This window comes from Gillisia xinjiangensis (assembly GCF_046298265.1).
Taxonomy (GTDB): domain Bacteria; phylum Bacteroidota; class Bacteroidia; order Flavobacteriales; family Flavobacteriaceae; genus Gillisia; species Gillisia xinjiangensis.
Genome location: NZ_JBKAHK010000007.1, coordinates 1 through 115,343 on the forward strand (window position 1 = coordinate 1; position 115,343 = coordinate 115,343).

Genomic DNA, 115,343 nt, shown 5'->3' on the forward strand with positions numbered 1-115,343 from the left:
GATATTAGGAGATAGATTTTTTTCATGGTTTTAGATTTATTTTGTTCCTAAGTAGATATATCCTTGGATTGGTTTAAAACCGCTTCCAATTATTTCTATTATATAATAGTAAGTACCGGATGATAACCGATTAGAAGAGGCAAAAGAATTATTTGACTGGCCATCCCAATTATTTTGATAATTATTTGCTCTAAATACCTCATTACCCCACCTGTTAAAGATCTTCAGATTATAAGAAAACCCACAATCTCTTTCTTGATCCACGATAAAGAAGTCGTTGAAAGTATCTCTTCCCGGTGTTACCACTTTGGAGATCCCGTTTTTAATATCATCAAAATTACAAGGTAATACCACACATAAATCGTTTATACTAACCTGTACACTTGTAGTTGAAGGACAACTTCCACCTAGTACATAGTTGAAAGTGTAGGTTCCAACAGCCATTAATTCAGGATTTATAACGCTTCCGGTAAGGGCACCGGTTTGATCTGTATCTTCCCAGGTACCGCTTTCATCATTATCTCCTATTAGCAATTCGAATAAGTCGAAAGGATCATCTTCAATACAAAGATCTTTAGTAGTTGTCTGGATTGTTTCTGCTGCAGGTTCCGCCAAAGTAATCTGAACAACATCAGATATTTCTCCGCTGCCATTTTGAGCAGTTACACTATAGGTTCCTGGTTCAAGATCGATGAAAACTTCGCTTTCCTGGTAATCGGTTCCGTTTATACTATATGTTAAACCTTCTTCAGTTTGTACTGTAATAGTACCAGTTGGTACTTCACAGGTAGGTTGAATAACTTCTACCACCACTGGCGGCTGTGGTTTTTCTTCCGGCAATTCTACCACTTTGATTTCAAAACTACAAGTTGCTGTATTTCCTGAAGCATCTGTTACTACAAAGGTATTGGTTGTAGTTCCAACAGGGAAACTACTTCCTGAAGCAAGACCTGCTGTTTGTTCTATAGTTGTATCAGGACAATTATCGGTAACAGCAACCGACTGGTAATTTACAACCAGGCTGGTTACTCCATACTCAACAGTTAAACTGATGTTTTCAGGACAGGCGATTACAGGAGCCTCATTATCCCTTACAGTTACGGTAAAGCTGGTAGAAACTGTGTTTCCTGCAGCATCTGTAACAGTATAGGTTACTGTTGTTGTTCCCACAGGGAATTCACTTCCCGGAGCCAAACCTTCAGCTAAAGTAACTTCAGTTCCTTCGCAGTTATCGGTTGCGGTTGGAATTTCGTAGTTTACAGATGCACCACATATTCCGGCGTCAACATTCAATGTAATATTGCTTACTGCATCGAATACCGGAGCTTCATTGTCTTCAACAGTAACCGTAAAGCTACAAGTTGCTGTATTTCCTGCTTCGTCTGTTGCGGTAAAACTCACTGTAGTTGTACCTACAGGGAATAATTCTCCTGAAGCAGGTCCTGCAGTTTGAGCTACAGTTACATTACCTGAATTATCATTTGCTTCTGGCATTTCAAATTCAACTACTGCACCGCATAATCCGGCATCAACATTCATATTGATGTTGGCGGGGCAGGAGATCGTTGGATCTTCCTCATCTGTAATAGTTACGGTAAAGCTACAGGTAGCAGTATTTCCGGCTGAATCGGTTACGACATATGTATTAGTTGTAGTTCCAATCGGGAATTTACTTCCTGAAGGCAGTCCGGCAGTTTGCTCGGTAGTAGCTTCACAATTATCAGTTCCAACAGGAGCTTCAAAGGTTACTACTGCAGTTGCTGAACCTGAATCGGCAGCCTGGCTGATGTTCTCATTACAAACGATCACCGGAGCTTCATTGTCTAGTACTGTTACGGTAAAGCTGGTAGAAACTGTGTTTCCTGCAGCATCTGTAGCCGTATAAGTTACTGTTGTAGTTCCTACCGGGAATTCACTTCCGGAGGCTAAACCTTCGGTTAAAGTTACAACAGTACCTTCACAATTGTCGGTAGCAGTTGGAACTTCGTAGTTTACAGTTGCACCACATATTCCGGCGTCAACATTTACAGTGATGTCTAATACGGAATCAAAAACCGGAGGCTGATTATCAATAACAGTTATATTCTGTACACAGGTCTTTGTATTATCATGAATATCGGTCACGGTCCAGGTTACTACGGTAGTTCCTACCGGATAGATTCCCGAAGCATTGGCTGTTCCATTAAAGTCGTTTACTATAGATGCTACTTCACAGTTATCGCTGGTAGCAGGAGCATTTACAATTACTGCTGCAGTACAAAGGCCGGCATCTGCGGGCTGAGTTTGATCGGCGGCACAGGTGATTGAAGGATCCTGATTATCGGTTACGATTATATCCTGTGTACAGCTACTGGAATTTCCATCATTATCTGTTACGGTCCAGGTTATTGTAGTTGTGCCTACAGGGTAAATCCCTGAAGCATCTGCAGTACCGTTATAATCATTGATCACAGAAGCAACCAGATTATTATCTGTTGCGGAAGGAATATTTACGCTCACAGAGGCATTACAAGCATCTGCATCCGCAGTCTGAGTTTGATCGGCCGAACAGTTAATTACAGGATCTTCCTTGTCGGTAATTGTAATATCCTGCTCACAGGTATTGGTATTTCCGTGAATATCTGTTACGGTCCAGATAATTTTGGTGATCCCCAAAGGATAGGTTCCCGAAGCATCGGCTGTACCATTAAAATCATTTACAACTGAAGCAACTCCACAATTGTCATTGGTTGCAGGAGGCGTTACGGAGACATAGGCTGTATTTAAACCTGTATCTGTCGATTGATTTTGATTGGTAGCACAGATGATGGATGGCTTCTCGCTATCTTTTACTGTTACCTTTTGCTGGCAGGTTTGTTCATTTCCAGCGTCATCTGTTGCGGTCCAGGTTACCATGGTATCCCCGACAGGAAATACATCCGGGGCATCGTTGGTAAAGCTTAATTCGGTATCGCAATTATCAGTTCCGGTAGGCGTTCCTAATACTACTCCAGAGGCAGTACATTCGCCGGTGTCTGTGTTTGCGACAACATTTGCAGGACAGGAAATGTTAGGTTTTTCATTGTCTGAAACAGTAACGGTTTGTTCCACGGCTAAAGCTTGATTCCCGTTAATATCGGTTACCGTCCAGGTAATTGTAGTAATTCCTGTTGGATAAGGAGCGGTTAAAGCTTCTCCGTCATCTCTTGTTCCGGTTGGATTGCCAACGCTGCAGTTGTCACCGGCAGTAGCCGGAACAATAGTTAAGGCTGCGCTGCACAGTTCATTATCGGCAGTGGTATCAATATTGTCCCCAGCAGTAATTACCGGAGGCTGATTATCAATTACGGTTATATTCTGTACACAGGTGTTTGTATTATCATGAATATCGGTCACGGTCCAGGTTACTACGGTAGTTCCTACCGGATAGATTCCCGAAGCATTGGCTGTTCCATTAAAGTCGTTTACTATAGATGCTACTTCACAGTTATCGCTGGTAGCAGGAGCATTTACAATTACTGCTGCAGTACAAAGGCCGGCATCTGCGGGCTGAGTTTGATCGGCGGCACAGGTGATTGAAGGATCCTGATTATCGGTTACGATTATATCCTGTGTACAGCTACTGGAATTTCCATCATTATCTGTTACGGTCCAGGTTATTGTAGTTGTGCCTACAGGGTAAATCCCTGAAGCATCTGCAGTACCGTTATAATCATTGATCACAGAAGCAACCAGATTATTATCTGTTGCGGAAGGAATATTTACGCTCACAGAGGCATTACAAGCATCTGCATCCGCAGTCTGAGTTTGATCGGCCGAACAGTTAATTACAGGATCTTCCTTGTCGGTAATTGTAATATCCTGCTCACAGGTATTGGTATTTCCGTGAATATCTGTTACGGTCCAGATAATTTTGGTGATCCCCAAAGGATAGGTTCCCGAAGCATCGGCTGTACCATTAAAATCATTTACAACTGAAGCAACTCCACAATTGTCATTGGTTGCAGGAGGCGTTACGGAGACATAGGCTGTATTTAAACCTGTATCTGTCGATTGATTTTGATTGGTAGCACAGATGATGGATGGCTTCTCGCTATCTTTTACTGTTACCTTTTGCTGGCAGGTTTGTTCATTTCCAGCGTCATCTGTTGCGGTCCAGGTTACCATGGTATCCCCGACAGGAAATACATCCGGGGCATCGTTGGTAAAGCTTAATTCGGTATCGCAATTATCAGTTCCGGTAGGCGTTCCTAATACTACTCCAGAGGCAGTACATTCGCCGGTGTCTGTGTTTGCGACAACATCTGCAGGACAGGAAATGCTAGGTTTTTCATTGTCGTTAAATTCAATTATTTTTATTACTGGGCTGGGATCCGATGTACAACCATCTAAATTGGTAACTTTTATAAAATAATCTCCAGGAGCCAATCCAATGAAATTTCCAGTTTGATTGGAGTCGGTAAAATTATTTGATCCAGTTATAGTATATGTCCAATTAGTAACTACGTTCTCAACGGAAATTGTGCCGGTGGTTAAATCACAGCCTGGCTGTTCAGAATCAATTGCAATTGGAGTATTTGGTAAAGCCAATATTGTAAAGTCGGTAGTCGCAGTTTTAGTACAGCCATTGGTTGTAAAAGAATAGGTAACAGTATAAGTGCCTGCATCGCTACCGATGACATCTATTTCACCAGAAGAGCTATCAATATTCAAACCAGAAGGTGAAGCCGAATAAGTTCCATTTGAAACCCCTGTTTGTACTACCTTAACCGGTGCGGAATTACTACAAACCGGATTAGCATAGATTATGGCGGCATTTCCGAAACTTAACGATACAGGTAGTGGCCCAATAAAATCATTTAATGAGGCTGTGGGTGCATTGGAATTTTTTGTTTTTACCAAAAGGGTTTTGATGTTAACACCAAAACAGGGATCTCCTGTTTGACCAAAAACACTGGTAAGGTTAATAGCTCCTTCCACAAATTGTAAGGGATTATATGTGCTTTTGCCAAAAGCGCCAAAAGGAACGTCAATTGTCTCCGTATTGGTTTGGGCAAAAGCATTTATTCCGCTAGTTGTTTGTAAAACCCATCCAAAACTTGTATCACCTGTACTTTTCCAAAGGTAAAAAAAGACGTTGGCTACAGAGCCTCCATTTCCATACTCCATTGTTAGTAGTATATCATCTACAGTTCTGCCTCCATCTGGTCCGGCACTTATAAATCCACCGGATGAGTTGGTATTTAAGGTATTTTGAAAAAACTCAAAATCAATATAACTGGTACCATTGGTTGTCAATCTATCACTGGCAATAAAAATCCATTGATTATTCAAGGCATCCTTTCCAATGTGATACATAGCATTGTGAATATCCCCTTTAGAAGGGTTTGCTGAAGAAGAAGTCCATTTCCAGTCCTTTGGGTCATCACCAGCCTTTCCCTGAGAGAAAGTATTATCACTTGCGGAATTGAAATCGTCCCTGAAGAATTCGGTTGTAGCAGGATTGATAGGAGTACCATCGGAATTTAGCACATGTCCGCCGGGGCCGGTAACTCCCTCCACCCAATCTCCCGCCGGGGAAGTGGGGTTTGCTAAACTAGATGGGCTATTAGAAACGAGATTTGCATCAATTTCGAAACCTCCTGATGGAATAGTCACATTCACATTTTGTGCTTGCGCATTTTCTAAATTTATGAACCCCATTAAGGCAAGAAATACCACAATTGGAAATCGAAATTTTTTCTTGTTATCCAAAGTGTTTACCAACCTTTTTAAACAAGTAACCAAAAATGAGAGAGTAGTTTTCCAGGTCATAATTGATATTTTTTGAATTAGACGAATTTATTTTATAGAGAATTGATGAGATCTATAGAGATCTGATCTTATAAAATCATTTTTTTTAAGTAACAATTTTTTGATAAAGGAGATCGAAGGGGATATTCTCCTATTTTGTTTCTTTTAGGGAAAAAACAAGGTCTAATAAATATTGAAGATTTTTGGGGGGAATCTTAATATAACGTCTGAGAAACGTTTGAGGAACGTTTCGTACTCTTTGGATTATAAATGTATTTACATAAAACGAACTAAAAAACAAATAATCTATTTATTAGTTATAATACCAATTTATTAAGATGAAATGCAATATTTTATTTTAAAAACAGGGAATTTCACCTATTTCAGAAGAATAATTTGTTTTTTTTAAATCTAAATTTAAAAGTATCAATAAGTGAAATCCTTTAATTTTTGATATTGAAAATCAAAGGATTATAATAAAAAAGGTTGCCTGTAAAGACAACCTTTTTTATTTTGGAGTTTTAAAGATAGGGTAAAACGAATTAAACTTAATTTGAACATTAATGAACTACGTATTAATAATTAGGGATTAATACAAATTCTTTAATAGTAGTTGGTTAAAGTGAAATAATCCTTTGGGGTCAAAATTATTTCTCTTCGAATTTGGTTAGATAAACCGCTTCAGGAAATTATATTACATCTTTTAGCTATAGTACCTGATTTTCTCGATGAACTACCAAATGCTAAAGTCATATCAAAATTCATTGATTTCTATCCTTAAAATAAATTATAATCTTGATTTATTAGTTTTTATTAATTTCTGATTTTTCTTAATATCTAACCACTGGATTTTGGTACCTATAATAAACTTTTTGAATAGTTATTCCATCTTATTTTCAAAACTTGTAAATTGCACGAAAGTTAATTTAATGGGCAAAAATTTATCTGGTTACCGTAAAAATTATATCAAAGGAGAGCTGGTGGAATCTGAAATTCCGGAAAATCCATTGGAATTATTTCATGCCTGGTTTGATGAAATGGAAATGGTATTAAAATACAGGCGGGAATTAAATGATTCTGTGGAAGCTAATGCTATGACTGTTGCAACCATTGGTGCCGATGGTTTTCCAAAAAGCAGAATCGTTCTTTTAAAGGAGTTTAGTGATGAAGGTTTTATTTTCTTCACCAATTACACTTCGGAAAAGGGAATATCCTTGTTGAATAATCCTCATACCTGTCTTTCTTTCTTTTGGTCCGGTTTGGAGCGTCAGGTAATCATTAAAGGAAAAGCAGAAAAAATTTCAGAAGAAAAATCCATAGCATATTTTAATACCCGACCAAGAGGCAGCCAGTTGGGAGCATGGGCTTCAAACCAGAGCAGTGAAATCGAATCCCGGGAGATTTTGAATAATAATCTACGGGAGCTGGAACTTAAATTTAAAGATATAGACATTCCAAAACCTGAAAATTGGGGTGGATTTCTTGTAAGGCCTGAGAGTTTCGAGTTTTGGCAGGGCCGGTCCAACAGGCTGCACGACAGAATATTTTATGGAAAAGACAAAGGTGCATGGAGCATTAAGCGATTAGCGCCCTGATACTTTTTAGCAAAAAAGAAGTGTTAATCTTTTAACGCACTTTATTCCAATTTACAAATTCGAAATTTGGAATTTTAAATTTTAAATTAAAAAACATGAAAAGGCTAATTTTAGTAAGGCACGGCAAGTCCTCCTGGGGAAATAATATTGAAGATGAACAGCGACCGTTGAAAAAGAGAGGGTATAGGGATGGTGAACTTGTGAGTACTGCTTTTGAAGAATTTGTTGAACATCCTTTGGTTATTTGGTCCAGTCCTGCTGTTAGAGCGCATGAAACCGCAAAAATATTCAAAGTAAAATTGAATATAAAGGATGAGAATTTCTTTGTAAAACCTTCATTGTATACATTTAACAGCCGGGATTTATTTTCTCAAATCCAGCATTGTGATCCTGAGATTGAAAAACTGATGGTCTTTGGGCATAATCCCGCAATGACGGTACTGGTGAACGATTTGGGAGATAAGACTTTTGTCTCTGTACCAACTACCGGACTAACAGTAATAGATTTCAAAACAAACTCCTGGAAAGACCTGAAAGACGGAAAAACAATTTTAAATTTATTTCCGAAAAATCTACGATAATTAAATGGGCAATAATCAATATATAAACAGGGAGCTTAGCTGGCTTCAATTTAATGCACGAGTGCTTCAGGAAGCTGAAGATGAAACAGTTCCACTCATAGAAAGGCTTCGTTTTCTTGGAATTTTTTCCAATAATCTCGATGAGTTTTTTAAAGTTCGGTACGCCACTATCAAACGTATAGATCTGGCCGGAAAGAGTGCCAAGAGTGTCTTAGGGGGAATTAAAGCTGGAAAACTTCTGGAAGAGATCACACAAATAGTGATCGACCAACAAGCTGAAAGCCTCAAAATTTTAGATAGAATTCAACATCAGCTGGAAGACCATAATATTTTTATCATCAATGAAAAACAGGTATCCGAAACTCAGGAAGCCTTTATCAAAAATTATTTTCTAACACATGTAAGTCCGGCGCTGGTTACCATTATTTTAAATGATCTGATAAAAGTTCCCAGCCTGAAAGATAGTGCAGCATATCTCGCCGTAAAAATGGTCATGAAGGAAGAGGCACCTCAACAAGGAATTTCCAAACTTCTTAACAGGCAGGTGCAGGACAGAAAATATGTTTTGATTGAAATTCCCAGAAGCATAGATCGTTTCGTGGTACTACCTGAGGAAGGTGATAAGCAATACATCATTTTGCTGGATGATTTGATTCGGTTTAATTTGAAAACAATTTTCAACATTTTTGAATATGAGAGTATTTCAGCTCATATGATCAAAATAACCCGGGATGCCGAGTTGGATATCGACAGTGACCTGAGTAAAAGTTTTATTGAAAAAATATCAATGAGTGTCAAGGATCGAATTAAAGGAGATCCTGTGCGTTTTGTGTACGATATGAATATTGGTGAGGATACCCTGGGCTACCTCATGGGGAAAATGGGTATTGACTCTACAGATAGTATTATTCCCGGTGGAAGATATCATAACCGGCGAGATTATATGAATTTCCCCAGCCTTGGAAATAATAAATTACTCTATAAGGCAATAGACCCTTTGCCAATTCCGGGTTTGGTTCTTCATGGAAGTTTATTGGGAATGATTGCAAAAAAAGATTACCTGCTTTATTCCCCGTATCAAACCTTTGCGTATGTTGTTAAATTCCTAAGGGAGGCAGCCCTGGATCCAAAGGTTAAAACCATTAAAATTACAATTTACAGGCTGGCAAAAATATCACATATTGCCAGTTCCCTGATAAATGCCGTAAAAAACGGCAAAAAAGTAACAGTTCAAATCGAGTTAAGGGCCCGGTTTGACGAAGTTGCAAATATTCGCTATGCTGAACAAATGCAGCAGGAAGGAGTAAATTTGATCTTTGGCGTAACAGGATTAAAAGTTCATTGTAAAACCTGCGTGATAGAACGTGAAGAAAAAGGAAAATTAATTAAGTATGGTTTCCTAAGCACCGGGAATTTAAATGAATCTACTTCCAGGATATATACAGATTACACCCTGTTTACAGGAAATCAGGAATTGCTTAAAGAGATCAATAAGGTTTTTGATTTCTTTGAAATTAATTATAAAGTTAGCCGGTACAAGCATTTATTGGTATCTCCTCATTATACCAGAGCAGCATTGATTAAACTTATAACTACTGAAATTGAAAATGCCCAGGAAGGGAAGCCTGCCGGAATAAAATTAAAATTGAATAGCCTTTCAGACTTTACACTTATTGATAAATTGTATGAAGCAAGTCGGGAAGGGGTGAAAATTCAGCTTATAGTAAGAGGTCTTTGTTCCCTTATTCCCGGAATTCCTGGAATGAGCGAAAATATTGAAGCCATTAGTATCATAGATAAATTCCTGGAACATCCCAGGGTTTATATATTTGAAAATGCTGGAGATAATAGAGTATATATCTCTTCTGCAGACTGGATGACCAGAAACATGGATTACAGGGTAGAAGTATCCTGTCCAATTTATGATGAAAATATTAAACAGGAAATTCTGGAAACTTTTGAAATAAGCTGGAGAGATAATGTAAAAGCCAGGGTGTTTTCCAAAAATCAGGACAATGCATATAGAAAAAATGATCTTCCGGCCCTTCGATCACAATTTGCTTTATATGAATATTATCAGAAAAAATTAGAAAACAACTAGGTGTGATTAAACAAAGAAATTTTGCAGCGATAGATATTGGTTCCAATGCAGTGCGGTTATTGATATCAACAATTACCGAACAGGAAAATAAAGAACCAATTTTTAAAAAAACTTCCCTGGTACGGGTTCCTATTCGTTTAGGATCGGATGTATTTATGACCAAAAATATCTCTGAAGAAAACAAGATGAGGATGCTGGATACCTTGAATGCTTTTAAACTGCTGATGAAATCTCATAAAATTGAAAAATATAAAGCCTGTGCTACTTCTGCCATGCGTGAAGCTGATAACGGTCAGGAAGTCGCAGATCTTATCGAACAAAAAACAGGAGTGCAAATCAATATAATCGATGGAAACGATGAAGCGGCTATGATCGCTGCAACAGATCTTAACGAACTTATTCAAAGTGATAAAACGTATTTATATGTAGATGTTGGGGGTGGTAGTACGGAGTTTACTTTATACTCTAATGGGGATACCATTTCTTCAAGATCTTTCAAACTCGGTACGGTTCGTATTCTTGAAAATATTGTCGAGCCGGGAACCTGGGACGAAGTGGAATCCTGGGTTAAAGAAGCGACAAAAAACTACCAGAAAATAGATTTGATAGGTTCCGGTGGGAACATCAACAATATTTTTAAAAGTAGCGGGAAATCAGTTGGCAAGCCGCTGAGCTTTCTTTATTTAAGTTCCTATTATCAATTATTAAATTCCTTTACCTATGAAGAAAGGATTACAGAGCTTAATTTGAATTCAGACAGGGCCGATGTTATTATTCCCGCAGCAAAAATATACCTGTCTGCGATGAAATGGACCAAAGCCCGGAGGATCTATGTTCCTAAAATAGGATTGGCAGATGGCATTATAAAGTCGCTGTATCAGGAAGGTGTTTAGCCATGAATACTTTCTTTTTTGCTGAGATCTTTCATTACTTCAGCTTCAAAAGTAAGCAGTTCCTGCCACTTTTTATCCACATTTTTGCGTTCTCCGTATTGACGGGCAAAATTGAGGAATAAGGTATAATGGTTTGCTTCGCTAATCATCAATTGTTTATAGAATTCCCTAAGCTCTGCTTCTTTTAGTTCTTCTGAAAGCAATCTGAATCGTTCACAACTTCTGGCTTCAATTAATGCGGCAATTAAAAGGCGGTGAACCAGTTGATCTACCCGGCTGCCTCCTTTAGGGAAGAATTCCCTTACTTTTATCACATATTCATCTTTCCTGTCGCGACCTAAGGTATAGCCCCTGCCAAGCAATTTATCGTGAACCATTTTAAAATGTGCCACTTCCTCTCTTGCAAGTGCTGTCATTTCAGAAACCAAATCTGAATATTCAGGAAAACTCACTATTAAAGAGATGGCAGTAGATGCCGCTTTTTGTTCGCACCAGGCGTGGTCTATAAGAATTTCTTCGATGTTCTTTTCTGCAATTTCTACCCAACGTGGGTCTGTAGGTAATTTTAATCCAAGCATAATTATATTTCCAGATCAAATGTTGTTCGTAATTTTTCGATAAGGGGATTTTTCTCCTTCAGCTTATTATATTTCTCCATATTGGTAAAAGCATACTTTTTCGCCACCTTTTCATTCACGATTATTTCCAATGAAATATTCGTGTTTTGAAGCTTTTTCTTCAAAAAAGCCATCATAGGATTCTGGCCCTTTTCAAGATCTTTTTTCATGGTATCTGCCGGCAGTTCAATTGAAATAATTTTCCCGTCAATTTTCGGCATATCCGACTCCATAATGGAAGCAAGAATTTTCTCCCCTTTATTTTTCAACCTGTGAATGTATTCATCCCAGGCAGCCTGCAATTGCACCTCTGTAAATGCTTCATTTTTTTCCTCTTCCACCTTAGGTTTAAATCCCTGCTGTTTTGCAAGTAATTCCTTTCTTTTCCTGATGCTGGCCATAGAAAGACCTGAAATTTTTTCTGCGGAAGGTTCCTCCTGTAAAGTTGAGGGTTTCTCCTGATCCATGGTTTCTTCTGAAGCTTCCGAAGTAACCCGGTTTTCTGCCTTTTCAACTTCCGATGTTGGTTCATCCGGAGAGGATTTAACTTCTTCTGTGTTTTCTGAAGGCTGTTCATTTTTATCAGAAAGTGATTCTTCAGTATTTTTTATTTCTTCAGAAGATAGGGGAGGAGCATCAGCTTTTTTTTCTTCCGTAGGATCTTCAGATTCTGCAGCGGTTTTTGGAATATTTTCCAATTCACCGATGGTTTCTGAAACGGAGCTTTGTTGAAAGTCATTTCCCTCAGGGATAACAGAATTTTCCGAAGAATGGGATTTTTCAAATTTTTCAGACTTTTCTTTAGCAACAGATATGGGCGGTTCTGTATCTGGAGCCGAACCTGGAGTTGAATATTCCTGTTCTTTGACGATGGCTTTCTCCTCAGAAGAACGCTTTAGTGGACTGGGTGCTGCATTTTTATAATTTTCAGCAGGGACTATAAATTGTTCAGACTTTTTTTTTTCTCCATCAAAGGTGACAGAGGCAAGTTGCATCAGGCAAAGTTCCACCATTAGACGTTGATTCCTGCTGCCTTTATATTTTAGATCACTTTCGTTTGCCAGCTCGATGCCCTGTAAAAGAAAACGATGATCTGTTTTCTGGGATTGCTCAAAATATTTTGTTTTTGTAGTGTCGCCAACCTCAAGTAAATGAATGGTTTTTGGATTTTTACAAACCATAAGGTCCCTGAAATGTGAGGCCAAACCGGCAATAAAATGATGCCCATCAAAACCATGGGACAGTATTTCATTGAATTCAACCAAAAGTTGGGGAATATTGTTTTCCAGAATAAGATCGGTAACCTCCAGGTAAGTTTCATAATCCAAAACATTCAAATTCTCTGTTACCGCCTGCCTGGTAAGGTTTTTTCCTGAAAAACTCACCACCCTGTCATAAATGGAAAGGGCATCTCTCATAGCGCCGTCTGCCTTTTGAGCGATGATATGAAGCGCATCATCTTCAGCGTTTACACCTTCCTCTCCGGCGATATATGCCAAATAGTTTTTTGCATCGGTTACCGTGATCCTCTTAAAATCAAAGATCTGGCAGCGCGAAAGGATAGTGGGAATTATTTTATGTTTTTCGGTGGTTGCAAGTATAAAAATTGCGTGTCTTGGTGGCTCTTCGAGGGTTTTTAAAAACGCATTAAAAGCAGCGGTGGATAGCATATGCACCTCATCAATAATATAAACCTTGTACTTACCAACCTGAGGCGGGATGCGAACCTGATCGATCAAATTCCTGATATCATCTACAGAATTATTGGAAGCTGCATCCAATTCAAAAATATTGAACGCGAAATCCTCATCCGCAGTATGTGAGTCATCCTGATTGATCATTTTTGCAAGAATACGGGCGCAGGTAGTTTTTCCCACTCCCCGCGGACCTGTAAAAAGCAATGCCTGGGCCAGGTGATCGTGCTCAATGGCATTTAAAAGCGTATTTGTAATTGCCTGTTGCCCTACAACATCTTTAAATGTTACGGGACGATATTTTCTTGCCGATACTACAAAATGCTCCATGAATAATTTTTGAAAAACAAATATAGAAATACCATGTTTAAGAAGTAAATGTAAACCCTTAATTTTTGAAAGGAATATGATAAAAAACAAAGGGCTTCTTCCCTTTAAAGAAAACCCGCCACAACCTTACGGGCGGGGTGGATTAATAGGAACAAGGTTGTTTCTAATTCAACAGAATTCCTCTTCCAAATAAGACGGAAGGGGTAAGAAATTAAATTATAACTGGAACCACCCCGGCCTTTGGCTACCCCTCCTTGGGAAGGATGGGAGCCTTTAATTTATTTCCACTTCAAAGCTCGAATTTTTGTATCGGGCTTTTTTTACTATTCTTATTTGTTTTTATTGTTGTCTGATAAACATTATTAGGGTTATAACTAATTGTTTATCAATTGAATAAAATTCAGTCTTGGTTCCTGGTTCTTGCAGTTACGCCGAAGGCGGAACGATCTTGACTTTACCGGACATGACTGATTTATTTTATTTGAATGGAAATGGATGTTATGTAAGCAAGCCGCTGTATCTTTGCACGAAAGCAGATCGCCTTATCGCCATGATGTATATCAGGGAGGAAAGTCCGGACACCATAGGGCAGTATAGTGGGTAACACCCACCGGTCTCAACCCCGGTTTTTCCGGAAGTGGGATCAGGACCAGTGCAACAGAAAGGATGTACAGATAATGCTGTAGTGAAATCAGGTAAACTCTATGCGGTGCAATGCCATGTATACCGGCATTTAAGGGCGGCCCGTCCGTTGCCGGAGGGTAGGCAGCTAAAGGTTTTTGGCAACAAAAATCTCAGATAAATGATAAGGGTCCCGGAGTTTTTCGGGATACAGAATCCGGATTATAGATCTGCTTTTTTTATTTTAGGAAAACTCAAAAAAAGTGTTTGAATTTTATTTTGGCTGTGGCTTCGCACTTTTCTTAAATCTCAGGAAAATTTTTCTTTGCGCAGTATTTCCTTTGCCCAGGTTAAGGATTCCTCAAATTCGGTAAAAATTTCAAACGGAAACTTGGCAAAATTCTTCTCAAAAAAAGCCATTTTAAGAGCAGATGCTTTAGTACTGACTATGGCAATCCCCCAAAGATTGGTGGCTTTCTCAAGATCTACATAAATCAATGGATCAACATTATAGGAATTGAATCTTTGCGAAATATAAATAAACCTTTCTCCCTGGTATATTCCAGAACAGGCTTCAACCAAGGCTTCAGTATTATTTTTATCCAGAACAACATCTTCCTTAATTTTTGAAACAACAAAATCCTTGTAGAATTTAAGCGTGGTAAAATTCAGTTCCATTGTTTCAATAAGTGGATCCATAGTTATGGTTTAGGCACAAAAAAACTAAAAACCGAATTTCCATATTTTCTGGATTCGCTGTAGTTTTCCAATGCTGTAAGTTTGGTATGCTTGGAATGTTCAATAATCAAAATTCCTTTTGGGTTTAGAATGTTCCTTTCCAAAACCAATAGGACGATTTTTTCAAATTGATCTTCCTCCAGATCATAAGGAGGATCTGCAAAAACCAAATCGGCTTTCACAGGTGCTTTTTCAAGATATTTAAAAACGTCACTTTTTACGGGAGTTATATCCAGTTCCAGTTCAGTAGCGGTTTTTTTGATAAATTTCACACAATCAATATTAGCATCAACCGCAATGATTGGCCCGGCACCCCGCGAACCAAATTCATAAGAGATATTTCCGGAACCCGAAAAAAGATCCAGTACTGTCAATCCTTTAAAATGAAACCGGTTATTAATGATGTTGAACAAGCCTTCCTTTGCCATATCGGTAGTGGGACGTATTGGTAATTGTTTCGGGGCAGTAATTCTTCTGCCTTTATGAAGGCCTGATATTATTCGCATTCTATAGATTTAAGTAAAATAAAAGCCTCTCTTTGAAATTGCTCGTTGTATTCTTCTGAAAAATCTATTTTTAGATCGGGTTTCAGAAATTGAACATTTTTGATATAGGTATATACTATTTGATAAAAAGGGGATTCTTCTGAAATTTCACCTGTTAATATCAAATCTATTTCTGATGGATCCAGTTTTAACTGCTCCAGGGTAAATAATAAATAATAGATAAAATCTTCGGGAGAATCGTACTTAAAAGAGTTACTCAATAAGAGTTTTCCATTGCGAACAATTACAAGATCATAATAATCTTTATAATTGTTTAAAAAAACCTTTACGGGTAAACTCTTTTCAAGACTTAAAATAGCTTCGGCAAAAACCGAAATGCTATGTTTATATTCATACTCCCCATATTTATCAAAAAAATAATTGGTGATATTCGTATATGGAATATAAACATTTATCAGATTTTTTGCCTCGATAAAATCATGGGCTACGACATCGGTCTTTAATATCTTGGTATTAAATTTCAAATAATTGGAAGCCTCCTCTTCAATAAAATACTCTTTGGGCACGATGCTGTAAAGATCGTTTGAAAAGAGAAGCATAACCTCTTCTATTGGGTTTTGGAGGAATTCTTCTTTTTCATAAACCAATTCAATTTCCTTCAGGATTTTTACAGGATTGAATTCTTTTGGGAAGGTGGTTTTTTTATACCAAACCAGTTGGTTTTCCTCGCAATCCAGAATTAAAAAAGAAAGTCCATTCAGGCATACCTGAATGGACAGTTTCAATTTGTTCATTTTATGTTCTCTAATTACTTCCATAAACTGTTGGCCAGTTACCGGTGGTATTGACCTCATTCATAGAGCCTACTCTTAAAAATGCTCCATTTACTCCATCTACAGAAACAACTTGCTTTTCCTGCATAACCAAATCCTTATCCTGATCATGCAGGATAACGCTTTTGTTTACTTTTGCTTCAAAAACAGGGATTTTATTTTCATTTTTAGTTACTGTACCAGCATCCATTTCAAATTTTGCATCCACCCCATCAACTGGAACAAACATCATCTTTTTATAGCGATCCCCTTTGAAAAGGGAATCTTTTACAGATGCATATCCAAGGGTATCTATGATAACAATATCTTTTTGCTTGTCAACACCAAAAGTTTTTCTATATTCCTCATCCAGTATTGTGGAATCTCTTCGTTGGGTCAAAACAAATTCTGCCGTATCGATGAATTTCACCAATTTGTCGAAATCTTTCGCGAAAGATCCGGTGATTTCCTGATGTGCCAATTGCGCAGCACGAATATCCTGAAGACGTTCAATTACTTTGGCATAACGCTTTTCTTTAACTTTATTAAACTGGATTGGGTCATACACGGAGTTAAACACCAGGTATCCCAAAAAGATGATAACAATCCAAAGGAGTAATTGAATAACAAGTTTCATGCTTTCGAAATTTTTAAATTAGTTGAGTTCATCGCAAATCTACAATTTTTTTTTATTCGTAAAAGTTTCTGCCCTAAAAATACGTTGTTATCTTTGACTTTTGCAAGAAAGCCTATGGAAACTTTAAATGCCGGTACCTTTTATAAACTATTAATCAATGAATTAGGCTTCCCGGCAAAGGTAAAACAGGATATTGCATTGCAGCAACTCTCGTCCTTTGTCGTTAATCCCTCATCAGACTCCTTATTTTTGCTGAAAGGTTTCGCCGGAACCGGGAAAACCACCATTATTAGTGCGCTGGTGAAGAATCTTTGGAAGATAAAACGCAGTGGAATTTTACTTGCTCCCACCGGAAGGGCAGCTAAAGTTATTTCCCTGTATTCCAATCAGGAGGCACAAACCATTCATAAAAAGATCTATTTTCCAAAAAAAACGAGTGGGGCAGGGGTACAATTTGTTTTACAAACCAATAAACATAAAAATGCGATCTTTATCGTAGATGAGGCGTCCATGATCCCAGATGAGAATCAGGATTCGAAATTATTTGAAAACAAAGGTTTGCTTGCCGATCTTATAGAATATGTATACTCAGGGCAAAAATGTTCTCTTATTTTAATTGGGGATACCGCACAGTTACCACCTGTAAAACTGGATATGAGCCCTGCTTTGGAGGAAGATAAGCTTCGGGATTATTACTACAAAGAGGTTATTCATATAGAATTGGATGAAGTGGTTCGCCAAAGCCAGGAAAGTGATATCCTGCTTAATGCAACAAGGATACGGGAAGCACTGGCAGAGGAATTTTATGAATCATTCCGCTTTAATCTTACAGGAAAGGCAGATGTGGTAAGATTGATGGATGGTCAGGAGATCCTGGATGCCATTCAGGATTCCTATGATAATTTGGGCCATGAGGATACCAGCATTATCGTACGTTCCAATAAAAGAGCAAATCAATACAATCAGCAAATTAGATCCAGGATCTTGTTTCAGGAGGAAGAAATTTCTTCAGGAGATTATTTAATGGTCGTAAAAAACAACTATTTCTGGATTAAACCTACTTCTGAAGCCGGATTTATCGCAAATGGAGATATTGTAAAGGTCCTGGAAATTCAAGCGATTAAGGAGCTGTACGGATTTCGTTTTGCTGAAGTCAATGTTCAAATGGTAGATTACCCCAAGATGCAACCTTTTGATACCGTTGTGATCCTGGATACTTTGGAAAGCAATTCCCCCTCGCTAACCTACGATGAGTCCAATAAACTATATCAGGAAGTGATGCAGGATTACGAAGATGAAACCTCTAAGTACAAAAAGTTCCTGAAAGTGAAGGGAAACAAATATTTTAATGCCCTGCAAATTAAATTTTCATACGCCATGACCTGTCATAAGTCACAGGGTGGGCAATGGAACACGGTTTTTATTGAACAGCCTTATTTGCCAAACGGGGTAGACAAGGATTATTTGAGATGGCTTTATACGGCAATAACAAGGGCTCAGGAAAAGTTATATTTAATCGGGTTTAAAGATGATTTTTTTACTGAAGATTAACAAAATCAAAAACCTCGGGGCAAGTTAACAAGGTATGAATTTGAAAATACTTTTAAAAATTGCGAGGCAAGCCTCAGGGAACTAAACCCTCAATGAGGGTTTAAAAAGATTACCAATTCAACTGAAAATTAAGTGAAATGACCAAAAATAACGTCTTAAGAATTATAGCTGTAATCCCTGCGCGGTATGAAGCGATCAGGTTTCCGGGAAAACTGATGCAGGATCTCAATGGAAAGACCGTTATACGCCGTACCTACGAAGCGACTGTCAACACAGGCTTGTTTGATGAAGTTTTTGTAGTAACCGATAGCGATGTTATTTTTGCTGAGATCAGGAATTCCGGAGGTAATGCCATAAAGAGCAAAAAAGAGCACCAATGCGGCAGCGACAGAATTGCGGAAGCGGTAGAGCATATGGACGTTGATATAGTTGTAAATGTACAAGGCGATGAACCTCTCATCGATAAAGAAAGTCTTTTTAAACTTCTTGAAGTTTTCAAATATGATACTGAAGGCAAAATAGATCTTGCTTCTCTCAAAACACCAATGCACGATAGCGATGAGATTACCAACCCTAATAATGTGAAGGTGATCACTAATAAAAATAACCTGGCGCTATATTTCTCAAGGTTCCCGCTTCCATATCCAAGGGAAACAAATTCCGGAGTAACTTATTTCAAACATATTGGGGTATATGCTTTTAGAAAACAGGCCTTGATGGATTTTTACAGGTTGCCAATGTTGGAACTTGAAGCAACAGAAAAGATTGAATGTATCCGGTACCTGGAATATGGAAAAAATATCATGATGGTGGAAACAAATTTTAAAGGAATTGGAATAGATACTCCTGAAGATCTTGAAAAGGCGAGGAAATTATTTAAAGAGAACTAGTTTTATTGGTCTTAATCGTCATTATCTGAAATCTGGGTTTTAGCAGAAATTTTCTTACAAACCAATACGATTTTTTCATTTTTAAGGTTGGTGGTAAAAAATAAATAAGAATTTCCCCCATCGCGTATTTTTAGTTCCTGCCGCAGTACTTCCACCGATTTAGGGAAATTCCGTGTGGTGATATTGGCCTTTTTTACCTTCAAGCTTTGCTTTAATAACTTCTTGTTAAAAGGTACCATATCAAATACTTCAAAAATTCTTCCCGGAAATTTTTTCATTGTTTCCGAAGTGAATAAATGTGAATTCGAATGAAGTTTCAAGGTGTTGGTTTGAACTGCCAATTCCCGAAACATCCCACTTTTCATGATAACTGGATTGGGCTCGTAGAGGTATTTTAAAGGAAGGCTTAATGGTACCTCCGATTGATTATTTGAGAATTTAGTTTCGAATAATTGATTTTCTGATTTTTGAAAATCGATGGTTTTTATTTCAACTTCACCCTGATATCCCTTTTTCAATATCCATAATAATTCCTTAACATCACTGTTAACTGCAACGATATGAATTTCAGAAACCTGCTTTAACTCAATAATTCCAGCTTTCAGGTCAAGTAAAGGAGAGGTCTTGAGCATAATATTTTCTGATCTCTCAAAAAGCATTTGCAGGTTTCCTGAAATATCAGGAGTACATTGATTCATGTGAAAAACTTTACCTCCGTGCTCATCACGTCTTGAGGGATCAAGGTAGATCCAGTCAAAGTGGTCTTCCGATGTCTTCAAAAATTCGATCCCGTTTCCCTGAAATGCATTAATATTTTCAGCTCCAAAAATTTTAAAATTATGTGTGGCGATCTCAAATAATTCAGGATTGAGTTCACAATAGGTGAGCTGGGTAAATTTTTCAGCAAAAAAATAAGAGTCTATTCCAAAGCCCCCGGTAAGATCTATCAGCTTTTCCCCTGAAATTAATGAAGCCTTGTATTTTGCGGTTTTCTCTGAAGAAGTTTGCTCCAAATTAAGATTTGGAGGATAAAGAATGTTTTCAGAATTAAACCAAATCGGAAGTTTTAATTTGGCCTTCTTTTTTCCTGAAATCTGTACCCCAATTTCCTGGCTGGAAATATAGGGAAACGGGCTTCCTTTCAAAATCAATTTTGAAAGATCCTCAAAAAGATGCTCTGAAATGAAGTTTTGAACCTCTGGATTTAATAGTGCTTTGTTCAAGCCTGGTTGTTTTAAAGATCCCTTGTAAGCCTTTTAACGATCTTATATTCGCTTAGTGATTCTTTCGCTATAACTTTTAATGCAGTGTAAAAAGGAACTGCTACAACCATTCCTAAAACCCCAAATAAGAGTCCCGAAATAAGAATAATGAGAAATATTTCTAAAGGATGTGAGCGCACGCTGGCCCCGAATATAAGCGGTTGACTAATAAGATTATCTATCATTTGTGAAATCCCATACCCTAACATAATATAGATTAATTTTGGTAGAATAACCATTTGAAAATCGGCTCCAAGCTGGCTGGAGATTACAAAAAGGGCCATTAAAATACCTGCGAATATTGGGCCTAAATAGGGGACCAGGTTCAAAAAAGCACAAATAAAGGCTATTGCTATTGGATTATTTATTTCAAAAATAGTCAGTAACAGGAGATACAGTATGAACAGCACGCTAATTTGCATTGTAAGACCTACAAAGTATCTGGACAGCAAGATCTTGATCTTGTTGAACACCCGTTGAAATTTATCTTCTTCCCCCCTGTTGGCAAAAACAAGGATGCTGTTAAGCATTAACTTACTGTCTTTAAGCAGGAAAAATGAGATGAACATTATGGAAAATATCGCAATTAAGGTAGCTCCTAAAATACCAAAAACGCTGTTTAAAAATTTTGGGATCAGGTTAACGTCCAGGTTTTGAACTATTTCACTTTGCATTAAACTATCCAATATATTGATCTCATCGACCCCGAGGTAGGTATTTATCTGAACATTTAATTCATTGATATCGCTTTTAAAAGCCTCAATGTCTATTCTGCCTATATATTGACTTTGCTCGATAAGAATTGGAACAAAAACGAGGATTATCCCAACAAAAACAATCATGACTAGAATTAACACTATAATGACCGACATTTGATTAGGGATACGAAATTTGGATCTTAAAAAAATAACAAAAGGTCTTCCAATTAAAGAGATAACCCCTGCAATGGCTATATAAACCAGGACAGACTGGACTTGATATAGAAAATATAACAACAGGAATATTGCGGCTATAATCCCCAGTGCTCTTAAAATCCCGTAAGAAAATGTTTTTTCGTTCACGTTGTAAATATATTATTTCTTCTGAAAGCGCGGAAGGCTTTTCGTAATTTCATATAAAGCTATTCCAGTTGCCTGTGCAACATTCATGCTGCTGTTAGTTCCAAACATTTCAATATGCACTTTTTTATCGGTAATTTCAAGCAGGGTATCATCTATTCCGTTTCGTTCATTGCCTATTATAAGGACAATTTTTGATTCCATTTCAAAATTAATGGAGTTCAGAATCTGGCTGTCGGATGTGATTTCCAAAGCAAAAACAACATAATTCAATCCCTTCAGTCTTTTAATTGCTTCTGTTGAGTTTTCCTGGAATTCGTATGCTACATTTTTTAGGGTTGACCGGGCAGTTCTTTTTAGGCGATTGTTTTCAGGATTAAACGGTGTACCGCAAAAAACAATTTTTTCAATATTAAATGCATCGGCAAGCCTGAAAATACTACCAATGTTGGCATCTCCCATCAAATTATCGGTAAGTAATATTACAGGGAACTTAGATGGGAGATTTGAATGTGATTGATGTGCCAGTTGTAAACTCAATTTTCAAAAGCGTATTTAAGAATGTTAGTTCCCATTTGCAGGGCTTTTAGTCTCACTTCAGGCGGGTCGTTATGAACGGCTGGATCTTCCCATCCGTCACCTAAATCACTTTCTACCGTAAAAATAAGGATGAGCCGGTTATTTTCAAAAACCCCAAATGCCTGGGGTGGCAGGCCCTCATGTTCATGAATTTTTGGCAACCCATTTGGAAAGGAAAAGGCATTGTTGAAAATAGGATGTGATGAAGGAAGTTCCTGTAATTCTCTGTCGGGGAATACTTTTTTTATCTCTTTTAAAAGATACTTTTGCATTCCGTAATTGTCATCAATGTGTAAAAACCCACCGCTTAACAGGTAATTCCTAAGGTTTGTTGCCTCCTCATCGCTAAAATAGACATTTCCATGGCCTGTCATATGTAAAAAGGGATATTGAAAAATATCGGTACTTCCGGGAGTAACGGTTGCTGGTTTTTGGTTTATTGCCGTGGTTATGTTTTCATTGCTGAATTTTATAAGGTTTGGCAAGGAGGTGGGATTCGCATACCAGTCTCCGCCACCCTGATACTTCAAAAGGGCAATTTCCTGAGAGTGCAGCTGCATTCCAAGAAGTGTTAAAAAGATAAAGACGATTTTAGTTATCATTATTTATTTTAATTGTTGTCCGGTAAACATTTTTTTTAAGCTGAAACCAGTCATTCATTGGGCATTCCAATGGGATTTTAATAAACAAACCTTACTTTTCTGAATTTTTCAATTATATCGATAATTAAAGTGTTATGAAAAAATAGAAATCATACCTAAATGTTTATCAGTTCATTAAAATCAAGCCTTGATTCTTTGTTCTTGCAGTTACGCCGAAGGCGGAACGATCTTGACTCTTTACAGGACATTACTAATTTATTTTAAAAGTATAAACGGAAAGGTAGGGTTTTCATATGTAGATTCTTATTATTTTTCATTGGTCTCCCGATAGCTATCGGGAGTAATTCGCATATCTTCATCGGTATTTGAATTGTGTTTCCGTTGACAAGCTCATTTCATTTTAGTCCTCATTGGTTAAAGCTACGGTGTGACAGGCTACAATGGCAGCAGTTTCAGTTCGTAACCGACTTTTACCAAGACTTACAGGGATCCAGCCGTTATTTAATGCCAGTTCGATCTCTGCCAAAGAAAAATCCCCTTCCGGACCTATTAAAATAGTGGAGTTTTGCTTTGGTTTTAAAAGACTTTTTAAAGATATCCGTTTTTTATCTTCTTCGCAGTGAGCGATGTATTTTTCGCCTTTTATATCACTTTGAATAAATTCTGAAAAGCTCAATGGTTCATTTAATTTGGGAATGCTAAAATGAAGCGATTGTTTCATCGCACTTTGAAGCACGCGCTCAAAACGGTTTGATTTCACGAATTTCCGTTCGCTGTGTTCACATATCACAGGCGTGATTTCCTGTATGCCAATTTCTGTGGATTTTTCCAGGAACCATTCGTAGCGGTCATTCATTTTCGTGGGCGCTACCGCAAGGTGAAGATAATAATCAGGTTTTTTTTCGGCTTCAACTTCAATTATTTTAGCGATACATTGCTGCGAGGTTATAAGGATTATTTCGGTTTTAAAAAGAAATCCGGATCCGTTAGTCACATTAAGAATTTCTCCCTCTTTTTTCCGAAGAACTTTCACAATGTGCCTGCTTTCCTCTTTGGGAAAAATAACCTGCTGGTCATTTTCGGAAATATCCGGTTGATAAAATAACTGCATCTTTTAAATTTTATAGCGGGCCTGAGCGGTTACCGAAAGATCGGAAAAATCCTTGTTCAAATATTTATAATATCCTACAATGCCTATCATTGCAGCATTATCTGTTGTATACTCAAATTTTGGGACATAGGTTTTCCAACCATATTTGGCCTCTGCTTCATAAAGCGCCTTTCTGATCCCGCTGTTGGCAGAAACACCTCCACCAATAGCTATTTCCTTAATTCCTGTTAGTTTTACCGCCTTTTTCAGCTTATCCATAAGGATCTCCACTATGGTATATTGAATGGAAGCGCAAATATCATCACGATTTTCTTCAATAAAATTGGGGTTTTCCTTAACCTGTTTCTGAATAAAATAAAGCACCGCTGTCTTGAGTCCGCTAAAGCTAAAATCAAGTCCGCCAACCTTTGGTTTTGTAAATTTAAAGGCCTTGGGGTTTCCGGTTTTTGCATATTTATCTATTAAAGGACCACCGGGATAGGGAAGGCCTAAAATTTTGGCACTCTTGTCAAAAGCTTCTCCCACCGCATCATCAATGGTTTGACCTATAACCTCCATCCCGAAATAATTTGAAACTTTTACTATCTGGGTATGCCCACCGCTTATGGTAAGTGCAAGAAAGGGGAAACCTGGCTTTGAGAAATTTTCTTCAGCAATAAAATGCGCCAGAATATGGGCCTGCATGTGGTTTACCTCAATGAGAGGAACGTTTAAACCCATAGCCAGAGATTTCGCAAATGATGTTCCTACCAATAAAGAACCCATAAGTCCGGGACCTTTGGTAAATGCGATTGCAGATATGTCATTTTTGTCGATATTTGCTTCATCAATTGCCTGGTGAATTACCGGAACGATGTTTTGCTGGTGTGCTCTGGAAGCGAGTTCGGGAACTACACCTCCGTATTTTTGATGTACCTCCTGGGTTGCAACAATATTCGATAATAAAGTGTCGTTTTTTAAAACTGCCGCAGCCGTATCATCACAGGAAGATTCTATCGCTAAAATATATATATTTTGGGAAGTCATTAAAAAGAGAAAGGCATTATAATTGTTAATATTGTTTACAAAGTTATAACATAAAAGCGTATCAAAAAATTCTGGAAAATACTAATTAGAACAGTTGTCGCACTGCTTTTGTTTTTCGTGCTTTTATTGATTTTATTCTCCATCCCCGCCGTTCAAACATCGGTGGCAAAAAAGTTAACAAAATCTATTCAGGAAAGTGCCGATGTGAACATTACTGTGGGCAGGGTTAGTTTTTCCTATTTCGGAAGAATACGTCTAAAGCATGTGTATGTTGAGGATCACCACCAGGATACCCTTATCAATATAGTTGAATTAAAAACCTCCATTTTAAGCTTAAAAAATTTAATCGCAAATTATCCCAGTTTAGGAAATACCACAGCCGAAGGTTTAACCTTTAAAATGAAACGTTACAAGGGAGAGGATACAGACAATCTTAGTGTTCTTCTGGAAAAATTAAAAACAGAGCCTACCGGAGAAAAAAAGCCTTTTAAACTTTCTGTGGCCGATATTTTTATCAAAGATGGTTATTTCAGCTTTGTAAATGAAAATTTGGATTCCCCGGAGATAATCGTTTTAGACAAACTCAATCTCCTGGCAGAAAATCTGGATATCGAATCAGATGAATTTTCCCTGAATGTTAATTCCCTGAAAGCCGAAGAGGGAAGGGGACTCAAAATCAAAAATTTATATACCAGGTTTTCTTATAGCCCCAAAAAGATGGAGATGAAGGATTTGCTATTGGAAACACCTTTTTCAAAATTGGATGCAGATATCCGTATGGATTACGTTATGGAAGATTTTTCCGACTTTGAGAATAAAGTGCAACTTGAAGCAGATATTCGGGATTCAAAGTTTTCTACTCAGGATCTCCAAATTTTTTATGTGCCTTTTGGAGACGGGCAGGATCTCGCCATAAATACAAACCTAATAGGAACCCTGAATGATTTCAAATTGGAAGATTTTCAGTTAGAAGGGATGGATCGAAGCAGTATCGATGGAAATATGCTTGTGCAAGGTGTTTTTTCTGAAGAGATGCAGGATTTTAAACTCACCGGGGATTTTAAGGATTTAACTTCCAATTATTACGACCTCGTAAATTTATTGCCAGGGCTTTTTAGAGAAAAATTGCCTTTAACCTTAAGGGATTTTGGAAATCTTAAAATGCAGGGTAATACTATTTTAACCAAAAATTCCCTTATTGCCGATGTGTTCATCGCAACACAACTTGGTACTGCGAAGGCAGATGTAACCATGCAAAACCTTAATAATCCTGCAGATGTTACCTATAAAGGAAACTTAATATTCAATCAATTTAACATTGGTCGTTTGCTGGATGACCCTAAACTTGGTAAAACCAGCTTTAACCTGTTTGTGGATGGCAAAGGCTTTACAACAGAAGATCTAAATACACAAATTCGGGGTAAAATTTCAAAACTGGCTTACAACGATTATATGTATTCTGATGTGCATGTTATGGGGACTGTAAAAAACATGATTTTTAATGGAAACCTTGTATCCAACGATCCTAATTTAAGGCTTGAATTCTCCGGATTAGTAGACATTTCGAAAAAGCAAAACAATTATGATTTTGAAGCCTCTGTAGGCTACGCCGATCTCAATAAGCTCAATTTTGTTTCCCGTGATAGTATTTCGGTTTTTAAGGGCGATGTTTTTATGAATATGAGCGGAAATAGCCTGGATAATATCTCCGGAAATATCCTGTTGTTGAACACTACCTATCAAAACCAGAACGATCTTTATTATTTCGATGATCTAAGCGTCAATTCTTCTTTCGATGCAGAAGGAATCCGGACCATTGCTGTAGAATCCCCGGATGTTGTGAATGGTGAGATTACCGGTAATTTTAAAATTTCAGAAGTAGATGCGCTTATAGAAAATTCCCTGGGAAGCATTTACACGAATTACCGTCCAAATACTATTACCAGCAATCAATATATGGAGTTCAACTTCGATATTTATAATAAGATCGTAGAGGTGTTTTATCCTGAAATTACGCTGGCTCCCAATACGTTTCTCCGCGGAAGGGTAGAATCGGATGAATCGGAATTCAAATTGACATTCAGATCCCCAAAAATTGAAGCTTTTGGGAATATGCTGAAAGATATCAATATTCAGGTAGATAATACAAACCCTATTTATAACACTTTTGTGGAAGCAGACAGTGTTTCTACCAAGCTATATAATTTCTCAGAATTTAGTTTGATAAACGTGACCTTAAGGGACACGTTATTCATAAGATCTGAACTTCAGGGAGGAAAAGCCAATAATGATGTTTTTAACCTGAATTTATTTCACACCATCAACGAGGAGAATAAATCGGTTGTGGGAATCCAGCGATCAGATGTAAAATTTAAAGACAATATTTGGTTTTTAAATGAAAACAATAACAAAAGCAATAAAATAGTATTTGACAATAACTTTAATGATGTTGTGATAGATTCACTTGTTTTGAGCCATCAAAATGAAATGATTCGGTTAAGTGGTGTTATGACAGATACTACCTACAAGGATTTTAAAATTGAATTTGACAATGTAGATATAGGCAAGATTACACCCGATCTTGACAGTTTGGCAATAACAGGTAATTTGAACGGAAAGTTAAATCTTCTTCAGGAAAAGGGAGCTTATTATCCCAATACATCGCTTACTGTAGATGAACTTACAATAAATGATATTCTTCTTGGAAACCTTAATATTGTGGTAGAGGGCAATGAAAGTCTCACATTTTATAATATAGATGCCACCCTTAAAAATAAGGGTCTTGAATCCTTAAATGCAAAAGGCGGGATTGATGTAAATGCAGATAATCCAAAGATAAATATGGATGTTGCACTCCGTAATTTCAATATGGCGGCATTTAGTCCCTTGGGAGGGGAAGCTATAGACAATATTCGTGGATTTGCTTCAGGAGATGCACAGGTAACCGGAAACTATCGAAATCCTGATATTACAGGGCAGTTGCAATTACAAAAGGCGGGATTAAGGGTTCCGTATTTAAAAATAGATTTTGATTTCCAGGATAATGCCGTAGTAAATTTATCGGACCAAAAATTTGTATTCGATGAAATTGAAATTGTTGATACCAAATATCAAACCTCCGGAATTCTTGACGGATCCATTTCCCATAGAAATTTTAAAGAATGGTTTTTAGATTTGGAGATTACAAGTGACAGGCTGGTAGTACTGGATACAGAAGCCGAAGTAGATGCCCTGTATTACGGCACTGCCTTTATAGATGGTTTTGCCAGTATAAAAGGACCAACAGAGAAACTGATAATCGATGTAAATGCCTCTACCGCAAAAGGGACTGTTTTTAAGATCCCTTTAAGCGATGCAGAATCTATTGGGGATAATTCCTATATCCATTTTTTAAGTCCTGAAGAAAAAGCTTCCCGGCAGGCCGGGGTTATTTTGGAATTGCCGGAAGTGAAAGGATTGGAACTTAATTTTGATCTTGATATTACCAATGATGCCGAAGTAGAAGTGGTGGTAGATCAGGCCAGTGGAAGTACCCTTCGGGGTCGTGGAGCGGGAAACCTGCTTATCGAGATCAATACCAACGGAAAGTTTAATATGTGGGGAGATTTCGTGGTATATGAAGGGGTTTACAATTTTAAATATGCAGGTTTGGTACAAAAATTATTCAATGTTCGATCTGGAAGCAGTATCAATTGGGATGGTAGTCCAACTCAGGCACAGCTGGATGTAAGCGCTGTATATGAAGTAGATGCAAATCCGGCGGTATTGCTTGAAAATCCTTCCATTAACAGAAAAATACCTGTAGAAGTTGTCATTTTACTTCAGGGACAGATCGTTCAACCGGATATTACCTTTAATGTGGAATTTCCAAATGCCAGTTCGGTGGTAAGATCGGAACTGGAATATAGAATCAATGACCGTGCAAGCAGGGAATTGCAGGCTTTGTTTTTGGTTACCCAGGGTTCATTCTATAGTGAGCTTGCCATTGGCCAAAATGCGATTACAGGAACCCTGGTGGAAAGGGCTTCCAGTTTGGTGAACGATATCTTTGCAGATGAAGAAGGTAAATTCCAGGTTGGTGTAAATTATGTACAGGGAGACCGGACACCGGATCAGCAAACAGTAGATAGATTTGGGTTAACGCTATCAACCCAAATAAGCAACAGAGTATTGATCAACGGTGCGGTGGGTGTTCCCGTGGGAGGAGTAACCGAAACGGCAATAATTGGGGATGTAGAAATTGAATTTCTTTTAAATGAAGATGGCTCACTTCGGGCCAAGGTATTTAACCGGGAAAACAACATTCAGTTCATCGGGGAGGAAATAGGGTTTACCCAAGGTGTTGGATTATCCTATTCGGTAGATTTTGACACCTTCAAGGAACTTATCAGGAAGATCCTGAATAAGGAACTGGTAAAATCGAAAGCTGAGAAAGAACAGGAGGAATCTGCAAAATCCCTGGCTCCGGAGTATATAACCTTCCCTCAGCAATAGGATTTTCTCACCGGTTGATTAATTTTAGATGAAATCTTCTTGCTGAAACCTTCTTATTTAATTAAAGTTTGTAATTTTAAAATTACAAAACATATCTATGGCCAAAAAAATTAGACGAATAGGAGTAATGACTTCCGGTGGAGATTCTCCTGGAATGAATGCGGCAATAAGGGCAGTAGTAAGAGCTTGTGCTTATTATAACGCCGAATGCGTTGGGTTTTACCGAGGGTTTCAGGGAATGATAGAAGGAGATTATTTGGAAATGAATGCAAGAAGTGTCCAAAATATTATTACCCGGGGAGGAACCATTTTAAAATCGGCGAGGTCCAAAGAGTTTTTAACCAAAGAAGGAAGGCAAAAAGCTGCTGATAATCTAAAAAGGGCAAGGGTAGATGCCATGATCCTTATAGGAGGGGATGGAACTTTTCGGGGAGGGAAAATCTTTAGTGAAGAACATCACATTCCAATTATTGGAGTACCAGGGACTATAGACAATGATATTAACGGTACCAATTACACCATAGGTTTTGATACCGCTTTAAATACAGTTGTAGAAGCCATCGATAAGATTCGGGATACCGCGAGTTCACACAATCGTTTATTTTTTATTGAAGTAATGGGCCGGGATGCTGGTTTTATTGCTCTAAATAGCGGAATAGGTGCCGGTGCAGAAGAAATTCTTATCCCGGAAGAAGATCTTGGGCTTGACAGGTTATTGGATTCTCTTGAGCGCAGTCGTAGGTCTGGAAAAACCTCCAGTATTGTGGTGGTTTCAGAAGGTGATAAAATCGGGAAAAATGTTTTCGAACTTGCCGAATACGTTAAGGAAAACCTACCCGATTATGATGCCAAAGTAACCGTTTTAGGACATATCCAAAGAGGTGGGAGCCCTTCCTGTTTCGACAGGGTTCTTGCAAGCAGACTTTGCGTACGGGCAGTAGAATTATTGCTGGATGGCCAGGAAAATCTTATGGTTGGAATTGTAAATAACCGGATGGAGACCTGCAGTCTTGAACAGGCTTTACAAAGTAAACATGAAATCAATAAAGACCTACTAAGAATATCCGATATTCTATCCATTTAGCCCTAAGAAAGGCACTTTTAGTCTAACCTATTGAAAAATAGCCTGTTTAAATTTTCCCGGGATCAGCGAAATTTAACCAGGCTAAAAATATTGATTTTGTCTCATCATTGGGTTTAATTCCTCGATGTAATATGGAGATGCGTTTGAGTGATATAAACCTTGGCACTTTTGATACCTATTTAACAGCGATGGCACTAATCTCTACATTTACAAATTTAGGCAGGTTGGCAACTTCAACCGTTTCCCTCGCCGGTGCTGTTTCCTGATTGAAATATTCTCCATAGACTTCATTAATTTGAGAGAAATTATTCATATCGCTTACAAAAATGGAAGTCTTGATCACGTTTTCGAAATTCATTCCTGCTTCTTTCAGGATTGCATTCAAATTTTCCATCACCTGTTTGGTTTCATCAACGATAGTCCTTGTTACCAATTCATTGGTTTCAGGATTAATAGCTATTTGCCCTGAGATATAGAGCATGTTTCCGCTTAAAATCGCCTGATTATAAGGACCTATAGGTGCAGGCGCATCGGATGTGTTTATGATCTTTTTCATCTGTGATTTTTATTGTTTTTATTGGTCAAAAATTTATTTCGCAAATCTTATTTGGTGTTTGCATCTAGTTTCCGTTATGCTTATTTCATAATTAATATTTTAATTTCAACAGTGAATTTACATTCTTACTCTTACATACCTCGTGAATATGCTCCGAGAGAATTGCTTTTCTTGTATTTTTATATACTAAGCCAATTTAGTATAAAATGTTCTAACTTATAAAGCTGCTTTCAGTTTGCCTTTTGCTATAGTTGCCGGTCCGGCTCTCTCCGTTTATCATATTTAATATCACTTAAGATGGAAGATTTTATTCCTATAAAGAAATTCCAGGAAGCACGGGAACTAAAAGGTATCCAGCTAAAATTCATCCTCCAACTATCCAAATCCCTTGCAAACCTTAATTGGGTATAGGTAAAGCCTCTTTCTTTTATATCAAAACCTGAAGATCCACCTACAGACCATTTTGGAGAGAGATCTATATCCCCTGAAAACATAATGGAATGCGAGGTAATTTCACTTTGCCTGGCGGTATTGTTATAGGTCATGGTATAAGCAAGCCTGAGGTTCCAGGGTATTTTATAATTGTACCACTCACTTTTCTCGGTTTCTTCATCTTTATCAAAGGGATCATTTTCCTTATCCATAAAGTTACCGTCAATATCGGTTCCTTTCCCAAAGAGATCATCCGGCCTTCCGCCACCCCTGAAGGTTTGATTATCCTTGTCTTTATCAGTATCACCGCCTTCTTCAAAGTCTTTGCTGGAAAATGAATATCCAAAACTAACATTGGCAGCTGTAAACCTAAACAAGCTTCCTCCGTTTTCAATATTTAATTTATTAACTCTGCGGTTATTATTGTCCAATGCATAGATATCGAGGTTTGCAGCCACATTCACATCCAGTTTATTTTGAATTATGGGAATGCTTCCCCTTAAACTAATGGGAGAGAGCCTTAAGGAATCCCCCGCTAAATTATAAGCGGTACTCACACTAAAATTATTTAATAATATAATTTTTTTGGGTTCAACAGCCGTACTGTCCTTGTCCCTAACCTTGGCTTCAATTGTATTGCTTATTCCAAGTCCAATGGAACTGGCAAATGTTCTTCCCGGTGCCCCAAACAAGGTTCCCTGAAATCTTGAGTAATTCACAAATTCATTCAGTGCCGGATCAATGTCATTGGTGATTTCATATTGATCGTAATATTGGTCAAAAGCCGGATTGTAATTATAACTTACTGAAGGCCTCATCACATGTCGGACAGCCTGAATTTTTTTATCCTTGCCAAAATTCACCAATCCATAAATGGTGGTTCCCATACTGGTACTAAAATTATAGGTGCGGTAGGAATCAAAACCGGTTATAGTGTCTATTACAACCGATCTATTAACCTGATCGTAAGACCGGTCAAAGGTTTTAAACACCCAGTTTTCCTGATAATTTGCGCTGGTGCTAACACTTAGATATTTTAATAATTTAAAGTTCGTGGCAATTGGAATGGAATGTTGCACTCCCATATTGGCATCCCGGAACATTTCCGGAGTAAAGAAAAGTGAATCTGTGGTTCGTATCCTGTTTTCCCCTCTTAAATTATATTGAAAGTTTATATTTTCAATAAGTCCTTTTTTTGCGCCAAATTCCGGAGCAAGCGGATAAATCCTGGAAACGCTTGCCTGAAGTGTTGGCAAGGTCATATTGATTTCCTGTGTATTGGTATTTTGGTTGTGATTTGCGGTTAAATTCACATTGACTTGTGGTTCGCCCTGAAAGGTCTTGGAATAAGAAACTGAAGAACTTAATGAGTTATTAAGAAAATTCCCGGTGTTCGCCTGGTTTACAGATTCCCGGTAATAATCGCTGCTTCCAAGATTAACCGAAGCAGAAAACCTGGAACTTGGATTCGCTTTGGAATCCTGAGAATGACTCCACTGAAGATTATAGTTAGAGCGCTGTGCAAAATCCGGAAAACCCCGTTCACTGTCAAGTAAATTTTCATACCTGAGATTTACATTACCCCTAAACCTATAGCGGTTTGCGTAACTTGACTCTACACGCATCCCATAACTTCCGTTGGTATAATAATCTCCCAAAACCAACAAATCTGCATAATCACTCACCGCAAAATAATATCCTCCATTTTGCAGGAAATAACCTCGTTGATTGGTCTGGCCAAAGGAAGGAAGTATAAATCCGGAGGTTTGTTCATCGGTTAACGGAAAGTACCCAAAGGGAAGACCCAAAGGTGTAGGCACATCGGCAATATACATATTCACCAATCCGGTAACAATTTTCTTTCCTGGTACAAATTTTATTTTTCGGGCATAAAAGAAATAATCGGGATCTGTCTCATTTTCAGAAGTTGTAAATCGGACATTTTGCATAAAATAAACCGAATCGTTTTCACGCTTGGTAACTTCGCCAAGAACCTTAAACCCGCCTTGTTCGGTCCTGGAATTATAGATAAGGGCTTTTTCGGAATCAAAATTAAACCGAATGGAATCCGGTTCAACCGTGTTTTGTGCTTGTGTGAAAATTGGTCGTTGGGAATATGCACCGGTGGAGTCGGGAATTCCATAGGCATAAACTTCATTTTTTTCGTTGTCTAAAATGATCAGTCCGGCGGTAAGTACGATATCTCCGTAGGTGATTTGTGCCTGATCGAATAAATACATCTTGTTTTCCTTCGGACTAAGGCGCATATAATCATCGGCAGTGTAGGTTACAACATCGCTTAAAAGAACAGGAGCTGGTTTTAGCGTATCCTGTTTTATGGTATCCTGCTCAATAATTCTTGGATTAGGCACAAGAGAATCGCTCACTTTCAGGATACTATCTCTTTGAGCTTCCACCCGAACCCCTTGTGGGGGCTTGATTTCCTGTGCCACAGCAAAATCTGTGAACATCAGAAAAAAAACAGCGAAAAAAAGTATGTAAAGTGAGTTTGTCCGCAATGCTATAAGTGGTATTTTTGTAAAGTGTGGCCTGCTTATTGAATGATCAAAATTACATATATTTTTTTAGGTTCCTTTTGGGAATTTAAAAAAATAAGCCATTAAAATAAACGCTCTAACTGAATCGTTATTTATATATGAAAACGAACCTGCTCAAATTTTTAGTATTACTCTTTATAGGAATTGTTTTAACTTCTTCAATTCCTGCAGAAGACCCCCCTGTAAAATCCAAATTTGTGGTTGTTTTAGATGCGGGTCATGGCGGTAAAGATCCCGGGAACAGGGGAGGGGGATTTCAGGAAAAAGAGATTGCCCTTAATATTGTTATGAAAATAGGGAAGGAACTTGAGAAAAATCCAAATTTTAAAGTGATTTACACCAGAGACCGTGATGTTTTTATTCCTTTAGACCAGCGGGCAAAAATTGCCAATGATGCTAAAGCCGATCTTTTTATATCGGTTCATTGCAACGCGCACAACTCTCAAGCCTATGGAACTGAAACATTTGTTCTTGGACTTCACCGAAATCAATCCAACTTTGAAGTTGCTAAAAGAGAGAATTCTGTGATATTTTTGGAAGAGGATTATCATCTTACCTACGGGGGATTTGATCCTAATTCCCCTGAATCTTATATAGGAATGATGATCATGCAGGAGGAATATCTGGATCAAAGTATTCTATTGGCTGATTTTGTTCAGAAAAAATTCACCAATCAACTTAAAAGAAATGATCGCGGTGTTAAACAAGCAGGCTTTTTAGTGCTTCATCAAACATATATGCCAAGTGTGCTTATTGAAACCGGCTTTTTAACCAACAAGGAAGAAGGCCCGTATTTGAACAGTTCCAACGGACAAAATAAAATGGCAGAAGCTATTGTAAAGGCTGTTGAAGATTATAGCCATTCTATTAATCTTGCGGTTTTGGATAATCTCGAACAGGAAGCTCCTGTCCCTGTATTTAAGGAGATAAAGGATTTTGATGATACTATTACTGGTGTTACTTTTAAGGTACAACTGGTGGCAAGTTCAAAAAAGCTCGAACCAAAATCTTCAAATTTTAAAGGCTTAACACCGGTGTTCAGGGAAAAAGAAGGAAAACTTTTTAAATATTATTTTGGTGCAACCTCCAGTTATTCACAAATAAATAAGCTTCACAAGGAGGCTCAGGCCAATGGATATCCATCGAGCTATGTAGTTGCATTTAAGGAGGGAAACAAGATTACCGTTAATGAGGCGTTAAAATCCCAGAGTAAATAGGGGTACTTTCCTATATTTATTTCTAAATTTACACATTCTATAAAACAAAAGACATTTGAAATATACTAAAGAGCTTAAAACCGGAATTCTGGCTGTGGTAGCTATTGTGATACTGATATTTGGATATAGTTATCTAAAAGGTCAGAACCTCCTGGACTCAAGTAGGATTTTTCATGCGGTTTATGCAGATGTCGAAGGTTTATCTCCTTCTTCTCCTGTTACCATTAACGGTATGAAAGTAGGACAGGTAACCAATATTTCTTTTCTGGATGAACGCGGACTTCTCGTGGTAACCTTTAATGTTGACAATGACTTTAAATTTTCCAAAAACAGTTTGGCCCAAATTTATGGTGGTGGTTTAATTGGTGGAAAATCCCTTGCCATAGTTCCTGAATATGAACCGGGAATATTTGCGAAGACGGGAGATACACTTCCGAGTGCTATTGAGGAGGGAATTATGGAACTTGTAAATGAACGTCTTACCCCTTTGCAGGTAAAGGTTGAACGCGCAATCGTTAGTACTGATTCTCTGCTAACGGCTTTTAATGAAGTTTTAAACCCTGAAACAAGGAACAACATCAAAAAAACTTTTGATGATCTTTCTGAAACGGTCAGCTCATTTAAGAATACGGCAGAATCCCTCGATGGAATCGTATCGGGAAATTCAGAAAAATTAGACAGGACCTTTTCGAACCTGGATGAAATGTCCGGTAATTTTAATAAATTCTCAGACACACTCGCTCAGATAGATATAAGCGGTATGACGGGAGATCTTGAAAAAATAATTGCAGACTTTGAAAAAATTTCAGATAATTTAAGCAATGGGCAGGGTAGTGCAGGAAAATTATTAAACGATGATGCTGTGTATGACAATTTGGATAGGGCTACAAAACAAATGGAGCAATTGCTTCAGGATATAAAATTGAATCCTAAAAGATATGTTCATTTTTCTGTATTCGGAAAAAAACCCGGACCTTATGATGAGCCTAATGATTCCTTAAAATAATAGCCTATGCAACTTATTACTCAGCTTATTTTTTTAATAGTTCTTGTTGCTGGAATTACCTTTTTCATTCGCAATATCAGAAGGGTTATTCGGAATGTGAAATTAGGCAGAAAAGTGGACCGTTCAGATAATTCCGGAGAACGTTGGGCGAAAATGGGTCGTATTGCAATTGGTCAATCTAAAATGGTTAAAAAACCGGTTTCCGGGATTCTTCACATTATTGTTTATGTAGGATTTATTATTATTAATATTGAAGTTCTGGAAATTATTATCGATGGTATTTTTGGAACTCACCGCATCCTCTCCTTTTTAGGCGGTTTTTACAACTTCCTTATCGGCTCCTTTGAAATACTTGCACTTCTGGTTTTTGTAGGAGTAATTATCTTTTGGGTACGAAGAAATGTCATTAATATTTATCGTTTTGTAGGAAGTGATTTAAAAGGCTGGCCAAAAAATGATGCCAATTACATTCTTTATTTTGAAATGGTCTTAATGATCTTATTTTTAGTAATGAATGCTACAGATTATCAATTACAACTTAATGGTGCAGATCATTATGCTCAAGAAGCCGGAATAGCAGGATCTTTTCCGGTAAGTCAATACCTGCTTCCTTTATTTGAAGGAATGAGTTCTGCCAGTTTAATTATTGTTGAAAGAACTGCCTGGTGGTTGCATATCATAGGAATTTTGATTTTTCTGAATTATTTATACTACTCCAAGCATTTGCATATTTTACTTGCCTTTCCAAATGTATTTCTCTCAAAACTTACCCCTAAGGGTGAATTTGATAACCTGCAATCTGTTACAAATGAGGTGAAATTAATGATGGATCCGGACGCCGATCCTTATGCAGCTCCTTCAGAAGAAGGGGATACTGATGTTCCCGAAAAATTTGGGGCCTCCGATGTGATGGACTTAAACCAGGTGCAGTTATTGAATTCCTATACCTGTACTGAATGCGGAAGATGTACTGCCGAATGTCCTGCAAATCAAACCGGAAAGAAATTATCTCCAAGAAAAATAATGATGGATACCCGTGACAGGCTGGAAGAAGTAGGGGAAATCATTAATAAAAAGGGAAAATTTGAAGACGATGGCAAGCAATTGCTGGACGACTATATTCTCAGGGAAGAGCTTTGGGCCTGTACTACCTGTAATGCCTGTGTAGAAGCCTGTCCTGTAGGAATTGATCCCTTATCCATTATTCTTGATATGAGAAGATATCTTGTGATGGAACAAAGCGCGGCACCAAATGAATTGGCTATTTCCATGACCAATATAGAAAACAATGGTGCCCCCTGGCCATATAATCAAATGGACCGACTTAACTGGGCAAAAGAAAATTGAACAAAAAATTAAGAATTTAGTTTAAAAAACATAAAATGGCAGAAGCACTAAAAGTTCCAACAATGGCTGAATATATGGCTGAAGGTAAAAAACCGGAAGTCTTATTTTGGGTTGGGTGCATGGGAAGTTTTGATGACCGGGCAAAAAAGGTTACCAAAGCATTTGTAAAACTTTTGCATGAAGCCAAAGTGGATTTTGCCGTTTTGGGAACAGAAGAAAGTTGTACCGGAGATCCGGCAAAACGTGCAGGAAATGAATTTCTATTTCAAATGCAGGCCGTAACAAATATTGAAGTTTTGAACGGATATGAAATTAAAAAAGTTGTAACTGCCTGTCCACATTGTTTCAACACTATTAAAAATGAATATCCGGCCCTTGGTGGAAATTACGATGTGATGCATCATACCACCTTTTTAAAATCCTTATTGGACGAAGGCAGGCTAACCGTACAGGGAGGTAAATTCAAAGGAAAGCGTATCACTTTTCATGATCCATGTTACCTGGGGCGTGGAAATAATATCTATGAAGCGCCAAGAGACCTGCTAAGGAAATTGGAAGTGGAACTTCTCGAAATGCGAAAATGTAAACAAAATGCACTTTGCTGTGGTGCCGGTGGTGGGCAAATGTTCAAAGATGCCGAACCCGGAAATAAAGAAGTAAATATCGAAAGGACCGAGCAGGCTATGGAAGTTAAACCTGAAATTATCGCAGCAGGTTGTCCTTTTTGCAGTACTATGATGACAGACGGTGTTAAAGGTAAAGATCAGGAAGGCAAAATTGAAGTAATGGATGTTGCTGAGATGATCGCCAATGCGCACGACTTATAGTTTTTACTAATTTTTAACCTTTCCAATAACGTTAATTTTCTTATTTAACTGGTACTATTTTTGAAGCTACGCCTTTAATCAATTAGCTTTGTAAAAATAAAACCCACACATAAAAATGTTAGTACCATTTGATTCATTACCTGAAACTTCCAAAGTTTGGATTTATCAGGCAAACCGGTCTTTTTCAGATCAGGAACTTCAGGAAATCACCAGTAAATTAGAGAATTTCATCACAGAATGGACCGCACATGGGGCAACCTTAAACGCATCTTTTGAGATTCGTTACAAACGCTTTATCATACTCGCTCTGGATCAGGAAATAAATGCTGCTTCAGGTTGTTCCATAGATGCTTCAGTTCATTTCATTCAGCAATTGGAAAAGGAATACGGAGTCGATTTGCTCGATAAAATGAACGTTAGTTATAAGCAGGGTGAATTCATCGCCTATAAACAGCTTAATGATTTCAGAAAAATGGCAAAAGAAAAAGCTGTTTCCCCAAAGACCATCGTATTCAATAATCTTGTCAATACTAAAGCAGAATATCTTTCAAATTGGGAAGTACCTGCTTCTGAAAGCTGGCACAACCGCTTTTTAAAATAAAGGAGAACAATGAAGTCCCTTCAGCTTTATCTTATTACAATTCTTATTGGCATATTTTCATCGATCGCTGTTTTTTCACAACAAAAGAACCCACTTTTAACCGACGATTTTAATCTTCAACGGCAATGGGTAGACAGTATTTATGACGGTATGAACCTGCAGGAAAAAGTGGGGCAGTTGTTCATGGTGGATGTTTTTTCCAGTCAATCAAAAGGCCTTACAGATAAAGTAAAAGTTCTTATTGCGGAAGAGCAAATTGGTGGAATAATCTTTTCCAAAGGTGGGCCGCAAAGGCAGGCAAAGCTGAATAATGAATACCAGGAACTTTCTAAAATCCCGCTTTTAATTGGTATGGACGCAGAATGGGGGTTGGCAATGCGGTTGGATTCCACCTTTGCATTGCCCTGGAATATGACATTAGGTGCTTTGAAAAGTCTTCATTTAGTTGAAGAAGCAGGTGCTGCTATATCCCGTAATTCCAAACGATTAGGTGTACATATTAATTTTGCGCCCGTTATAGATATCAACACGAATCCAGAAAATCCTATTATTGGAAATCGCTCTTTTGGAGAAGAGAAAATTAACGTTACTGAAAAGGCGGTCGCCTTTATGAAAGGTATGCATAGAGAAGGCATATTATCCAGTGCGAAACATTTTCCCGGACATGGCGATACACAAACCGATTCTCATAAAACATTGCCAACCATTTCCTTTTCCAAAAAAAGGATTGAGGAAGTTGAACTTTATCCCTTCCGAAAATTAATTGAGGAAGGCGTTTCATCTATAATGATCGCTCATCTTAATGTACCGGCCCTTGAAGATCAACAAAATTCCCCGTCTTCAATTTCCAAAGCTATTGTCACAGATCTTCTCAAGGAGAAAATGGAATTTAACGGACTTATCTTTACCGATGCCCTTAATATGAAGGGAGCTTCCAATTATAAGAATACAGGAGAAATAGATCTGGCTGCGTTTTTAGCCGGAAATGATATCCTGCTAATCTCTGAAGATATTCCAAAGGCAAAAATAAAAATAATGGATGCCTATCAGGATGGGATAATATCAGAAGAGCGCTTGGCACATTCTGTTAGAAAGATACTTTTAGCAAAATATAAGGCTGGATTAAATAACTACAAACCTGTTGATACTATTAACTTAATTCAGGATCTAAACACAGTTCAGGATCAGGTGCTGTATGATGATTTGGTGGAAAATTCAATTACCCTTATTAAAAATGATATGGGTATCCTTCCTTTACGAAACCTGGAAACCCTTAAAATTGCTTATGTGAATTTTGGGGATGCCGATGCTGCTCCTTTTTTTAACCAATTATCCAAATATACTAATGTAGACTGGGTTAAAGCAAATACGATTGAGGATTTGCTTGAAAAATTAAAGGCGTATAACCAGGTGATTATTGGATTTCATAAGTCTGATAAATCTCCCTGGGCTGGTTACAAATTCAGCACAGATGAACAATTATGGATTCACGAGATCGCACGGAATAACAGAACAATTCTGGATGTTTTTACCAGGCCCTATGCACTTAGTGATCTTAAATCTACCAGCAATATAGAAGGGATTGTATTGAGTTACCAAAACTCGGTAATATCTCAGGAAAAATCAGCTCAAATAATTTTTGGGGCTTTGGCAGCAAAGGGAAAACTTCCTGTGAGTATTGGAAATAATTTCCCTGAGGGTACAGGCTATATTTCCGGAAAGCTGGATCGGTTATCCTATGGCTTACCGGAATCGGTAGGGATGGATTCAAAAGTTTTAAAAAAGATCGATTCTTTAATAACACTGGCCATCGATTCAAAAATGACTCCAGGACTTCAGGTGATCATAGCCAGGAAGGGAAAAGTGGTTTTTGAGCGCAATGCCGGTTTTCACACTTATGAAAAAAATATTCCTGTAATAAATTCCTCGGTCTATGATCTTGCTTCGCTTACAAAGATTCTTGCAAGCCTTCCTTTGATCATGCAGCTTGAGGAAAAAGGAATTATGAATTTTGATTCCAAATTAGGAGATCTAATGCCTTCTTTTAAAGGTTCCAATAAGGAAGATATTCGCTTACAGGATTTACTCCTTCATTATGGAAGGTTAAAGGCCTGGCTGCCTCTTTATGTTCCAACAATAGATAAACTGACCAAACGCCCTTCTTTAAAATACTACAGGGAAGAAGCTACCGAAGGTTATTCCCTCCCTGTTGCTGAAAAAATGTTCATTCGGAATGACATTCGTGATTCTATTTTGGGGGAAATTAGAGAAAGTGGCTTAGAACGTGAAATTGGGTATAAGTACAGTGATCTTCCGTTTTATATGATGAAATATTACCTTGAGGACCATTACAATGCTTCGATGGCTTACACAACCCAGGAGGAACTTTACAAACCTTTGGGAGCGAATTTCACAACTTATTTACCAAGAGATAAATTTGATCTTCAGCAAATTGTGCCTACAGAAGTTGATAAATTGTGGAGAAGGCAATTGGTTCATGGCTATGTTCATGATCAGGGGGCTGCAATGCAAGGTGGAATAGGAGGACATGCAGGTTTATTCAGCAATGCAAATGATGTAGCCAAGATTATGCAGCTCTATTTAAACGGCGGATACTACGGAGGAAAGCGTTATCTTAAAACGGAAACTCTGGATAAATTCAATAACTGTTATTATTGTGAAAAAAATGTAAGGCGGGGGGTAGGTTTCGACAAACCACAGCTTGGAAAATCGGGGCCAACATGCGGTTGTGCATCCCTGTCAAGTTTTGGACATAGCGGGTTTACAGGCACTTTTGCCTGGGCAGATCCGGAAGAAGAAATTGTGTATGTGTTTTTATCAAACCGGACTTTCCCCGATGTTGATAACAGAAAATTGATAAAGGAGGATATTCGTTCTAAAATACAGGGGGTTATTTATGAATCCCTGCTTTTTGATGTAGACCCCGGTTTAAATCCCAGCATTACTGAAAGTGAATAAACTCCCTTCAGATTAGCCTGGTTAATAATAACCCGAAACGAGTCCAATAAAATAATAATTAGGTACTTATGAAAATAGCTATTGTTTGCTACCCAACATTTGGTGGAAGTGGAGTTGTTGCTACAGAACTGGGACTGGCCCTTTCAAAAAGAGGTCATGAGATCCACTTTATTACTTACAAACAACCGGTGCGCCTGGAACAACTCACTGGAAATGTACATTTTCATGAGGTCCACGTTCCGGAATATCCTCTATTTCATTTTCAACCTTACGAACTTGCATTAAGCAGTAAGTTAGTGGATATGGTGAAACTTTATAACATTGAACTTTTGCACGTGCATTATGCAATTCCTCATGCATATGCGGGATATATGGCCAAAAAAATGCTGGAAGAAGTTGGCATTTTTATCCCTATGGTAACTACGCTGCACGGTACAGACATTACCCTTGTAGGAAATCATCCGTTTTACAAACCTGCGGTTACCTTCAGTATCAATAAAAGTGATGTAGTGACCTCCGTTTCTGAAAGCTTAAAACAGGATACTTTGAATTTATTTCAAATCACAAAGGAAATAAATGTAATACCAAATTTTATTGATGTCACAAAATCAACAAAAAAATATATAGATTGTCAACGCTCTCTTTTGGCGGAAGAGGATGAAAAAATAATTACACATGTTAGTAATTTCAGGCCTGTTAAAAGAATTATGGATGTGATCCATATTTTTGATAAAATTCAAAAGCAGGTTAAGTCCAAACTAATTATGGTAGGGGAAGGGCCGGAAAAAGAAAAAGCTGAAGATCTGGTCATGGAACTAGGTCTTGATAATAAAGTAGTGTTTTTGGGAGAAAGCAATGAAATAGATAAGATCCTGTGTTTTTCAGATCTTTTCCTGTTGCCTTCAGAAAAGGAAAGTTTTGGACTCGCAGCTCTGGAAGCTATGGTAAACGGAGTTCCGGTAATCTCAACAAACAGCGGAGGACTTCCGGAAGTAAATATCCACGGATTTTCAGGTTATTTATGTGAGCTTGGAAATGTGGAAGAAATGGCAAATTTAGGGATCTCAATCTTGGAAGACGAAGATAATCTGGAAAAATTTAAGCTCAACGCCTGGAAGCAGGCTAAAAAATTTGATATTAATAAAATTGTTCCTTTGTATGAAGGTCTCTATACAAAAGCACTGTCCGAAATAGAGAAAACGGTTTAAACTGGCATAATTTAAAGAGCGATTTCCTATAGTTTTGCCATTAAATAACAAAACTCATGATTATTCCCTGTGCAATTATTGAAAAATAAACATAAAAAAAACGCTTCAATTTTTACTTTGAAGCGTTTTTCAGTAAAGTTATTCTTTATGATCTAGAATTGATATCTAAGACCAAGTGCGATGTCTGGTGCGAAATCGTCATAAACATCATAACCTCCAAATCCAAATTCAGGTCTGAAATCCAAAGAAATAAGCAAAGGAAAATCAAAATTGTATTCAATTCCTATATTTCCTGCTGCAAGTATAAAAGTTCCATCATCTTTAAAATTATCACGGTTATCTTTCACACTACCAACACCTGCTCCAATTCCTGCATACCAGTTGAATCCGCCTTCAATGTTCCAAACCCATTGGTAAAGACCCACCAACTTAACGGCATCATATCTATTGCTGTCATTTCTCCAACCTAAGTCTAACTCGAGCCTGTTGTTATCACCAAGTGCACGTTGGTAAGAAACCTCAGCACCATATCCATTCCCGCCACCAAATCTTAAACCAAGGGCGTTTTCGGAAATAGTTTGTGCCTGAGTAGCCACTGTGGCTCCAATTGTAAAAATTGCTAAGAAAAATAATTTCTTCATATCTGTTGTTTTTTGTTTTAAATTCTTGAACAAATTTAACTGTTAAAATGAAATGAATATTGCCCATAAAGCCAATCTATTGTTAATATTCACTAAGGTTCTGTTAACCAAAATCTGAAGAAATTCGTATTTTTAACGAAATTATGAAAGAAAGGCTATTAAAATTAGGGCAAAACATTGAAGGTGAGCTTCTTGTAGATTCATTGCATAAAAGTATTTATGCAACAGATGCTTCGGTTTACCGCGAAATTCCCCTGGCGGTATGCTATCCCAGGAGCGTTGCGGACCTTCAACTTCTGATAGACTTCGCCAGGGAACATAAAACCGGTCTTATTCCAAGAACCGCAGGGACTTCTCTTGCCGGACAATGTGTGGGAAGCGGAATTGTGGTAGATGTCTCCAAATATTTCAACAGGATCCTAAAGATCGATCCAGTAAAGAAAACTGCAGTTGTTCAACCGGGAGTAATACGGGATGACCTAAACCGGGAACTCGAAAAATTCGGATTATTCTTTGGCCCAAATACATCTACCTCCAACCGTTGCATGATAGGAGGAATGGTTGGTAATAATTCCAGCGGCACCACATCCATTAAATACGGAACAACACGGGATAAGATTCTCAAGCTAAAAACCTTATTAAGCGATGGATCTCAGGTTGAATTCTCTTCTGTTTCTGCGGAAGAATTCAAGCTGAAAATGAAGCTGAATACGCTGGAGGGAACGATCTATAAAGAATTATACGAAAAACTGTCACCGGCTGAAGTACAGCAGAAAATAAAAAATAATTTTCCGCTGGAGACAATCCATCGAAGGAATACAGGATACGCCATTGATGAGTTGATTAAAACCGAAATATTTTCTGATAAAATATTTGAATTTGATCTTTGTAAATTATTGGCGGGAAGTGAGGGCACATTGGCGCTAACAACAGAGATCACTTTGCAACTGGATTTTCTTCAGCCTAAATATACAGCCATGGTTGCGGCACATTTCTCAAGTATTGAAGATTGTATGCTTGCGGTTGTTCCGGCTATGAGAAGTTCGTTGTATACCTGTGAAATGATGGACAAGATCATTCTGGATTGCACCAAACAGAACTTAAAATACAGCGAAAACAGGTTTTTTATAGAGGGAGACCCAAAGGCGATCCTGATGCTGGAATTAAGATCTGATTCCCGGGAAGTACTGCTGGATGAAACCCAGGTTTTATTAGCAAGGTTAAGGGAATCTGGATTAAGTTATGCCTTGCCGGTTTTGATGGACGAACAAATCGATTTAGCACTGGAGCTGCGAAAAGCGGGACTTGGCCTTTTAGGAAATATGGTGGGAGACAGAAAAGCCGTTGCCTGTATTGAAGATACGGCAGTAGCACTTCCCGATCTTGCAAACTATATTCTCGAATTTTCCCAGATCATGAAAAACTATGGGCAGGATGCGGTGTATTATGCACATGCCGGGGCAGGAGAAATCCATCTACGTCCTATTTTAAATCTAAAGAAAACGGAAGATGTCGCGCTTTTCAGAAAAATTACAGAGGATGTTGCTGGTTTGGTGAAGAAATATAAAGGTTCCATGAGTGGCGAACACGGGGATGGCAGGTTGCGGGCCGAGTTTATTGAATTTATGATAGGCCCGAAGAATTATGAGCTTTTAAAAGAGGTTAAAAATACTTTCGACCCTGATAATATTTTCAATCCCGGAAAGATCGTAAATGCCCCGCCAATGGATACTTCCCTGCGGTATGTTCCCAACAGGGAAGAACCGAAAGTAAGCACATTGATGAATTTTTCAGATTCTGAAGGCATTCTTAGATTGGCAGAAAAATGCAACGGAAGCGGGGATTGCAGAAAATCTGTAGAAGCTGGTGGAACTATGTGTCCCAGTTACAGGGCCACAAAAAGCGAAAAAGATACCACCCGGGCCAGGGCAAATGCATTAAGGGAATTTTTGACCAATTCTGATAAACCAAATAAATTTGACCACGAGGAACTAAAAGAGGTTTTTGATCTCTGTATAAGTTGTAAGGGTTGTAAAAGTGAATGTCCTTCAAACGTTGATGTAGCAGCTTTAAAAGCGGAGTTTCTGTTTCAATATCAAAAATCTAACGGGAAATCTTTAAGAAGTAAAGCATTTGCTGAAAATGGAAAAATGAATAAGCTGGCTTCCCAAATTCCGGGAATTGCCAATTTTTTCTTCGGAAATACTTTCACCGCCGGAATCGCAAAAAAAATCATGGGAATAGCTCCGGAGCGCAACCTGCCAAAGCTTTCAAAGCAAAATCTTTGGATTTACTATAAGAAAAACAAGGCACGGCTGGCTGTTTCCAGTCCTATTGCTACGGTCTATTTGTTTAACGATGAATTCACGAATTACCAGGAGGCTGCAATAGGGATAGATACCCTGGAATTATTGAGCAAATTGAACTATCAGGTAATTATCCTTGAAAATTTTGAAAGTGGAAGAAGTCATATTTCAAAAGGTTTTCTGGAGGAGGCGAAGGAACTTGCAAATAGGAACATCACCCTGTTTAAAGATAAAATTTCAGCTGAAAGTCCGCTACTGGGAATAGAGCCTTCTGCTATTTTAACTTTTAGGGATGAATACTTACGTTTGGCCGATGAACCTTCTGAGGCAAAAAACCTGGCTTTAAACTGTTTTATGATAGAAGAATTTCTGAAAAAAGAAATTTCCGCGGGAAATATTAAAGAGGAGTTTTTTACTTCAGAAAAAAGGATTTTAAAAATTCATGCACATTGCCATCAAAAAGCAATGTCCAATTCAGCGGTGACCTTTGATATACTAAATTTTCCGAAGAATTATAGACCAACTGTTATTGCTTCCGGATGCTGTGGAATGGCAGGATCTTTCGGTTATGAAAAAGAGCATTATGCAATAAGCATGAATATTGGGGAGCAGAGCCTTTTTCCGGCGGTAAGAAAAGCTTCCGAAGAAACCATAATTGCAGCAAACGGAACCAGTTGCCGACACCAGATTGCCGATGGGACACAACGAAATGCTAAACATCCTGTTACTATTTTAAGGGAGGCCCTGGTTTAAGGTTTCAGGACATTATACTTTTATCTGGAATTACATTTTTTATTATGTAGTTAAAAAATTACATTTGTTAAAAATCAAATATATGGCCGGGAATTCTTTCGGGAAACTATTCAAACTTACTACGTTCGGTGAATCTCATGGAAAGGCGATTGGTGGAATCATAGATGGATGTCCTGCGGGGCTTTCCCTTGATCTTGAAAAGATCCAGGACGAACTGAATAAACGCCGCCCGGGACAATCGGCGATAGTAACCCAGCGTAAAGAACCTGATACGGTTGAATTTCTATCCGGGATCTTTGAAGGAAAAACCACCGGAACTCCTATTGGTTTTGTGATTCAAAATGCCGACCAGAAGTCTAAAGATTACTCTCATATTAAAGACTCCTACAGGCCATCGCATGCCGATTATACCTATGATGAAAAATACGGGGTACGCGATTACCGCGGAGGCGGCAGATCTTCGGCCCGTGAAACTGCAAGCAGGGTAGTGGGAGGTGCCATTGCAAAACAATTGATTCCGGAAATTGAATTTTTAACCTATACATCATCGGTAGGAGCTATAAAGATGGAAAAGAACTATTGGGAAATCGATGCCGATTTAATAGAAGCTAATCCTGTTCGTTGTCCCGATCCTGCTTCTGCCGAAAAAATGGAGACATATATTCGTGAGATCCGTTCTCAGGGAGATACTATAGGTGGAACTGTTCAATGCGTGATAAAAAATGTTCCCAAAGGTTTGGGCGAACCTGTTTTTGATAAGCTACATGCCCAGTTGGGGAAAGCGATGCTTTCCATAAATGCTGTTAAAGGTTTTGAATTTGGAAGCGGCTTTGAAGGAACAAAAATGAAAGGCAGCGAACATAATGATCTTTTTAATCCAGATGGAAGTACCACTACCAATTTAAGCGGTGGTATCCAGGGAGGTATATCCAATGGAATGGATATTTATTTCAACGTGGCATTTAAACCGGTTGCAACGCTTATTCAAAAGCAACAAACCATCAATTCTAAAGGCGAAACAGTCGAAATGCAAGGCAAAGGAAGACATGATCCGTGTGTGGTACCACGTGCAGTTCCTATTGTTGAAGCTATGGCAGCTCTTGTTATAGCCGATTTTATGTTGCAGAACAGATCATCCAAAATATAATTCAACTTTCTGAAAAATCTTTAAAATGAAAAAATTAGCATTGCACTGGCAGATATTATTGGGGATGGCCGCAGGGGTTATTTTTGCTTTAATTCTCACCAATTTTAGCTGGGGCCCGGGATTTATAGGAGATTGGATCAAACCCTTTGGTAATATTTTTATCAATGCTTTAAAATTAATTGCAGTGCCGCTTATTTTAGCGTCCCTTATTAAGGGAATATCGGATCTTAAGGATATTTCCAAACTTTCAAAAATGGGAACCCGCACCATTTTAACCTATATCTTCACTACGGTTATTGCTGTTTCAATTGGATTAGGATTGGTGAATTTGATCAAACCTGGTAATGCCATTACCGAAGAGACCAGAAATGATCTTGTTACAAGTTATGAAGCAGATGCTTCCACCACGATTGCAAATGCACAGCGGCAAAAGGATTCCGGCCCGTTGCAGGCACTTGAGGATATTGTCCCCAGCAATATTTTTGCAGCTGCGGGCGATAATGCCAATATGCTCCAGGTAATATTTTTCGCTATTTTCTTCGGATTGGGACTTATTTTAATTCCTGAAAAGGCGGCAAAACCAGTAAAGGACTTTTTCGATAGCTTCAACGACGTGATCCTTAAGTTGATAGATTTAATCATGTTAGCCGCTCCTTACGGGGTTTTCGCTTTACTGGCTGCGCTTGTGGTAGAATCACCCAGCACCGATTTATTTGCCGCACTCGCGATGTATGCTATTACCGTTGTACTTGGTCTTTTGTTAATGATTGGATTTTATGTTATGATCGTCTGGATTTTCACCAAAAATACCCCAGCTTTTTTTATAAACGGGATCGCACCGGCGCAATTACTTGGTTTTTCAACCAGTTCCAGCGCGGCAACGCTTCCGGTTACTATGGAACGTGTGGAGGAACATATGGGAGTTCATAAAGAGGTTGCAAGTTTCGTTCTGCCAATTGGCGCCACCATTAATATGGATGGAACCAGCCTTTACCAGGCTGTAGCAGCGGTTTTTATTGCCCAGGCTTTCGGAATGGATCTTTCAATTGGTGCACAACTCGGAATAATAGTAACAGCAACTTTAGCTTCCATCGGCTCTGCGGCTGTCCCGGGCGCTGGAATGGTGATGTTGGTAATAGTTCTGGCCCAGGCAGGAATTCCTGAAGCAGGTTTGGCACTGATCTTTGCAGTAGACAGACCCCTGGATATGTGTAGAACAACCGTGAATATTACCGGAGATGCTGCGGTATCTATGTTAGTAGCAAAATCTGTAGATAAATTGGGACCACCAAATGTTGTGGATTGGGATGACACCTATAATCCTGAGAAAAATGAATCGGAAAAAGTAAAGGAAACTAATCCAGAAATTTAGCCTTAAGTTCAGGCGTTGGGATCATACACGAATCTTTTTTTCCAAACCATTTATAACGGTTATTGGCAATAAGATCATAAACTCCGTCTCTTAAACCTTCGGGTAAAAAGGAGAAGTATTTCAGCATAGAATAACCTCCGGAAAGCTCTTTTGATATTTCCAAAGCTGCGGTAGACTTTTTAAAATATACAACACCTGGTTCTATTAAAACAATGGAATCCAGCTCTTCGGAATCTATACCCCTTTCAGAAGTTAGTTTTCTACCTATTTCACTTTGGAGTGAGGCAAACCTAAAGATATCTTTTTTGTCATGTTCAATGATGAAATTGACAGAATTGTTACACAAGTTGCAAACACCGTCAAAAAGGATGATTTTTTTATCTTTTGGTAGTCCTGTTGTCATTTTTTTATTTTTTTAGCCTGCACCAACTCCAGCTGATCCAGTGAGACATTGGTGGTGAACATCCCGTAATTTACGATCGCTTTTCCTTTTTCAATTGTATCGATGGATCCAACAGCTTTTCCATTTTCTAAACGCACTCTATCGCCAATTTTTAAACCTACCTTTATTTTAGTAGCTTCCTTTTTCTTTTCAATTTCAACATTTTTCTTTTCCTCTTTTTTGCGTTCCCGAATCACTTCTACCGTTTTCTCCGCCTCCTGAAGTACTTTCTTCTCCTTCACCTTTTTAACTTTAACCTCTTTAGGAGAAGCCTTAACACGTTTGGAATTTTCGATCTCCACAATTTTAATGAATTCCGCTACCAATTCTTTCTTGCGTTTATTATTAAAATACTTCTCGCTTAAATCGTTGATCTTTTGCCCCAGATAGATCAACCGCTGATTGGAATCATATAATTCCTGGTAACTTTCCAGTTTTTGCTGAATCTTAACATTGGTCTCTTCCAGCTTATCCTTTTGCTGGGATGTAAGCAACTCTTTGGATTTTAGGGAATCTGTGGTTTTCTGAAGTTTGCTTCTTTCTTTCTGAAGGTCGGCAATGCTTTTGTCGAAACGTATTTTTCCGCGTTCCACCTTTTTCTTGGAACGGTTTATAAGGCTATAGGGGATACCGTTTTTTTGTGCAACTTCAAAGGTAAATGAACTTCCGGCCTCTCCAAGCTGAAGTTTATAAAGAGGCTCCAGGGTATTGGAGTCAAACATCATGTTGGCATTGGTCATATTTGGAAGTTCATTGGCCAACATCTTTAGGTTTGTATAGTGTGTAGTGAGAATTCCGAAGGATTCCCGCTCATAAAATACCTCCAGAAAAGTTTCAGCCAGTGCACCTCCCAATTCTGGATCGCTTCCAGTCCCAAATTCATCGATAAGGAACAGGGTCTTGCCATCACACTTCCGAAGAAAATAATTCATATTCTTAAGCCTGTAACTATAGGTGCTCAAATGATTTTCTATCGACTGATTATCTCCAATATCGGTAAGGATCTTATCAAACAAGCACATTCTGCTGTATTCGTGCACAGGGATCAAAATTCCGCTTTGCAGCATTATCTGTAAGAGACCAACCGTTTTCAGGGTGATACTTTTTCCACCGGCATTTGGCCCTGAAATTACGATGATCCTGTTATCCTTTTTTAATTCGATGCTCTGCGGAAATGTTTTCTCTCCCGTTTTCATGTTATTCCGAAGCAACACAGGATGATATGCATCTTTTAAATATAATTCCCGGTCTTTGGTTATTTTAGGTAGCAAGCCTTTGATCAATTGGGCGTATTTGGCTTTCGCTGCGATCACATCGATATCGCTCAACAATTCCTGATATTCCTGCAGCAATTCCCGGAAAGGCCTAAGAAAATCCGTAAGTGCCTTTAATATCCTGTCAATTTCCTCCTTTTCTTCATATTCCAGGTTGTTGAGTTCCCGGGTATGGTTTAGCGTTGCTTCCGGTTGAATGTAGACAATGCTCCCGGTTTTGGAATTCCCCATGATCGAGCCTTTGACTTTCTTACGGTACATAGCTTTTACCGCTAAAATCCGTACATTCTCCACCACACTTTCCCGGATCTCATCCAAATATCCATATTGATTGTAGGTTGAAAGGGCAGAAACAAAGCTTGAGTTTATTTTTCCCTTTACCCCATTCATGGCCCTTCTGGTTTTTTGTAAAAGGGGAGTAGCTTCATCTTTAACCTCTCCAAACCGATTGAATATTTCATCGATCTGCTCTGTGATAACCTTTGTATATTCTACAGCTTCTGTGGTTTCGTAAATACCGGGATATAATTCCTGAAACTTATTAAAAAACCTTATTTGGGTATTTGCTGTTTCTGAAAGACCTGAGATTTTTTTGAAACTCCCCATTTCCAGAATAGAACCTTCAATCCCCAGCATTTTTATTTCCTTGTGAATACTGTCGAATCCGTGATTGGGAATACGGCTATCCTGTTGGTAGGAACTCACATATTCATTGGTTTGATTAAGGCCTAAAATGGTCTTTTTAAAGGTTTTGTAAGGTGTTATCTCAAGTGATTTTTCAATACCCATCTGTGTGATACAAAGTTCACTTATTTGTTTACACACGGTAGGGAATTCTAAATCGAAAAGACTTTTGGTTGCAATTTTTATCATAGTATAATTTCCCTAATTTTGGGACTGTGCAAATTTACTTAAATAATAATGAAGGTCAATATTCATAAGGGTTGGAATAAAGTTTTAAAAAGCGAATTAGAAAAACCCTATTTTCAGGATTTAGTCGAATTTGTGAATGAGGAATATCAGGAAAATAAATGTTTCCCTGAAAAAGATTCCATTTTCGAAGCTTTTAATCGCGCAACCTTTGAAAATGTTAAGGTCGTTATCCTCGGGCAGGATCCCTATCATGGACCAAATCAAGCTCACGGACTTAGTTTTTCTGTTTTTGAGGAGGCAAAAATCCCGCCATCCTTAAAAAACATTTTTAAAGAAATTGAAGCCGATCTTGGACGTCATTCAGCCATCAACGGTAACCTGGAACATTGGGCAGATCAGGGAGTATTAATGCTCAATGCAGTACTCACCGTAAGGGCTCATGAAGCAGGATCTCACAAAAAAAAGGGATGGGAAAAATTTACAGACAGGGTGATCGAGATTATTTCCGAAGAAAAGGAGGGAGTGGTTTTTATGCTTTGGGGAGGTCCAGCAAAAAAAAAAGCAGCCAAAATTGACTGCTCTAAACATCTTGTACTCAACAGTGGTCATCCTTCTCCTTTAAGTGCAATTAGGGGTCATTGGTTTGGAAATAAACATTTCAGCAAAACAAATCAATATTTAATAGAACACGGAAAATCACCAATCCGTTGGTAAATGACTTAATCTTAAAATCTGTAACCCAGATTTACTCCAAACTGCCCTATAATTGTTGGTGATTCTGAATTGAATAAATTTCGCCCAATTCCTGCATTAAGATCAAGGAGAAACCCTTGTTTGGCAACAAATTTTCCGCCTAAACCAAAACCAACCGCCAAATCTGTAAAGTTTTCTGTTACGCTTTGATAAATACCGTCGAAGTTATAAAAGGACTTATCATTTTCTCCGGTGGAGATCATTGTAAGTCCATTTACGTAGAAACCCCAGGCTGTACGTTCGCTAAAAAAGTATTTAAATTTACCGGTTAGGGAGAAATTTTTCCTGTAAGCTTCAGCAATATCCTCATTATCCCGGTTTAATGCTAAAATAAAAGCTTCTACTGCCCAACTCGTATTTGGGGTTATAATTCTTTCATAAGCGACATCCAAAGCTCCAAAGGCTACCAGGTTTAAGGCTCCTATGCTAACTTCATTTTTAGTGATATCCCTATGGTATATGGGTTCTTGTTTTGGTTCTGTTTGGACTTCAGGTTCCTGAGAAAAAACTGTAAAGGAAAAAAATAGAAATAAACATGTAGTAATTTTTTGCATATTTTAAAATTTGAGTGAATTTGAGATTAAACTGAATGAAAAATATCTTTATAAGCTAATTTTTTTGCTATCAAATCAAGGTCTAAAAGACTATTTTGGACTTTTTCCAATTCTTCTTTGGTAAATTCATACTGGCTCCAAGCGGTAACATCCAGCCAGGTTTTAATATCTCTTAATTTTTGACCATATCTTTTTGCCAATATCTCCACAATATCAGGAATTTCTTTAAAACTGGTCGTTTTTGCGTTGATAACATCAAGCATTGTTCTTAATTCAAGGGGTTTGGTCCTTATAACTTCATCTGAAGCGGCAATCATAAAGCATGGCCAGGGAGTAGGGCAGTCTGCAACTCTTCTAAAAACACCTCTGTCAACTAAAGGTTTTGTTGTAAAATGTTCCCACAAAAAATATTGAGCAGTATCCAGCTTGAGTGCATTAACAGCACCTTCAATAGTCCCAACCACCTCAAACTCAAGTTTGGAAAGATCCCAACCTTGATTTTTTGCATTCACATAGGCCATCAACTGAGAGCCGGAGCCTGGACGGCTTATCGCTGCTTTTGTATGTTCAAGTTCCTCCAGGGAAGTATATTTTGAATCTTCCGATACATGAATTCCCCAAATAAGTGGAGATTCTACATAAGTCTGGATAATTTTTGAAGGATTTCCATCATGAATATCTTTTACGATTCCTTCGGTTAAAATAATGGCTATGTCGATTTCATTGTTTCGCAAGGCTGCATTCATAGCACCGGTACCACTTGGAAAATCCTTCCAGGTTACATCAAGATGCTCATAGCTAAAATCACCTTCCTCCAGACATAAATGCCAGGGCAGGTTAAAATGTTCGGGTACTCCACCAATTCTTAATGCTTGCATCTGCTGTGTTTTTCTTTAAAAATACGAAGTTCGTAAGTGAAGAAAATTAATTTTCTGTTAAATAAAAAATTTAAGCTACTATGCGCTTTAATGCCAATTGAATAAGGCTATCCACTGTTTTCTTAGGATTTTTACTGAATTCTTTTGTGACCCGATTGGCCACCATGGCGTTCAGGGAAACCGCTCGGTGACCCATAAGTTTTGAAAGCCCATAAATTGCAGAAGTTTCCATTTCCAGATTGGTGATTTTTTTTCCTGAAAAATTAAAACTATTCAGTTTTTCATTGAGTTGAGCATCCTTTAATTTAAGGCGTAAAACCCGTCCCTGAGGCCCATAGAATCCACAATTTGTCAAAGTAACTCCGCGATGAAATTCTTCTTTAAATTTTGAAGAAAGTTCCTTATCCGCATTAACTACATAGGGATCTGGATTTTCTTTTGGCCAATTCATGTGTTTAGCCAGAGATTCAGAGAATTCCTTATCCAGAATTTGATTGCAGTCATAGAAATGAAGCAGGGCATCAAAACCAATGGCAGATTCAGAAAGCACAAACGAATCCAGTGGAATTTCTTCCTGAATAGATCCCGATGTTCCAATCCGGATAATATCCAGAGTAGTTAGGTCCTTTTTTACAGAACGGGTCTTAAAATCTATATTGACCAGGGCATCCAGTTCATTTAAAACGATGTCTATATTATCTGTTCCAATTCCTGTAGAGATCACGGTAATCCTTTTTCCCTGGTAGGTTCCGGTTTGAGTATGAAATTCCCTCTTTTGGATTTTAAATTCTATCTTGTCAAAATATCTGGTAACGGCGTTTACTCTATCAGGATCGCCTACAGTAATCACAGTATTTGCAAGATGTTTCGGTAAAAGATTTAAATGATAAACACTACCATCACTGTTTTGTATAAATTCTGAAGCAGACAAAGTCATATTATAATTTTAAGATATTATGGGTTTCTGCATCATATAAGAAATCAAATATTTTCGCTCCCCCCAGATATTCTTCATTTTTTAAAACCCTGTAAAAATTTCGGGTACCTTCTAATGCTTCTTCCCCTTCAGGAGTTAATTCAATTTTATCCTCTCCAGTTTTATAAAATATTTTAAGTTTATCGAGCACCCTTTGCATTTGCCTGTCCCAATAACCATAATAACCCTGGTATTCCAGAGAATATCCCAACAATTGATTCATCGATGTGATCGTATTGGTGGCAATAAGCTTAAGGATGTTCTTTTCAAGGGAGTTCAATCCTGTTTGGGAATTAGGGAAACGTTCAATGTGGGCGCGAAGACAGCCCGACAGGTATTCAAAATTGGTTTTTTCCTTGATTAGCTTTTTTAATTTCTGAGGATTGTTTTCATTGTATAATTGCCATAACAAACTAGCCGTTTCCAGATCACCCTGCGAAAGAGCAATACGGTTGTCATAATGTTTTTCAAGATCTTTTAACGGGAGCTGTGAAAGTACGGTTTGTTCTTTTTCCCCCTTAAGTTTTTTGCTGCATACCAAATAAACCGGAACCTTTAAATGGTTTTCCATCAAGTGATTTATTGCCGCCAACATGTTAATATGCGAAAAAAGGTCAAATTCAAACCAAAGTACCACTTCTTCATAAGTATTATAGAAAGTAAGTTTCTTTAATTCTTTTAAAAACTGCTTTTCATAATCTTCAGGAGAGATTTGGTAATTCTCCTTTAGAAATTTAGTGCGCAATGCAATAAATTTCTGAGAGCCTAATTCAGAGACCGTAGGTCCTTCACAAAGCATTTCCCTCCATATCACTGTTTCTCCTTCAATCTTGAGATCGAGAAAATGTTGGGCCAGATCATCTCCACTAATGATATGCAATTGTTTCGCCATATAAAGAAATTAAATTGTTCAATTAGAATTAACCTCCAACCCGTTTTACTTTGTATCCCTCTTGTTTAAGAAGTTGCATAACTTTTTCCCGCACATCTCCCTGAATTATAATTTCTCCGTCTTTTACAGATCCGCCAACTCCACATTTTTTTTTAAGTTGTTTTCCAAGTTGGGTTAAAACTTCATCTGCTCCCTTGAATCCTTTTACAACGGTAACTATCTTTCCGCCCCGGCCTTTATTGCTGTAATGAGCTTCTAAGTGCTGGTTTTCAGGCGTGGGTGTTTCAATAGAATTTAAATCATCCGGATCAACTTCAAAATTTTCATCGGTGGAAAAAACAAAGCCGCCAAGATCTTCCAATCCTAACTTTTTTTTGGCCATAATTTATTTTTTTATAAGCCCTATTTCTACAAGACGCTGATGTAAAAATTCTCCCGCGGTAATGTCTTCGTAGTGTTTAGGATTTTCTTCACTTATACATTCTTCCAGACAATTAAGGGGCATTTCGCTTCTTGGATGCATGAAAAAAGGAATGGAATACCGGGGTTTGTCCCAATCTTCTTTAGGTGGATTGATCACTTTATGAATGGTAGAACGCAATTTATTATTGGTAAGCCGTTCCAGCATATCCCCAACATTTATAACAAGTTCATCATCTTTAGGAATTGCATCTATCCATTGACCGTCTTTTCGTAAAACCTGTAAACCTCCTGTGGAAGCACCCATTAACAAAGTGATAAGATTAATGTCTCCATGAGCTCCTGCACGTTCTGCACCCTGTGGTTCTTCTTTTATGGGAGGATAGTGAATAGGTCTTAAAATACTGTTCCCATTACTTGCCCAGTGATTAAAATAATGTTCATCCAACCCGATATAAAGCGCTAAAGCCCTCAATACATAAATTCCTGTTTTCTCAAGCATTCTGTATGCTTCCATACCGGTATGATTGAAATCCTTTAATTCTTCAACCTGAACATTTTTTGGATATTCTTCAATCAATTCAGCATCTGCGGTGGGTTTCTGGCCAAAGTGCCAGAATTCCTTAAGATCACCTTCTTTTTTACCTTTTGCATGCTCTTTTCCAAAAGAGATATAACCTCTTTGACCGCCGAGGCCTTCAATTTCATATTTTCTTTTTATTTCCAGGGGAAGCTCAAAAAAGGCTTTTACTTCCTTATAAAGTTCTTCTACCAACTGGTCGCTTAAAAAATGATTTTTAAGGGAAACAAAGCCTATCTCTTCGTAGGCCTTCCCAATTTCATTTACAAATTTTTTCTTGCGTTTTGGATCATCAGATAGGAAATCTGACAAATCTACGCTGGGTATATTATTCATAGCCATTTTATGGTGTTTTTGTCTAAGTCTTCCTACAAAGTTAAATAAAATATATGGAGTTTAGATTTTTGATCCTACTTATGCTGATGGTATTAAAATTAATTACTTTTGTTTAACAAATCCAAATAGATGAATTTTCAATCCCCACTGACTTCCAAGCTTTTGTTTAATAAACAAAACCATTCCAACGAGACCTTATTAAGCCTGTACCGGGCTATGCTGAAACCCCGGCTTATCGAGGAAAAAATGCTTATTCTATTGCGACAGGGAAAAATCTCAAAATGGTTTAGCGGAATAGGTCAGGAAGCTATTTCAATAGGTGTAACACTCTCTATGCATCAGGATGAATACATTTTGCCAATGCACCGTAATTTAGGCGTTTTTACAGCCAGAGAAATACCACTATATAGATTGTTTTCGCAATGGCAGGGAAAAGCATCGGGCTTTACTAAAGGCAGGGATCGCAGCTTCCATTTTGGAACTCAGGAATTCAAAATAATAGGAATGATCTCTCACCTGGGCCCGCAATTAGGCGTTGCAGATGGAATTGCTTTAGCGCATAAATTAAAAAAGGAAAATAAAGTTACCGCCGTATTTACGGGAGAAGGTGGCACCAGTGAAGGGGATTTTCACGAAGCCCTTAATATTGCTTCTGTTTGGGATCTTCCTGTTTTGTTTTGTGTAGAAAATAACGGATATGGACTTTCCACCCCTACAAATGAACAGTACCGCTGCGAAAATATCGTGGATCGCGGTATAGGGTACGGGATGGAAGCGCATCAAATTGATGGAAATAATATAATGGAGGTCTTTTCAAAGGTTTCGGCTTTAGCCGAAAGCATGCGGACTAATCCCCGGCCAATATTGCTGGAATTTAAAACTTTTAGAATGCGCGGCCATGAGGAAGCCAGTGGAACTAAATATGTTCCCGAAGATCTTATGAAGGAATGGGCTTTAAAAGATCCAATCAACAACTTTAAATCCTTTCTCCTGGAGGAGAGAATACTTTCCGAAGAAACAGAGAATGAATACCGCAGCGCTATAAAAAAGGAAATAGACGAAAATCTTCATCTTGCATTTGAAGAGCCAGTCATTACTTCTCCTGAAATAAATGAATTAAATGATGTATATAAATCATTTGATTACGAGCATTTTGAGGAAAATAAAGAAGTTGAAAATATTAGATTTATAGATGCGATTTCCCAGGGCTTGAAACAGTCTATGCGAAAGCATAACGATCTTGTTTTAATGGGTCAGGACATTGCAGATTACGGTGGTGTTTTCAAAATCACCGAAGGTTTTCTGGAGGAATTCGGAAAAGACAGGGTTCGAAATACACCAATTTGTGAATCTGGAATCGTGGAGGCCGCGATGGGGCTTTCCATAAACGGGATGAAGGCAATGGTAGAAATGCAGTTTGCAGATTTTGTAACCTCCGGATTCAATCCTGTTGTGAATTATCTGGCTAAATCTCATTACCGCTGGAATCAGTCTGCCGATGTTGTAATTAGAATGCCTTGTGGAGCCGGAATTGGAGCTGGTCCATTTCACAGTCAGACCAATGAAGCCTGGTTTACCAAGACCCCGGGATTAAAAGTGGTGTATCCTGCATTTCCTTATGATGCAAAAGGGCTTTTAAACACAGCGATCAATGATCCAAATCCGGTGTTGTTTTTCGAGCATAAGGCCTTATACAGAACCATCAGGCAGGATGTACCTACAGATTATTACACCATTCCATTTGGAAAAGCAGCCTTATTAAAAGAAGGAGAGCAGGTGAGCATTATTACCTACGGAGCACCGGTTCATTGGGTTCTTGAAACCCTTGAAGCATTTCCTGAACTAAATGTGGACCTGATAGACCTGAGAAGTTTAAAACCCCTAGATGAGGATAGTATTTTCAATTCGGTAAAGAAAACAGGGAGGGTACTTCTTATCACGGAAGATTCTGTTTTTGGAAGTGTAATTTCAGATATTTCTGCAATGATCAATGAAAAATGCTTTGAATATCTGGATGCTCCGGTAATGCGACTGGGAAGTATGGAAACACCAATTCCTTTTGCCGCAAATCTTGAAAATCAATACCTTATGAAAAACAGGATACACGATAAATTAATGGAACTATTGGCCTATTAGTTATTTTTATTGGGCTATACTGGGATTGGAGTTGTTCTGCAGATGATAGAAATTAGCTGTCTAAAAACAGATTTACCTAAAAAATAATTACTTTTGGCCATTATATGTAATGCATACACCACTCTAAACTACTATTCTTTAAAAAAGCTGTTTTTTATGATTTTGCTTTTACCTGAAACCAGGGATAGGAAATAATAACCTGAAAAATTTTTCATGACCAAAAAGATCACAATTGCCATAGATGGATTTTCATCCACCGGAAAAAGTACCGTTGCCAAGCAATTGGCTAAGGAATTAGGGTACGTATATGTAGACACCGGTGCGATGTACAGGGCTGTTACCCTATATGCCATGAATAATTCTATGATCACAGAATATTCTTTTGACAGGGAGGCATTGATCGAAAGATTACCTTCAGTAGATCTAAAATTTATATTTGATGAAAATTTAGGTTTTGCAGCAATTTATTTGAAGGGAGAAAATGTAGAAGAGCAAATCCGAAAGATGGATGTTTCCACTCATGTGAGTACGGTAGCATCGGTTTCTGAAGTTCGTGAGAAACTGGTTTCCCTTCAAAAAAGAATGGGAGAGGAAAAAGGGATTGTCATGGATGGCCGCGATATAGGAACCGTGGTTTTTCCAAATGCTGAATTAAAAATCTTTATGACAGCTTCTCCGGAAGAAAGAGCAGGGCGAAGGTTTAAGGAATTGGAGGAAAAAGGTGAAAAGGTAAGTTATGAGGAGGTTTTAAAAAATGTGGTAGACAGGGATTTAATGGATACCACCCGGGAGGATTCCCCACTGGTTATGGCTGAAGATTCTATAGAAATAGACAATTCCTTTCTAACTAAGGAAGAGCAGTTTAAAATTATAAAAGAACTGGCAGAAGAGGTTATAAGCCAGGGCTAGTTCTGAGTACGGAATTTTACCGGGATCGTATCACTCATTTCATGTTCTTTAAGGCCTGAAGCATTTGCTTTATGTAAGACCAGAAATCCGTTTTTTGTTGCAGGTTTTTCAAAGGTCATAATCCCGGAGAATGGCACCCAATCTTCGGTCATCCATTCACCAATAGCGGTTGTGTTGGTCTCGGAAATTTTTTGCAGATTCCCGTCCAGGAGCTCTGCCATTGCTTCAGCTTCAAAGAACCAGTAACCTCGGGCCACTCCGGTTATTTCCAGTGGACTAGTGATCAATTGTTCCGGCACTGGATTTTCAACTCTTAAAAGGTCATTTAGGGTATCCCTGGAATTTTCGGTTTTCTGCTGAATTTCAGGAATCGGAGGAGTAGGGTTCATGGATTTTTCTTCTTTACAGGATATTGTAAAAATTGCAATCAGTATCAAGGAGTATATTTTTAGCATAGTATCTAATCTTGAAGGAATTACGATATTGAAGATAGCAAAAAGTTAACTCTTCAGGAAAAATAAATCAAAAGGGCTTAAGTATTTGAAAGTTAAAATATAAGTTGTATTTTTGCACTCCTTTTCGGCGAAATAATGGAAAAAAGAAAAGGGTTGAAAATCAAAACAATAATCTCTTTTATGTTTTTTATTGCCTTAATTTTTTCCGAAGAAGCATAGAATACAAATAGTATTATCAGCAATGGCTGAAGAAACAAAAAATCAAGAAGTTCAGGATTCTGAAAACTCTGAAGTTCAAACAAAAGCGGCTCCGTCGCCTCAGCAGGAAAACCCTGAAAAATTCTTAGAAGATTTTAACTGGCACAACTACGAAGAAGGAATTGATCCTGTAGATGACCAGAAATTGGTAGAATTTGAGAAGCTGGTTGCCGAGAATTTCGTAGACACACTGGATGATGAAGTTACCACTGGTAGAGTTATCAATATTACAGATCGTGATGCGATTATTGACATTAACGCAAAAAGTGAAGGGGTAATTTCCCTGAATGAATTTCGTTACAACCCGGATCTTAAAGTAGGGGATGAGGTAGAAGTATTAATTGATGTACGTGAAGACGCTACCGGTCAATTGATTCTTTCTCACCGTAAAGCCCGTGTGATTATGGCCTGGGATCGTGTGAACAAAGCACATGACGAAAGCTTAATAGTAAATGGTTTTGTAAAGTGCCGTACCAAAGGAGGTATGATCGTAGATGTATTTGGAATTGAGGCTTTCTTGCCAGGATCTCAAATAGATGTGAAACCAATCAGGGATTATGATGCTTATGTTGGTAAAACAATGGAATTCAAAGTTGTGAAAATCAACCATGAATTTAAAAACGTTGTAGTATCGCATAAAGCACTTATCGAAGCTGATATCGAAGAGCAGAAAAAAGAAATCATTGGTCAGTTAGAAAAAGGTCAGGTACTTGAAGGTACTGTTAAAAATATCACTTCTTACGGTGTGTTTGTTGATCTTGGTGGTGTAGATGGACTTGTTCATATTACAGACCTTAGCTGGTCTCGTATCAATCATCCTAATGAGATCGTGGAACTGGATCAAAAACTAAATGTTGTAATTCTTGACTTCGATGAAGCTAAAACAAGAATTCAATTAGGATTGAAACAATTGCACAAACATCCATGGGAAGCTTTAGATGAAAACTTAAAAGTTGGTGATAAAGTAAAAGGTAAAGTTGTTGTGATCGCAGATTACGGTGCTTTTATTGAAGTTGCTGAAGGTGTTGAAGGTCTTATCCACGTTTCTGAAATGTCCTGGAGCACGCACTTGCGTTCTGCACAGGATTTCGTGAAAGTAGGGGATGAGGTTGAAGCACAAATCTTAACTTTGGATCGTGAAGACCGTAAAATGTCTCTTGGAATTAAGCAATTAACTCCAGATCCATGGACAGATATCACTTCTAAATATCCTGTAGGTTCTAAACACACAGGAATTGTAAGAAACTTTACAAACTTTGGTGTATTCGTAGAATTGGAAGAAGGAATTGACGGACTTATTTATATCTCTGATCTTTCATGGACCAAGAAAATCAAACATCCTTCTGAATTTACCAATGTAGGTGATAAATTAGATGTTGTAGTATTGGAATTGGATGTTGAAGGACGTAAACTTAGTTTAGGTCACAAACAAACCGAAGCCAATCCTTGGGATAAATATGAAACTGAATTTGCTGTTGGAACAACCCATACCGCAGAAATTTCTGAAATAGTAGACAAAGGAGCGACTATCGACTTTAATGAAGATATCACTGCTTTTGTTCCTACCCGTCACCTTGAGAAAGAAGATGGTAAGAAATTAAGCCAGGGTGAATCTGCAGAATTTCAGATCATCGAGTTCAATAAAGAATTCAAACGTGTGGTAGCATCTCATACTGCTATTTTTAGAGAAGAAGAACAACAAATTGTGAAGCAAGCCGCCAAAAAAGCTGCCGCAACACAAAGCACTGACAAAACCACTATTGGTGATGTTAATGCAGATCTTCAGGCTTTAAAAGACAAAATGGAAGGAAAAAGCTAAATTGCTTTTTTACCGGTTCAACCGGATATTATAATTAAAAAACCTCTCCGGATTTCCGGAGAGGTTTTTCGTTATAATATAATCAGCCTGAATGATTCGGGCAGGCCTCGGGAAAACTATCTGCCGTCAGGCAGGTTAAACACTCAAGGAGGGGTAAACAAAAATTATCGGGATATTAAAATCCCGATAATTTTAAACAGTTTTAATCTGGTATCACCGTATGCCTTTTAAGCTACTCATCATAAATGTTTTCATAGCTATTCCCTTTCGTTACAAAGAATTCCCCGGTAACATATCTAAAATTTCTGTCTAAACCTGTGATTTTATTGAGATCATCTTCATTTAAATTCACTCCGGTACTTTGAATATTCTCTATGATCCGGTCTCTATGAACCGATTTTGGAATTACCGCAGTACCCCGCAAAATATTCCATTTAATAAGCACCTGCGCAGGGGAAGCACCATGCTTTTTTGCGATTTTATTGATCATTTTATCTTCCAGTAAGGAAGGCTCATTTGCAGCTTTCATTGCCTTGTTTCTGTCACTGCTGCCAAGGGGAGAATAAGCCGTCAGATGAATGTTATGCTTACTGCAAAATTCGAGCATCTCATTTTGTTGTAAATAAGGATGTAATTCTATTTGGTTCATCTCCGGAATCTCATTGGTTTCTTCGATAAGATCTTCCAGCTTTGGAATGCTAAAATTTGACACCCCTGCATTCCGTATCATATTAAGCGATTTTGCTTCCAGCATCATTTTCCAGGTTTCACCAATAGGAGCCTTATCAAGAGAAAGGTAATCCTCGTCTTTCTCCGGAAAAGCAACGCCTGGTTTAAATGCTACCGGCCAGTGAATAAGATATAGGTCCAGGTAATTCAATTGAAGATCCTTTAAAGTTTTTTCAAGCGCAGGAATTACATCCTGCTTTAAATGGGAGTCATTCCAAAGTTTTGAAGTGATCCATAGATCTTCCCGTTTCACTTTCCCTTCTTCAAAGATTTCAGCCAGTGCCTGCCCAATTTCAGCTTCATTTCCATAAGTTGCGGCACAATCTATATGCCTGTATCCGTTTTCTATAGCGATCTTAACCGCTTTTCCAACTTCTCCTTTTTCCGATTTCCAGGTTCCAAGGCCAATAACTGGCATTTTATCACCATTTTTAAAACTTAAAACTTTCATGTAAATTAATTTTCCTTTAAGATACTATGGATGAATTTCATTAAAAAATAAAGGGGATGTTTTTAGCACAAGTTTAGTAATTCCGACGGGGATGGAACCTTGAAATCACCTTTTGGAGGTGGCTTTTATCCACGTGCATGTAAATTTCGGTAGTTGTGATGCTTTCGTGGCCCAGCATCTGTTGAATAGCCCTAAGATCGGCTCCATTCTCAAGTAAATGGGTAGCAAAAGAGTGACGAAATGTATGCGGACTTATATTCTTCTGAAAATTTGCTGCTTTGGAAAGATTTTTAACGATCGTAAAGATCATCGCCCGGGTAAGCATATTCCCTCTTCGGTTTAAAAATAGTATATCTGAAGCATTTTTTTTAACAGGAACTTCTCCCCTTGAATTTTCAAGATATTGAGAAATAAGATCTTGTGTTACATCACCAATTGGCACAAAACGTTGCTTGTCACCTTTTCCTGTCACTTTGATAAATCCTTCTTTAAAATAGAGATCTGATATTCTTAAATTAATCAACTCAGAAACCCGTAAGCCACATCCATAAAGGGTTTCAAGGATAGCCTTGTTCCGTTCCCCCTCCTTTTTTTTCAGGTTGATAACATCTATAAGCTCATCAATTTCTGCAATGGAGAGCGTATCAGGTAGCTTTTGGCCAATTTTTGGGGTTTCTATAAGTTCCATAGGATTGCTTTCCCTGTATCCTTCAAAAACCATATAATTAAAAAAACTTTTCAATCCTGAAATAATCCTGGATTGGGATCGTGCATTTAAAACTTTGGCAACTTCATATATAAAATGCTGAAGGGTTTCTACCGAAATTTTGGTAGGGGAAACAACTATTGAATTGGCCTCTAAATAGTTGATAAGTTTTGAAATATCCAAGGAATAATTACTGACGGAATTCCCGGAAAGTCCTCGTTCTAGCATTAGGTAATTTTTAAAATCTTTTTGAGCTTGTTGCCAGGTCATACTGAAAGTTATTAACAATTTTCAAGATCAGTATTAGTAATACTTTATGCTTGCATAACATTTTCTTAACAAATGTAAGCCTAATTTTGATCCCGAACTTAAAAACATAAGAAATGAAAAAGTCAATTTTTGTTATAGCTATTGGTTTATTTGGTTTTACTCAAATGAATGCTCAGGAGTATGTCGTTTTTGGAGCGAAAGGTGGAGTTAACTTTTCAACCTTTTCAGGCGATGGGTCAAACGCCTTTAATGATCCTAATGGAAGAACCTCTTTTAATTTAGGTCTTTTGGCAGAAATACCGGTTAGCGATAGATTCTCAGTGCAGCCTGAAGTTCTCTATTCCGGACAGGGATATGATATTTCAGAAAGAGATAATGGTAATGATATTGAATATCAATTGGATTACATCAATATCCCGGTTTTTGCTAAATTTTATGTAACTGATGGCCTTGCGCTGGAAGCAGGACCACAGGTTGGATTTTTAGTAAACAGTGAAATTGATTATAATCCTTCAAGTACGAATGATAATAATTCAATTTCTTTGAGTGAAGATCAATTCAATACTGTAGATTTTAGTGTTGCTTTAGGAGCTTCCTACAAATTTCAAGGTGGCTTTTTTGTTAACGGAAGGTACAATATTGGTTTAACCGATATTTATGATGATAGTTTTAGCAACAATATTTTTTCCGGAACAGATGCAAAACATTCTGTTGTTCAGGCAGGAATAGGATTTATGTTTTAATCCCAGCAATGGGTTTAACTCCTGGAAGGTTAGCCTGTCCCTATCGCGGGTTTTCATCCAGGTTGATTATAGCTTAAAGCATGTAAGCGGAAACCTAAAGGTTTCCGCTTTTTTTATACGGGAAAACCCTTAATTTCCTGTAATTCAATATTATACGTTTTATGTTTTTGTATTTTTCTTATATTTAGGTGAGTAATCATTAAAATATAAAAATCATGAAAAAATTACTACTATTATCCATTTTTTCCATTTTCGGATTTACCGTTGCTCACTCGCAAAGTGCATGGAAAATTGGAGTAAATGCGGGTATTCCCGTAGGGGATGTGGAAGACATTGCAACCTTCCAGTTGGGGTTGGATGTGGCTTATTTATATCCCGTTTCCGATTTATTTAGTGTGGGTGCACTGGCAGGCTATTCGCATTATTTTGGGGATGATATTAAAACTGGACTGGGAACAGTAAGCGTTGACGATTTTTCATTCCTTCCAATTGCAGCTTCTGCACGTTTTGGATTTGAAGATTCCTTATTCGCAGGGCTGGATCTTGGTTACGCGATAGGTCTCGACGATGGTAATGATGGCGGATTTTATTACCGGCCAAAGGTGGGTTATGACATAGGACCATTGGCTATTATTGCGTCTTTTGCAGGAATAGCTGTTGATGGCGGAGATGTTTCCTCGGTTAACCTGGGAGTGGAATTTGGCTTTTAAAAATTCGAAGCGGGTCCTACTGTGTGATTCGGGCAGCCTTGGGGAACCGGCCCGTCCGTCAGGCGTGTAAACTCGTCATGAGGGATTGAACTTTAAAACAAAAACGGGAACAGGAATGTTTCCGTTTTTTTATTTTTTCTGATCAAGGTGTAGGGTTTGAACCTCAAAAGATTCCATAGTTTGTAAAAAGTTGCAGCGAAAAAATAAGGATTATAACTAAAAGTCTTTTCAGTTAATAAAAAATGTAGTCCTGATTCTTGATTCTTACAGTTACACCAAAGGCGGAACGATCTTGTTTCTTTAGAGGACATTACTGATTTGTAATAATTAAAGTAATCCGCCGTCCCTTTTTTTATGCCTGAAAAATAAATATCTTTAGAAAATGAAACCTTCATAACGGCAAGTCAATACACAGCAAGATGAGTGATATGGAGGTTACTCCTGATAGCTATCGGGAGACCGATAAAAAACAATAAAATACACCAGATGAAAATACTAATAATCAATGGCCCCAATTTAAATCTTCTTGGAACAAGAGAACCCGATACCTATGGAACGGAAAGTTTTGAAGAGTACTTTTCGAAACTTCAGTTTAAATTCCGGGATACCGAATTATCCTATTATCAAAGTAATATTGAGGGAGAACTAATAGACAGACTTCAGCAAGCCGGTAAAGAATTTGATGGTGTTGTGCTCAATGCCGCGGCTTATACCCATACCTCGGTAGGAATAGGAGACGCCGTGAAAGCAATTGGAATCCCCGTGGTGGAAGTTCATATCTCCAATACATTTTCCAGGGAAAATTTTCGGCATACCTCCTTTATTTCTCCAAATGCGAAAGGAGTGATTATAGGCTTTGGCCTCCAAAGTTATGATCTTGGGATCCAGAGTTTTCTGAAAAAATAAATTTTGATGAAAAAAGCATACCTAAACTGGAGTAGCGGAAAGGATTCTGCATTTGCACTCTATACATTACAAAGTAACGGCGATATCAAAATTGAAAAATTGGTAACCACCCTTAATTCTGAGGTGGACAGGGTTTCCATGCATGGGGTGCGGAAGGAATTGTTGTTATTACAGGCTAAAAGCATTGGGCTTCCAATTGATATTATAGCGCTTGAAGGAAATATTTCTATGGAAATCTATAATTCGAAAATGCACAGTGCGGTTTCAAAACTCCTGGAGGAAGGATTTACGCACAGTGTTTTTGGAGATATTTTCCTTGAAGACCTAAAAGAATACAGAGAAAAACAACTGGCAGGGGTAGGAATAAAAGCACATTTTCCACTTTGGAAAAAAGATACCCACCAGCTCATCAATGATTTTTTAGCTTCGGGATTTAAGGCCATAACCGTTTGTGTAAATTCAAAAGTGCTGGATAGTTCTTTCTGCGGAAGAATTTTAGATCAAAAATTTCTTGCAGATTTACCACCAGGTGTCGATCCCTGTGGCGAAAATGGCGAATTTCACACGTTCGTATTCGATGGGCCAATCTTCAAAAACCCAATTGAATTTGAAATAGGGGAGGTCGTTCAAAAAACCTACAATGCTCATGAAGATGAAGAAGATAATTGCTTTAGCGACGATAAAAAATCCTGGGACACCAGTTTTTGGTATTGTGATTTGATTCCATAAAAATTCAAGATTCAAGGTTCAAAATTAAAAATTACCTACTTGTAACATTTAACGCGAAAACCGACAAGATGCAGGTTAATAAAAAAGCTCCGAATTAAAATTCGGAGCTTTTATTTTCTAAAATCTAACGTCTAATATCTGTTTACAAGTGTATAACTTCATCATACGCTGCTGCAACAGCCTCCATAACCGCTTCACTCATGGTTGGGTGAGGGTGGATGGTTTTAAGGACTTCGTGACCAGTAGTTTCAAGTTTACGGCCTAAAACAGCTTCAGCGATCATATCGGTTACTCCGGCTCCAATCATATGACAACCTAACCATTCGCCATATTTAGCATCAAAAATCACCTTTACAAAACCATCAGGAGTACCTGCGGCTTTTGCTTTTCCGGAAGCAGAGAATGGAAATTTTCCAATTTTCAATTCATACCCAGCTTCTTTGGCTTGCTTTTCAGTCATTCCAACAGAGGCGATTTCAGGGGTTGCATAGGTGCATCCGGGAATATTTCCGTAGTCAATCGGTTCAACATGCATTCCTTTTATCTTTTCTACACAGGTAATTCCTTCCGCAGAAGCTACGTGGGCAAGAGCAGGTCCCGCAACTACATCTCCAATAGCATAAATTCCATCAACATTGGTTTGGTACCATTCGTTTACCAAAATTTTATCTTTATCGGTTTTAATCCCTAAATCCTCAAGACCAATATTTTCTAAATTCGATTTAATCCCAACAGCAGAAAGAACGATATCTGCTTCCAGGGTCACTTCTCCCTTTGCAGTTTTCACCTTGGCTTTTACTCCTTTTCCTGAAGTATCCACACTTTCAACAGATGAATTTGTCATTATTTTGATGCCAGCTTTTTTGAAGCTTCGTTCAAATTGTTTGGAGATTTCCTCATCCTCTAAAGGCACCAGATTTGGCAAAAACTCTACAACGGTAACCTCGGTTCCCATAGCATTGTAAAAATGGGCAAATTCCACTCCAATTGCACCGGAACCAACCACGATCATAGATTTTGGTTGTTCTTTCAATGTCATTGCTTCCCGGTAACCAATCACTTTTTTACCATCCTGTTTCAGGCTTGGTAATTCCCGTGATCGTGCTCCAGTGGCAATAATAATATTGTCGGCAGAATAGTCGGAAGTTTTATCGTTTTTGTCGGTTACAGTAACTTTCTTTCCGGCTTTCAATTTTCCAAAACCTTCAATAACGTCAATTTTATTTTTTTTCATCAGGAACTGAACACCTTTGCTCATTCCATCGGCTACATTCCTGCTTCGTTTTACAACTGCAGAGAAATCTTTATCGGCTTTTTCCAAAGTAAGTCCGTAATCTTCAGCGTGTTTTAGGTAGTCAAAAACCTGCGCGCTTTTTAAAAGTGCTTTGGTAGGAATACATCCCCAGTTAAGGCAAACCCCACCCAGACTTTCTTTTTCTATTATAGCGGTTTTAAAACCTAATTGTGAAGCGCGAATGGCGGTAACATATCCTCCCGGACCGCTTCCTAAAACAATGATGTCGTATTTACTCATTTTCCGAATTTTTTGTAAGAGTTAAGATGTTGCGAATTTAGGGAATAATAGCCTAAACTAAAAGTCTTATAATGTCGAGAATAGGGGAGATCCTCATTAAAATTAAAAAAGGCTTATTCGAGATTTGAAATAAGCCTTAATAATAAATGCCGAAAATAGATTCCTATAGTTTCATTTTTGTGATTTCCTTTTGCTCAATGTCCAGAGCCTTTATTACAGCTTTCATATTGGACATATCAACTCCTGAAGTTTCAGCGAATTCTCCAGGAACAACAACAATCCTTAAAACCTGATCATTTCTATAACTGGCATCCAGAGTTCCAAAATCAACCGTTCCATCTAAAAATATAAGGACATTAAAGAAAGTAAAATCATAATTATACTGAAGAATTTCATTTCCTATAAAGTAGGTTTGAGGTAACATCCTGAAAACCTCAACAGGGGCTCCGCCTGCGGTACCATCTTCCCCGGTTTTAAGGTATACCAGCACAGCATCCGATTCAAATACTTCAATTCCTTCAGCATTAAAATCAACCAATAAGGAGTAATCATTTGTAGCTGTAAAATCACCTACAACATCTATAACTTGTCCTAATGGACCCGGTTCTCCTTCAGGACCTTCTGGTCCCTGAGGCCCTTGTGGACCAACTGCTCCATCATCGCTACAGGATGTAAATGCGAAAATGGAGATAAATAATAAGGTTACAATCTTTTTCATAATACTTGGTTTTTGGTTATTTTTTAAATTCTATACTTGCCGAATTCACACAATAGCGTTGTCCGGTTTGAGTGGGGCCATCGTCAAAAACGTGTCCTAAGTGGCTTCCACAATTAGCACATAAAATTTCTGTGCGTTCCATACCAAAGGTGCAATCCTTGATATATTCTACGGTTCCTTCAATGGCTTCATCAAAACTTGGCCATCCGCAACCGCTTTCAAATTTGCTGTTTGCTTCAAAAAGTTTAGAATCGCAAGCTGCACACCGGTAATCCCCATTTTCATCAAAATGAAGGTTATATTTTCCTGTATGTGGGGCTTCGGTCCCTTTTTGTCTTAAAACCCGGAATTGTTCATCAGAAAGTTGTTCTTTCCATTCCGCTTCTGATTTTTCTATGCTATATTTTTTCATTTTTATTTTTTTGAATCGGGAATAAACTTCATTGCAACTCCATTCATACAATATCTTTTTCCGGTGGTTGCTCCTGGGCCATCATCAAAAACATGACCTAAATGCCCACCGCAGTCGGCACAATGAATTTCATCGCGTTGATATCCCAGTTTGGTATCCGATCCATATCCTACACCACCTTCTATGGGACGATCAAAACTTGGCCATCCAGTTCCGCTTTCAAATTTATGTTCGGTTTTAAACAATTCATTACCGCAGGCGGCACACACAAAAATTCCGGGTTCCGTTACACCGTTCAGTTCACTGGAAAAGGGTCTTTCAGTCTCAGACTTTCTTAGCACAGCATATTCCTGGGGAGTCAAAATCTCTTTCCATTCGGCCTCGGTTTTGGTTACCGGGTATTCAGATGCGGTTTTGGAATCTTTTTTTTGTGCATTGCCATTGCAACTAAAAATAACAATTGCAATCAGTGCTATAAATACTTGTTTCATAGGGGTTTTTATTATTGTTCTAGCGGACGAAAGTAACATTCATAAAATCATTTCTCCTGTTTGAGAAATTTCACGTTATGAATGTTTCATCTCTTTTTTTACAAAATTACAAATATTATGCCGTGACGAACGTTGTGATTTTGTTAATAACCTTCGGATTTCCTAATACTTTTCTGTGACCAAGACCTTCAGTTAAAAATAATTCACTGTTCATCAGCTTTTCTGAAATCTCATAGGCCGAACTTACATCTACATCTATATCGTCTTTATCATGTACCACCAATGTTGGTATCTTCACACTTTCAGCAGATAAGGCTCCGGAATAAACATCCATATTTTCACCAAATTTTTTATCAAAATAGGATTTCATTTTTTCAGCAACAGAATCGTTTAATTTCATGTTCCGGGCAAATTCCCTGGTAATATGAGTAACACTGTTTGCGGTTCCTATAATTACAAGTTTTTTAAGAGAAAACCCTTCCTTTAAGGCTCTTAATAAGGACATTCCTCCTAAAGAATGGCCAATGGCACTATCAAATGGCCCATAATCCTTTGCTAATTCATGAATGGACTCAATAAAATAGGGCATCATACTCATTCTCCCGGGAGCCTTTCCATGAGCAGGAGCATCAAAACTTATAACAGTACAGCCTTTTTTGACCAATTGTTTAGCCAACACCGACATTTGGGTACCGCGACCACTCCATCCGTGTACCAGAAGTACTTTTTTGGTTCCTTCCCCATATATATATACTATAATCTTTCTGTTTATAGCTTTAACAAGAATTGATCTTTGCTCTGCCTTTTCATCCATTTCTTTTTCCCTTTCAGGTAAAGGGTATTTGAAAGGTGTTAAAAACAATTGTGCCGCAAAACGACTTGCAAGAAATGGGGAGATTTTGGTTAATATTTTTCCTGTGCTCAAAATATATTGAGGGGTTAGCAATACCTGAACAGGCGTAGCATCTTTTTTAGATTTAGTCATATTTTATATAAAACCGCAAGTTAGGAATTTGAAGTTAAACAAGTCCCAGTGCCTACTATCTGTGGGGATGATAAAAACGGCAAGATTTTTGAAAACCTATAAACTGTTAAAGCAAGCATAAACATAAACAATCCACAGGTGTGGTTTTGTACTTTTATCCATCTAAAACCAAAAATCATGAGAATTAAGAATTTTATTATAGGGATTTTTGCCGTGCTTGTAATGGCCGGTTGCAAAACCAATCCCTTTACCGGAGAAAAGAATTTGAATTTTGTTTCAAATGAGCAGCTTTTCCCGATGGCTTTTCAGCAGTATGACCAGTTTTTAAGTGAAAATAAGGTGGTTACCGGTGCTTCAGAAGCTCAAATGATCAAGAATGTAGGACAAAAGATCGTAACTGCATCTGAAAGATATTTAAATGCAAACGGATATCAGGGATATTTAAATGGATATGCATGGGAATTTAATCTTGTGCAGGATGAAGCGGTTAATGCCTGGGCAATGCCAGGAGGAAAGATTGTATTTTACACCGGAATTTTACCCGTAGCACAAAATGAAACCGGGGTTGCTGCAATTATGGCTCACGAGGTAGCTCACGCACTTGCCGATCATGGAGCACAGCGTATGAGTGCAGGTCAATTACAGCAGTTGGTTGGTGTTGCCGGAGGTGTAGCGTTAAGCGGAAAAAGTGAACAAACCCAGCAAATTTTTGCTCAGGCTTATGGAATTGGATCTCAGGTTGGGGTAATGCTTCCTTTTAGCCGAAGTCACGAGACTGAAGCCGATAGAATAGGACTTACCTTAATGGCTATTGCCGGATATGATCCTGCAGAAGCTGCCGATTTATGGAGAAGAATGGCCGCACAAAGCAGCGGACAGGCTCCACCTGAATTTTTAAGCACTCACCCTGCTTCTTCAACCAGGATTGCCAATATTACCAAATGGGCTCCGGAAGCAAAAGCTGAAGCTAAAAAGTATGGAGTTACTTCCTTTAAGAAGTAAATCAGAAACCCTCAATGAGGGATAAAAAAAATATTTTAAAAAAAGCTGCTCTTATGGGCAGCTTTTTCTATTTTTAAGAAATGAAAAATCTCCCCAAAGGAAGTAAAAAGTTATTGAATGCCTGGGCCTTTTATGATTGGGCAAATTCAGTTTACAGTTTGGTAATCTCCTCGGCGATATTTCCAATTTTTTACGGAGCCATTACCATTTTAAAAGATGATGATGGTGCGATTATTAAAGATACTGTTGACTTTCTTGGGTATTCTTTAAATAATGATTCTTTGATAAGCTATGTTACAGCAATGGCTTTTTTGGTAGTTTCATTAATTAGTCCATTGCTTTCAGGAATAGCGGATTATGTGGGAAATAAGAAATTATTTTTAAAATTTTTCTGTTATCTGGGCGCTGTATCCTGTATTGGATTATTCTGGTTCAATCTGGATTATCTTTGGTTTGGGTTGCTATGTTATTTTCTTGCTTTGATAGGTTTTTGGTCAAGTTTGGTGTTTTATAATTCGTATTTACCGGATATCGCATATCCCAATCAACAAGATAAAATAAGTGCAAAAGGTTTTTCCCTGGGTTATATCGGGAGTGTTATTTTACTTGTGATTTGTTTGATCATGATCATGAAACACGACTGGTTCGGTTTTGAAGATGAAGGACTTCCTACCAGGCTTTCCTTTGTTTTAACAGGAGTTTGGTGGATAGGATTTAGCCAGTACACCTACTACTATTTGCCAAAGGGAACCAAACAACAGAAGATGACCAAAAATGTTCTGTTCAATGGTTTTAGGGAGCTACGCCTTATCTATAATTCCCTTACCCATCAAAAAGTTCTAAAGCGCTATCTGGTTGCTTTTTTCACCTATAGTATGGCTGTTCAAACCATCATGCTGGTCGCCACTTATTTTGGGATCGAAGAATTAGATTGGGGAGAGCAAAACGCAACCACCGGATTGATCGTGAGTATATTGCTCATCCAATTGGTTGCAGCCGTAGGAGCTACTTTAACCTCCAGAACTGCTCTAAAAATCGGAAATATAAGAACCTTGATTATTTTGAATTTATTCTGGATCGCAATATGTGTTTATGCCTATTTTATTACAACCCCTTTGCAGTTTTATTTTGCCGCTGCCGGAGTGGGACTTATTATGGGAGGAACCCAGGCGCTATCTCGTTCTACATATTCCAAAATGCTTCCTGAAGACACTCTGGATACCACCAGTTATTTTAGCTTTTACGATGTTTCTGAAAAAATAGGGATTGTAGTTGGGATGGTTTTATACGGAATTATGGCTCAATTGACAGGAAGCGTTCGAAATGCCATTATTTTTTTAGTGCTTTTCTTTATTGCAGGAGTAATTTTATTACTAAGAATTCCCTTAAATTCAACTAAAATTAATTAGGGTGCTTTGCAATCCAATTAGCCCAAAAATACGAACCAAGTTAAATAACTTAAAAATCAAAAATATCACTCTATACTATGAAAAATTTATACTTTTTGATGATAATCTTTTTTTCCACAACACTATGGAGTCAGTCTCCAGCGGATCCGTGGTCTATCTCCAGCGGAAAAGTGGATGCCTACACAGGAATCGTGGCCGCAAACGGCCGAATCGGAATCCTGCCTGAAGACAAACCTTTTGAGGTTCGCTCCATTATTTTAAACAATGTATATGACAAGGAATCCCAGTTGGGAGTCAGTAAAATTTTGCTGGGAATGAACTTTGGGAATCTGGAAATGGAAATAGACGGGGTGAAAATTACCGAGAGTAATATTTCCAACTGGCAACAAACCCTGAATATGAAGGAAGCAGCTTTCACAACTTCCTTCGATTTTAAAAACAAAGCGCATATTTCATACACAATTTATGCACTTCGGAATGTTCAATATGCCGGATATATAGATTTTAAGGTTCAGGCTAAAACCGATATAAGCATTAAAGTAACCGGCAAGATACAGACTCCGGAAGAATATCAGGATCCAATAAGCACATTCAGGATACTTGAGGATTTGGAAACTACCATGCCTATACTTCAAACCGTTGCAAAAAGCCGCTTCGGGAAACATACCGTTGCAACTTCCGCAACTTTTATCTGGCATGACATTAATTCTACAAGGGAAAATCAGCGGCCGGAACTAACCCATACCAGCGTTTCAGAATACGATACAAGGTTATCTTTTCAGAAAAAAATCGAAAAAGGCGAAACAAGCGAATTTGCCTGGACCGCTGCACAGGCAACCACTCAGGATTTTGTAGATCCGCAATCCGAATCAGAGCGTTTCGTGATTTTCAACTTATTAACTCCACGAAAAGATCTCTTGGATGAACATAGAAAATTATGGGCAGAGCTTTGGGAAGGAGATATTCTTATTGAAGGCGATTTACAATCTCAATTAGATGTTCGCCTTGCGCTTTACCATTTATATGCGTTTTCAAGGGGAGATTCAGACTTAAGTATTGCCCCAATGGGATTATCTTCACAAAATTACAATGGCCATATCTTTTGGGATACCGAGTTATGGATGTTTCCTCCACTTTTATTGCTAAACCAGGATATTGCAAGATCTCTTGTGAATTACAGGTCAGACAGATTGGAAAAGGCGAAACAAAAAGCGATTAATTTTGGATATAAGGGAGCCATGTTTCCCTGGGAAAGTGATGATACCGGGGAAGAAGCTACTCCGGCCTGGGCTTTAACAGGCACTTTTGAGCATCATATCACCGCCGATGTTGCCATCGCTTTCTGGGATTATTACAGGGTTACAAAAAATAAGGAATGGCTAAAAGAAAAGGGATTTCCAGTTATAAAGGAGATTGCCGATTTTTGGGTGAGTCGCAGTACACAAAATCCAGATAGCAGTTATTCCATAAAAAATGTTGTGGGAGCCAATGAATTTTTAGCCAATGTAGATGATAATGCATTTACAAACGGATCGGCTATCACCGCTTTAAGATATGCGGTTTTAGGAGCTAAAGAAGTTGGCGAAGAAGTTGATCCCCAATGGTCTAAAGTTGCTGATAATATCATTATTCACAAGTTCCCCGATGGAACCACAAAGGAAAACCGGACGTATAATGGGGAAATTATAAAACAGGCAGATGTGAATTTGCTTACATATCCGTTAGATGTTGTGTCCGATAAGGAAACGGTTTTAAAGGATCTAGCATATTATGAACCAAAATTATCTCCAATAGGTCCTGCGATGGGAAAATCTGTATTTGCCGTGATCTATGCACGATTAGGAAACCCTTCAGAAGCATACAGGTTGTTTAAGGAAAGTTACGAGCCGAATAAAAGGCCGCCATTTGGTGCCCTGGCCGAGGCGGCAAACAGTGATAATCCCTATTTTGCAACCGGGGCAGGAGGAATGCTTCAGGTAGTGCTGTTTGGTTTTGGAGGATTGCATATCACCGAAAGTGGGATTGAACAGAAAAACGAGGTTTTGCCCAAAGAATGGAAATCTTTAACCCTGAAGGGAATTGGTCCCGAGAAAAAAACCTATGTGATCAAATAATAATTTTAGAAGCAACCAATAAAAAAACTTCGGTGAAACCCTATCAAGGAATCCCCGAAGTTTTTTTTGTATTACCACCATCAGCCCAATTTTCTTAACGGTTGTCAATCTTGTCGAGCTTGATTAAAATCCTCAATGAGGGACTAAAATTGAGTCTTGGTTGCTGATTCTTGCAGTTCCGCAAATGGCGGAACGATCTTGATTCTAATCCGGACTGTTTTAATTGGAAGATATGGATCCTGAACCTGTAGTTTTAAAATCCTGTTTTTTAGGATTTCCATTATATTTTATATCTCCGGAACCGGAAACGCGCGCTTTGAGTTCTTCAGTTGCTGTTATTTCCACATCTCCGGATCCTGAAATAGTTACTTCGGCCTTAGCAGCCCTGAGATTAAAAGCCTCGAAATCCCCGGAGCCTGTAATTGAACAGGAAAAATTTTCTGCAGTTCCTTTTAATTCAGTATTTCCCGAACCTGTAATCGCGCTGTTTAAATCCTTAACATTCAAATTCAGTTTTAAGTTTCCGGAACCGGTTAAACGGGTTTCAAAACTCTTTGCTTTTATTTGATCGGAATTCCTTATATCGCCAGATCCGGTTATTGAAACTCCTTCTATTTCCTCAAAAGGAACAATTACCTTGATCCTACGATTTCCGGAAGGGGATATGGAAACCCCTTTTTTTACAGAGATTTTAAGAACTCCGTTGGTAACTTCGGTGGTGATATATTCCTGTAAATTGCTTTCTGCTTCTACTTTTAACGCGCCTTCTTTTCCTGAAATAAGTTCTACGTCCATTGAACCTACCAGGGTTACTTTTTCATAATTGGGTACATTTCGGCTTTGTGTGGTCATTTCTCCATTGCCCTTTATTCTATCGTTTTTCCACCACTGGGCGTTTGCGGTACTTATACTTAATAATAATGCTGCGAGTATTAGAATTGTTTTTTTCATGATATTGTTATTTATAGATGAATATTATTTTTGTTTAAATGTTACTCCGGCGTAATTGGATTTTATAGTTATAGTGCTGCCTGCAGAATTGTTCAGGTGATACCCGGAGTAACTTTTACTGGTTGAAGTTTGATTTTGCTTATTCACCTCAAAATTTTCCATTCCATTCACACTTCCGTAGGAGGTATTTACATTAAACAAAAACGGATGATCTTCGGCATAACCAATCTTAACTCCTGCATAGTCTGTAGTGATTTTGATGTCTCCGGCTCCTTTAATCACCTTGTCAATTTCCAGATTTCCGTAATCCAGATTTATTTCCGCCGACTGATAGACTTGTCCTAATTTTACGCTTATATAATCGCCATTACCCACAATTCTTTTCAGCTTATCCACATTCATACTGCCATAATCTGCATTGAACTGGATTAATTCTACTTTTTTAATATTCGACTTGGTATAATCGGCATTGATGTCCAGGGATTTTGCTTCATCTATGGTGAAATCGGAATAATCTGCATTTATCACGGCCTTGTTTATATAATTAAAATGACTGTTTCTTGAATAGTCGAAATTGATGTGGTTACTGGTTCCCAGCAATTCTCCTATATCGATCCTTCCATAATCGCAACTTATCTTAGAATTACCCTTCAGTTTATCGATGAAAATATTCCCGTAATCATTGCTTAGGTCAACATTATTTGTCACCGGTGCTTTTATGATGTAATTGATCTCCATATTCACATTAGAGTTATTGCTGAACAGCATATTCCAGAAGGAGTTGCTCTCTTTTGAAAAATGGGTTTTTGCACTCACTCCTGCAGAAGTTTGATTGAATTCAATCCTGATATCATCTAGTTTTTGCTGAACCTTTTCTTCATCGTTTCCGTTGGTCTTTATAAAGACCTCAATGCTCATGGTGTTTTGATCCCAGGTAGAAATATCGATATTACCGTAGCTGTTATCGATTTTTAAAATGGCATCTGCAGCGACATTGAATTTTTTGGAAACCTTTTTTTCTTTTGTATGCCTTCCCTGAAAATCATCGCCATTTCCCGGATTGGTGCAAAAAGCTATTGTTGGGCTTAATACAATTAAAAATATCAGTTTATATATAGTTGCTTTCATTATTAGGGTTTTTAAGTTTATTTATTTCTTCTATTTTTGATAATACATTGTTTAATATGTCGATACGTTGCTGCAGGTTGGAAACCATCGCAAAGATCACCCGTTTATCCTGCCCGCTTTTTACCAGGTCTTTCCTTAATTTCTCATATTCCAGATCCAGTTTTTCCATTTGAGCCAAAGCATCATTAACTATAGCTTCAGTTTCGGGCGATTTTACATCGTTTACCTTTGCGAGCTCTGTTTTGATAAGGCTTGAATAAAACAGCTGGGTTTCCTTCATTTCGGGAGATACATTTGCCAAATCCCCGGAATTATTTGTGAATCCAAAACCAATGAAATTCCCGGCAAGCATAATAATGAGGAGCAATCCTGCTGCTACGGCCAGTAGGGGAGCCCAAAGACTTCTTAATTTCCCTTTTTTTGAATGGGGACTTTCTTTAAGTTTTTCTAAAAACCGTTCCTGATGTCCGGATGCAGGTTCTGTGACATCAAAATCCTGATTTCTGAAAAGCTTATCTATATCTCTATTTTCCATGTTGTAATAGTTTTGCTCTCAAGCTTTCTTTGGCTCTTGAAATTGTGGTCCTGCAATTTGCGGGAGTTATATTCAGTATTTCACAAATTTCATCATAATCATAACCTTCAATTAGGTGAAGGCTTAGCATGATCCTGTAATTTTCTTTTAGCTCCTTCATCGCACGGAGGATTTGTTGCACTTGCGCGTTCTTTGTGTTTTCTTCCAGGTCTATTCCATCTTCTTCCTTTAGCTCATTTCTGAATTCATCCTGATAAGAAACCTGCTTATACTTTGATCTTTTATTAAACGAGTTAATACTTAGATTCACTACGATTTTTTTCAGCCAGGCTCCAAAAGTGGATTTTTCTTCAAAGGTGTGAAGTTTTGAGAATGCTTTTATAAAAGCTTCCTGCATCACATCTTCAGCTTCTGCAGTATCAGTCACGATTCTTAGTGCTGTGTTGTACATGGCTTTATAATACTTGTTGTAAATTTCCAGCTGTGCACGCTGTTCGCCTTTTCGGCAACGTGCTACTAAATCGTCTGTATAATTGATGGTTGTTGTCAAAAAATAAACCTTAGCTCTATTATAAAGATACATGGGATTTTAAATTGTTACAGTTTCAGTAAAAAATATTTTTGTTTGCCCTGCTGGCACAGGAATTGAATTGTGTACTGGCAATAGAGCCTTGAAAGCACTACCTTTCGGAAATGCTTTAGAAAATCAGGGTATTAGAAAAATAACAATCAAGAACTGTGGTGACAGTTTGACTTAAAATAATATATGGCTAAATCTAAATTAATGAATATAGACAGTTTGTCATTTCAGGGAATGGATGAAGATGCAGAATTAATTCCCCTGATGACCCCCGAAGATGAAGAAGAAATAAATAAGGAAGAACTTCCCGAAATTTTACCAATTTTACCCTTAAGAAACACCGTATTATTCCCAGGTGTCGTAATTCCGATTACCGCCGGGAGGGATACCTCCATCAAACTTATCAACGATGCCAATAATGGCAGCAAAGTTATTGGTGTAGTGGCACAAAAGGATGAGGATGTGGAAAATCCTGAACCTAAGGATATCCATCAAACCGGAGTTGTAGCGCGGATTTTGAGAGTCCTTAAAATGCCCGATGGAAATACCACCGTGATAATTCAGGGTAAAAAACGTTTTGAGATTGCTGAAGTAATCTCTGAAAAACCCTATTTAACAGCATCGATTAAGGAAGTTTCAGAGTTAAGACCGGAAGCAAAAAACCCTGAATTCAGTGCGATTATTGAATCCATAAAAGATCTTGCTTTACAAATTATAAAAGGAAGTCCAAACATTCCTTCGGAAGCTTCTTTCGCCATAAAAAATATCGAAAGTCCTTCTTTTCTGATAAATTTTGTTTCTTCCAATATGAACCTTAGCGTTGCGGAGAAACAGGAGTTACTGGAAACAAACGATCTAAAAGACAGGGCGCTGGCTACGTTGAAATATATGAATGTAGAACACCAGAAACTGGAATTGAAAAATGACATCCAGAGCAAGGTGCAAAGCGATATGAGCCAGCAGCAACGGGAATATTTCCTTCATCAGCAAATGAAAACCATACAGGAAGAACTGGGTGGGGTTTCTCAGGAAGATGAAATGGAGGAAATGAAAGTTCGCGGAAAGAAGAAGAAATGGAATGAAACCGTAAAGAAGCATTTTAACAAGGAACTCGCCAAGATGCAGCGCATGAATCCGCAGGTTGCAGAGTATTCCATTCAAAGAAATTATCTTGACTTATTTCTGGATCTTCCCTGGGATGAATTCAGCAAGGATAAATTCGATTTAAAAAGAGCGCAACGCATTTTAGACCGGGATCATTACGGTCTGGAAGATGTAAAAGAGCGGATTATTGAGTATCTCGCTGTTTTAAAACTTCGGAATGATATGAAATCCCCAATTTTATGCCTTTACGGACCTCCGGGAGTTGGTAAAACATCGCTTGGAAAATCGGTGGCGGAAGCATTGGGGCGCGAATACGTTCGGATTTCATTGGGTGGATTACGGGATGAAGCTGAAATACGCGGACACCGAAAAACCTATATAGGCGCAATGCCGGGAAGGATCATTCAAAGCCTGAAAAAAGCAGGAACAAGCAATCCTGTTTTTGTGCTTGATGAGATCGATAAACTGGCCAGCGGGAATCAGGGAGATCCGTCTTCAGCCTTACTGGAGGTACTGGATCCTGAGCAAAACAGTGAATTTCACGATAATTTCCTAGAAATGGGATTTGATCTTTCCAAAGTGATGTTCATCGCTACGGCAAATTCATTAAATACCATTCAGCCTGCATTGAGGGACCGAATGGAAATAATCAATGTTACCGGGTATACCACCGAGGAGAAAATAGAAATTGCAAAACAGCATTTGTTGCCCAAGCAGTTAAAAGAACACGGATTAACCAAGGAGCATCTCAAAATTGGAAAAGCTCAGCTGGAAAAGATCATTGAAGGATATACCAGGGAGTCCGGAGTTAGAAGTCTTGAAAAACAAATAGCAAAAATGGTGCGCTATGCTGCCAAGAACATTGCTATGGAGGAAGCTTACCATATTAAAATAAGCAATCAGGATGTGATCGATGTTTTAAAGAGCCCGAGAATGGAACGCGATAAATATGAAAGCAACGATGTTGCCGGAGTAGTTACAGGACTTGCCTGGACTCAGGTAGGAGGAGATATTCTTTTTATTGAATCTATTATTTCCAAAGGAAAAGGCACTCTGAATATCACTGGAAATTTAGGGAAGGTGATGAAGGAATCGGCTACCATAGCCCTGGAATATATAAAATCCAATGCAGAATCATTTGGGATTAGCCCCGATGTTTTTGGAAAATACAACGTTCACATTCACGTGCCGGAAGGTGCAACACCAAAAGACGGACCAAGCGCGGGGATTACGATGTTAACCTCGCTTATCTCTTTATTTACACAGCGAAAAGTGAAGAAAAACCTGGCTATGACCGGGGAAATCACCTTACGTGGAAAAGTGCTTCCGGTAGGAGGTATCAAAGAGAAGATCCTCGCAGCCAAAAGAGCCAGGATTACAGAGATCATCCTTTGTGTAGAGAACGAACGGGATATTAAAGAAATAAAACCAGAATATCTTTCGGGACTTACTTTCCATTATGTAAATGATATGGATGAAGTAATAAAACTTGCACTTACCGATGAAAAGGTGAAAAACGCAAAGACACTTTAGAATAATACCCCGGCTGTTGTCAGGGTATTTTCATATACAGGAAACCAACTTTTTTTTGTTGATTCCAGGATAAAAGCTTCAAAAAAGGGATGAGTCCCCCTTATTTTGAAGCTATTTTATTGTATCCCACAATTGGAACAATCAGGTGTCTGAAAAACGATTTCCTTGGGAAACCAACCACTTCTCGCCATCGGATTCAAGATGCTTCAATTACGAATCCCATCCTTATTGAACAAGGCATTTTTATGGTTTCACTTTTACGGAACTGCAATTTTTTAAAACTACATTTGCGGTTCAAAAATTAAGTAAGGAATTTCTGCTAAGTAGAGGATACGATCTAGGTTATGAAAAAGAATGAAATTGAGATTAAAAAGGAGATCACTTCTGAAGAGATAGCTTCGTGCATTTCTATTTTAGCGGAACTGGTGGCAGATACCGACAGGATTTTTGATATTCCGAAGGAGCAAAGAACTGAACTTATCAAAGTTGCAGGAATGTTTTCCAGGCCCAACCGTGATGAATTTTCGCGTAGAAAAAAGGACGGAAAAAAGGCGGCAAAGCGAAAACTGGAAGCCCGTGATAAAACCGCCCGAAAGGAAACCGGGATAAGAAATGCCAGGGAATCCAGTATTTTTATCGCTCCTAAAATGCTTCATTTGGAAGCACTTACCAACAAAGTGCAACAGGAACTGAAAACTCCCGGTAAATGTTATGTCTGCAAAACAGAATTCACCTTAATGCATCACTTTTATGATACCATGTGCACGGAGTGTGGGGATTTTAATTACGCCAAGCGGTTCCAAACCGCAGATGTAAACGGGCAGGTAGCCGTTATAACCGGCTCCCGACTTAAAATTGGATACCATATTTCCCTGATGCTTTTACGCGCAGGAGCAACGGTGATAGCGACTACCCGTTTTCCGGTAGATTCTGCTTTAAGGTTTTCAAAAGAAGAAGATTTTAACGAGTGGGGAAACCGGTTAAAGATCCACGGTCTGGATCTCAGGCATATTCCAAGCGTTGAGATCTTTTGCAATTTTATAGAGCAAAAATTTGAGCGGTTGGATATTCTCATCAACAATGCCGCACAAACCGTACGACGACCGGCCGGATTCTATGAACATTTAATGGAAAATGAACTGCGACCAATAGCCTCCCTGCCAAAAGCTGCACAGGAGCTTCTGCGGGATCACAACCTTTGTTTACAGGAATTGAAAGGCCTTACAACAGAAGCTGTTCCAAATCAAAATATGCCGGTTACCTGGCATGGACCCGAACCGGGAATTGGATTACGCGCTTCGGCAAAATTATCTCAAATTCCTTATAGTTTCGATAATGCGCTGGTGGCAAAGGAAGTATTTCCGGTAGGGGAGTTGGATGCCGATCTTCAGCAGGTGGATCTTCGGGAAACCAATTCCTGGCGACTGAGACTCGGGGAAATTGAAACGACAGAAATGCTGGAAGTGCAGCTTGTAAATGCAGTTGCGCCCTTTGTATTGTGCAACCGGCTTTCAGAAATCATGAAAAAGGCGCGTACCGGGAAAAAGCATATTATAAATGTTTCGGCGATGGAAGGGAAGTTTCATCCTGTTTTCAAGGAAGACCGGCATCCGCATACCAATATGGCAAAAGCCGCTTTAAATATGCTCACCCATACCTCCTCGGGAACTTTGGCAAAAGCGGGAATCTTTATGAATGCAGTAGATACCGGCTGGGTTACCGATGAAGACCCGGCAGAACTGGCAAAGTTGAAAGTCGAACGGGACGATTTCCAACCGCCCTTGGATATTGTCGATGGGGCCGCCCGCGTAATGGATCCATTATTCGACGGGATAAATACCGGGAAACACTGGTGCGGAAAATTCCTGAAGGATTACAGGCCTATAGGCTGGTAGAAGGGTTTAACCCAAAAGTGAATTATCATTTTGATCTTTATTTAAATAACAGTTAAAAAAAAGCTATTCCTGTGAATTATTTAACCAGCTATTTGGCGAAAAAAACTTATACCAACATTTTTTTCTACCGAAGTTTTCATGTTTTTGAATTTAGGAAACCACGACCTTTTATAAAAAAGTAAGCTGATTCATGAATCTAGGCTATACTATTTTTTAAGTGTTTTTTGTTTTTACGGTCTGAACATTGGCAAATTATGAATAACCTGTCATTTATGCTACAGCTTGGATTATTAACAGAGCAAGATCTTCAGAAAAAAATGGAATATTTACAATAAGTAAAGCGTTAAAATTGAAAAGCCGGGGAATTTTAGAATTTAAAAGCTTATTCCCGGCTTTGAAAATTCAGATGGAATTAAACCTGAAATATGTGAAATACAACTATTGTAGGTTAGCCGATTTTTTCTGCATTTGTAGGGAATCCTGTGGATCCACTTTTTCAGCATCCAAATAGAAACTTTTTGGGATCCTGGCAAAATCGATCTCCGTTCTGAACGTTTTATTCACCCCAAGATTGATCAGGTAGAGATCATATTCCCCTGAAAATTCGGAACTGAATTCCTCAAGCATTCCTTCCAGAGTAGTTGCTTTTATATCTTTCCGTATTCGCAAATCCAGGGTGGCAGTATTCCCTGGATCTAAAACCTTTTGCATATCCGGCCTTTGCACAAGATCAAGTTCTATAATATTACCGGGGCGCTTTAAACCCGGGTTAAAAGAAGCTTTAGATCTGCCGGTAATATTTGAAAAATTGAAGATAAATGGCTCCAGGGTATTATTCCTTACATCAAGAGAAATTTCAACAGATTGATTATAATTTCCAATGGAACCTGTCCGTTTATTGAACTTTAATTCATTGGGACTAATCTCAATGCTGTTCCCTATACGTTCCCGGGAATTATCACTTTGATTTTTTTCTTTGCAGGATTGAAGGCTTACTGTAAACACGAGGAGAAGAAAAATAAACAGGTATTTCATATGTAGATTCTTATTGTTTTTAACGGTCATATGCAACATCCTTAAATCATTCCACTATGTGTCATGATCCTTGTCATGGATGTTTCATCATAAGTTATATTGGGAGCGAAGCCTTGAATATACTTAGGTTGCTCATATCAGTGGCAATTTAGTGATATCTTTTAAGAAAAAGCCAATGAACAATCGGATTATATTTTTCAAATCCAAATTAGTAAAAACCTACCTGAAAGCTGAAATTTTATTGTAATTTGAATTTTTAAATCTATAGCTATGATCAAGTTTTTAAAACTGCTGATAATTTTTACAATTTTAACCGGAAGTGCTACTGTTAAGGCGCAGGATGAAATTGTGGATTTCGATAAGAATTTTACCCATGTGGTCTATTTTTATCTGAATAATCCTGATGATCCTGAAGACAGGACCGCCTTTGAAACTTCCCTTAAAAAATTGATGAATAATACTTTGTACGCCAAAACCAAATTCATTGGAATCCCGGCAGAAACTCCCAGGGATGTTGTGGACAATACTTATACTTATTCCCTAATACTTACTTTTTCCTCCAAAGAAATGCAGGATAAATACCAGGAAGAACCATCGCATCTACTGTTCATTAAAGAATCTGCTCATTTATGGAATAAGGTAATCGTGTATGATTCGGTTGGGATTGATTAATTGGAATAGACCTTTCCCAAAGGTTGGTTAGGAGGGGGAGTTTGCAAAGCATTTTCTGCCATCCAGGGTGGGGGAGACACAATAAAGCAAAAAAAAGCAGAACCTCTGTTTTTCTTTGCTTTAAAAACATTGTCGTCGGGTAATTACTTTGGTTAAAGCTAAGAACATACCTCCATCAGGCATTCCAAAGAGATTTTTAAAAACATACCTGACTTTTATGATTTCTTTAAATTATTCTGATAATTGAAGTGTTCTGAAAAAAAATGGAATTATAACTAAATGTTTATCAGTTAATTAAAATTAAGTCTTCATTCTTACAGTGCGGTGTTGTAGGATACGTCGTTTTACCACGCACCGGAACTGTTTCCCCAAGAAAATTAAAAGGTGTTCCCAAAGGCCATTATCCGCCTCCGGGAAGTTGCAAAATTTGGTATCCCAATCGTCCGCCGGGACATCAGCCAGCCGCAACAAGTTGCAATAATGTTTACAGAACGAAATTGGAGCCGGGAGCTTTTATTTTACACGGTGACCGCGCTTATGACGCCGATTACGACTGGAGAGCAGAGGAGCGTCGCCGACCGGGAACTGTAGGCAGGGATAGATTGGATATTTTAATACCCAAAAGTCGGTAGAAAATTTTAATAATAAACCACATAGGAAAAAGCCACTTTAACGAGTGGCTTTTTCAGTTTCTAAAATGCTTTGAGAGTAACTTTTTCAAAGTTTTGGAACTTTGGAAAAGTTCTTAATTATCGATTACATTTGAGTTTAGATTTTTAAATTTTGCTCAATAATTTTTTTCTGTGATCATTTGCTGAAATACCTTCCATTTTAATAAATCGCCATCGATTGCATAAGATTTTGATTTTTTAAAAACAGTGGTAAGTCCGCCTGCTGCAGCACCCATGGGTAAACCTACAATGACCCCGGCTGCAGCTCCTTCTGTTGCTGTGTCAAAAAGCCTTGCATCTGGGTCGGCAGATGAAGCTCCAAGAATTGCCATCACAGTTGCCCCAATTACAGAACCAATAAGTATATTATTTCCTGCAGAGCGTTTGGTTTTAATTAACCCAATGCTGGCAACATTTAAATTTACTGGCCCTTTTTTACTTTTTATCTGAATGGATTCGTTCGTACCTGCAAGTACTTTTCCCTTATAAATTTTTTGTCCCTGCAAATTATATACACGCACAAACAAATTATCAATTTCAGTTTTTTCCTGAGCATAACTTTGATTGTTAAAGATCAATACGATTGCAAGAAATAAGGTTTTCATGATATTGAAATTTTCGATTAATTAAGTTACGATATTTCTATTTAAATCACCGATATTCAGATGTTTAAAGAATGAAATTCATTAATGAAATCCCTGTGTTACTTATCCCAAATATGATTGAGTGACTTTTCTTTAAAGGAAATCCAGTATAGCTTACAATTCTATACATATCATAATCCTGTCATAATCCTGCTCAACGCTGTTTTATATATGAATCAGCCACATATAAAAGTGTCCTATAATTTATATTATGTAAAATAGAATGTTTGAAATAACAGTGGGCAGCAATTCAGGCAATCACTACTTCTACTTTTTTATAACCCGGGATTTATCTGTAAACCCTTTTAATTGAATGTCGGGTTTTCCATAAACGGTCACCTGGCTTCTATCGGATGCATTTATTTTGAGTTCTCTGGAAACCCTTAAAGAAATCTTTGCGGTATTTGAGGATTCTATTTCAGCGGTTCTGGATTTTAGGTTTTTAGCATCAACCTCCCCAGAATTCTTCAATTTAAAAGAGCTATTTCCAGATTTTCCTTTGAGATTGAGATCTGATTTATCTTTTAAGGAAGCCATAACAGTATTTACATCCAGCTTGCCTTTAAAATTGCTCCTGTTCGTCATTTCAATCTGCAGGTCTTTTGCCTTTAAATCGATTTTTCCGGATGCCTTCTCCTGCATTTGTACCCCTATTTCCTGTCCATCCAGGTCCAGATCCAATTTTGAAGAATCATCTGCGTCGATAAGAATTCTGTCAATTTTTAGTTTTTTTGCTGTTTCAAGACTGGCATTGTCTTTAAGAATGATCCTTTCCAGGTCTTTTACCGTTAAATTTACTTCCAGCTTCTTATTTCTTGTAATTTTAGCGGATGTTGAAATTCTTAAAACCTCATTAACAACCACAAACTTCACAATATCCTGCAGGTTTTGGTCTGCAGTTAAGGTATAGCTGTTAGTCTTTCCGGAAGTCAGGATTACCGAAATATTATCGGTTATTTCAAGGGCCTTATAATATTGATCCAGGTCTTGTGTTACCGAAACCACCTCTCTATCCCCTTTGATCTTACCAGTTTTCTGAGAAAAAATACAGGACCAGGTAAAAAGCAGCAAAATTATACTAATATGTGTTTTCATAACGCTCCAATTAAAATTGAACTTAAAACTTTCAGTAATAAAAAATACAAATCCCTATTATTTATTGATTTTCTTCCGGCAAGGCCTTTACTTTTCCGCGGTATGAAATCGATTGTCGCTGCGAACTGCTTACTGAGGTCGTTGCACTTCCACCTGGGAAAAGTGTGATAAAAAATTCAAGGTTTTCATTGTTTTCCTTGCCTTCAAAATTCAAAAGAATATTTTTCCTGCCTTTATCCTCAGTGATATTTAAGTTTTTAGCTGGTCCTTTATAAGTTATACCTCCATCCCTGCCATAACCCCCACCGGAATGCCTCACTCCATAATATGGTAGGAACACAGCCACACTATCTCCTTTAAACCGGATATAATTGGGGTTTCCTATCAAATTTATCATAGATCCACCCAGAGGACTAAGCCATTCATTCTCAATTTCAAATTCCCGGCTGTTAACCAATTCCGAGAGTTCTTGAAAATCCTTTACAGCTTCTGCCGAACCGGAATTTTTTACACCTCCGCAAGCCAGTACCAAAAGCAGGATAAATGGGACCAACAGTTTAAAAACCATGCTGAATTTTTTATTTTCTAAAGCAGGTTGCCTATTGCTTTTCATTTTGTTATTTTATTGGATTCAGGTTTTCTTCATTAGCTGTTCTAAGGCTGTAACTTATTATAATTCATGGAATTACAACCTGATTAATCTCTTATTAAGATACGAAATTCAGAGGAATTTCATTTCAGTTTTGCCTTATTTAATATCAGGAAGTCAGCTTCATTCCTGTGATTATCCAGATTCCCGATTAAATAATTTAAAAAAGAATCAGGTTTCCGGATTCGGGATTCAGGTTTTCAAGTGTGAAACCATAACTTTGCAGGATGGAAGAAACGCAACTTTTAAGCACCTTAAAAGAATATTTTGGATTTGAAAGCTTCAGGCCCCTTCAACGCAAAATAATCGATTCGGTATTTGCCGGGGAAGATAATTTAGTGATCATGCCAACCGGAGGGGGTAAATCCATATGTTTCCAGCTTCCGGCAATCCTGCTTCCAAAAATTACCCTGGTAATCTCCCCTTTAATCGCCCTGATGAAAGACCAGGTAGACGGATTGACCGCCAACGGAATTTCGGCTGCATTTTTAAACAGCAGTCAGTCTTCTGAAGACCAACAAGCCATTTTTCAGCAAATAGATGAGAATAAATTAAAACTTTTATATGTTGCTCCGGAAAGTTTACAAGTCATCGACCGGTTTTTAAGCGATGGAAAAGTTAGTTTAATCGCAATAGATGAGGCACATTGCATTTCCAGCTGGGGCCATGATTTTAGACCGGCCTACACACAGCTGGGGTATTTAAAAAACCGCTTCCCCACTACTCCACTCATTGCGCTTACCGCCACCGCCGATAAAGCTACAAGGAAAGATATTTGCAATCAGCTGAATATGCCCGGGGCAAAAAAACATGTTGCTTCCTTCGACAGGAAAAACCTGAGCCTGGAAGTACGGCCCGGAACAAAGCGTTTTGACCAAATAGCCGATTTTATTAAGGCCCGGAAAAATGAAAGCGGGATTATTTATTGTTTAAGCAGAAAAAACACCGAAGATATAGCCGCTAAACTGAAGGCCAATGGCTTACAGGCAGAAGCCTACCACGCAGGGCTAAATCATTTGGAACGCACCAAAATTCAGGATGACTTTATCAATGATTCCAAACAGATTATTTGTGCTACCATCGCATTTGGAATGGGAATCGATAAATCCAATATCCGATGGGTAATTCATTACAATATGCCAAAAAACCTGGAAGGATATTACCAGGAGATAGGTCGTGCGGGCCGGGACGGATTACCATCGGACACCATGTTGTTTCACAGTTATGCCGATGTTGTACAGCTGCAAAAATTTGCTTCCAACTCTGGAAATGAAGCCGTACAGCTGGCAAAACTGGATAGGATGAAGCAATATTCTGAAGCACTCACCTGCCGCAGAAAGATCCTTCTTAATTATTTTGGGGAATTAAAAATGGAAGACTGCGGCAATTGCGATATTTGCAGAAATCCACCTACTTTCTTTGATGGAACCATCATCGCCCAAAAAGCACTTTCCTGTATTTACCGCTTAAAAGGTAAGGAACCCATTACCCTGCTTATAGATGTTTTGCGCGGGGCGCAAAATGAAGCCGTTTTGGAAAAAGATTATAACCAGCTAAAAACATACGGAATTGGCAGGGAAATTTCCTGGCGCGATTGGCAGCAATACATCATTCAGCTTATCAATATTGGGTATATCGAGATCGCTTTTCATAAACACAATCATTTACAGCTTACACTGCTGGCAAAAGAGGTTCTTTTTGAAGGCGGAAAAGTTCAACTCGCAAAAATCCCAAACGAAAAGGAACTGCGGGATCAGGAGGAAGAAAGATTCGTTAAATCAACAGACAATTCCCTGTTTGAAAAGTTACGCCAGCTTCGTCTTAAACTGTCCAGGGATGAAGGTATTCCAGCGTATTTGATCTTCAATGATGCTACGCTGAAGGAAATGGAAAAAGAACGCCCAATGACCGATGAGGCTTTTATCGCGATAAACGGAGTGGGAAGGAAAAAAATGCAGGATTACGGATATCAGTTTATCAAGGAGATCATCGCTTTCAGCAAGGAAAAAAGGGTTAAGAAAAAATCGGTAAAGGGGAATACCCATAAAATTACACTGGAGCTTTATAACAACGGTTTAAGCGTGGAAGATATCTCAGAGGAACGCAACCTTGCCCCTACCACGATCTATTCCCATATCGCCAAATTATACACTGATGGCGAGGATATTGATTTGATGCAATTTATTTCAAAATCAGATTTGGAAGCGGTCAAAAAAGCAAAATCAGAACTGGAAGATCCAGAAACCCTTAAAACTTATTATGAACATTTTGAGGAAAGCATCGATTACTGGACTATCAGAATGGCATTGACGGTTTTGGAAAAAGAAAACTAATCCTGGAATTTACCCTTATTCAAATTCCACTTTATTCAGGATAAGCCCGGAGGCCGGGGCGATATTCTTCATCACCATATCATTCGCAGGCAGAAGGCTTTCCCTGATGTCTTCCAGGCATAGATCCCCAAGGCCAATCTGGATAAGGGTTCCCATCATCAGTCGGATTTGATATCTCAAAAATCCTGAACCATGAACATGAAAAACAAAACTTTCCTCGGGAAAGAAGTTAGCCTTATAAATGGTATTTTCAATGATTTCAGAAGTGATCACCTTCCTTTCAAACCTGGTTTTTTCCGTAGCTCCCGAACAGTAATTTTTAAAATTATGAGTCCCCTGGAAGAGTTTTGCCGCTTCTTTCATCGATTCAATATCCAGATTTCTTTGAAAATTGGCCATTAAGGGCGCACAAAAAGGATGATTCTTTTGTCCGAAAGAAAAAAGGTATAAATATTCCTTGATCTTTGGATGCTGAATGATATTAAAGGTTTCATCTACTTCCTGAATTCCCGTTGCTTTAATATCCGGCGGAAGATTTAAATTAAGAAGATCTATAAATTCATCAAAGCCTGCAATTGGGCTGTCATATAAAAACAACTCAAAAGCAGCATCATTTGCAGAGACCATCGCATCGGTACGGCTGGAGCCAAGGATCTTGAATTTTTTATCCTGAAGGATGAATTTAAATGTTTTCTTCAGCAAACTTTCAACGGTTTTAAGATTTGGTTGTCGTTGCCAGCCGTGAAGCCTGTAGCCCAGGAATTGTAGTTTAAATAAGTAATAATAGTGTGTTCGCTTCAATTGAAATAGTTTACTCCAAAATTACGGAAAAGAACCTTGGATCCCGGGGAATTAATTTTACCAAATAAAAATCTTTGGGATCCTTTCATTTAAATCATAAAAAGAACCCATAGATAGTTAAATATTTCACAAGCTGGTTTTAGCCTGTTAATTCTAAACTTAGGGGATTATTTTAGCTGAATAAATAATTTAGAAATCATGCCCGATTTAAATACAAACAAACTGGAAAAGCTGGATTATAAAATATCCAAATGGATGTATAAATATGGGAAACCATTATTGAGATATTCCCTGGCGATTACATTCTTCTGGTTTGGGTATCTAAAAGTTATTGACGCCAGCCCGGCACAGGAATTAGTAGCCAGGACCGTTTTTTGGTTTGACTCTGATATTTTTATCGTAGTGCTTGGGGTATGGGAAATGTTGATAGGGTTATTTCTATGTTTTAAACCATTGTTACGAATCGCTATTTTATTGTTATTCCTTCAAATGCCGGGAACATTCTTACCATTGATACTTTTTCCCGAGGTTTGTTTTGAAAATTTCCCTTTGGAACTCACCATGGAGGGTCAATATATCATCAAAAACCTGATCCTTATTAGTGCGGCAATTGTGGTAGGCGGAACTTTAAGGGAAAGTGAGCTGGTGGAAAAAAATGTGAAATCCGCAGATTCTCAATAAGAAATCAGGTATCCCGGAACAGGTTCACGAGCTTTTTCAACTGAATAAATATTTAGAATTTCGATGATATATCCAAATAAAAAACCCCGAAACGAACTAATAACAGTGAGTTTCGGGTTTTGAAATTATTTATTTTAAGCCGATATTAGATAGGATTGCAGCTTAATACTCCTTGTTGATGAGCAATCTCAGTCTTCTGGAATAATCCTCTTCCAGCCAATCCCGGTAGTTTTTAGTGCTTTTGCTTATGCAGTAGGAATATTGTTTAATCCTGGAGCCTATATCGTCCTTTAATTCCTTTGCAAGGATCCTGGCATCAAAAACATCTTCGCTGTTTTCAACACACATTTTCACATGTTGTTTTAAAGACCATTCCAGGACATCCTTGGATTTTAACCCCTTTTTAATAACAGTGTCATAAGCTGCCTCCATATCAAAATCTACTTCTTCAGAATTTGCAAACTGTTCCCTTAGCTCTGGTGGCATTTTATAGCGGAATTCCCGCTCTATTTCTTCATCGCTCAAAAGGTTTTCAAAATAGAAATCGGGAGCACGGAAAAGTTGTTTCCAGTCTACCGCTGCACTCCAGTCTCCAAATCTTACCACATTATTTCCTAAATCGATAACGGTAAATTCAGATTTGGTAGGCAAAACACGGGAGCCACGACCTATCATCTGGAAATACAGCGTCAGGGACTTGGTTGCGCGGTTTAAAATAATGGTTTCTACCGAAGGTTCGTCAAAACCGGTAGTCAAAATACTTACCGAGGTTACAATGGCATTAGGAGTGTGTTTAAACCATTTCAGAATATGTTTTCTGTCCTTTTTGCTGGTGGTATTATCAAGATGCCGAACAGGATAGCCTGCATTCTTAAAAGTTTCATATACCTCTTTTGAAGTGTTTATTCCATTGTTGAAGATAAGTGTCTTTTTTCCTTTAGATCTTTCAAGATAGGAATTCAGCAATTTCTCCTGCATGGAAAGATTTGAATACAGTTCTTCAGAAGACTTTACGGTATAATCTCCGTTGATACCAACTTTCAGGGTTTGCAGTCCTACATCATAGCTAAAGACCTTTGCACGCGCCAAAAATCCTTTTGCGATGAGGGAATTGATAGAATCACCAACAATAAGCTCCCTGTAATTATCCTTCATTGGAAGTTTAATATTGGAACTTAGTGGTGTAGCGGTTACACCAAGAATGAAGCATTTTTCAAAAAACCTGAATAATTTCCGAAATGAATTATAATGTGCCTCATCTATAATTACAAGGCCAATATCCTCAATTTCAAGTTTTTCGTCATTCAGCCTGTTGTTCAGGGTTTCAACCATCGCCACAAAACACATATAATCTTCCTGATCCGGAAGTTCCTTTACCTTGCTGTTTATAATTTTGTTAAGCACTCCAAATTCAGAAAGCATTTTAGATGTTTGCTTACAAAGCTCTATCCGGTGTGTTAAAATGAGTACTTTTTTATTGGTTCGCTGGATATATTCCCGCACGATTTGCGAAAAAATAACCGTTTTTCCACCTCCCGTAGGCAATTGATATAATAAATTATAATGATTAGGATGTTTATCTATTACATTAAAAATCTTATCTATATCAACCTGCTGGTAGTCATAAAGTTTTTTATCGTTCTTCTTTTCTTCAAGTCCAAATGTTTCAACCGTCATATCTCGTGTTATCTTCAATTTTGCAAAAATAGCAGATTTTTAGGCTAAACTAAAACCTTTGGCAAAATTAAAATTAACTATTTTAATTTTTGGGTTATTTGAATAATCAGTATTTTTGTTATATTCACAACCTCCCTACCTATTTTAGACAAATCTCCTGTCTTTGTGCTTTATTGAAATTACTGCTTAAGAACTATTTAATTTCAATTATTTATTGAATTTTCCAAAGTATCCCTACTCCCTCCACTTCAAAATTTTAATTATAAATTATGAAAAGGGAAACATTATTAATACATAAATATCGACAGATGTTGGATGGGTGTGATTTTCTTAAAGAAATGGATAAGGAATCTATCAATTCTTTTCTGTCCATGTTTAAAGAAGAAAAATGGTCAAAAAACACCTGCATCCTCAACCATGAAAAGTTAAGCTATAAATTCCACATCATACTTTCCGGAAGGATAAAAATGTACCAGGTAGATCCCTTGACCGGAAAGGAATTAACGCTTTTTTTGCTTATTAAAGGGGATGTTTTTGATATTTTTTGTCTTTTAGATGGGCAGGAGCACACTGTTTATTACGAATGCCTGGATGATGTTAGGGTACTTGCAGCTCCTATGCCAAAATTAAGAACCTGGTTAAAAAATAACCCGGATAACTATAAAATTCTACTTCCCTATGCCGGAAAGCAATTGAGAATGTTGGAGAATTCAGTTTCTGATATGACCTTTACCGATATCTCTACCCGACTTTTAAAACTACTGATTAAAAACGTTAATAAAAATTCCAATGATCTTGAATACATCGATGATCTTCCAAATAAAGAAATCGCAAATTTATTAGGGTCAACAAGGGCAGTAATAAACCGGCATTTACAGCAACTCAAAAAAAAGGGATCCATCAGATTGTCAAGAAACAAGATGGAAATAAAGGATTTGGGAATCCTAATTCATTTGTTGGAGTGTCAGAAAAAAATGATGAATGAGAAGTAGTTAAAGATCCTTGAATTGTATTTCTTATAAATTTTCATTTTGTGCTACTTAAGTAGAAAATGTATTCTCAAACCTACGGTATATTTGTAATATATAAACCAATAAAAACAATGTATTATGAAACCAATGATGATTTTATTGTTAATTCTGTGCTGGATTGGCAATGTAGAAGCTCAGGTAGTTACCCAACTCGATGAGGCAAGAGTAACCTTTTCCCCAGAGGTTCGAATAGTAACAGATTTGGATAATGTAGAATTGAGTGTTAAAGAAAGTTATGAAGGTCAATTCTCTGAAAATCCAATACGATTTATGCAGGAAAATTTTGATATCGATGAGTTATTAAGTGTTATTGATACTGAAGATTTTGACGAAATTGAAGTAAGTTTTATCAATCGTAAAGGGTATTTAAAAGCCACTTTTGATAATGATGGTGATTTGGTAGAAACCTATCAGAATTTTAAAAACATCCTCTTACCAAGCAACGTTAGGGAACAGTTATATAACGAAAATAAGGGGTGGTCTATGACAAAAAATAAATATGTAGCCAGTGGAAAAGGCTCCATAATCGATAAGCAGAAATATCGTATACGGCTAAGCAATGGTGATAAAAACAAAAATATTACAATAATTCCCGCTGTAACAGCCGGAGGAAGTGTGGCAAGTAATTAAATTAGCATTTGAGAATCCGTTTTGAAAGACGAAGGCTTAGTCCTTCGTCTTTTTCCTGTTTTGTGCATGGGGACACCCTGAATTCTTTGATCTTTAATTGTCTTTCCAGCTCTTTACACACCTTACATGCTGCGAATGACATACAGATATGAGCTTCAATTCTTCTACTCAATCTATGTTAGATTGGTCATATTTTTAAATCTTATTTTGAAATTCGAAACGTCTTCTCTATGGCCCATAATTCATTGTACTGCTCAATTATCTGTTTAATTTCATAAAATAATTTACCTAGAAGCAATTCAGGGCCCACCAGATAAAAGGAGTCCAAACAACTCATAAAAGCATCCACAAATTCCAACTCTTTTTCTTTATCGAAACCCAAAGAAGTCTGACCAGCAAGCTGTAAGATTCGCTTTTTGCCCTTCTTCACAAGAAATTCACTCTCCTGGGATCCTCTGAACTACTAACAGTTTTAAGCACAACATACTTACCAGATGATTTATCAATAATCTGGATGCTGATCATACCACTTTTATTAGGCATATTTCTAACGAACATATCAAGGATAAAAATAGCGTTTTGCTCATAATAAAAATCTGGGACACCCTAACTAAAAGGTAAAACTCAGTATTTACAAGGGATGCGAAAGGGTGAAGTGAGAGGCCGCACAAAACAGGAGATCCTTGAAATGTATTTCTTATAAATTTTCATTTTGTGCTACTTAAGTAGAAACTGTATTCTTATACCTACGATATATTTGTAATATATAAACCAATAAAAACAATGTATTATGAAACCAATGATGATTTTATTGTTAATTCTGTGCTGGATTGGCAATGTAGAAGCTCAGGTAGTTACCCAACTCGAAGAGGCAAAAGTAACCTTTTCCCCGGAGGTTAGTGTAGTAACAAATCTGGATAATGTAAAATTTAATGTAAGTGAAAGTTATACAGGTGAATTTTCTGAAAATCCAATACGATTTATGCAGGAAAATTTTAATATCCATGAGTTATTGAGTGCCATTGATACTGAAGATTTTGAAGAAATTGAAGTAAGTTTTATCAATCGTAAAGGGTATTTAAAAGCCACTTTTGATAATGATGGTGACTTGGTAAAAACCAATCAGAATTTTAAAAACATCGCCTTACCAAGAAACGTTAGAGAACAGTTATATAACGAAAATAAGGGTTGGTCTATGACAAAAAATAAATATGTAGCCAGTGGAAAAGGATCCATGATCGATAAGCAGAAATATCGTATACGGCTAAGCAATGGTGATAAAAACAAAAACATTACAATAATTCCCGCTGCAACAGCCGGAGGAAGTGTGGCAAGTAATTAATTTAGCATTTGAGAATCCGTTTGGAAAGACGAAGGCTTAGTCCTTCGTCTTTTTTAATTTAAGAAAACTATTTAATCTCTTTGAAAAAGGTCGGAAGACAGATACCTATCGCCGCGATCACAAATAATGCTAACAACCACTCCTTCATCCAGTTCCTCACAAAGTTTTACCGCTGCAGCAGTAGCTCCTCCACTGCTCATTCCCGCAAAAATGCCTTCTTTCTCAGCTAAATAACGTGTCATTTTCTTAGCTTCTTCTTCATTTACTTCCAGAATACGGTCTACTTTCTCCGGATTAAATATTTCAGGTAAATATGCTTCAGGCCATTTTCGAATTCCGGGAATCCTTGCATCATCGCATGGCTGTACTCCTACAATTTGAATTTCACTGTTTTTTTCTTTTAAAAAAGTTGAAGTCCCCATTATAGTACCTGTGGTTCCCATAGAAGAAACAAAATGTGTAACCTGCTGGTTGGTATCCCTCCAAATTTCAGGTCCGGTGGTTTTATAATGTGCCTTCCAGTTATCATTATTGCTGAATTGATTGATCATAAAATAAGCTCCCTGCTGCATTTTTTCTTCCGCATAATCCCTCGCGCCCTCAATTCCAATATCAGCGCTGGTTAAAGTCACTTTTGCACCATGGGCCCGCATGGTTTGCACTCTTTCAATAGTGGAATTTTCGGGCATTACCAGTTCAATATCCAAACCGAAGATCCCTGCGATCATGGCTAGTGCAATTCCTGTATTTCCACTGGTAGCTTCTATTAATTTTGAATTTTTATCGATATCACCCCTGTCCAGCGCGCTTTTAATCATATTATAAGCTGCCCTGTCCTTAACACTACCACCTGGGTTTTGACCTTCGAGTTTCAGCAAAAGCTTCACTTTGGGGTTTTTAATCAGGCCGCGGGTTTCTACCAAAGGGGTATTTCCAATTATATCCAGTATCGTATTACTCATTTCTTACCGTTTTTTTAATATTGATTTGAGGCGTGTGAGAAACCATGGAATTTTCAGGGACCGAGCTGGTAAGCCATACATTCCCGCCAATTACACTGTTCGCTCCAATTATGGTATCACCACCCAAAATTGTGGCGTTGGCATAGATAGTTACATTATTTTCAATAGTGGGATGACGCTTGATATTTCTCAATTTCCGGTCTACAGATAAGGCTCCCAAAGTTACCCCCTGATAAATTTTTACATTGTTTTTTATTACGGTGGTTTCTCCAATTACAACTCCTGTAGCATGATCAATAAAAAACGGAACTCCTATATGGGCCCCGGGATTAATATCTACTCCTGTTTCCCTGTGGGCACATTCCGTCATCAATCGCGGAACGAGCGGGAGTTTGATTTTATTTAGTTCATGGCTTAATCTAAAAATCGCGATAGCATAAAACCCGGGATAGGCCAAATAAACCTCCTCAAGAGAATTTGCTGCAGGATCACTTTCGGTGATCGCCTTTGCGTCCTGACTTAATTTTTCAAGGATTTTGGGGAGTTTTTTACAATAGCTGTTCCATATTTCGCTGCAAGGTTGTCCCGGTTCCCAACATACCAGTTTCACCAATTCCTGAAAGTCCTTTCCCAATCCTTTGATGTTTTCTTCCACAGGAGTGGCGCTGTCAAAAAGTGTATAAAAAAGTCGTTTGGTGAAAGCGGTGGTTTTTTCCCGAATTTCATATTTTAAATTCGGTAATTTCTTTTGCTCTTGTATATTGAGGATGACCTGATTGATTTCCATTCTTTCTGAGTTCTTTTTTGAAGTGAAATTAAGCAATATGTTGGAAGGAATGTTAAAACTTAACATAAAAATACTGAGACTCCTACCCTATTATAAATAAGAAAAAATGTTGAATCGCACCATTTTTAAGAATTAATTTTGAAATAAAACAGCCCTGACTTTACCTTCCGGACTTCAGTGAAAATTAACTTTTTAGGGGCGTTAAAATTATATTAACAGCTATTTTTTAAAATACAGTATTCTGTAAATTAGATTCTTATTAATCATAAACTTAAGCAATCATGGCCGAACAAAAAAAGCCGGGGAAGGCACAACCAAAGCAAGCTCCGAAAAAGTCAGATCCAAAAAAAGCCGATCCAAAAAAGATGAAAAAATAGTCTTTTCAGTTGGATTTTTTTGATTTCCTATTAATGCCACTCCTAAAGAGTGGCATTTTTAATTCTCCGCGGGACCCGCCCGAATAATTCAGCAGGGGTCTGCATTACATTTTTTAAAGTATTTTGTTCTATTCATACCTTGCGCTTGCCCCGGTTTTTTTATTTTCAGGTTGCTTTTTAGATAATTTGTTTTTAAGCTTAAATAAAGGTAGTTTTCTAAAGCACTGGCCTATATTTACAGATTTTAAAATAAACAGCACATTGACAGATCTCTATTATTTTTTTAAGGATAATTTCAGAAAAGTGAGTTTTGGTTGGTTGTTAACTTTTTTCTCCAGCTTCGGCCAAACTTTCCTGATATCCCTGTATGTTCCTGAAATTGTTAGGGATTTTCAAATCACGGAAGGTACTTTTGGTGCCATATATGCCGGTTGTACGGTAATTTCATCTATAGTGATGCTTACGGTAGGCCATACTGTAGATCATAAACCTGTTAAAAAAGTTACAGCCTTTACAATTTTCAGCCTTGCATTCTCCAGTATTTTACTGGGTTTTTCCTATAATATTGGATTGCTGTTTATTGCGCTCATAGGACTTAGATTAACCGGGCAGGGTTTGATGAGCCATATTAGCATGACAGTTATTTCGAAATATTTTGATAAGAATCGTGGCAAAGCCTTAAGTATATCCTCCCTGGGTTATTCCATGGGAGAAGCTATTTTCCCTGTGATCATCGCCTTGATCATTGGCTGGTTTGACTGGCGGATTGCAGCTATAGCAAGTGGTTGTGCTTTATTGCTCTACCTGATTCGGTTAAAGTTTACCAATCTCGCCGATTTTGACAAACAATTATCCGGAGAAGGAAGACCCTCTACCCTATCGTTATTGAAGGATTATAAGAATGTTGTCTTCGAGAGAAAATTCGGAATCATGATGCCCGCGAGTTTTGTGTTAAGTTTTACCATAACCGCCATTTTCTTTTATCAATATGTATTTGTAGCAGATAAGAATTGGTCTGTTCAATTGTATGCTAGCTTCTTTACTGTTTATGCAGCCACCAGATTCTTATTTTCACTTTTTGGCGGAATGTGGGTTGATAAATACACCGCCAAGGTTTTATTCCGGTATTTTTTAATCCCGCTCACATTGGGAATTCTTCCATTCGCTTTTATGGACAGCATTATTGGTGCCTTGATATTTTTGATTATGGCCGGAATTACGGTAGGAATGAGTGGTACGGTTCAAACCGCTTTGATCGCTGAAATGTATGGAACCGCGAAAATGGGTGCTATACGCAGTGTTTTTACAATGTTTATGGTATTAAGTACTGCGCTTGGACCACTGCTGGTAGGATTTTTAATAGATCTAAAAATTCCCTTTTCTACAATTATGCTTATCATGTTTGGCCTGATGGCTTTGATATGCCTCAACAGTCTAAGAATAAAGAATGAAAAATCTTTATCTGATTAAACTGAAATTTCCTTTTATCGGTTCAAATCCTTCTATAAAGATCCAATACCAATAATCTGCTGCCGGTAATTGTTTTCCGTTTAAAGTTCCGTCCCATTTGAAATTCGTTCCTTTTCCGGAGAGGATAAGTTTTCCATACCTGTCGAAGATCCGGATTTCCGAAGCTTCAAACCAGGAAAGCCCATTCAGCTGAAAATGATCGTTATAACCATCATTATTGGGGGTTATAAATCGTGGAACAACAATATGGGGAAATTCCAGGGTCGCGGTAAAACATTGCTGTAGATCCCTTACATATCCAGTATAAATGCCCCCGGGTACCATTTCAAATATATTAGAAAACTGAAAATTAACTCCATCCAGGGAATATTCAAATGGTCCCGGATTTACCGTATTGATAATCACCGTGTTATCTTCGGAATTGATCCCTGCTATGGAAGCTTCTGCCACTGCATTGACTTCAAAATTTTTAACTTCAGTACATCCAGTTTTGGTGGTTAGCGTCACATTGAAATTCCCGGGAACCGATGTATTAATTGTGCGGGTATTCTCTCCGGTATTCCACAAGTACTGCATAACTTCCACTTCAGCGTCCAGTTCCAATACCGCATCCGGGCAAAGCTGTAAAACCTCGTCTGAAATCGCGGGAGCTTCATATATTTCAAATGATACCGAAGTGCGGGGCCCGGGAGTGCATGAAAATTCATTTGATACCGCTTCTGCGTAAAATGTTCCTGCTTCCGGAGGTAAATAGGATGTTGATGCTTCGGCCAGTAAATTTCCCCCTTCGGGAGCATCATACCAGTTTACGGTTTCATCAGGTTTTGCTTCCACACGTAAGCTTTGCGGTTCTTCGTTACTGCAAATACTGATATTTCCCAAACTCTGGGGTGCTTCCGGAGTACTGATAATCTTTATAAAAAAAGCTTCGGAAGCAGAGCTGCAAAGATTATTGTTAAGATTCACTTCATCTTCAGCAACCTTAACCCGGAAATATCTTGAGGAATTAAGCGGCGGCGTATTATAGGTTTCCCCGGTTTCGCCGGTGATATCATTCCAAATCCCGTTATCATCGCTTTCCTGCCATTGATAGAAATGTTTTGAATAAACCGAAAAATCGGGGGTAGCTTTTAGTTCGATACTTACAGGAGTGTTCTCTTCACAAACCCGGTACGGATTCACAGAGTTATCTGTGGCTATAATTTCGGTTAAATCTCCACAGGATCTGAAGATAATATCATCTATTGCAAGGTCGTTCCCACAGCCCCCTTCCCCATTATTGAACATTTTGAGAATAACAGATTCCTGTCCGGGTTCTGTTTGGAACGTAAGGGCATACCGTTCCCATTCAGGGGTATTCGTAGAATTTATGTCCCCGGTATTCCCTTGCCTTAAAAGGATAGTATCGGTTTCATCCCAAATCTCAAACTTTACATTTATTGGAATACCGCCATTTTCACAGTCCATACTGGCTCTGTTATATATATTCATTAAAAATGCTGAAAATTCGTAGGTTGTATTCTCACAAAGCCCTGTAATGGCAATTTGATAAAATATTCCAGCTGAAATTCCCGCATTCACAATAAGCGCTCTTCCGTTTGAAATTGTCGTTTGCGGTAAAAAGGGATGCCAGCCTTGAATGGTTCTTGAAATTTCATCTGAAATAGTATATTCCCCATCCTGTGGATCCTGGGAAACAAATATGTAATTTGTCGTTCCGGTAGAAAGTGGGGTTCCGGTAGAAGTGCCTTGTCCAAAAGTTTCATGAAAAATGGCATCTCCCTTGCTTCCCTCACAAAATCCCAGCTGAGCAAAAATTTGAAAAGAATTTAGAAGTAGAAGAAATAATAACCAGTTTCTCATTTGGTCAAATATAAGGAATTGAACAGGAATATTACTTTTATACCATCAGCGGGTTTAATTCCGTAATGTCGGCACTTTCAGACTGGATTTTATCATTATTTCTTATAGGTTCTGTCTTGGATATATCCAGAAACCTTACTACGAAGAATTTATTCAAAGCAATCCATAAGACTTTCAAATCTTTCAGAATTTGACCATTCCTGAATTTTGGTTTCCGCCCTGATTTTAAGGATTCGTTCCGCAAATTCTCCGGTGAGACCATTTTGAATGATATAGTTCACCACCTGTTCAAAAGACCTGAACATACTTTTTGTAAAAGCTTCGGTATTCCTGCTGTTATTGGTACTGTAAACCTGTGCGATTTCAATATTAAAGATCATGAGTTCAGCTACCACATGGGCATCTACTCCCAGAGTGATGAAATGTTTTATTTGTTTGTGAGCTATAGATCTTCTGGCTTTGGGCTTACGCTTACCGGGAGGAAAATACTCTTTTGAGATTTTAAATTTAGCCTCCCCCAGGAGTTTATCCTCCCTGGGATTAAAAATGAAATTGTAAAAAATTCGTACGTCATCAAATCTTTGATAAAGATCCAGGATTTGCTTTTCGAGTTCTTGCTTCTTTAAAGAATTTAGATACTCTTTCAGGGCTTTTTTACTCATTCTGGAATTTTGTTTCCCGGATTTTCTTTTCAAGTTTGACCGAAAGATCCATAAGCCACTTTAACTGTTCATAGATCAATTGAGCCTCTTGTAATTCGCCTCCAGAGATCTCATCAAAATTAGTACGGGCTTCATTTTCTCCTAATCTGGTAAGACTGCGGTAATTTTTATCGAAAAAATTCCTTGCCGCAAGCTGTTCCTCTTTTATGCCAGAAACAGGTGTGTCTTCAAATTTTAAAAGTGCAAGCGCTCTATCCAGGTTTTCTTCTATCCCCCTGGAAAATGTTTTAAAATGTGTACTTGCCTCTGTTGTTGCATGATTTTGGATATAGACCCCCACAGATGCCAGTGAAGATAAAAAACTGTGATTGAGCACGGTAATCTCATAGATCTCCTTTAAATTTTTCTGTTTCTTTTTCGGCTCCTGGGTCATACGTTGAAAGGCTATATTCAGGTTGCCTATTCCCAGAAAAGCCTCTTTTCTGGATAGCTTATAGGAGGTTGGAAGTTTTCCCTTTTTTTCGTAAAACCGGGTTACTTCCCTGAAATAATTTTTGTTCGCCTCAATACTTTCAATAATTACAGATTTAATTCCGAAGAATTCCCAGGAAGGCCAAAGGATTAAATTTCCAAGGGTGGCCAATCCTGCACCAATTAAAGTATCTACCACTCTAAACTGGATAACATCCAGGACATTGGGTTCCAGAAGTGCGTAAACAAACACCACACTAAGGGTTACAAATACAGCGGAGGTTTTGTAATTCTTTTGAACAGTCGCAAAGGCAAGTACAAGTGAAATTATAGCCAGAATCGCATATAAGGTTAAATTTTGAGTGATAAAAACAATTCCTACCGCTATTGCAGCACCAATGAGGGTTCCCAGGGTTCGTTGTTTTGAACGGGTTTTGGTAAGTCCGTAATTTGGCCGCATTATTACAACGATGGTCAACAGTATCCAGTAGGCATTTTGAAGCGAAAAATACGCTCCTATCGCATAACCTACCATCACAACAATAGCAATACGAAGGGAATGCTTGAAGATTGCCGATTTTAAATTCAAATTTTCTAAAAGGATCTTGGGATCAAATTCCTGCCGGGTTATGAATCCCAGAATTTCATCTTTTTTCGCAAAACCTGTTTCCTTATAATCCTCGTTCCCAAGAAGTCTTTCTATCTTTTCGATTTTTTGTATTTGCTCTTCCTGGTAATCGTAAAGATTCTTTAGCATCAAAAATCCTTCATCGGCATAATTGCTTCCCTCTGCATGATATGCCTTCAGGGATTCTTTAACATCGTTCAGGCTTGTTTTTAGCGTGCTTGTTTTTGATTCTTTATGAAGAGATATGGAAATGGTTTTAATTCTTTCCGCCATTGCAAAGATCAATTTTTGGAAAACCAGGATCTGGCCCGGATGTTCTTTAAGCAAACGGTCCATCTTTTCGTAATTCACAGGATTGGCCATTGCAAGCTCCAGAATATCGACCAACTGAATTAAAATGAGCAGTCGCTTTCGTTCATAATTTGAATTTCCGGAGGTCTTTCTGGAAGATATTAAGATATCCCTTAATGTTTCGTGTTTTTCGTTTAGCTCACTTTGAAGCTTCAGCAACCGCCGCAATGGAATTTCTCTTTTATCTTCACCGGTGATTAATTCACCCCTGGTTTCAAGATACTCTGCAGTTAGCTCAAGACTTTGGGCCAGGAATTGATCTGTTTGCCCTTTTGGGTGTATACGCTGCCAAAGAACCGTTAAGCCCAAATACCATAAGCCACCTATTCCTATAAGAAATGCCCGTTCATAGATTTCAAGCACATTGGAAATATTGGCAAAACTAAGCACCAGGGCAAATAATCCGGAGAAACTGATAAGAGAAGCCCTGAATCCAAAAACAGCAAGATAGGATAAGATAAAAATCGTAATGCCAAGAACGGGCAAACCTATCCAGGAATCTGCTATAAGATATCCTCCAATTAAACTTGCCAGCACTGCAAGAAAAGCAGACAAAGCAATCCCGAAATTTTTATGTCTTAAACTACCGCTAACGTCACTGGGAGAACTCAGCAAAGCTCCAAGTGCAAGGGCCAGTCCAATTTCAAACCTGCCCATTTCCACTCCTACCGCAATAGGCAGACTTATGGCAAGCCCAAGTATTGATGCCTTGGCAAAATCGGTGCTTTTTATAAATCCCGGTAAGCCTTTAAAAATTCGGAAGGGTTTAAAATTCAAAAGTTAAAAATTGATTACAACTAATTTTGGCAAAGGTAGAAGCATCCGGATGTTTCTGCGTTAATCTTTTCTGAAAATATATAAAATTTCAGGCTTTAATCCCTGTTCGACCAATATTTTATTGAAATACCAAATATTTCATCTTTTGGCTTCAGGATTTGTCTGTTGTGAGTTTTACAAAATCAGACTTTTTCCTAAAATGTTGACTTTACGGAAAAAAAATAGTAGCTCCAGCCTTTTAAAAATTGAGCAGAATACCGTAAATTCAGTCAATAATTAGAAATTAATTTGAAAATGAATAAAATAATTCAACTTAAAAACAGACCGGCCGGAAAACCGACATTAGACGATTTTAATTTTTCCGAAGAAGAAAATCCAAACCCAAAAGATGGGGAGGTTTTATTAAAGACCCTTTATGTCTCTGTAGATCCCTATTTACGTGGAAGAATGCGTGATGAGGAATCATACATCCCTCCATTTAAGCTTGGGGAACCTATTGAATCCTCAATAATTGCCGAAGTGATGGAATCTAAGAATCCAAATTTTAAAAAAGGGGAAATTGTTAGCGGATTACTTAAATGGAAGGAATTTCAAACCAGTTCCGGAAGCGGACTTAATAAAGTGAAAAAAGAAGCGGCCCCGGTTACTGCTTATTTAGGTGTTTTGGGTTTAACGGGAATCACCGCTTACCTGGGCCTGAAGAAAATTGGTGATTTAAAAGACGGGGAGACACTTCTTGTTTCAGGAGCTGCAGGAGCGGTAGGAAGTGTTGTTGGTCAAATTGGAAAAATCATGGGCTGCAAAGTAGTTGGAATTGCAGGCAGTGATGAAAAAGTTGAGCGGATAAAAGAATTCGGTTTTGATGAAGGAATCAATTATAAAACTGCCAGCGATATGAAAAAGGCAATTGCTGCCGCCTGTCCAAATGGAGTTGATGTTTATTTTGACAATGTGGGCGGAGAGATCCTTGATGCCGCAATAGCCAATATCAATAAATTTGGAAGAGTGATAAACTGCGGTGCGATTTCCTTATATAACGCAGAAAAAACACCTCTAGGTCCCAGGCATGAGGGTACGCTTATCAAAAAAAGCGTTTTGATGCAGGGTTTCACTGTTTTGGATTATGTAAAGGATTTTGGGCCGGCAATAAATCAACTTTCATCCTGGTTAAAAGAAGGCAAGATCAAATACTCTGAAACCATTATGGAAGGTTTTGAAAATATTCCCCAGGCTTTTCTCAATCTTTTTGAAGGAAAAAACAAAGGGAAAATGATCGTTAAGGTTTAGCCGATTTAATTAATTATAATATTTAAATCTCTCCCATATCAGGGAGGGATTTTTTTGAAAAAATTATTAATTTTTGGGACCAAAAAGTTGACTTTATAATTAAGAAGTGCACTATTCAAAAATTAGCCACGAATGCACGAATAAAAATATTTTTGAATACCGAAGCGCCTTTTTATACGATTATTTCCAAATTGAATTTCCTTTCATTTTTTTCCAGAGGGTATTATCATCGGTTTTTATTAATAGAGTGGGGTTTAATATTTCAAAAATTATTTCGCCGGTAGGAATCTCAAAATTTGGTTCAAACGTCAATATTAAAAGATCTCCCTGTATTTTGTAAGTGCCATCCCAAAGAATATCCGTCAACATGATTCGAACTTTTCTATCCTTGATAAAGTCAATTTGTTGATGGCAGTTGTGAAAAAAATCAGGTTCTGGCTGGGCATCCAAACATTCCTGCTCCGTTTCAAAATAAGGATGAACAAAGCTTTTGTTTTGAAACATGCTTTGCCTTACACTTGACCCAACCTGGGAACAAGCTGTAATCAGCAATAGAATCAATAGAAAAATTGGACTTTTTGGTTTCATTGCAAATGAAGTTTAAAACCCTTAAAAACTCGTATAATTTACCTAAAATCAGCCAATTATATCAATTAAATTAGTGAAATTTAATTTAAGAATATCATAAATAATTGGTTGAAAAGGGTTGTTCACCTATTCTGAATGGCTTGTAAAATTTTTGTCAATAATCTGATGAGATCAGCATTAATTCAGGTTCGGCAAGAATGGGACGCTCTATCTTTTTTTCTACCCCTAGCAGGTATAAAATAAAACCCGGCCCAGATCTTATCCTGCCAACCTCCCATTCAAAATCATCCTTGTTTTTAAGTTCATTGATCATATCATTCATTTTTTCTTCCGAATAAGTCCTAAGTGAGGAAACGATTCCATCCCTCCAAACAAACAAAGAAACCAAAGGAATTATATAAGTGAATAATAGTCTACCCAATTTAAAAGGTTTTATAAATAATGAGGTCAATAAAACCGAAACCGGTGAAAGGAACATAGCCAGCAAACTTACAAAGCTTCTCTCCTGCCCTTCAAATATCGCGATGGGGCTTTTGGAACCTACTGCATTCTGCAATATTATTTTTGCGCCCTCAGGTTTGAAATGATGAAATGTCAGGAAAAAAGTTCTTAGCCCCTTTAGATGATTGGGTAAATTCCGTGCATCAACTGGAGTTTTGATATAGCCTATATTATCTGACTTTCCTTTGGCGAGTTCCAGGGCATCGATATTTGGGAAATAATCTGTTAGCGAAATTTTAAGTCCCGGATTATGCTTTTTCAGTGTTTTATTTAATTTCGGCAATGGACCTCCTCCTCCGGAACCCAGATCGATGATTTGATAAGTTCCACTTTTTTCCAGGCCTTTTTGAAGGATTATAATAATGGGATGGAACATATTTGTAAGGTTGGATAAAAACTGTAAAAAGTCGGTTCCGTAATCTCTAAGGAAATCGGGAAACCAATTGAGGTCCTTCAAATTCAAATAAGTGTATGCGTCCCATTGCTATATTTCAAATTTCTACTTAAGGGGAAATCGATTCGTCCTTTTCAAAAATTATTTTTTTCCAATATTGCGGAACTTCCTTCAATTGTTCCATCACTAAATCCCTGATCTTCTCAGGATCTGATTTTATATTTTTCAGTTTGATATGAAGCAATTGTGGTTCATTTATTGGCTTCCCTATTTGTGATACGATAAATACATTTGCTTCTTCTGAAAAATCATTCTCAACAATCAAACGACTGAGATCCATGGCAAAATAATTGTAAATTTTTCCGATGTGGCTTACCGGGTTTTTTCCGGAGGTTGCTTCCAGGCTCATTGGGTGATACGGAGTTATAAGTCCGTTGATGCGATTTCCGCGGCCTACCTGCCCATCATCACCGTTTTCCGCACTTGTCCCGGTTACAGTGAGATAAATGCTTTCACGGCCGTAATCATCTGCTGTATTTATATCAATAACAGAATCATTCAAATTCAGGCTATTTCGAATGTATTCCTTTATTATATTAATTTTTGATATATAATCCTCAAGGCTTGAAATATATTTATCGACCATGGCAATGGCGATCGTAAAATTGGATTTTCGATGATTTTTCACTCCCATAACCTTGATATCCTCTCCAACAAAAGGGAATTTTAATTTTGTTTCCTGACTATTCAAAAGGGCTTCAATTTCAATTATTGTTCTCTCCAGGTTCGTAGTTGGGTAATAGCCTACCCCGAAGGAAGTGTCGTTTGCCAGTGGGGTCTCCCCTTTTCCAAACCTGCTGAACAAGTCTACCAGATCCTTGCTTCCCATCCGAATTCTTGAGGTGATTTGAATACCAAGATCAGAATCCAGATGGCATATATTCAATTTCAACCATTTTTTTGCTGTTTCAATGGCGATCTCTTCTACGGGAATTTTTTTATCCTTAACCTGATGTGTTGCCCTACCGGCAATTATTAAAGATATGGGCTCCAAGATGTTCCCGCCTTTATAAAGTGGTTGGGATTGTCCACCTATTAAAAGAGCTTTATCTACATTGTGGTGCATGATCGCACCAAAATCCTTGAGGTAATATTTTGAAAGTTCAACCGAAATTTGTTCGGTGATTAATTCGCATATAGTATCAGGATGGCCCAGACCTTTGCGTTCGGCGATCTCAATTCCGGAAGAAGTTATAGACTCTATTATAATCCTGTTCCTGCCATTACCAGTATCATTCATAGTAGAGAGAGAATTAAGAATTTTTAAAATTTGTTCCTATTCCGAAAACTGAATCAAAAACCCCGGGGCAAGTCTACAAGGTATGAATTGAAAAATGCTTTTAAAGATTCGAGGCTTGCCTCGGGGAATTAAACCCTCAATGAGGGATTTAAAGTACTGAATTTCTGAAACAAAAAAAAGGATCTGGTTTTTACACCAAATCCTTTCTCAGAAAATTTTTCTCTGTTATTCCTTATAGAGCTTTATTGTCCGGAAGAAGATCAATTACAACCGTACGATTGTATGAACGTTCTTCGGGAAGTGTATTTCCAAAAGGTGATTTGGCAACATCCTCGCCAAATCCTTTTACTTCGAAGGTAACATCACTTCTGTTTGAATTTGAGAGTACCTTTTCAAGAATTTTCTTAACATTGTTTGCACGGGCTAAAGATAATTTTTGATTGTGCTCTGTCTCTCCAATAACATCGGTATGCCCCTGGATAATAACCTTTCCGTTTTTAGGAATTTTTGGCGCTACAATCTCGCTAAGATACTTTTCGTACATAGAGATTGCTGTGGCATCATCAAATTCATAAAGAATACTAAATCTCATCCCCTCTTCCAATTCAGATGGAGTCCAAAGTACTACGTTGATGTTGGATTCTTCAGTTACGATCTCTCCTTCTGGAGTTGTTCCAATCATTTTAACTTTGAAGTCTCCATTAGGGCTGTTTCCTAAAATGGTTATTCCTGGAATACTCACTACCTCTTCAGTATAAGGACCATACGTTTTTACCATCCCTTTGTCATCTGTAAGCTCCAGTTTCCAGGTTGAAAAAGCTTCTTTAGCCCCTTCGGTTTTGAAAGTTACATAACTTGTAGCTGGCGCTTCCTGAATACCTCTTAATTGAACCGGCTTCATTGCTGCATTTGGCCCGCTTTGGAATGCCATGAGCAATTCTGGCGAATTACTTTCGATAGAAACCCTTCTGTCCTCTTCACGAAGAAGATCCAACTCATTTTTCCCACCTGGTTTTAAAGAAGCGATTTTTGGATTTTTTCTTCCTTCAACAGCAATTCTTGTATCCTCTATAGCAAATACATCTACCAAATATTTTTTAACAGACGCTGCCATTAATTTTCCGTCTTCCGGACCTTTTTCTGATGATCCAACCAACGTGATGCTTGAGGAAGGATTTTTTTCCATACGGTCACCAAGAATATTCAAGACATTGTAATAAACCGTCATTTCACGTTTTGAACGACCGGATAAATCTTTAGGAGATTTTACTTCAACCTGATCTTCTTTGAAATCTTTTACCTGATCTTTTTTTAACAACACATACCTATTTGAGATCTCTGTAGATTCTTTTTCGAAAAATACATAGTTACGCAATGGGAAAGTTTCAGAAACTATTTTTTCCCCAGGTTTGTTCACAGGAGAGTTCACTGTAAATCCAACTACGGGCGCTACAACTTCAGCTTCTTCAATCACCGATTTGCGTCCCATACCAAACTTAAGTGCAGCACCAACTCTTACAGTAGTGATGTTCCATGATTCTGTTGCTCTTGGATTCTCACCGAAATAGGGTTGAAAAGATACAAAAGGCGAAAGCACAAATTGTGTTTTTTGCATATTTGAAGAAAGTGGAATATCAATTCCCGCTCCTACCTGCATAGAGATAATTGTGTTCTCTACATCACCAAAATCAGCGTTAACAGCAGGGCCGGCTATTTGCTCAGGAAAATCAGGATTGGTTCCTTTTTCGTATGTAAAGGATTTATCTAAATTGAAAGCCACTCTTGGTCCACCATAAACATATAAGCCGTTTTTGAAAGGCGCAAACCGCAAACTAGGTTCAACAGTAATATAACTTAGGTCTGTACTAAGATCCATAGGACAGTTACAAGGTGAAATTACCTGATCCCAATCCCCCTGACGATTGTCATAGCCTGTTTGTAACATGATTCCCCAAACCGAATTTTGGAAATGATATTCTACAAGAGGGGCTGCAAAAAGTCCAATCCCATCACCATCTTTAAAAGCGGTGGGTACTGTCAAATTAGAATTTAAGCGTTGAGTAGTACCTTCATAGAAATTGAAGTTCGCTCCGGCCGCTACACCAAACAACCAGGTTGGTTTTTCGTATTGAACTTCCTGAGCCATAGATGGCATTTGGAAACCTAATGCGATTAAAATTATAAATAGTATTTTTTTCATAATTGAAATGAATTGAATTTTTTGATTTTTAATAAATCCCCCGCCAATTGGAGGGGGATAATTATTTATTTAGTTTGACGGCTTAACAATTGCATTTGCGTTTAAAGTAACTGCCGATTGTGCTAATAATCTTCCTTTAACTGAAGAGCGTGTATTTACAGAGATCAATGTTTGAGATAAAATATTCCCGCTGAAATCAACGTCTGTTCCAAGCATAGCACCTGCACCTGCAACCACCCAGTATATATTATCGGCTTTTGCGCCATTTATCAGGATGATTTTAGTATTGTTGGCTATAGTAAGGTCTCCAGCGATTTGGAAAACAAATTTAGCGCAATCTACACCGCCACCATCTAATGTTACACTATTGGTTACTGAAAGTCCTGATGACCATTTATATACACCTGAAGCCAATGTTTGACCATTAATATTTCCAGCCAAAAGTTCAGTTTGATCCGGAGCTATACCATTTGCGGTAGTAAATGCCGTTTCCATATTGCCTACAGCTGTGGTTAAATTAGCCGGAGTTGGAGACGTATAATCTGAGGCGTAAACTCTTCCAGTCACCAAACTTGAAGTTGAATAAGTACCATCAGTTGAACGAGTTAAACCAAATCCTGTTATTGCTGTTGAGGTAATAGGACTTACTCCCATATCACCTGTCACCGTAGTTACACCTGTAGTTGAAATTCCAGATTTCGCCAATATTGCATAATTACCGGCCAATCCTAAATCTACTGCAGGATCTGGACATATTTGACCAGCATTTGCTATTTGCGTAAAGTTCGCAGTGATATTCTTGTTAGAATTCATTACCACTGTTATCTGATTGTTAGATCCAGAAGCATCTACACTCCAGTTTGAAAATTCATAGTTTGGATCTGGTGTTGCGGTAAGAACAACCTGATCTCCATAATTGTACGTTTGCTGTTCAGGATTTACATCTACATTTCCGTTTTGGGCAGTTACATTCAATGTGAATGCGCTTTCAATAGGTGTAAAGTTAGCAGTGATATCTTTATCACTGTCCATAGTCACTGTCAATGGATTTGCAGATCCACTGGCATCACCACTCCACGATGAAAATTCATATCCATCGGCTGGAATAGCCTCAAGGATAACCTGATCTCCATCATTGTAAGTTTCCTGATTTGGATCTTTTTCAACACTTCCGTTTTCTGCGGTGACACTCAATGTGAATGAACTTTCAATAAGCGTGAAGTTAGCAGTGATATCTTTATCACTGTTCATAGTTACTGTTATCGTATTGCTGCTGCCAGAGGCATCTCCACTCCACGATGAAAATTCATATCCATCAGCTGGAGTAGCGGTAAGGACAATTTCTTCTCCAACATTGTAATTATCCTTATTTGGATTTTCATCAACAGTTCCGTTTTCTGCGGTAACATTTAAACTGTAAGTTGTTCTAACCTCAAAATTGGCAACTAAGGTAGTATTTGCAGTTAATTCAAATGTATAACTTGAATTTGTTGATACTTCCTCTCCGTTTGCTGTCCAGTTTACAAAAGCATATCCTGTATTTGGTGTTGCAGTAACAGTTATGTTAGTTTCAGCATCAAATGAACCAGATCCATTTGTTGATCCACCCGCCGCAGGATTTGCAGATAAAACTACTGCAAATTGATCTCCAGGTATTTGGCTATAATTTGCAACCAAAGTTCTGTTTCCTGTCAAAACAAATTGATAACTTGAACTTGTGGAAGCAATAGTTTCACCTTCTGTCCAATTGACAAAAACATATCCTGGATTTGGCAAAGCAGAAACAGTTGCTGTTGAATTTTCGGTAAATTGACCAGATCCGTTTGTGGTTCCGCCTGCAATTGGGCTTGAAGAAAGATTTATTCTGAAATTCCCTAAAACAACTTCTTCAAAATTAGCCACTAAAGCTATATTTCCATCCATTTCGAACTGGTAGCTTGAACTTGTAGAAACTACAGTGCCATCGACAGTCCAGCTGGTAAAAGTATAACCTTCGCTAGGGATTGCAGCAACTGTTACCGTAGATCCATTTGAAAATGAACCCGCTCCAAGAAGCATTCCACCGGCTTCCGGTGTTGCAGATAAGGTGATTTCAGGAATGGTTGTAAAGGTCCATACATAATTTTGTTGCAATGCATTGCCTAAAAAATCCTTTATAGACGTGGTCACAATTGCTGTGTAGGTCGTGTTTGGCTCAAGATTAGCAGAAGGTGTGAAAGATGCCGTCATACCTGAATAGGTTACGGTTCCGACCACTGAAGATGATCCATCAACTGTGAAAGTTTGTTCATTGATGGTTTCAGGGTCTACCTCTTCATTAAAAGTTACGGTAATCACCTGGTCCAGTGGTACATTGATATCACCATCCTCGGGGACTGTTGATAAAACAATTGGACATACTCCAACGATCTCCACGACATCATCTTTGGAACACCCGGTTATTAAAAGTACCATTGCGAAGGCAAAAGCCAAGGCAGAGGTTAAATGTAATTTTTTAAAATGCATATATTTTTCTTTAGGTATTGTTACTGGAAAGGGGCCAGTTGCGAAATAATTTTCACGGCTCAAAGGTGATCTAAAGGATTATGCAAAGTGTTACATAAATCACACTATTGGCAATTATTTAACTATAAAAATAAAGATGCAGTGCTGGTCTTATTTTAAGCCTTATAAAACATAAAAAGCACATAAAATAAGTATTTTGAGGGAACTAACACAGAAGAAAAAGTATATGAAAGCTGATAAAGTTATTGAAATTATGGCTTTGGAG

91 protein-coding genes, 1 other RNA gene and 1 pseudogene are annotated in these 115,343 nt (G+C 38.0%); 40 read left to right on the top strand and 53 right to left on the bottom strand.

Annotated features, from left to right (window positions below):
- Positions 1 to 36 precede the first annotated feature (36 nt).
- Positions 37 to 5,793, bottom strand: a complete 5,757-nt coding sequence (locus ACKGJN_RS12520; RefSeq protein ID WP_409539872.1) for an HYR domain-containing protein — start codon at positions 5,791 to 5,793, stop codon at positions 37 to 39.
- Positions 5,794 to 6,701: 908 nt separating this feature from the next.
- Here ACKGJN_RS12520 and pdxH point away from each other — a divergent pair.
- From pdxH to ACKGJN_RS12540, 4 genes are all read left to right on the top strand, one after another.
- A complete protein-coding gene (gene pdxH, locus ACKGJN_RS12525; RefSeq protein ID WP_409539874.1) occupies positions 6,702 to 7,367 on the top strand; it encodes a pyridoxamine 5'-phosphate oxidase in 666 nt (221 codons plus the stop codon).
- A 95-nt stretch (positions 7,368 to 7,462) separates the two neighbouring features.
- On the top strand, positions 7,463 to 7,948 hold the full coding sequence (locus tag ACKGJN_RS12530; RefSeq protein WP_409539875.1) for a SixA phosphatase family protein: 486 nt from the start codon (positions 7,463 to 7,465) through the stop codon (positions 7,946 to 7,948).
- Positions 7,949 to 7,952: 4 nt separating this feature from the next.
- Positions 7,953 to 10,049 (top strand): polyphosphate kinase 1, encoded by a 2,097-nt coding sequence (gene ppk1 / locus ACKGJN_RS12535; RefSeq protein ID WP_409539877.1) that lies wholly within the window; start codon positions 7,953 to 7,955, stop codon positions 10,047 to 10,049.
- Positions 10,050 to 10,051: 2 nt separating this feature from the next.
- Positions 10,052 to 10,942 (top strand): Ppx/GppA phosphatase family protein, encoded by an 891-nt coding sequence (locus ACKGJN_RS12540; RefSeq protein ID WP_409539878.1) that lies wholly within the window; start codon positions 10,052 to 10,054, stop codon positions 10,940 to 10,942.
- Here ACKGJN_RS12540 and miaE read toward each other — a convergent pair.
- Both miaE and dnaX read right to left on the bottom strand, forming a co-directional pair.
- Positions 10,939 to 11,520, bottom strand: coding sequence for a tRNA-(ms[2]io[6]A)-hydroxylase (miaE, locus tag ACKGJN_RS12545; RefSeq protein WP_409539879.1), 582 nt, complete (start codon positions 11,518 to 11,520; stop codon positions 10,939 to 10,941). The two genes, ACKGJN_RS12540 and miaE, sit on opposite strands and share 4 nt — an antisense overlap.
- Positions 11,521 to 11,522: 2 nt before the next feature.
- Positions 11,523 to 13,583, bottom strand: coding sequence for a DNA polymerase III subunit gamma/tau (gene dnaX / locus ACKGJN_RS12550; RefSeq protein ID WP_409539880.1), 2,061 nt, complete (start codon positions 13,581 to 13,583; stop codon positions 11,523 to 11,525).
- 529 nt (positions 13,584 to 14,112) lie between these two features.
- Between dnaX and rnpB the strand changes: the two genes are divergently transcribed.
- Positions 14,113 to 14,445, top strand: an RNA gene (rnpB, locus tag ACKGJN_RS12555) — RNase P RNA component class A.
- 68 nt (positions 14,446 to 14,513) lie between these two features.
- Here rnpB and ACKGJN_RS12560 read toward each other — a convergent pair.
- From ACKGJN_RS12560 to ACKGJN_RS12575, 4 genes are read right to left on the bottom strand one after another with little or no spacing between them, the layout of a single operon-like run.
- On the bottom strand, positions 14,514 to 14,903 hold the full coding sequence (locus tag ACKGJN_RS12560) for a hypothetical protein (protein ID WP_409539881.1): 390 nt from the start codon (positions 14,901 to 14,903) through the stop codon (positions 14,514 to 14,516).
- 2 nt (positions 14,904 to 14,905) lie between these two features.
- Positions 14,906 to 15,448: an RsmD family RNA methyltransferase gene (locus ACKGJN_RS12565; RefSeq protein WP_409539882.1), complete on the bottom strand. Its 543-nt coding sequence runs from the start codon at positions 15,446 to 15,448 to the stop codon at positions 14,906 to 14,908.
- Positions 15,439 to 16,242, bottom strand: a complete 804-nt coding sequence (locus ACKGJN_RS12570) for a DUF3822 family protein (RefSeq protein WP_409539883.1) — start codon at positions 16,240 to 16,242, stop codon at positions 15,439 to 15,441. Before ACKGJN_RS12570 ends, ACKGJN_RS12565 begins: the two co-directional genes overlap by 10 nt.
- Before the next feature lie 10 nt (positions 16,243 to 16,252).
- Positions 16,253 to 16,897, bottom strand: coding sequence for a hypothetical protein (locus tag ACKGJN_RS12575; RefSeq protein ID WP_409539884.1), 645 nt, complete (start codon positions 16,895 to 16,897; stop codon positions 16,253 to 16,255).
- 114 nt (positions 16,898 to 17,011) lie between these two features.
- Between ACKGJN_RS12575 and ACKGJN_RS12580 the strand changes: the two genes are divergently transcribed.
- Complete coding sequence (locus ACKGJN_RS12580; RefSeq protein WP_409540055.1) at positions 17,012 to 18,448, top strand: ATP-dependent DNA helicase; 1,437 nt, start codon at positions 17,012 to 17,014, stop codon at positions 18,446 to 18,448.
- Between the two features lie 137 nt (positions 18,449 to 18,585).
- Positions 18,586 to 19,338: a 3-deoxy-manno-octulosonate cytidylyltransferase gene (gene kdsB, locus ACKGJN_RS12585; RefSeq protein WP_409539885.1), complete on the top strand. Its 753-nt coding sequence runs from the start codon at positions 18,586 to 18,588 to the stop codon at positions 19,336 to 19,338.
- Between the two features lie 11 nt (positions 19,339 to 19,349).
- Here kdsB and ACKGJN_RS12590 read toward each other — a convergent pair whose 3' ends face one another.
- The 6 genes from ACKGJN_RS12590 to tsaD form a co-directional block, all read right to left on the bottom strand.
- The gene (locus tag ACKGJN_RS12590; protein ID WP_409539886.1) at positions 19,350 to 20,561 is read right to left on the bottom strand and encodes a class I SAM-dependent methyltransferase; all 1,212 of its coding nucleotides are present in this window, start codon (positions 20,559 to 20,561) and stop codon (positions 19,350 to 19,352) included.
- Between the two features lie 11 nt (positions 20,562 to 20,572).
- Positions 20,573 to 21,661 (bottom strand): AI-2E family transporter, encoded by a 1,089-nt coding sequence (locus ACKGJN_RS12595; protein ID WP_409539887.1) that lies wholly within the window; start codon positions 21,659 to 21,661, stop codon positions 20,573 to 20,575.
- A gap of 12 nt (positions 21,662 to 21,673) precedes the next feature.
- Positions 21,674 to 22,198, bottom strand: coding sequence for a TrmH family RNA methyltransferase (locus ACKGJN_RS12600; RefSeq protein WP_409539888.1), 525 nt, complete (start codon positions 22,196 to 22,198; stop codon positions 21,674 to 21,676).
- On the bottom strand, positions 22,195 to 22,839 hold the full coding sequence (locus ACKGJN_RS12605) for a DUF4159 domain-containing protein (protein WP_409539889.1): 645 nt from the start codon (positions 22,837 to 22,839) through the stop codon (positions 22,195 to 22,197). The genes ACKGJN_RS12600 and ACKGJN_RS12605 overlap by 4 nt, the downstream gene beginning before the upstream one ends.
- Before the next feature lie 400 nt (positions 22,840 to 23,239).
- Complete coding sequence (locus tag ACKGJN_RS12610; RefSeq protein ID WP_409539890.1) at positions 23,240 to 23,950, bottom strand: 16S rRNA (uracil(1498)-N(3))-methyltransferase; 711 nt, start codon at positions 23,948 to 23,950, stop codon at positions 23,240 to 23,242.
- Positions 23,951 to 23,953: 3 nt separating this feature from the next.
- Positions 23,954 to 24,976 (bottom strand): tRNA (adenosine(37)-N6)-threonylcarbamoyltransferase complex transferase subunit TsaD, encoded by a 1,023-nt coding sequence (tsaD, locus tag ACKGJN_RS12615; RefSeq protein WP_409539891.1) that lies wholly within the window; start codon positions 24,974 to 24,976, stop codon positions 23,954 to 23,956.
- A 162-nt stretch (positions 24,977 to 25,138) separates the two neighbouring features.
- On the opposite strand from tsaD, the gene ACKGJN_RS12620 reads away from it, so the two are divergent.
- Together ACKGJN_RS12620 and pfkA are read left to right on the top strand one after the other, a co-directional pair.
- A complete protein-coding gene (locus ACKGJN_RS12620) occupies positions 25,139 to 29,470 on the top strand; it encodes a translocation/assembly module TamB domain-containing protein (protein WP_409539892.1) in 4,332 nt (1,443 codons plus the stop codon).
- A gap of 97 nt (positions 29,471 to 29,567) precedes the next feature.
- Positions 29,568 to 30,554: a 6-phosphofructokinase gene (gene pfkA, locus ACKGJN_RS12625; RefSeq protein ID WP_409539894.1), complete on the top strand. Its 987-nt coding sequence runs from the start codon at positions 29,568 to 29,570 to the stop codon at positions 30,552 to 30,554.
- Between the two features lie 175 nt (positions 30,555 to 30,729).
- On the opposite strand, the gene ACKGJN_RS12630 is transcribed toward pfkA, so the two are convergent.
- Positions 30,730 to 31,110 carry a RidA family protein gene (locus ACKGJN_RS12630; protein WP_409539895.1) on the bottom strand — a complete coding sequence of 127 codons (381 nt, stop codon included), beginning with the start codon at positions 31,108 to 31,110 and terminating at the stop codon, positions 30,730 to 30,732.
- A gap of 245 nt (positions 31,111 to 31,355) precedes the next feature.
- The gene (locus ACKGJN_RS12635) at positions 31,356 to 34,013 is read right to left on the bottom strand and encodes a putative LPS assembly protein LptD (protein ID WP_409539896.1); all 2,658 of its coding nucleotides are present in this window, start codon (positions 34,011 to 34,013) and stop codon (positions 31,356 to 31,358) included.
- Positions 34,014 to 34,198: 185 nt separating this feature from the next.
- Here ACKGJN_RS12635 and ACKGJN_RS12640 point away from each other — a divergent pair, with 185 nt between their 5' ends.
- From ACKGJN_RS12640 to bshA, 7 genes are all read left to right on the top strand, one after another.
- Positions 34,199 to 35,317 (top strand): N-acetylmuramoyl-L-alanine amidase family protein, encoded by a 1,119-nt coding sequence (locus ACKGJN_RS12640; RefSeq protein ID WP_409539897.1) that lies wholly within the window; start codon positions 34,199 to 34,201, stop codon positions 35,315 to 35,317.
- A gap of 55 nt (positions 35,318 to 35,372) precedes the next feature.
- On the top strand, positions 35,373 to 36,323 hold the full coding sequence (locus ACKGJN_RS12645; protein ID WP_409539899.1) for an MlaD family protein: 951 nt from the start codon (positions 35,373 to 35,375) through the stop codon (positions 36,321 to 36,323).
- 6 nt (positions 36,324 to 36,329) lie between these two features.
- Positions 36,330 to 37,670, top strand: a complete 1,341-nt coding sequence (locus tag ACKGJN_RS12650; RefSeq protein WP_409539900.1) for a 4Fe-4S dicluster domain-containing protein — start codon at positions 36,330 to 36,332, stop codon at positions 37,668 to 37,670.
- A 35-nt stretch (positions 37,671 to 37,705) separates the two neighbouring features.
- Positions 37,706 to 38,497, top strand: coding sequence for a (Fe-S)-binding protein (locus ACKGJN_RS12655; RefSeq protein ID WP_409539901.1), 792 nt, complete (start codon positions 37,706 to 37,708; stop codon positions 38,495 to 38,497).
- Between the two features lie 115 nt (positions 38,498 to 38,612).
- Complete coding sequence (locus ACKGJN_RS12660) at positions 38,613 to 39,098, top strand: ABC transporter ATPase (RefSeq protein WP_409539902.1); 486 nt, start codon at positions 38,613 to 38,615, stop codon at positions 39,096 to 39,098.
- A 9-nt stretch (positions 39,099 to 39,107) separates the two neighbouring features.
- The gene (locus ACKGJN_RS12665; protein ID WP_409539904.1) at positions 39,108 to 42,077 is read left to right on the top strand and encodes a glycoside hydrolase family 3 N-terminal domain-containing protein; all 2,970 of its coding nucleotides are present in this window, start codon (positions 39,108 to 39,110) and stop codon (positions 42,075 to 42,077) included.
- Between the two features lie 68 nt (positions 42,078 to 42,145).
- Positions 42,146 to 43,285 (top strand): N-acetyl-alpha-D-glucosaminyl L-malate synthase BshA, encoded by a 1,140-nt coding sequence (gene bshA / locus ACKGJN_RS12670; protein WP_409539906.1) that lies wholly within the window; start codon positions 42,146 to 42,148, stop codon positions 43,283 to 43,285.
- A gap of 152 nt (positions 43,286 to 43,437) precedes the next feature.
- Here bshA and ACKGJN_RS12675 read toward each other — a convergent pair whose 3' ends face one another.
- Complete coding sequence (locus ACKGJN_RS12675) at positions 43,438 to 43,926, bottom strand: hypothetical protein (RefSeq protein WP_409539908.1); 489 nt, start codon at positions 43,924 to 43,926, stop codon at positions 43,438 to 43,440.
- Between the two features lie 143 nt (positions 43,927 to 44,069).
- Between ACKGJN_RS12675 and ACKGJN_RS12680 the strand changes: the two genes are divergently transcribed.
- The 3 genes from ACKGJN_RS12680 (at position 44,070) to ACKGJN_RS12690 (ending at position 49,504) form a co-directional block, all read left to right on the top strand.
- On the top strand, positions 44,070 to 46,985 hold the full coding sequence (locus ACKGJN_RS12680; RefSeq protein ID WP_409539910.1) for an FAD-binding and (Fe-S)-binding domain-containing protein: 2,916 nt from the start codon (positions 44,070 to 44,072) through the stop codon (positions 46,983 to 46,985).
- An 82-nt stretch (positions 46,986 to 47,067) separates the two neighbouring features.
- Positions 47,068 to 48,132, top strand: coding sequence for a chorismate synthase (gene aroC, locus ACKGJN_RS12685; protein WP_409540056.1), 1,065 nt, complete (start codon positions 47,068 to 47,070; stop codon positions 48,130 to 48,132).
- A 25-nt stretch (positions 48,133 to 48,157) separates the two neighbouring features.
- The gene (locus ACKGJN_RS12690) at positions 48,158 to 49,504 is read left to right on the top strand and encodes a dicarboxylate/amino acid:cation symporter (RefSeq protein ID WP_409539911.1); all 1,347 of its coding nucleotides are present in this window, start codon (positions 48,158 to 48,160) and stop codon (positions 49,502 to 49,504) included.
- Here ACKGJN_RS12690 and ACKGJN_RS12695 read toward each other — a convergent pair.
- Entirely contained in the window at positions 49,488 to 49,907 is a 420-nt protein-coding gene (locus tag ACKGJN_RS12695) for a thiol-disulfide oxidoreductase DCC family protein (RefSeq protein WP_409539913.1), read from the bottom strand. The two genes, ACKGJN_RS12690 and ACKGJN_RS12695, sit on opposite strands and share 17 nt — an antisense overlap.
- On the bottom strand, positions 49,904 to 52,093 hold the full coding sequence (locus ACKGJN_RS12700) for an endonuclease MutS2 (RefSeq protein ID WP_409539914.1): 2,190 nt from the start codon (positions 52,091 to 52,093) through the stop codon (positions 49,904 to 49,906). The genes ACKGJN_RS12695 and ACKGJN_RS12700 overlap by 4 nt, the downstream gene beginning before the upstream one ends.
- A 48-nt stretch (positions 52,094 to 52,141) precedes the next feature.
- Between ACKGJN_RS12700 and ACKGJN_RS12705 the strand changes: the two genes are divergently transcribed.
- Positions 52,142 to 52,807 (top strand): uracil-DNA glycosylase, encoded by a 666-nt coding sequence (locus ACKGJN_RS12705; protein WP_409539916.1) that lies wholly within the window; start codon positions 52,142 to 52,144, stop codon positions 52,805 to 52,807.
- A gap of 11 nt (positions 52,808 to 52,818) precedes the next feature.
- Here the strand turns inward: ACKGJN_RS12705 and ACKGJN_RS12710 are convergent, their stop codons facing one another.
- The 6 genes from ACKGJN_RS12710 to ACKGJN_RS12735 all read right to left on the bottom strand — a co-directional run bounded on the left by ACKGJN_RS12710 (position 52,819) and on the right by ACKGJN_RS12735 (position 57,482).
- Positions 52,819 to 53,400, bottom strand: coding sequence for a hypothetical protein (locus ACKGJN_RS12710; protein ID WP_409539917.1), 582 nt, complete (start codon positions 53,398 to 53,400; stop codon positions 52,819 to 52,821).
- 26 nt (positions 53,401 to 53,426) lie between these two features.
- Positions 53,427 to 54,278, bottom strand: a complete 852-nt coding sequence (locus ACKGJN_RS12715) for a substrate-binding domain-containing protein (protein ID WP_409539918.1) — start codon at positions 54,276 to 54,278, stop codon at positions 53,427 to 53,429.
- Between the two features lie 70 nt (positions 54,279 to 54,348).
- The gene (locus tag ACKGJN_RS12720) at positions 54,349 to 55,215 is read right to left on the bottom strand and encodes a nucleoside phosphorylase (protein ID WP_409539919.1); all 867 of its coding nucleotides are present in this window, start codon (positions 55,213 to 55,215) and stop codon (positions 54,349 to 54,351) included.
- A 1-nt stretch (position 55,216) separates the two neighbouring features.
- Entirely contained in the window at positions 55,217 to 56,146 is a 930-nt protein-coding gene (locus ACKGJN_RS12725; protein ID WP_409539920.1) for a DUF1835 domain-containing protein, read from the bottom strand.
- Positions 56,147 to 56,174: 28 nt separating this feature from the next.
- Positions 56,175 to 56,528: a translation initiation factor gene (locus ACKGJN_RS12730; protein WP_409539921.1), complete on the bottom strand. Its 354-nt coding sequence runs from the start codon at positions 56,526 to 56,528 to the stop codon at positions 56,175 to 56,177.
- Positions 56,529 to 56,531: 3 nt separating this feature from the next.
- Positions 56,532 to 57,482, bottom strand: a complete 951-nt coding sequence (locus ACKGJN_RS12735) for an isopenicillin N synthase family dioxygenase (protein WP_409539922.1) — start codon at positions 57,480 to 57,482, stop codon at positions 56,532 to 56,534.
- A gap of 129 nt (positions 57,483 to 57,611) precedes the next feature.
- On the opposite strand from ACKGJN_RS12735, the gene ACKGJN_RS12740 reads away from it, so the two are divergent.
- Together ACKGJN_RS12740 and cmk are read left to right on the top strand one after the other, a co-directional pair.
- The gene (locus ACKGJN_RS12740; protein ID WP_409539923.1) at positions 57,612 to 59,618 is read left to right on the top strand and encodes an alpha-ketoacid dehydrogenase subunit alpha/beta; all 2,007 of its coding nucleotides are present in this window, start codon (positions 57,612 to 57,614) and stop codon (positions 59,616 to 59,618) included.
- Positions 59,619 to 59,831: 213 nt separating this feature from the next.
- Positions 59,832 to 60,527, top strand: coding sequence for a (d)CMP kinase (cmk, locus tag ACKGJN_RS12745; RefSeq protein ID WP_409539924.1), 696 nt, complete (start codon positions 59,832 to 59,834; stop codon positions 60,525 to 60,527).
- On the opposite strand, the gene ACKGJN_RS12750 is transcribed toward cmk, so the two are convergent.
- Positions 60,524 to 60,982, bottom strand: a complete 459-nt coding sequence (locus ACKGJN_RS12750; RefSeq protein WP_409539925.1) for a Gmad2 immunoglobulin-like domain-containing protein — start codon at positions 60,980 to 60,982, stop codon at positions 60,524 to 60,526. The two genes, cmk and ACKGJN_RS12750, sit on opposite strands and share 4 nt — an antisense overlap.
- 241 nt (positions 60,983 to 61,223) lie before the next feature.
- Here ACKGJN_RS12750 and rpsA point away from each other — a divergent pair, with 241 nt between their 5' ends.
- Positions 61,224 to 63,059 carry a 30S ribosomal protein S1 gene (gene rpsA, locus ACKGJN_RS12755; protein WP_409539926.1) on the top strand — a complete coding sequence of 612 codons (1,836 nt, stop codon included), beginning with the start codon at positions 61,224 to 61,226 and terminating at the stop codon, positions 63,057 to 63,059.
- 232 nt (positions 63,060 to 63,291) lie between these two features.
- Here the strand turns inward: rpsA and ACKGJN_RS12760 are convergent, their stop codons facing one another.
- Both ACKGJN_RS12760 and xerD read right to left on the bottom strand, forming a co-directional pair.
- Positions 63,292 to 64,239 carry an aldo/keto reductase gene (locus tag ACKGJN_RS12760; protein WP_409539927.1) on the bottom strand — a complete coding sequence of 316 codons (948 nt, stop codon included), beginning with the start codon at positions 64,237 to 64,239 and terminating at the stop codon, positions 63,292 to 63,294.
- Positions 64,240 to 64,312: 73 nt separating this feature from the next.
- A complete protein-coding gene (xerD, locus tag ACKGJN_RS12765) occupies positions 64,313 to 65,215 on the bottom strand; it encodes a site-specific tyrosine recombinase XerD (protein WP_409539928.1) in 903 nt (300 codons plus the stop codon).
- A 113-nt stretch (positions 65,216 to 65,328) separates the two neighbouring features.
- Here xerD and ACKGJN_RS12770 point away from each other — a divergent pair, with 113 nt between their 5' ends.
- The 4 genes from ACKGJN_RS12770 (at position 65,329) to ACKGJN_RS12785 (ending at position 68,303) form a co-directional block, all read left to right on the top strand.
- On the top strand, positions 65,329 to 65,958 hold the full coding sequence (locus ACKGJN_RS12770) for a porin family protein (protein ID WP_409539929.1): 630 nt from the start codon (positions 65,329 to 65,331) through the stop codon (positions 65,956 to 65,958).
- Between the two features lie 215 nt (positions 65,959 to 66,173).
- A complete protein-coding gene (locus ACKGJN_RS12775; RefSeq protein WP_409539930.1) occupies positions 66,174 to 66,668 on the top strand; it encodes a hypothetical protein in 495 nt (164 codons plus the stop codon).
- Positions 66,669 to 67,154: 486 nt separating this feature from the next.
- Positions 67,155 to 67,574, top strand: coding sequence for a type II 3-dehydroquinate dehydratase (locus tag ACKGJN_RS12780; RefSeq protein WP_409539931.1), 420 nt, complete (start codon positions 67,155 to 67,157; stop codon positions 67,572 to 67,574).
- Between the two features lie 6 nt (positions 67,575 to 67,580).
- Positions 67,581 to 68,303, top strand: coding sequence for a Dph6-related ATP pyrophosphatase (locus ACKGJN_RS12785; protein ID WP_409539932.1), 723 nt, complete (start codon positions 67,581 to 67,583; stop codon positions 68,301 to 68,303).
- 142 nt (positions 68,304 to 68,445) lie between these two features.
- On the opposite strand, the gene lpdA is transcribed toward ACKGJN_RS12785, so the two are convergent.
- From lpdA to ACKGJN_RS12810, 5 genes are all read right to left on the bottom strand, one after another.
- On the bottom strand, positions 68,446 to 69,837 hold the full coding sequence (gene lpdA / locus ACKGJN_RS12790) for a dihydrolipoyl dehydrogenase (protein WP_409539933.1): 1,392 nt from the start codon (positions 69,835 to 69,837) through the stop codon (positions 68,446 to 68,448).
- A 163-nt stretch (positions 69,838 to 70,000) separates the two neighbouring features.
- Positions 70,001 to 70,555, bottom strand: coding sequence for a collagen-like protein (locus ACKGJN_RS12795; protein ID WP_409539934.1), 555 nt, complete (start codon positions 70,553 to 70,555; stop codon positions 70,001 to 70,003).
- 16 nt (positions 70,556 to 70,571) lie between these two features.
- Positions 70,572 to 70,967 carry a peptide-methionine (R)-S-oxide reductase MsrB gene (msrB, locus tag ACKGJN_RS12800; RefSeq protein ID WP_409539935.1) on the bottom strand — a complete coding sequence of 132 codons (396 nt, stop codon included), beginning with the start codon at positions 70,965 to 70,967 and terminating at the stop codon, positions 70,572 to 70,574.
- A gap of 2 nt (positions 70,968 to 70,969) precedes the next feature.
- On the bottom strand, positions 70,970 to 71,458 hold the full coding sequence (gene msrB / locus ACKGJN_RS12805) for a peptide-methionine (R)-S-oxide reductase MsrB (protein ID WP_409539936.1): 489 nt from the start codon (positions 71,456 to 71,458) through the stop codon (positions 70,970 to 70,972).
- Between the two features lie 115 nt (positions 71,459 to 71,573).
- Entirely contained in the window at positions 71,574 to 72,443 is an 870-nt protein-coding gene (locus ACKGJN_RS12810; RefSeq protein WP_409539937.1) for an alpha/beta fold hydrolase, read from the bottom strand.
- 177 nt (positions 72,444 to 72,620) lie between these two features.
- Here ACKGJN_RS12810 and ACKGJN_RS12815 point away from each other — a divergent pair, with 177 nt between their 5' ends.
- The 3 genes from ACKGJN_RS12815 (at position 72,621) to ACKGJN_RS12825 (ending at position 76,968) form a co-directional block, all read left to right on the top strand.
- Complete coding sequence (locus tag ACKGJN_RS12815) at positions 72,621 to 73,445, top strand: M48 family metallopeptidase (RefSeq protein ID WP_409539938.1); 825 nt, start codon at positions 72,621 to 72,623, stop codon at positions 73,443 to 73,445.
- Between the two features lie 80 nt (positions 73,446 to 73,525).
- A complete protein-coding gene (locus ACKGJN_RS12820; protein WP_409539939.1) occupies positions 73,526 to 74,854 on the top strand; it encodes an MFS transporter in 1,329 nt (442 codons plus the stop codon).
- A gap of 77 nt (positions 74,855 to 74,931) precedes the next feature.
- Entirely contained in the window at positions 74,932 to 76,968 is a 2,037-nt protein-coding gene (locus ACKGJN_RS12825) for a glycosyl hydrolase family 95 catalytic domain-containing protein (protein ID WP_409539940.1), read from the top strand.
- 219 nt (positions 76,969 to 77,187) lie between these two features.
- Here ACKGJN_RS12825 and ACKGJN_RS12830 read toward each other — a convergent pair whose 3' ends face one another.
- From ACKGJN_RS12830 to ACKGJN_RS12845, 4 genes are read right to left on the bottom strand one after another with little or no spacing between them, the layout of a single operon-like run.
- Positions 77,188 to 77,919 carry a head GIN domain-containing protein gene (locus tag ACKGJN_RS12830; RefSeq protein ID WP_409539941.1) on the bottom strand — a complete coding sequence of 244 codons (732 nt, stop codon included), beginning with the start codon at positions 77,917 to 77,919 and terminating at the stop codon, positions 77,188 to 77,190.
- Between the two features lie 24 nt (positions 77,920 to 77,943).
- Positions 77,944 to 79,047, bottom strand: coding sequence for a hypothetical protein (locus tag ACKGJN_RS12835; protein WP_409539942.1), 1,104 nt, complete (start codon positions 79,045 to 79,047; stop codon positions 77,944 to 77,946).
- A complete protein-coding gene (locus ACKGJN_RS12840; protein WP_409539943.1) occupies positions 79,028 to 79,582 on the bottom strand; it encodes a DUF4179 domain-containing protein in 555 nt (184 codons plus the stop codon). Before ACKGJN_RS12840 ends, ACKGJN_RS12835 begins: the two co-directional genes overlap by 20 nt.
- Complete coding sequence (locus tag ACKGJN_RS12845; protein WP_409539944.1) at positions 79,572 to 80,132, bottom strand: RNA polymerase sigma factor; 561 nt, start codon at positions 80,130 to 80,132, stop codon at positions 79,572 to 79,574. The genes ACKGJN_RS12840 and ACKGJN_RS12845 overlap by 11 nt, the downstream gene beginning before the upstream one ends.
- 216 nt (positions 80,133 to 80,348) lie before the next feature.
- On the opposite strand from ACKGJN_RS12845, the gene lon reads away from it, so the two are divergent.
- Positions 80,349 to 82,799 carry an endopeptidase La gene (gene lon / locus ACKGJN_RS12850; RefSeq protein ID WP_409539945.1) on the top strand — a complete coding sequence of 817 codons (2,451 nt, stop codon included), beginning with the start codon at positions 80,349 to 80,351 and terminating at the stop codon, positions 82,797 to 82,799.
- A 344-nt stretch (positions 82,800 to 83,143) separates the two neighbouring features.
- Positions 83,144 to 84,694 (top strand): SDR family NAD(P)-dependent oxidoreductase, encoded by a 1,551-nt coding sequence (locus ACKGJN_RS12855; RefSeq protein ID WP_409539946.1) that lies wholly within the window; start codon positions 83,144 to 83,146, stop codon positions 84,692 to 84,694.
- A gap of 438 nt (positions 84,695 to 85,132) precedes the next feature.
- On the opposite strand, the gene ACKGJN_RS12860 is transcribed toward ACKGJN_RS12855, so the two are convergent.
- Positions 85,133 to 85,729 (bottom strand): hypothetical protein, encoded by a 597-nt coding sequence (locus ACKGJN_RS12860; protein ID WP_409539947.1) that lies wholly within the window; start codon positions 85,727 to 85,729, stop codon positions 85,133 to 85,135.
- A gap of 270 nt (positions 85,730 to 85,999) precedes the next feature.
- On the opposite strand from ACKGJN_RS12860, the gene ACKGJN_RS12865 reads away from it, so the two are divergent.
- Positions 86,000 to 86,401, top strand: a complete 402-nt coding sequence (locus ACKGJN_RS12865; RefSeq protein WP_409539948.1) for a Dabb family protein — start codon at positions 86,000 to 86,002, stop codon at positions 86,399 to 86,401.
- A 787-nt stretch (positions 86,402 to 87,188) separates the two neighbouring features.
- Here the strand turns inward: ACKGJN_RS12865 and ACKGJN_RS12870 are convergent.
- The 3 genes from ACKGJN_RS12870 to ACKGJN_RS12880 all read right to left on the bottom strand — a co-directional run bounded on the left by ACKGJN_RS12870 (position 87,189) and on the right by ACKGJN_RS12880 (position 89,424).
- Complete coding sequence (locus tag ACKGJN_RS12870; RefSeq protein ID WP_409539949.1) at positions 87,189 to 87,677, bottom strand: hypothetical protein; 489 nt, start codon at positions 87,675 to 87,677, stop codon at positions 87,189 to 87,191.
- 306 nt (positions 87,678 to 87,983) lie between these two features.
- On the bottom strand, positions 87,984 to 88,811 hold the full coding sequence (locus tag ACKGJN_RS12875) for a GIN domain-containing protein (RefSeq protein WP_409539950.1): 828 nt from the start codon (positions 88,809 to 88,811) through the stop codon (positions 87,984 to 87,986).
- 61 nt (positions 88,812 to 88,872) lie between these two features.
- Positions 88,873 to 89,424 (bottom strand): DUF4251 domain-containing protein, encoded by a 552-nt coding sequence (locus tag ACKGJN_RS12880; RefSeq protein WP_409539951.1) that lies wholly within the window; start codon positions 89,422 to 89,424, stop codon positions 88,873 to 88,875.
- A gap of 263 nt (positions 89,425 to 89,687) precedes the next feature.
- On the opposite strand from ACKGJN_RS12880, the gene recQ reads away from it, so the two are divergent.
- On the top strand, positions 89,688 to 91,793 hold the full coding sequence (recQ, locus tag ACKGJN_RS12885) for a DNA helicase RecQ (RefSeq protein ID WP_409539952.1): 2,106 nt from the start codon (positions 89,688 to 89,690) through the stop codon (positions 91,791 to 91,793).
- Between the two features lie 15 nt (positions 91,794 to 91,808).
- Here recQ and ACKGJN_RS12890 read toward each other — a convergent pair whose 3' ends face one another.
- Entirely contained in the window at positions 91,809 to 92,594 is a 786-nt protein-coding gene (locus ACKGJN_RS12890; protein WP_409539953.1) for a tRNA pseudouridine synthase A, read from the bottom strand.
- Between the two features lie 198 nt (positions 92,595 to 92,792).
- Here ACKGJN_RS12890 and ACKGJN_RS12895 point away from each other — a divergent pair, with 198 nt between their 5' ends.
- A complete protein-coding gene (locus ACKGJN_RS12895; protein WP_409539954.1) occupies positions 92,793 to 93,275 on the top strand; it encodes a hypothetical protein in 483 nt (160 codons plus the stop codon).
- Between the two features lie 162 nt (positions 93,276 to 93,437).
- On the opposite strand, the gene ACKGJN_RS12900 is transcribed toward ACKGJN_RS12895, so the two are convergent.
- Complete coding sequence (locus tag ACKGJN_RS12900; protein WP_409539955.1) at positions 93,438 to 94,952, bottom strand: DEAD/DEAH box helicase; 1,515 nt, start codon at positions 94,950 to 94,952, stop codon at positions 93,438 to 93,440.
- A gap of 269 nt (positions 94,953 to 95,221) precedes the next feature.
- Here ACKGJN_RS12900 and ACKGJN_RS12905 point away from each other — a divergent pair, with 269 nt between their 5' ends.
- Together ACKGJN_RS12905 and ACKGJN_RS12910 are read left to right on the top strand one after the other, a co-directional pair.
- The gene (locus tag ACKGJN_RS12905) at positions 95,222 to 95,944 is read left to right on the top strand and encodes a Crp/Fnr family transcriptional regulator (RefSeq protein WP_409539956.1); all 723 of its coding nucleotides are present in this window, start codon (positions 95,222 to 95,224) and stop codon (positions 95,942 to 95,944) included.
- A gap of 117 nt (positions 95,945 to 96,061) precedes the next feature.
- Positions 96,062 to 96,613: a hypothetical protein gene (locus tag ACKGJN_RS12910; RefSeq protein ID WP_409539957.1), complete on the top strand. Its 552-nt coding sequence runs from the start codon at positions 96,062 to 96,064 to the stop codon at positions 96,611 to 96,613.
- Positions 96,614 to 96,881: 268 nt separating this feature from the next.
- On the opposite strand, the pseudogene ACKGJN_RS16985 reads toward ACKGJN_RS12910, so the two are convergent.
- Positions 96,882 to 97,171 (bottom strand): annotated as a pseudogene (locus ACKGJN_RS16985) (IS1634 family transposase); the annotation flags it as partial.
- Between the two features lie 232 nt (positions 97,172 to 97,403).
- On the opposite strand from ACKGJN_RS16985, the gene ACKGJN_RS12915 reads away from it, so the two are divergent.
- A complete protein-coding gene (locus ACKGJN_RS12915; protein WP_409539958.1) occupies positions 97,404 to 97,955 on the top strand; it encodes a hypothetical protein in 552 nt (183 codons plus the stop codon).
- 71 nt (positions 97,956 to 98,026) lie between these two features.
- Here the strand turns inward: ACKGJN_RS12915 and cysM are convergent, their stop codons facing one another.
- On the bottom strand, positions 98,027 to 98,917 hold the full coding sequence (cysM, locus tag ACKGJN_RS12920; protein ID WP_409539959.1) for a cysteine synthase CysM: 891 nt from the start codon (positions 98,915 to 98,917) through the stop codon (positions 98,027 to 98,029).
- A complete protein-coding gene (locus ACKGJN_RS12925; RefSeq protein ID WP_409539960.1) occupies positions 98,910 to 99,704 on the bottom strand; it encodes a serine O-acetyltransferase in 795 nt (264 codons plus the stop codon). The genes cysM and ACKGJN_RS12925 overlap by 8 nt, the downstream gene beginning before the upstream one ends.
- A gap of 638 nt (positions 99,705 to 100,342) precedes the next feature.
- Here ACKGJN_RS12925 and ACKGJN_RS12930 point away from each other — a divergent pair.
- A complete protein-coding gene (locus ACKGJN_RS12930; RefSeq protein WP_409539961.1) occupies positions 100,343 to 101,551 on the top strand; it encodes an MFS transporter in 1,209 nt (402 codons plus the stop codon).
- Here ACKGJN_RS12930 and ACKGJN_RS12935 read toward each other — a convergent pair.
- The 3 genes from ACKGJN_RS12935 to ACKGJN_RS12945 form a co-directional block, all read right to left on the bottom strand.
- A complete protein-coding gene (locus ACKGJN_RS12935; RefSeq protein ID WP_409539962.1) occupies positions 101,540 to 103,414 on the bottom strand; it encodes a T9SS type B sorting domain-containing protein in 1,875 nt (624 codons plus the stop codon). The genes ACKGJN_RS12930 and ACKGJN_RS12935 overlap by 12 nt on opposite strands.
- Before the next feature lie 149 nt (positions 103,415 to 103,563).
- A complete protein-coding gene (locus ACKGJN_RS12940; RefSeq protein ID WP_409539963.1) occupies positions 103,564 to 104,076 on the bottom strand; it encodes a DUF6155 family protein in 513 nt (170 codons plus the stop codon).
- A complete protein-coding gene (locus ACKGJN_RS12945) occupies positions 104,069 to 106,303 on the bottom strand; it encodes an FUSC family protein (protein ID WP_409539964.1) in 2,235 nt (744 codons plus the stop codon). The genes ACKGJN_RS12940 and ACKGJN_RS12945 overlap by 8 nt, the downstream gene beginning before the upstream one ends.
- 294 nt (positions 106,304 to 106,597) lie before the next feature.
- Between ACKGJN_RS12945 and ACKGJN_RS12950 the strand changes: the two genes are divergently transcribed.
- Positions 106,598 to 107,590, top strand: coding sequence for an NADP-dependent oxidoreductase (locus tag ACKGJN_RS12950; RefSeq protein ID WP_409539965.1), 993 nt, complete (start codon positions 106,598 to 106,600; stop codon positions 107,588 to 107,590).
- A 180-nt stretch (positions 107,591 to 107,770) separates the two neighbouring features.
- Here ACKGJN_RS12950 and ACKGJN_RS12955 read toward each other — a convergent pair whose 3' ends face one another.
- The 5 genes from ACKGJN_RS12955 to ACKGJN_RS12975 form a co-directional block, all read right to left on the bottom strand.
- On the bottom strand, positions 107,771 to 108,178 hold the full coding sequence (locus tag ACKGJN_RS12955; RefSeq protein ID WP_409539966.1) for a hypothetical protein: 408 nt from the start codon (positions 108,176 to 108,178) through the stop codon (positions 107,771 to 107,773).
- Positions 108,179 to 108,332: 154 nt separating this feature from the next.
- Complete coding sequence (locus tag ACKGJN_RS12960; RefSeq protein ID WP_409539967.1) at positions 108,333 to 109,136, bottom strand: hypothetical protein; 804 nt, start codon at positions 109,134 to 109,136, stop codon at positions 108,333 to 108,335.
- A 46-nt stretch (positions 109,137 to 109,182) separates the two neighbouring features.
- Positions 109,183 to 110,373, bottom strand: coding sequence for a methionine adenosyltransferase (locus ACKGJN_RS12965; protein WP_409539968.1), 1,191 nt, complete (start codon positions 110,371 to 110,373; stop codon positions 109,183 to 109,185).
- Positions 110,374 to 110,605: 232 nt separating this feature from the next.
- Complete coding sequence (locus ACKGJN_RS12970; RefSeq protein WP_409539969.1) at positions 110,606 to 112,573, bottom strand: OmpA family protein; 1,968 nt, start codon at positions 112,571 to 112,573, stop codon at positions 110,606 to 110,608.
- A gap of 69 nt (positions 112,574 to 112,642) precedes the next feature.
- Positions 112,643 to 115,078, bottom strand: coding sequence for an InlB B-repeat-containing protein (locus ACKGJN_RS12975; protein ID WP_409539970.1), 2,436 nt, complete (start codon positions 115,076 to 115,078; stop codon positions 112,643 to 112,645).
- Positions 115,079 to 115,343 lie beyond the last annotated feature (265 nt).

Excerpts from the sequence above, each read along its gene's own strand:
- ACKGJN_RS12875 (WP_409539950.1), bottom strand. The coding sequence starts at position 88,811 with ATGAAAACACATATTAGTATAATTTTGCTGCTTTTTACCTGGTCCTGT.
- ACKGJN_RS12725 (WP_409539920.1), bottom strand. The coding sequence starts at position 56,146 with ATGGCGAAACAATTGCATATCATTAGTGGAGATGATCTGGCCCAACAT.
- rpsA (WP_409539926.1), top strand. The coding sequence starts at position 61,224 with ATGGCTGAAGAAACAAAAAATCAAGAAGTTCAGGATTCTGAAAACTCT.
- ACKGJN_RS12915 (WP_409539958.1), top strand. The coding sequence starts at position 97,404 with ATGAAACCAATGATGATTTTATTGTTAATTCTGTGCTGGATTGGCAAT.
- ACKGJN_RS12695 (WP_409539913.1), bottom strand. The coding sequence starts at position 49,907 with ATGACAACAGGACTACCAAAAGATAAAAAAATCATCCTTTTTGACGGT.
- ACKGJN_RS12835 (WP_409539942.1), bottom strand. The coding sequence starts at position 79,047 with ATGAAAGCAACTATATATAAACTGATATTTTTAATTGTATTAAGCCCA.
- ACKGJN_RS12825 (WP_409539940.1), top strand. The coding sequence starts at position 74,932 with ATGAAAAATTTATACTTTTTGATGATAATCTTTTTTTCCACAACACTA.
- ACKGJN_RS12605 (WP_409539889.1), bottom strand. The coding sequence starts at position 22,839 with ATGATAACTAAAATCGTCTTTATCTTTTTAACACTTCTTGGAATGCAG.
- ACKGJN_RS12690 (WP_409539911.1), top strand. The coding sequence starts at position 48,158 with ATGAAAAAATTAGCATTGCACTGGCAGATATTATTGGGGATGGCCGCA.
- ACKGJN_RS12910 (WP_409539957.1), top strand. The coding sequence starts at position 96,062 with ATGAAACCAATGATGATTTTATTGTTAATTCTGTGCTGGATTGGCAAT.
- ACKGJN_RS12860 (WP_409539947.1), bottom strand. The coding sequence starts at position 85,729 with ATGAAATACCTGTTTATTTTTCTTCTCCTCGTGTTTACAGTAAGCCTT.
- ACKGJN_RS12905 (WP_409539956.1), top strand. The coding sequence starts at position 95,222 with ATGAAAAGGGAAACATTATTAATACATAAATATCGACAGATGTTGGAT.
- ACKGJN_RS12580 (WP_409540055.1), top strand. The coding sequence starts at position 17,012 with ATGGAAACTTTAAATGCCGGTACCTTTTATAAACTATTAATCAATGAA.
- ACKGJN_RS12785 (WP_409539932.1), top strand. The coding sequence starts at position 67,581 with ATGAAAAAAGCATACCTAAACTGGAGTAGCGGAAAGGATTCTGCATTT.
- ACKGJN_RS12780 (WP_409539931.1), top strand. The coding sequence starts at position 67,155 with ATGAAAATACTAATAATCAATGGCCCCAATTTAAATCTTCTTGGAACA.
- ACKGJN_RS12820 (WP_409539939.1), top strand. The coding sequence starts at position 73,526 with ATGAAAAATCTCCCCAAAGGAAGTAAAAAGTTATTGAATGCCTGGGCC.
- ACKGJN_RS12895 (WP_409539954.1), top strand. The coding sequence starts at position 92,793 with ATGCCCGATTTAAATACAAACAAACTGGAAAAGCTGGATTATAAAATA.
- ACKGJN_RS12735 (WP_409539922.1), bottom strand. The coding sequence starts at position 57,482 with ATGAATAATATACCCAGCGTAGATTTGTCAGATTTCCTATCTGATGAT.
- ACKGJN_RS12570 (WP_409539883.1), bottom strand. The coding sequence starts at position 16,242 with ATGAACAAATTGAAACTGTCCATTCAGGTATGCCTGAATGGACTTTCT.
- pdxH (WP_409539874.1), top strand. The coding sequence starts at position 6,702 with ATGGGCAAAAATTTATCTGGTTACCGTAAAAATTATATCAAAGGAGAG.
- ACKGJN_RS12565 (WP_409539882.1), bottom strand. The coding sequence starts at position 15,448 with ATGCGAATAATATCAGGCCTTCATAAAGGCAGAAGAATTACTGCCCCG.
- ACKGJN_RS12530 (WP_409539875.1), top strand. The coding sequence starts at position 7,463 with ATGAAAAGGCTAATTTTAGTAAGGCACGGCAAGTCCTCCTGGGGAAAT.
- aroC (WP_409540056.1), top strand. The coding sequence starts at position 47,068 with ATGGCCGGGAATTCTTTCGGGAAACTATTCAAACTTACTACGTTCGGT.
- ppk1 (WP_409539877.1), top strand. The coding sequence starts at position 7,953 with ATGGGCAATAATCAATATATAAACAGGGAGCTTAGCTGGCTTCAATTT.
- dnaX (WP_409539880.1), bottom strand. The coding sequence starts at position 13,583 with ATGGAGCATTTTGTAGTATCGGCAAGAAAATATCGTCCCGTAACATTT.
- ACKGJN_RS12660 (WP_409539902.1), top strand. The coding sequence starts at position 38,613 with ATGTTAGTACCATTTGATTCATTACCTGAAACTTCCAAAGTTTGGATT.
- ACKGJN_RS12715 (WP_409539918.1), bottom strand. The coding sequence starts at position 54,278 with ATGCAAGCATTAAGAATTGGTGGAGTACCCGAACATTTTAACCTGCCC.
- ACKGJN_RS12955 (WP_409539966.1), bottom strand. The coding sequence starts at position 108,178 with ATGAAACCAAAAAGTCCAATTTTTCTATTGATTCTATTGCTGATTACA.
- ACKGJN_RS12650 (WP_409539900.1), top strand. The coding sequence starts at position 36,330 with ATGCAACTTATTACTCAGCTTATTTTTTTAATAGTTCTTGTTGCTGGA.
- pfkA (WP_409539894.1), top strand. The coding sequence starts at position 29,568 with ATGGCCAAAAAAATTAGACGAATAGGAGTAATGACTTCCGGTGGAGAT.
- recQ (WP_409539952.1), top strand. The coding sequence starts at position 89,688 with ATGGAAGAAACGCAACTTTTAAGCACCTTAAAAGAATATTTTGGATTT.
- lpdA (WP_409539933.1), bottom strand. The coding sequence starts at position 69,837 with ATGAGTAAATACGACATCATTGTTTTAGGAAGCGGTCCGGGAGGATAT.
- ACKGJN_RS12965 (WP_409539968.1), bottom strand. The coding sequence starts at position 110,373 with ATGAATGATACTGGTAATGGCAGGAACAGGATTATAATAGAGTCTATA.
- ACKGJN_RS12855 (WP_409539946.1), top strand. The coding sequence starts at position 83,144 with ATGAAAAAGAATGAAATTGAGATTAAAAAGGAGATCACTTCTGAAGAG.
- ACKGJN_RS12830 (WP_409539941.1), bottom strand. The coding sequence starts at position 77,919 with ATGAAAAAAACAATTCTAATACTCGCAGCATTATTATTAAGTATAAGT.
- xerD (WP_409539928.1), bottom strand. The coding sequence starts at position 65,215 with ATGACCTGGCAACAAGCTCAAAAAGATTTTAAAAATTACCTAATGCTA.
- ACKGJN_RS12795 (WP_409539934.1), bottom strand. The coding sequence starts at position 70,555 with ATGAAAAAGATTGTAACCTTATTATTTATCTCCATTTTCGCATTTACA.
- msrB (WP_409539935.1), bottom strand. The coding sequence starts at position 70,967 with ATGAAAAAATATAGCATAGAAAAATCAGAAGCGGAATGGAAAGAACAA.
- ACKGJN_RS12675 (WP_409539908.1), bottom strand. The coding sequence starts at position 43,926 with ATGAAGAAATTATTTTTCTTAGCAATTTTTACAATTGGAGCCACAGTG.
- ACKGJN_RS12925 (WP_409539960.1), bottom strand. The coding sequence starts at position 99,704 with ATGGAAATCAATCAGGTCATCCTCAATATACAAGAGCAAAAGAAATTA.
- ACKGJN_RS12680 (WP_409539910.1), top strand. The coding sequence starts at position 44,070 with ATGAAAGAAAGGCTATTAAAATTAGGGCAAAACATTGAAGGTGAGCTT.
- ACKGJN_RS12760 (WP_409539927.1), bottom strand. The coding sequence starts at position 64,239 with ATGAAAGTTTTAAGTTTTAAAAATGGTGATAAAATGCCAGTTATTGGC.
- miaE (WP_409539879.1), bottom strand. The coding sequence starts at position 11,520 with ATGCTTGGATTAAAATTACCTACAGACCCACGTTGGGTAGAAATTGCA.
- ACKGJN_RS12900 (WP_409539955.1), bottom strand. The coding sequence starts at position 94,952 with ATGACGGTTGAAACATTTGGACTTGAAGAAAAGAAGAACGATAAAAAA.
- ACKGJN_RS12970 (WP_409539969.1), bottom strand. The coding sequence starts at position 112,573 with ATGAAAAAAATACTATTTATAATTTTAATCGCATTAGGTTTCCAAATG.
- ACKGJN_RS12635 (WP_409539896.1), bottom strand. The coding sequence starts at position 34,013 with ATGTTCACAGATTTTGCTGTGGCACAGGAAATCAAGCCCCCACAAGGG.
- ACKGJN_RS12560 (WP_409539881.1), bottom strand. The coding sequence starts at position 14,903 with ATGGATCCACTTATTGAAACAATGGAACTGAATTTTACCACGCTTAAA.
- lon (WP_409539945.1), top strand. The coding sequence starts at position 80,349 with ATGGCTAAATCTAAATTAATGAATATAGACAGTTTGTCATTTCAGGGA.
- ACKGJN_RS12520 (WP_409539872.1), bottom strand. The coding sequence starts at position 5,793 with ATGACCTGGAAAACTACTCTCTCATTTTTGGTTACTTGTTTAAAAAGG.
- ACKGJN_RS12640 (WP_409539897.1), top strand. The coding sequence starts at position 34,199 with ATGAAAACGAACCTGCTCAAATTTTTAGTATTACTCTTTATAGGAATT.
- ACKGJN_RS12705 (WP_409539916.1), top strand. The coding sequence starts at position 52,142 with ATGAAGGTCAATATTCATAAGGGTTGGAATAAAGTTTTAAAAAGCGAA.
- ACKGJN_RS12975 (WP_409539970.1), bottom strand. The coding sequence starts at position 115,078 with ATGCATTTTAAAAAATTACATTTAACCTCTGCCTTGGCTTTTGCCTTC.
- kdsB (WP_409539885.1), top strand. The coding sequence starts at position 18,586 with ATGACCAAAAATAACGTCTTAAGAATTATAGCTGTAATCCCTGCGCGG.
- ACKGJN_RS12655 (WP_409539901.1), top strand. The coding sequence starts at position 37,706 with ATGGCAGAAGCACTAAAAGTTCCAACAATGGCTGAATATATGGCTGAA.
- ACKGJN_RS12775 (WP_409539930.1), top strand. The coding sequence starts at position 66,174 with ATGAAAAAATTACTACTATTATCCATTTTTTCCATTTTCGGATTTACC.
- ACKGJN_RS12770 (WP_409539929.1), top strand. The coding sequence starts at position 65,329 with ATGAAAAAGTCAATTTTTGTTATAGCTATTGGTTTATTTGGTTTTACT.
- ACKGJN_RS12935 (WP_409539962.1), bottom strand. The coding sequence starts at position 103,414 with ATGAGAAACTGGTTATTATTTCTTCTACTTCTAAATTCTTTTCAAATT.
- ACKGJN_RS12870 (WP_409539949.1), bottom strand. The coding sequence starts at position 87,677 with ATGAAAACCTTATTTCTTGCAATCGTATTGATCTTTAACAATCAAAGT.
- ACKGJN_RS12700 (WP_409539914.1), bottom strand. The coding sequence starts at position 52,093 with ATGATAAAAATTGCAACCAAAAGTCTTTTCGATTTAGAATTCCCTACC.
- msrB (WP_409539936.1), bottom strand. The coding sequence starts at position 71,458 with ATGAAACAAGTATTTATAGCACTGATTGCAATTGTTATTTTTAGTTGC.
- ACKGJN_RS12730 (WP_409539921.1), bottom strand. The coding sequence starts at position 56,528 with ATGGCCAAAAAAAAGTTAGGATTGGAAGATCTTGGCGGCTTTGTTTTT.
- ACKGJN_RS12610 (WP_409539890.1), bottom strand. The coding sequence starts at position 23,950 with ATGCAGTTATTTTATCAACCGGATATTTCCGAAAATGACCAGCAGGTT.
- ACKGJN_RS12880 (WP_409539951.1), bottom strand. The coding sequence starts at position 89,424 with ATGAAAAGCAATAGGCAACCTGCTTTAGAAAATAAAAAATTCAGCATG.
- ACKGJN_RS12720 (WP_409539919.1), bottom strand. The coding sequence starts at position 55,215 with ATGACTTTGTCTGCTTCAGAATTTATACAAAACAGTGATGGTAGTGTT.
- tsaD (WP_409539891.1), bottom strand. The coding sequence starts at position 24,976 with ATGACTTCCCAAAATATATATATTTTAGCGATAGAATCTTCCTGTGAT.
- ACKGJN_RS12750 (WP_409539925.1), bottom strand. The coding sequence starts at position 60,982 with ATGCTAAAAATATACTCCTTGATACTGATTGCAATTTTTACAATATCC.
- ACKGJN_RS12630 (WP_409539895.1), bottom strand. The coding sequence starts at position 31,110 with ATGAAAAAGATCATAAACACATCCGATGCGCCTGCACCTATAGGTCCT.
- cmk (WP_409539924.1), top strand. The coding sequence starts at position 59,832 with ATGACCAAAAAGATCACAATTGCCATAGATGGATTTTCATCCACCGGA.
- ACKGJN_RS12840 (WP_409539943.1), bottom strand. The coding sequence starts at position 79,582 with ATGGAAAATAGAGATATAGATAAGCTTTTCAGAAATCAGGATTTTGAT.
- ACKGJN_RS12710 (WP_409539917.1), bottom strand. The coding sequence starts at position 53,400 with ATGCAAAAAATTACTACATGTTTATTTCTATTTTTTTCCTTTACAGTT.
- ACKGJN_RS12940 (WP_409539963.1), bottom strand. The coding sequence starts at position 104,076 with ATGAGTAAAAAAGCCCTGAAAGAGTATCTAAATTCTTTAAAGAAGCAA.
- bshA (WP_409539906.1), top strand. The coding sequence starts at position 42,146 with ATGAAAATAGCTATTGTTTGCTACCCAACATTTGGTGGAAGTGGAGTT.
- ACKGJN_RS12865 (WP_409539948.1), top strand. The coding sequence starts at position 86,000 with ATGATCAAGTTTTTAAAACTGCTGATAATTTTTACAATTTTAACCGGA.
- ACKGJN_RS12665 (WP_409539904.1), top strand. The coding sequence starts at position 39,108 with ATGAAGTCCCTTCAGCTTTATCTTATTACAATTCTTATTGGCATATTT.
- ACKGJN_RS12575 (WP_409539884.1), bottom strand. The coding sequence starts at position 16,897 with ATGAAACTTGTTATTCAATTACTCCTTTGGATTGTTATCATCTTTTTG.
- cysM (WP_409539959.1), bottom strand. The coding sequence starts at position 98,917 with ATGAGTAATACGATACTGGATATAATTGGAAATACCCCTTTGGTAGAA.
- ACKGJN_RS12815 (WP_409539938.1), top strand. The coding sequence starts at position 72,621 with ATGAGAATTAAGAATTTTATTATAGGGATTTTTGCCGTGCTTGTAATG.
- ACKGJN_RS12810 (WP_409539937.1), bottom strand. The coding sequence starts at position 72,443 with ATGACTAAATCTAAAAAAGATGCTACGCCTGTTCAGGTATTGCTAACC.
- ACKGJN_RS12950 (WP_409539965.1), top strand. The coding sequence starts at position 106,598 with ATGAATAAAATAATTCAACTTAAAAACAGACCGGCCGGAAAACCGACA.
- ACKGJN_RS12740 (WP_409539923.1), top strand. The coding sequence starts at position 57,612 with ATGAATTTTCAATCCCCACTGACTTCCAAGCTTTTGTTTAATAAACAA.